This window comes from Roseburia hominis A2-183, assembly GCF_000225345.1.
Classification (GTDB): domain Bacteria; phylum Bacillota; class Clostridia; order Lachnospirales; family Lachnospiraceae; genus Roseburia; species Roseburia hominis.
On the sequence record NC_015977.1, the window covers coordinates 918,357 to 1,033,699 of the forward strand.

The following is a 115,343-nucleotide window of genomic DNA, read 5'->3' on the forward strand; positions in this document are numbered from 1 at the left end:
AGCGCCATGTTTTCTGCGATTCATGAGGGCGGACATGCGATTTTTGAACAGAATGTCAACCCGGAATACGACAATACGGTGGCGGGCAGCTGCTGCTATATGGGGGTGCATGAGAGCCAGTCGCGCTTTTATGAGAATATTCTCGGAAGAAATATCAATTTCTGGAAGCCGATCTATGAAAAACTGGGAGAATTGCTTCCACAGTTTAAGAATGTGACACTCGAAGCGTTTGAGCGTGAAATCAACCGCGTGGAGAACAGTATGGTGCGCACCGAGGCGGATGAGGTAACGTATTGCTTCCATATTATATTGCGTTATGAGATGGAAAAAGCGATTTTCTACGATCATGTGCCGGTGGAAAAACTTCCGGAGCTCTGGAATCAGAAAATGCAGGAATACTTGCATATCACTCCGGAAAATGACGCCGAAGGCATCTTGCAGGATGTACATTGGTCGGACGGCTCGTTTGGGTATTTTCCGTCCTATCTGCTGGGCAGCATCTATGACGGCATGTACCTCGAGAAGATGGAGGAGGAACTCGGCTCCGTGGATGAGATCCTGGCAGACGGCAGAATCGGTGAGATCACAAAATGGCTCAATGAGAAGATTCACTGGTATGGAAGCACGCGGACACCGAAAGAGGTAATTGCGGCAGTGTGCGGGAAAGAAGTGTCCGCGCAGCCGCTCGTGCGCTACATGAAGAAAAAATACACGAGACTGTATGGACTTTCCGAGGAAGCCTAGACAAAAGAGAGAGAACGGGAGATGATGTCATGAAACGTGGAATCATATTTGACATGGACGGAACCCTGTGGGATTCCGCAGAGAATGTGGCGAAGTCCTGGAATGTGGCAATCCGGCAGTACGGGGTCAGGGAGAAAGAACTGACAACGCAGGACATTCAGGGGGTAATGGGAAAAACGATGGACGTAATCGCCGATATCCTCTTTGCGGAATTCCCCGAAGAAAAACGGAGACTGCTCCTAAAGGAATGCTGTCAGGTGGAAAATGATTATCTGCGGGAGCATGGGGGCATACTCTACGATCAGGTGCCGCAGACGCTCGCGGCGTTGAAGCGGGACGGCTATCATCTTTCGATTGTCAGCAACTGCCAGAAGGGGTATATCGAGGCATTCCTTGACCACTACGATTTGTGGGAACTGGTGGAGGACATAGAGTGTTATGGCAATAATCTGCGGCAGAAGGGAGAAAATATCCGGCTGGTCGTAGAGCGGAACCGGCTGGATGAGGCGGTCTATGTCGGAGACATTCAAGGAGATTATGATGCGAGCCGGGCGGCAGGAGTCGGGTTTATCCACGCCGCATATGGATTCGGAGAGATTGCGGAGCCGGTCCCGGAACTGAAAACCTTTGCAGACCTAAAAACCTTTGATATTTCATCGGCGAGCAAAACGCAGAGCGCTTGGACCATGTGAGCCGGCAGCACCGGGCAGCCAGAGAACAGAGCGCCGGAACCATGTGAGCCGGCAGCCGCATGCAGGAGAGAGAAAGCATGACAAAGTTTGAAGAATTACTACAGCAGATCAACAGACAGCATGTCTATATACAGACCCATAATTTCCCGGATCCGGATGCGATTGCAAGTGCATATGGTCTGAAGCGGCTGCTTGCAACCAGGGGTATCGAGGCGAGCATCTGCTATAAGGGCAAGATCGACCGGTACGGTACCGGCCGTCTGTGTGAGATTCTTGACATTGAACTGTTGAATGTGGAGGATCTGACCGAAGTGCTGACGGATGAGGACGAAGTGATACTGGTGGATTCCCAGAAGGGCAATTCCAACATCATCAATATTACGGGAGATGAGATCATCTGCATCGACCATCATCCTTACAATGATAAGTGTCAGTACCGGTTTCAGGACATCCGCCCCGAGGTCGGGGCGTGCGCAACGATGATCGCGCAGTATTTTATGGAAAATGACATTGCGATGGATAAAAAGATCGCAACAGCACTGACATACGGCATCCGCATTGACACGCACAATCTTTCACGCGGCGTGTCAAAGCTCGATATCGAGATGCTCTATCGGATGTACGATGACTGTGATTATGAGGAGATCCACACACTGGAGAACAGCAACCTGTGTTTTGAGGATCTGGTGGCGTATTCCAAGGCGATTTCCAGCATTGAGGTGTACGATAATATCAGCTTTGCCGATACGGGGGAGGACTGCCCGGAGGCATTGATCGCGAGTGTCTCTGACTTTATGCTGGCGCTGGTGGAGGTTTCTTTTTCCGTGGTGTACTCAAGGAGAGGGGATGGCATCAAACTGTCCGTCCGGAGTGAAAAATCTTCTCTCGACGCCGGCAAGATCACGGCGGAGGCGCTGCAGGGGATCGGAAACGGCGGCGGGCATGCTGCGATGGCAGGTGGCTTTGTACCGTTTACCGGTTCGGACGGTAAGGCGGTCATTTTGATCGACCAGATCAAGGAGCGTTTTTTTTCGACGATTGCAAAGCGGAGATAGCACAGACGCAGAGTCTGCAGAGCCGGAGGGCAGCAATTGGAGCAGAGCCGGAAGAACGCAAGTGAAGCAGAGCCGGAAGAACGCAAGTGAAGCAGAAGCGGAAGACCGCAAGTGGAGCAGAACCGGAGGGCAGGGAAACGGCATTTCAGACCTTGACAATGCGGGCTTGCAAGGCTTATACTTACACATAGTTGACAAAGGCAGTGACGAAGACAGTAAGCTGTGGATGAAAGGCAAAGCGAGCCGGGGCGGTGAGAGCCGGTGCGAGTAAGCCGCAGACGAAGATCCCTTCCAAGCCGCAGCCCGAAATGCAGCCGCAGATGTGGCACAGCAGAGCCTGTGTCAGACAGGAAGGCAGCACGGTAGGCGCTGACGCTTTTCCTGCGTTAAAGGGAACGGGTATTCGGATTTTCTCCACTGGAGATTTTTCAGGCAGCAGGAAGACATTCCAGGATTTCTGCGCTGGGAGAAGTCTGTGTACAATGTAATTAGGTGGTATAACGATAAAGGCTCTCGTCCTATTTACAGGACGGGAGCCTTAAATGTTTTATTTTGGAGGAAAAAATGTATAACAAAGTAGACACGAACCTGAATTTTGTGGACAGAGAAAAGCAGGTAAGAGAGTTCTGGAAAGACAATGACATCTTCAAGAAAAGTATGGAGCAGCGCAAGCAGGGCGAGACTTACACGTTCTATGACGGACCGCCGACGGCCAACGGCAAGCCGCATATCGGTCATGTGGAGACGCGTACGATCAAGGATATGATCCCGAGATTTCAGGCGATGAAGGGAAAATATGTGCCGCGTAAAGCCGGTTGGGATACGCACGGACTGCCGGTAGAGCTTGGTGTGGAGAAGATGCTCGGCTTAAACGGCAAGGAACAGATTGAGGAGTACGGAATCGAGCCGTTCATCAAAAAATGTAAGGAATCCGTGTGGGAGTACAAGGGCATGTGGGAGGATTTCTCCGACATCGTCGGTTTCTGGGCGGATATGGAGAACCCATATATTACCTATGACAACAATTTCATCGAGTCCGAGTGGTGGGCGTTAAAGCAGATCTGGGACAAGAAGCTTCTGTACAAGGGCTTTAAGATTGTTCCGTACTGCCCGCGCTGTGGAACTCCGCTTTCCTCACAGGAGGTGGCGCAGGGATATAAGACGGTCAAGGAGCGTTCCGCTGTGGTTCGTTTCAAGGTTGTTGGAGAGGATGCCTACTTCCTCGCATGGACCACGACGCCGTGGACACTTCCGTCAAACGTGGCACTCTGCGTGAACCCGGAGGATACCTACTGCAAGGTAAAGGCAGCCGACGGTTATACCTATTATATGGCGGAGGCACTGCTCGATAAAGTGCTCGGACGGCTTGGAACACCAGCCGAAAAGGGCAAGGACGGCGAGCCGGATACGCCGGAGGTAAAGGCTTACGAGGTGCTTGAGACCTATAAGGGAAGCGAGCTTGAGCGCAAGGAGTATGAGCCGCTGTACGCCTGCGCAAAAGAAGTGGCGGACAGACAGCACAAGAAGGGATTTTTCGTGACCTGCGACACCTACGTTACGATGTCAGACGGTACCGGAATCGTTCACATCGCTCCTGCATTTGGTGAGGACGATGCGAATGTCGGCAGAAAATATGACCTGCCGTTCGTGCAGTTTGTAGACGGAAAGGGTGAACTGACCAAGGAGACGCCGTATGCCGGCATTTTCGTGAAAAAAGCAGACCCGGAGGTGTTGAAGGATCTGGAGGCACAGGGCAAGCTTTTCGACGCGCCGAAGTTCGAGCATGAGTATCCGCACTGCTGGAGATGCGATACCCCGCTCATCTACTATGCGAGAGAGTCCTGGTTCATCAAGATGACCGCTGTGAAGGACGATATGATCCGCAACAACAATACGGTCAACTGGATTCCGGAATCCATCGGAAAAGGACGTTTCGGCGACTGGCTTGAGAATATTCAGGACTGGGGTATTTCCCGTAACCGTTACTGGGGAACTCCGTTAAATATCTGGGAGTGCGAGGGCTGCGGACATCAGGAGTCCATCGGCAGCCGCGCGGAGCTTGCAGAGAAAAGCGGCGATCCGAAGGCTGCGGAGGTCGAACTTCACCGTCCGTATATCGATGAAGTGACCTTTACCTGCCCGGACTGCGGCAAGACCATGAAGCGTGTGCCGGAAGTTATCGACTGCTGGTTTGATTCCGGTGCGATGCCGTTTGCACAGCATCACTATCCGTTCGAGAATCAGGATCTGTTTGCGCAGCAGTTCCCTGCCAAATTCATTTCCGAGGGTGTGGATCAGACCCGTGGATGGTTCTATTCCCTGATGGCGGAGAGTACACTGTTATTTAACAAGGCTCCGTTTGAGAATGTTATCGTCATGGGACATGTGCAGGACGAGAACGGACAGAAGATGAGCAAATCCAAAGGAAATGCGGTAGACCCGTTTGAGGCGCTCTCTGCCTACGGTGCAGACGCGATCCGCTGGTATTTCTACACGAGCAGTGCGCCGTGGATTCCGAAGCGGTTTAACGGCAAACTCGTGCAGGAGGGACAGCGCAAGTTCATGGGTACGCTCTGGAATACCTACGCGTTTTTCGTGCTGTATGCGAACATTGACAATTTTGATGCATCAAAATATGTGCTTGCCTATGAGAAGCTTTCCGTGATGGACAAATGGCTGCTCTCCAAGCTGAATACGGTGATTAAGGAAGTGGATAACAACCTTTCCAATTACCGCATTCCGGAGGCTGCAAGAGCGCTGGATGATTTCGTCGATGACATGAGCAACTGGTACGTCAGAAGAAGCCGTGAGCGTTTCTGGGCAAAGGGCATGGAGCAGGATAAGATCAACGCGTACATGACACTCTACACAGCGCTTGTGACGATCTGCAAGTGTGCGGCGCCGATGATTCCGTTTATGACAGAGGATATCTATCAGAATCTGGTGCGCTCCGTGGATCAGACGGCTCCGGAGAGCATTCATCTGTGCGATTTTCCGGTGGCAAACGAGGTGTACATCGATGCAGAGCTTGAGAAAAATATGGATGAGGTCTTAAAGATCGTTGTCATGGGCCGTGCATGCCGTAATTCCGCGAACATCAAGAACCGTCAGCCGATCGGAAACATGTTCGTAAAAGCTCCGTCTGCACTGCCGGAGTTCTTCGTGGAGATCATCGAGGATGAGCTGAATGTGAAAAAAGTGACATTTACAGACGACGTGAGCGCTTACACAAGCTACACGTTCAAGCCGCAGCTGCGCACCGTCGGACCGAAGTACGGCAAGTTCTTAGGACAGATCCAGAAAGCACTCGCAGCGCTTGACGGCAATGCGGCGATGGCAGAATTAAAGGCAAACGGCGTGCTTGCACTTCCGTCCGTTGACGAGTCTGTCAAGCTGGCAGAGGAGGATCTCCTGATCACCATAACGCAGATGGAAGGTTATGTGACCGAGGGAGATAACACCGTGACAGTGGTGCTCGATACGAACCTGACACCGGAACTTATCGAGGAGGGCTTTGTGCGTGAGATCATCAGCAAGATCCAGACCATGCGTAAGGAAGCCGGATTCGAGGTGATGGATCAGATCACGATCTATCACAAGTCAGATGAAAAAGTATCTGGTATTTTTGAGCAGTATGGTGATACAATTAAATCGGACGTTCTCGGCGTGAATGTCGTGGCGGATACAGCCGGAGCATTTGCGGATGAGCCGGAAGTTTACAGCAAGGAATGGAATATTAACGGCGAACATGTTCTTCTGGGAGTGAAAAAAGGAGGAAACTAGATGAAATCAGGTGTTTTTGACAAGAAAGCCTTTATTCAGAGTGTGCGCGATAATCTGAAGAATTTATACCGCAAGACATTGGAGGAGGCGGATCAGCAGGAAATTTTCCAGGCGGTCTCCTTCGCGGTCAAGGATGTCATCAATGACAGATGGCTTGCAACACAGCAGGTATTTGACAAGGAAGATCCAAAGATCGTGTACTACATGTCGATGGAATTTCTGATGGGACGCGCGCTCGGCAATAATCTGATCAATCTGAAGGAATATAAAGAAGTAAGGGAAGCGCTGGATGAGATCGGCCTGAATCTCGATGTGATCGAAGATCAGGAGCCGGATCCGGCACTCGGCAACGGTGGTCTGGGAAGACTGGCTGCCTGCTTTATGGATTCCCTCTCCACACTCGGATACGCAGCTTACGGCTGCGGGATCCGTTATCGCTACGGTATGTTCAAGCAGAAGATTCAGGACGGCTTTCAGGTCGAAGTGCCTGATAACTGGCTGAAAAATGGTTATCCGTTTGAACTGCACAGACCGGAGTACACTTACGAGATCAAGTTTGGCGGACATGTACGCACGGAGAGCAGGGAGGATGGAAGCCTGCGTTTTGTGCAGGAGGATTATCAGTCGGTGCTGGCGATCCCGTATGACATGCCGGTGGTCGGATACGGCAACAACGTGGTCAATACGTTAATGATCTGGGATGCGGCGGCAAAGGATTATTTTGAGCTGGATTCATTTGATAAGGGAGATTATCAGAAGGCGGTCGAGCAGCAGAATCTTGCAAGAAATCTGGTGGAAGTGCTTTACCCGAACGACAATCATGTTGCGGGCAAGGAGCTCCGCTTAAAGCAGCAGTATTTCTTCGTATCTGCGAGTGTACAGCGCGCGCTGGCGCGTTACAAGAAGAATCATGATGACATCCGCAGACTGCCGGAGAAGGTGACGTTCCAGTTGAACGACACACACCCGACGGTGACGGTGGCAGAGCTGATGCGTATTCTTGTGGATGAGGAAGGTCTCGGCTGGGACGAGGCGTGGGAGATTACCACGAAGACCTGTGCCTACACCAACCATACGATCATGGCGGAAGCACTGGAAAAATGGCCGATTGAGATTTTTCAGCGGCTGCTTCCGAGAATCTACCAGATCGTGGATGAGATCAACCGCCGTTTTGTACTGCAGATCCAGGAACGCTACCCGGGGGATGACGGCAAGGTTGCCCGCATGGCAATCCTTTACGACGGTCAGGTGAAGATGGCGCATCTCGCCATTGTAGCCGGTTATTCCGTCAACGGTGTGGCAAGACTGCACACGGAGATCTTAAAGAACGAGCAGCTTCATGATTTTTATGAGATGTTCCCGGAGAAGTTCAACAACAAGACCAACGGCATCACGCAGAGACGTTTCCTGATGCACGGCAATCCGCTGCTTGCCGACTGGGTGACAAAGCATATCGGTGACGGCTGGATCACAGAGCTGATGCAGCTTGCACGTCTGGTTCCGTATGCATCGGACGCAAAAGCCCAGAAGGAGTTCATGGAGATCAAGCGCAGGAACAAAGTGCGCCTGGCAGAGTATATCAAGGAGCATAACGGCATCGAAGTCGATCCGGATTCCATTTTCGATGTGCAGGTAAAGCGTCTGCATGAGTATAAGAGACAGTTCTTGAATATTCTGCATGTGATGTACCTGTACAATGAGTTAAAGGCAAATCCGCAGATGGATTTCTACCCGAGAACCTTTATTTTCGGCGCGAAAGCGGCGGCAGGATATCGGAACGCCAAGCTTACGATCAAGCTCATCAACAGTGTGGCGGACGTCATCAACAACGATGCGGACATTAAAGGAAAGATCAAGGTCGTATTCATCGAGGATTACCGCGTGTCCAATGCGGAGTGGATCTTCGCAGCGGCGGATGTCAGCGAGCAGATTTCGACTGCCAGCAAGGAGGCATCCGGTACCGGCAATATGAAGTTCATGTTAAACGGTGCGCTGACACTCGGTACCATGGACGGCGCGAACGTGGAGATGGCAGAGGAAGTCGGAATGGAGAATATTTTCATTTTCGGCATGAGCTCCGAGGAAGTCATTGCGCATGAGCGCAACCGCGATTATGATCCGATGCAGATCTACAACAGCGACGAGGGTATCCGCAAGGTGGTAAATCAGCTTGTGGACGGCACATTTTCGCCGAACGATCCGGGGTTGTTCCGTGATCTCTACAATTCACTGCTCAACACGCAGTGCACGCAGTATGCAGACACGTATTTTATCCTCAAGGATTTCCGTTCCTATGTGGATGCGCAGAAGCGGATTGTGGAGTACTATCAGGATAAGCAGGCATGGGCGAAGAGCGCTATTTTAAATACGGCCCACGCAGGCAAATTCTCTTCCGACCGCACAATTCAGGAGTATGTGGATGAGATCTGGCATCTGGATCACATCACCGTGCCGGATGCACTGGTTGCGAAAATGTGAAGAGACACCGCACCGGAAATGCTCCGGAGGCGGATGAGGAACGTTCTCCTTCGACAGAAGAGAAAAAGATCGTGATTCCGGAAAAGAGCCGGCTCTGATGAAAGGAGCCGGCGGCGGAACCATAGAGAAGATTCAGAATAAAAACGGCGGCAGTCCGGCGGAGAGTATCCGCGGGACTGCCGCCATCATTTTTTTATCTGCCGCGCAAAGTGTGCGGCAGGCGCACGCTTCATTCCTTCGCAGGAAAATGATACTTAGCGGTTCATCTCAGGCTGGAATCCGGAAGTATCCTTGTGCTGTGCGATGATGCCGTCGATCTCCTCGAGATCGGTAAAGACCATATCGCCGATGACGCTGTGCTTGATGGCTGCCATGGCGTTGCCGTACTCCAACATTTTCTGACAGTCGTGATGTCTCAGGTAACCGTAGAGAGCGCCGGAGACGTAGGCGTCACCGCTTCCGATCCGGTCGACCACATCGATGCTGTTGTAAGGAGATTCACTGTAGTAGCGGTCTTCCTTCGCAGAGTAGATGATGGAGGTAAAGTCGTGCTTCTTCGGAGTGATGACAGTGCGCTCAGTCGAGGCAACCACGGAGATCGGATATTCTTCACAGAAGGACTTCTGGATCTCCTCAATCGTGCCGGTCTTGCCGAAGGTCAGCCGGGCAGTGTCGGCGGAGCAGAAAAAGATGTCGACATACGGAAGGATGGATTCGATGCATTTTCTTGCCTCCTCGCCGCTCCAGAGGTTTGCGCGGTAGTTGACATCGAAGGAGATCAGGGTGCCGTTCTCCTTGAACTTGCGGATACATTCGATCGCGAACTTCTGTGCGTTGCCGCCGAGTCCTAAAGTGATACCGCTGGTGTGGAACAGCCTGGTATTGTAGAACATGGTAGCCGGAACGTCCTTGATGTCAATATTGTTGATGGATGAATGTTTTCTGTCATAGACCACACGCGGCTTTCTCGGGTAGGAGCCGTACTCATAGTAGTAGATGCCGACGCGGCTGTCGTCCGAGTGATCCTCGATCAGATAATTCTCGCTGACGCGGGAAGCGTTGAGCTGGTTCTTGATGAAAGCGGCCAGCAGGTTGTTCGGAATCTTTGAAATGATTGCTGTCTTAAGGCCGAGCTGTCCGATCTCGGAAGCAATGTTGAGCTCGGCACCGCCGAGGTGCTTCATCAGCGTGTCGCCCTGTGCAAGACGTCCGTTGATCGGCGTGGAAAGCCGGAGTAAAATCTCCCCCAAAGTGATGACATCGTATTTACGGTCCATAAATAATCTCCTCCTGATGATGTAAGAATAAATAAGAAAGTAAAAATTCCGACACGTCACGGCATCTCAAAAAGAATGCTTTATGAGAAAATGCAGCACACTGTGTCTATGGATACGATATGTATGTTCCACATTGCGAAACATAGTTCTGTAATGTGAACCAATCTGTTTTTATTATATATCATCCTGCTAAAATAGAAAAGTGAAAATCGGAAATAATTTGGAATTTTTTTGGACTTAAATAAAAACATATTTGACATTCTGGTATTAGATGTTATAATTTTATTATAGAAAATGAAACACGGTTTCACATGGTGAAACATACATTTAGGAGGATTCAATAATGGCAAAGAAAGTCGTTACATTTGGTGAGATTATGCTTCGTCTTGCACCGGAAGGATACTATCGTTTTGTACAGGCTGGTACCTACGGCGCTACTTACGGCGGCGGTGAGGCAAACGTTGCAGTATCTCTTGCAAACTACGGAATGGATGCAAGCTTTGTTACAAAGCTTCCGGCTCATGAGATCGGACAGGCTGGTGTGAATGCATTAAGACAGTACGGTGTAGACACTTCCGATATCGTTCGCGGCGGTGACCGTGTAGGTATCTACTTCCTTGAGAAGGGTGCAAGCCAGAGACCGTCCAAGGTTATTTATGACCGCGCAGGTTCTTCCATTGCAACAGCAACGACTGCTGATTTTGACTGGGATAAGATTTTTGACGGTGCTGACTGGTTCCACTTCACAGGAATCACTCCTGCACTTGGTGACAACGTTGCAGCAATCTGCTTAGAGGCATGCAAGGCTGCAAAGGCTAAGGGCATTACTGTAAGCTGCGACTTAAACTACCGCAACAAGCTGTGGTCCAAGGAGAAAGCCGGACAGGTGATGGGCGAGCTTTGCAAGTATGTAGACGTATGTATCTCCAACGAGGAAGATGCAAACGACGTATTCGGCATCAAGTCTGAGGGTACAGAGGTTACCGCAGGCGAACTGAACAAGGAAGGCTACAAAGAGGTTGCACAGAAGTTAACAGACCGTTTTGGATTCAAGAAGGTTGCAATCACATTAAGAACTTCCATCTCCGCAAACGATAACCGTTGGGCAGCAATGCTTTACGAGGATGGTCAGAGCTACTTCTCCAAGGAGTACTTAATGCACATCGTTGACCGTGTCGGCGGCGGCGATTCCTTCGGCGGCGGACTGATCTACGCTTGCTTAAACGACTACGATCCGCAGTCTACGATCGAGTTTGCAGTAGCAGCAAGCTGCTTAAAGCATTCTGTTGAGGGTGACTTCAACATGGTAAGCGTTGACGAGGTCAAGAAACTGGCTGGCGGCGATGCTTCCGGACGTGTACAGAGATAATAGCGTAAGCTGTCATTTCAAATAATTTAAGTTAATTCCTTTCCCTAATTTAATATACCAAGAGGCTGTGGTTTCCCTGCCACAGTCTGCAGCACAGTGAATTTTTACCCATTTGAGCTGTGCAGAAGAGAGCGCCCCGCATTGCGGGGCGCTTTTTGACTTTATGGGATTAGGGTGCCGAAAGTACAGTTTAATATTTGAGGTTGTTTGTACCTTGAAAATTTAACACGAATTTGTGAAAGATATAATTTTTGAGCCTATAATTTATTGATATTTTGAAACTGTGGTTCATTGATTTTATGCTGTTTTCTTATTTGAAGCATACGAATCTAAGCTATTGGTATAATCTAATATCTTTCCTATTCACATGATACCTTTGGCGGAGAAGAGATGAAATTGCCTCAATTCTATTTCTAAATTATGAGTATTCAGAGAATTCTTCTGTTTGCATGTATGTAATTGCTTTGTACAACCAACGGATTTCCAAAATACTTCCTTTCGCACCCATGTTTTTAGAAAAATACGTTCTTCAGGTACACAATTGTTCTTACATTTGATGAGATATTTACCAGCATCTATAAAAACAAAATCCGCATATATTTCATCTGGTTTGCGTCCTGTGAAATTGGTTGTAACAGGCTTTAGATTATGTCCTGATGCTAAACGTGAGTTTTGTTCTTCGTTGTATGTTCCATACTTAAATTCATTTTCTGCATAAACCTCAAAGGTTTCCGCGACGTTTATCTCTGAGTTTTACTCCAGATAATCGTTCAGACAGGTGACGAACAGTGCATCCCCAAACAATTAGCAAAGCCGCCCGATTCCCGGACGGCAAATTGGCATAGGATGCATTTTATACTCCCCAAAGCAGTATGCCGAGTGCGGCAGAAAAGAGTATCATTATAATCGACGACGGTGCAGTTTTTTTGATTCTTTTATATCCGAAATGTGTCAGCCACAGAATGGCAAAGACCAAAATGGATTTAGGATCCGGAGCAAGCGCCGAATAAATATCCGTAAAACCAAGCAATGTTGATATGGCCATACCGATTGCCGTAGCGAGAATCATTGCGATAACGCAGGGGCGGACGCCGGAGAGAAAAGCGTTGACACCGGCATATTTCATCAGGTTTTTGAGTACCGCCGCAATTAAAAGTATAATAATGAAAGACGGAAGAACAACGCCGAGCGTAGCAAGAAACGAGCCGAGAATGCCACCTTGCGTGGAACCTATAAATGTCGCCATATTAACGGCAAGCGGACCGGGCGTCGATTCCGAAACGGCAATGAAATTTAAGAATTCGCTTTCCGTTAGCCAGCCGTTTGAAATGACTGTTTCTCTTACAAGGGAAACCATTCCGTATCCGCCGCCGAAGGAAAGGGCACCGATCATTAAAAAATTCAGGAATAATTTCAGGTAGATCATTGTTAATTGCCGTTTCCTTTCCGCAGTTTTTTCAGGAAGAAAATCGCAAGTCCTGCTGTACCGCAAATCAGAATATAGTAAACGGAAGAAAAAGAAACGGCGAAAACAGTGCACGCCAGCATTGCAGCAATGACCGACAGCAAAATGACCGTGTTGAAGGCATTTCTTTCAATGGTTTTCAGCATTTTCAGCCCGGCAGAGGAAATCAGATAGATCACACATACCTGTATTCCGCGGAAAGCACGGGAAACCCATGTAAGGCTTAAGAATTGATCAAAAAACAGTGAGATGCAAAAAATTACGGTAAACGAAGGAATACAAACCGCCACGGTAGCCGCCGCAGCACCGAACAAGCCTGCAATTTTGTAGCCGATATATGTGGCGCTGTTGATTGCAACCGGTCCGGGTGTAGACTCGGCAATGGCTACCATATTCAGAAAGTCGTCCTTTTTGATCCACTTCTTGCGTTCTACAAATTCGTTTTCAAGCAACGCAATCATAGCATATCCGCCGCCGAAGGTAAAAGCGCCGATTTTAAGAAAGGTAAAAAATAAAGTCCATTCTTTTCTCATTGCCGCATCGCCTTTCTTTTACAGATAATAAAAATTGTAACGATACCGAAAATAATCAGGTAGCCGGACAGCACCTGTGATATTAACGGTGAGTGAAGCGCCCAAAAGGGGAAATCCGTTTTTCTTTACGGTAAATCAATGCAACTACGACACCGCCAAGTACTTCGCCGTAAATGGCAAGGCCGCCTGGATTGACTACTAAAACAGAAAGCAGGTCGTTTTTGTTATTATCCCATTCGAAAATCAAACGGTATATTGCCACAGCAAAACCAAGCACCATACCGTAGGTGATGATGATTCCGTACCAAGCGGATATTGCGCTCTTGAATTCCGAAAGGATTTTCTATTGCATATCGGTTCAATTTCTTGTTTTCTCGCTTTTCTCAGTCTACCCGCAGCATCCGATAACCAACGCCGATATGCGTCTGAATGTATTGCGGACTGTCCTTTTGCAGCTCCAGTTTTTTACGCAGTGTCGCCATAAACACCCGCAGCGAGGCAATATCGTTTTCCCAGCTGCTGCCCCAGATCTGCTGTGTGATATAGGTGTGCGTCAGAACCTTTCCGACATTATGGGAGAGCAGACATAAAAGCTTGTATTCAATCGGGGTAAGATGCAATTCTTCCCCTTTTAAGTAAGCGCAACCAGCGGCATAATCAATTTTAAGCTCGCCGTTTTCAAAAATTGGGGTGTCGGCATCGCCACTTGCTTGCAGGAGCAACAGCCTTCTTTGTGTGACACGAAGCCGTGCCAAAAGCTCTTCTACGGAAAATGGCTTTGTCAAATAGTCATCCGCCCCGGCGTCAAGTGCCATAATTTTATCACGATCCTCGCTACGCGCACTGATCACAATAATGGGCATATTCGACCATGAGCGGATGCTTTCGATCACCTGTGTGCCGTCAATATCCGGTAGACCCAGATCCAGCAGAACGATATCAGGGTTATGGGAGGTCGCCTCCATAATCGCACCATGTCCGTTCTCCGCAGTCAGATAACGGTAATCGTGCGACTTTAATGTTGTTACGATCAGATTGCGGACTGGGCGGTCGTCTTCCACAACAAGTATAAGCGGTTTATTCATTCAGAGTCACCTCGCTAAGCGGTAAAGTAAAGGTAAATACACAGCCGCACGGCACATTATCCCTAAGCGTCAGCGTTCCGCCGTGCAGTTCTACGATCGATTTGCATAAGGTAAGACCGATCCCAAAGCTTCTGCGGCTGTCGGCAACTGTACTTTTTCCAGTGTAAAACATTTCAAAAATATGCGATTTCATATCGTCGGGGATTCCGCTACCGTTATCTGCAACACGGATCACGGCGTATTTTCCTTGCTTTTCTGCACTTACGCAGATCTCCGAGCCTTGTTCGGTATATTTCAAAGCGTTGTCGATAAGATTGACGATGACCTGTACGATAAGCTGTGCGTCCATGCGTGCAAGAATCAAATCGTCACACTTCACCGTTACCGTGTGCCCGACAGACTTCTGCTTCAAATGTGAAACGGCTTCACTGATCACTTCGTCTACAAGCTGGTTGGTAAGCTCCAGCTTCAGGCGTCCGTCATTCAGCCGTGTAACATACAACAGATTTTCCACTACGTCAATCAGCCACTCGGAATCGTCATATATATCTTTATATATCTGTTGCTTTGTCGTTTCGTCCAAGCAGTTTCCGTTATGCAAAAGTGTGTCCGCATTGCCTGAAATCGAGCAAAGAGGCGTGCGTAGATCATGTGAGATCGACCTCAAAAGGTCGGCGCGCAGCTGCTCGCTTTTTGCAAGATCTGCTGCCCGTTCTTTTTCAGCAGCGTTGTGTGTATTATCCATTGCCAGAGCACATTCGTTCACAACTGACAGCACGATGCTGTTTTCGAATGAATCGGGCTTTTCAGGTCTCATCGGTATTCCGATCACTCCATAGACTCTGCTCCCTGCACGGATCGCAAGATAAAGACATTCGGATTTTCCGAACTGTGCTGTTGTTGCTCCTGTACGGCGACCGTTTTGAAATGCCCATTCTGCGGCTTTCTGTTCTGCAGCGTTCAGCAGATTTTCAGAGTATGTGTACTTTTTTTCGGCGAAAAGCCGTCCGGTCGACATTCCATTTTCACTTTTTGTATAAGCAACAATACTGCGGTCAAGCAGCCGGGAGAGCTGCATACAGGTCACACTTAAGATATCATCGTTGCTTTTCGCTTTTTGCAGCAGACGGTCGGTGTCGAACAGCACCTGCGTGCGGAACGCAGAACGAGCTGAAAGTCTCGCATGATCCTTAAGCTTCGAGGCAAGCGTGCCGGTGAGAACGGAAGCTACCAGCATGACGGCAAAGGTAACGGGATAGCCTACAGCATAGGTTTTGAATGATAGCTGTGGTTCGGTAAGGAAAAATCCGAACAATACAACACTTAAAAGCGAGCCTGCCATACTGCAAAGATATCCTTTGGTCAAAACGGAGACCATCAGTACGCCGAGAATGTAGACCGTAACGATATTTGTGTCGGGGAAATCGAGATGATCGAACAAAAAACCGATCGCCGTGCATACGGCAAGTGACAGAACGGTCACGCCAATATCCCGCAACGAAGGTGTTTCTGCACCGAAAAGCAAACGGCGCCGGTGCGGTCTTACATAGTTCAGTGCGTCTGGAATGATATGAATATCCACATTGGGAGCGACCGAAATCAGTTTTTCAGTTAGGGTGGGTTTTCCAAACAGTCCTCTGCGGCGGGCGCTGCTTTGTCCGATCACGATTTTGGTCACATCTGAAAGCCGGACATATTCCGAAATCTGTAGCGGCACATCCTCGCCGTGCGTCATAATGATCTCAGCGCCAAGCCCTTGCGCAAGCTGAATGTTTTGTTCAAGCCGCAGCCGATTTTTTTCGCTTTCAACCGAATCGGTTTGCACATAGATGGCGGTAAATTTTGCATGAAGAACCTTAGCCATCTTTGCGGCGGTATGTATGATCCGTGCATTGGACGGTGAAGAGGAAAGGCAGACAAGGATATGCTCGTCCGCACCGTTTTTTGGCTGTTCGGTTTGTATTTGCATCGGTTTCACCGCCTTTTTGGTTTCATTATACAACAAAATCGTGAAATCTTCTACCGTAAACTAAAACGCATCCTCTTTTCCGTCAGAAAGGATAATATCGACTTTTCCGTGTGTTTCCCGAAAATGGCGGATCTCGCTTAATATCTCACTGTCGGACAGTCCTTGCGGCAGCAAAATTTCGGAAAACTCACGGAATTTGTTCTCTTTTAACAGCGCCTTCCTGTTTTTCTCAAGAAATTGGTCCAGCCTGCTCATAAGATAAAAGCCGAAAGCAAATACGCCAAGCAAGCTGATAATCAGCAATAGTTCAGCCAATGCCGTTCACCTCTATTAAATGCGAAAACACTTTTGCAGCTCTTTATAAGCACCGAGAACCAAAAGTGTGATCTTGTCTGTAAGAACAGTTTCCGGCGAGACTGCCATATTGATTTTTCTGTTCTCCTTAGTCGCCATAATATTGATGCTGTATTTCCTGCGGATGTCGAGCTCTCCGACGGTTTTGCCGATCCATTCCTCTGGTACCTCTACTTCAAAAATGGCATGAGAATCATCAACCTCGATGTAATCCCGAATGTGGTCGGCGGTATACCGAATAGAAGCCCATTTTGCCACCTGTTTTTCCGGGTAAACGACCTCGTCCGCTCCGTTGCGCAGAAGGAATTTTGCCTGTACATCACGCTCGGCGCGGGACACAACTAATTTTGCACCGAGTTCTTTCAGCAAAGAAGTAGTTTCAAGTGAGTTTTGAAAATTACCTCCGATGGTGACGATACATACATCAAAGTTGCCGATACCGAGCGACTTTAAAAACTCCGTATTTGTGCTGTCGCCGATCTGTGCATTGGTGACGATCGGCAGGATTTCATTTATTCTTTCTTCGTTGCTGTCTACTGCCATCACCTCATGCCCGAGTTTGTTCAGTTGTAAAGCAATATGCTTACCGAATCTGCCGAGACCTATCAACAATATGTTTTTCATAACAGTAACTCCTTTATCCGACTGTGATCTTTTCGAGCGGCAGTTTTGCACCGCTCTGATTTTTATTAGAGATCGCCGCATAGATCAGGGTAAGTCCACCGACTCTTCCCAGATACATTAAGACGATCAAAATAAACTGAGAAAAAACACTGAGCTGCGGCGTTACGCCGAGCGTAAGGCCGACCGTTCCGACGGCGGATGCCGTTTCGTAAAGGCAGGCGCTAAGCGGCATGCCTTCTGCCGTGCTGATAATAATGCCGCCGATAAAAAATAACAGGAAATATATTACGGCGATGGTTGAGGCGCTTTTTACCGCCGAGCATTCAAGCCGTCTGCCATAGACTTCAGTATCGTTTTTTTTACGGCAGACGGAAAATGCGTTCAAGATCAGAACGGCAAGCGTAGTCGTTTTTATACCGCCGGCGGTGGAACCGGGTGAGCCGCCGACAAGCATCAGCAGGATCATAATTGCTTTGGAAGATTCAGTCATGGCGGTAAGGTCGGCGGTGTTGAATCCGGCGGTTCTCGGTGTGACAGACTGAAAAAGCGAGGCAAGGATCTTCTCACCGGGCGGCAGTCCTGTGAAATCGAAGAGGAAAAAAAATATTGCGGGGACGATAATAAGAATCACCGATGTTACTAATATTACCTTGCTTTGCATACGGTATTTTTTGAAATGCCACCTGTTTGTACAGATATCATCCCAAGTCAAAAAGCCAATGCCGCCCACGATGATTAAAATCATAATTACAATGTTTATTGTCGGCTCTCCGACGTATCCCGTAAGAGATGGATATTTGTTTTCGGTGGTGCCGAGTATGTCGAATCCTGCATTGCAAAAAGCGGAGACCGAATGAAACGCCGCCATCCAAATTCCTTTGAAACCGTGATCTCTGCAAAATACCGGTAGCATGGCAACCATTCCGATAAGTTCGATCAGAAAAGTCCCACGTACAATAAAGCGAGTCAGGCGAACGATGCCGCCGACTTTTGGGGCTGAAATGGCATCCTGCATGGTGCTGCGTTGCATCAGCGATATTTTTCTGCCGGAAAGCATGGCAAATGTTGCAGCAACCGTCACAACGCCAAGTCCGCCTATCTGAATAAGCAGCAAAATCACCGCCTGCCCGAAAGCGGACCAATAGCTGCCTGTATCCTGCACAACAAGCCCCGTAACGCAAACAGCGGAGGTTGAAGTGAACAGTGCCTCATGAAATGGTGTAACAGATCCGGTGTTTGATGAAAATGGTAGCATCAAGATAAGTGCTCCAAGTACAATGACTCCGGCAAAACCCAGAGCGATCAGCTTAAAGGATGACAGCCGTTTTTTTCTATGTATAATTTCAAGCATATATACTTCTCCTTTTTCTGCTTGTTTACAAAGAGTATAACGTGAAATACAAAAAAAAGGTGTAATGATCTGGTTTGCTGTATTAAGATCGTATAAAGATGCTCATGCTAAAAAAATAGTGCAACGTATATTAAACGGCACAGACAAAGACAAATTGCTTGAAACTGTTGTGCATCTCGAAACAGAACAACAAAAGGCTCTGTTCGAACAATTTGAAAAAGCGGATGCAGAGATTTTGGACAGACGTGAACAACACACCGCCTCCTACTCGATTGGGAGAATTCATCCCTGTCACACAAAAATACGTTGTGAAGATGCGTGACCGCGCAAATTGGAAGCATGCCGCATGACCGCGCCCGGCGCAAAAATTCTGTGACAGGAGTCTTTTTTACTTCCTATTTTGGCAAATATGTACAATCATACGCCGCCTGTTTTCTGGCAATAGTTACGAAAATTGGAAAAAAGCGGAAAATATTGATTAAATCGGGATTTTTCGTGTTAAAATAGAAATGGATGCTTTAAAACTGTGATGAAAGGAGAATCGGGGAAGATGTTTGAGATCGGTGAGTATATTGTGTATGGAGTGAAGGGTGTATGCCGGATTGAGGATATTACCCACATTGACATTTCCGGGGCGGATAAAGACCGTTTGTATTATGTTCTTGCCCCGGTTGGCGATGGCAGTGGAAGGATCTATGCACCGACGGACAATCAGAAGATTACGATGCGCAAAGTGATTTCCAGGGAGGAAGCGGATCAGCTGATTGAGGATATGCCTAAGATCGAGCAGCTCTGGGTGCCGGATGACAGGCAGAGAGAGGCGAGATACAAGGAGGCAATGAACACCTGCGATTACCGTGCGTGGGTCAGCATTGTAAAGACACTATACATCAGAAAACAGGAGCGCACGGCACAGGGAAAGAAGATCACGGCGCTGGACGAGCGCTACATGCGGACAGCGGAGAATGAACTGTACAGTGAACTCTCGCTCACACTCGGCATACCGAAGGATGAGATGGAGCAGTATATCAGAGAGCGGCTGACGCAATAAACGCTGTGCCTGCGTCTGAAACAGGATTGTTATGAAAAACCCGTCATGAAATGAGAAAGGAAATCATTTCATGACGGGTTTTATGCAAAATAGGATACGGTGGCATGAATGCCGTCACTGCTGGCTTCTGCCGGTATGGAACATATTCCATGCGTCATCGATTGCATCGATCCGTATTATACGGTGGTATTGACACCGTTGACAGCGGCGTGCTCATCTTCGTCCATCGGAATGACCAGACATTTCTGCCCGTCGATGACCTGGGAGTGAATCTGTCCGACTTTTTCCGGCTTGACGCGCAGGATGACATCGTAGGTCTTGACGGCAGGGACATCTTCGCCATCGGCATCTCCCTCCGAGACCGGAACGGAGCGCGTCTCCTCGAGCTGTTGCTTTAAGTTTTCCACCTGCTTTACCAGCTCCAGCTTTTCTTTGCGCTTTCCGTTGGCTTCCACAAGCTTCGGATCAACTAACTGTCCGGCTTCCGGAAGTTCCTCGCCAAATACATTTTCATAGGTGTTCTCAATGACGGCTGCCTGTTCCTCGGTGACACCGCTTTCTGCAAGGACATCTGCAATGGCGGATCTGGTGACGATGACCGGTTCCGGTTCCACCGTCTCGTCCTCCGTGACCGGAATCATATTGTTCAGATTTTCCTGGATATCCCCGAAGACAGCGTCGCTCTCTTCCTCATCCTCACCGATGACTTCTTTGACGATGCTCTGGAATGTCAGCTTTTTCTCGGTGGCGGTCAGCTTGGTGCCACAGCCGAGACCGGATTCCATGAATTCCGCGTGCGGTGTCTTGGTATCCCTGGTGTAGAACATCACGGAGTGAATATCGCTGCTGCGGTCGGTAAATGCCGGAAAAACGAAACCGGTGTCCGGAACGCCGACCACCCAGTCGCGGATGCGCGGCCCGATGCGGTTCTCGTCCTCGCGGTAGCCAAGTCCCGGCTTGGTCAGGGTAACCGGACAGATGGCGCACAGCAGATACTCGTAGACTTCCTCGGACTCGTCCAGCTTATTGTTGTCGGAGGTCTTCGTCATCACATCATAGGCATCATGGAACACCAGAATCAGATAATTCCCGACATAACTGTAATTCTCAATGACAAGATCATAGAAGGTGTCCATGAGGTCATCGTTTTTTAATGCGCTCTCGCGCAGACCCATCAAAAACTGCTGTCTTCCGCCCGGTGCTTCCTCGGCAGTCGGAAATTCCAGTTCCAGAATGTTGTTGTCGATCGTGCCGGACATAACCTTTTTGGCAATTTCCAGGTATTTATAGAATTCCTCATCCTCCAGATTTAAGAAGGTCTCCCCGAAGGTTGTGACCTTGTTGCGGTCTGCGTCGACGTAGCAGCCGCAGAGTCTGGTGAAGGTGCAGGCATCTTTTTTAAAACGTCTTTTTAACTCCAAGATATCTTTTTTATTCATATATCATCATCCTATGCCTTTCGTAAATCGTGCACAAGATATTATAGCGAAAAAATGGGTGGTGTGCAAGAAGAATGGAATGTGGACACGGGAGAAATGGAATGTGGACACGGGAGAATGGAAAGGTACTTGCCGGTGCAGAAAAGTACAGGTATAATGGATAGAAGTGGCGCACAGCGCTTTTTAATAAGAAAATGACTGTATGCAGGAAGTGGGCGGCAGGCAGCGACAGAGGGTGGATTGATGGCAAAATTATATTATTACTATGGTGCAATGGGAAGTTCTAAGACGGCAAATGCGCTGATGACGCATTTTAACTATGAGGAAGTGGGACAGAAAGCGCTGTTATGTAAACCGGCGATCGATGCCAGAGATGGCGAGCGGACGGTATATTCAAGGATCGGGCTTCAACATGACTGCATTCTGTTAGAAGAACTGCAGCAGATGAAGGAGGAGGAGATTCGCGGATATGACTGCATCATTGTAGACGAGGTGCAGTTTGCCACGCCGCAGCAGGTGGATTTTCTGTCTGATATTGTGGATTTTATGGATGTGCCGGTGGTCTGTTATGGACTGCGCGCAGATTTCCGTAACCTGCTGTTCCCTGGGAGTGAGCGTCTGATTGCGATTGCGGATGTGATCCAGGAGTTAAAGACGGTGTGCTGGTGCGGCAGAAAAGCTACCTGTAATACGAGATACAACGAGCATGGTATTGTGCGCTCTGGCCCGCAGGTCATGTTAGGAGCAAACGACAGCTATGTGGCGCTCTGCAGAAGACATTTTAAGCTGGGAATGTTAGGACCCGATGCCGAAGCAAAAGAACAGTGTGCGGAGTAGAACCGTTTCTGTTTGGAAAGCGGGCAGGTTTACGCGGCAGGGAATGGAAAGGAATACGATATGTTAGAAACGGAACGGCTGCTATTGAGAAAGTGGACAGAGGAAGACGCGGACAGTTTATTTGAATATGCAAAAGACCCGGAGGTTGGTCCGATTGCAGGATGGCCGCCGCACCGGTCAAGAGAGGAAAGCCTGGATGTGATCCGGAATGTACTAAACGGCAGAGAGTGCTATGCGATCTGCGAAAAGGGAAATCCAAAAGCAATCGGTGCGATTGAACTGATATTAAACAGACATAACGATACGGAAAATCATGACGAGGAATGTGAGCTGGGGTACTGGCTTGGAAAACCTTTCTGGGGAAGAGGCTATATGCCGGAGGCAGCAAGAGAAATGATCCGTCATGGATTTGAAGATCTCGGCATGAATACCATATGGTGCGGATATTTTGAGGGCAATCAGAAGTCAAAAAGAGTGCAGGAGAAGATTGGCTTTGTATATCATCACACACGGGAAAAGGTATCCGTGCCGTTAATGAAGGAAGCGCGTACCGAACATCGAAATATAATGACGAAAGAGCGCTGGATGGCGGAGAGAGAAAAGAATTGTGGAAAAGTATGAACGAGATATTGGTAAAGCAGCTGGCGATTGATTTCTGTACAGAGGAAGGAGCAGTTACCAGCAGGGAAAATATCTTCACGGTGTATACCCCGCTGCAGGGACGCAGGATTTTTGAAGAAGGGGAATGTTTTCTGAAGATTGCCTGCATCAATGGCAAGATTCTTGCATCCGGTAAGAAGGATATTATTGCATGGGTGAGGGAAACATTTAAAGACAGAAGCGGCGCCTGGTTCATGGACGTGGAAGCTTTACATGAGCTGGAAGCAGGTTTAAAAATGTTCCACTGCCAGATTGCACAGGCTCATCCATTTTATATTGCGACCGAAATGTCCGAGGTAGACACGAAAGATTATGAGATCCGAATCTTTGAGGGAGAAGAACTGGAGCCATTCAGAGGAGATGAACGCTTTGGAGAAGCATTTCTCTTTCATGAGCTGCCCAAGGATGAAATTGGGGTAGGAGCTTACAGAGATGGCGTCCTTCTTGGCATGGCGGGCGCTACAAGCGACAGCGACAGCATGTGGCAGATTGGAATTAATGTGATGCCGGAGGCAGAAGGACTTGGAATAGGTTCCATGCTTGTTGCGGTCCTGAAAAACGAGATCTTAAAGCGCGGGAAACTTCCGTTTTATGGCACCTCAATGTCACATATAGCATCGCAGAGAGTAGCACTTGGGGCGGGATTTGTGCCGATGTGGGCGGAACTGTATTGTAAGTCCTGCAAGTAAAGGAGAAGGACTCGGTATGGAAAAATGACATCCATCGGAAGCCGAATGTCATTCAAGAAAGTTCGGAAAATAAGACATATAGTGTTGAAAATATTGGTATAAAATACGGAGCAGAATGGGAATAAACGCTTGTATTTTCACATACTATATGTTAGGACACCAATAGAAATTTGAGGGGTATGTAAGCCCATATTAGTGTGTGAATATATGTAACATAAGCTGCCTGTGTGGCAGCCGCTGATATGGCAGTGCCCATTTTTTATAGGTAAAAATAGACATCAATCTACTTTGACAGGTAGAATTTGATGTCTTTTTTGATTTAACTTTTAACGAAATATCATTATGCCATTAGACAAGGGCAAATAGATTTATCTGTTCTGCGCGGACCGGAGCGGAGCGAAGAAGTCAGCGTCCGGTGGACGCTGTTAGGCAACGACCGGAGTAGAACGGAGAAGCAAGACGTCCAGTGGACGTCTGTTCTGCGCGGACCGGAGCGGAGCGAAGAAGTCAGCGTCCGGTGGACGCTGTTAGGCAACGACCGGACCGGAGCGAAGAAACTCGAATGTTCGAGTCCGGCAGGACTCGATTTAACAAAAAAGGACATCCATCGGATGCCCTTTTTATTAAAAGAGAGCGCGAGACGGGACTCGAACCCGCGGCCCCGACCTTGGCAAGGTCGTGCTCCACCAACTGAGCCACTCGCGCATAGGTTGTTGTGTCGGTTATGTCTGCCAGACACATTTGATATCATACAACATGAGTTACAATTTGTCAACACTAAATTTGAAATATTTATGCAGATTTTTAGGCGACATACAATAAAAAAGTTGACACCAAATGCGATACCACATAAAATAAAATCAAGAGATATAAAGAATGTCAAAGTGGGATAAACTGATAACACATATATGCAATTTATCGAAAGACCTCCGGTTTGAAGAGTTGCGGAATATTGGAAAGCTACGGATATGAGATGAATGCACCGAGAAGCGGAAGCAGTCATTATACGTTCAGAAAACAGGGCTGTATGCCAGTTACAATACCGAAGCATGAACCAATCAAGAAAGTTTATGTGGAAATGGTGCGGCAGATTGTAGAAAGCGAGGCGAAGAATGATGAAGACGCTGAATGATTACATGGCAATGTCTTATCGTATGGAAATTGTAGAAGATAAAGATGAAGGTGGATTTGTGGTTTCTTATCCGGATTTGCCTGGCTGCATTACCTGTGGTGAAACTGTAGAAAGTGCGGTGGCGAATGCACTGGATGCGAAAAAGGCGTGGCTTGAAGCTGCATTGGAAGATGGCGTGGAGATTCATGAACCAGACAGTCTGGAAGATTATTCCGGTCAGTTTAAGCTGAGAATTCCTCGGAGCCTGCACAGATCACTGGCAGAACATTCGCAAAGAGAAGGAATTAGCATGAACCAGTATTGTGTATATCTTCTTTCCAGAAATGATGCAGTCTTTTCAAAATAACGATTGTGAAACACTTATGCTATGCTTGCTTTGAAGTGGCAACAAATTGGCAACAGAAAATCAGCGGGCCAAAATAATATATGTAACAGAATGGCAGAAAAAACGAAACAAATATGTTTGAATCCATCTTTGGATTTGCCGATACAAAATCCTCATTTGCAGATTGGCTCAATAATCAGAATGTTCGTAACCAATTAAAACTTGATATAAAAATCTGCTTGGTGAAGAATGGTTATCCACCACAGTATAGTCCGGAAGTATTCAACAAAGTTATGGAACAGGTGGAGAATTTTGAGGAGTATTCCGTAACAGAAGATGAAGAAAATGAAGTAGATAATTCTGTAAAGATTTATCAATATGAGCCAGAGTATAAGGTGATGAAGGTGGCAGAAGATTCGATACATTATGGTGATTCAAAAAATAATCAGTAGGGAGGTGCTGAAGATGAAGTACATTTTTTTCTATGATGAAACAGAACATAGTAGAAAGATTAATTATGAAACTGTTACCGCGAATAATTACTATGATAATTTCATAACAGGAATTGTAGGGTGGAAAGCAGAAGATGATAAATGTATTTCTGACAGATACCTTGCTTTTGAATCGAAGTATGATTATAGAAAAAAAGACGGAGAATTAAAGAGTCAGACTATGAAAGCAAAAGATTTTAGGCTTGGGTTTGCTTCTCTTAATAATCGTACGATTGAGTTATATGAAGACCTTGTATCACTATTTGACGAGAAAATAATTATTTATTTCTCTGTGTTTAGCAAAATAGAGTATGTTATTAGCCAGCTGTTTGTAAATTATCATAATTCTATGTTTGTTGATGTTGATTACATGAAATACTCAATAATTAAGGCTATCAATGTATATCGACCACAAAATGTGATAGAAGCAATTTATAAAGAGCCACAAATATTTGTTAAAGAACTACGGTCTTTTTTAGAAGATAGGATTATTAAAAATCAAGCGAATACTGCTTTGAAAGAGCATGAGAATCAAGCATTTCAGGAAATACTTTTACTGCTTGAGGACACAGAGGTACCCGAAACATTAGATTGGTCCTATTTTGCACCTTTTGATGGATTTAAGAAATTGTTGACAGAGATGAATGTTAATGAATATCAGTTGATGATTGACCGAGAAGGAAAAGAATCGCATACATTGAATTCTGCAAAGAATGTAGGACTTAAAAATGTCATCGAAGAAGATTCTAAGGATTATGTTGGAATCAGAATGGCTGATATTCTTGCTGGATTGATATCTCGATTGATGCAATCATTGAAGATATCGTTAACTGGAGATTATAAAGATGGGAAAATGAAGAAGACACTTTTAGATTCGGGCTGGTTTGCATTGAATCAAAGACAGCTTGATTTGTATAAAAAATTATATAGGGTAATTTGTGAGAATAATGACTATTGGTACAAATCTTTTTCTGGAATTTATTCGGATGATTTGGTGGCTTTTGTAGCACTTCTTCAATTTATGAATCATTTTTCAGATGCAGATGAGATTCGTAATAGTAAGATAGAAATGCAACCAGAATATTATAATGCTTTTGTCTGCGAGAGCTTGAACGAACGTTATAAAATAATGAGGAACAAATTACCGATTGATCCTATAGTAGAAAATGGAAAAGATTATTTTTATAATCAAAGAGGCGCAAAGGTTTATAAGGATATTAACAAGCAACCTATGTTGCCATTACATAGTGGACAGAATGAGTTTTATGTTCTTTCAGTTGGATTTTCACAGAATAGGACCCCATTAGTAACAATCTCTGAAAATGATAAGCCGATATGTTATAGATTGCCGAATGAGTACAGTGATTGGACTATGACTGTTGCTGGGTTTTCCAGTATGGGTGAAAGATTATTTTCATCAAAAGTGTTATTTTCATTAATTGGTGGAAGGTATTTGGTTGATATTTTATAGATTTTAGGCATTTTAGAAATTTAAATATATAGTTTTGAAAAGTAGGTGAATGAATGGAAAAGATTTTTTCGTATAATGTAGATATAGACAAAACAGCATATATGAATTGGAGAACCAGACAGCATCAACCCATTCATGATATGATGATTATTGCTGATGGATACATGAAGGCAGCGATAATGCTTGCACAAGATTGTTTGCAGGATAATGGAGATAAAAAGGCGGATATTGTAGTTTTCCCAATGCTGTTTTCGGCAAACCATGCAATAGAGTTGTATCTAAAATCTATAAACTGGTCTTTGGATATGTTGCTGAACATGAAAGAGTCATTTTGTGGAGGTCACGATATCAGGCAAATATGGAACACAGTAAAGAAACGTATGATAGGTTTTGAAACCGATAAAGAACAACGAAAACAATTTAAGGAAATGACAAAAGAACTGAACGACTATATTTTAGAATTATATGACAAAATAGATAAAGATCATAATGCTAATGCAAAGATGAAAAATATGGATTTTTCACGGTATCCGTTTAATGCCGATGACGAATATCATTTTTATATCGAAAATTATGGAAATGAAGTTGTTGATTTAGAGATGTTTGTGGAGATATTCAAAAAGATAGGTGATAACTTAAATTGTATTGCTGGATATTATGAAGAAATGGCAACATTTGTTCCTGATTATGATAGAGAGAAGGAGTGACACCGAATGATATATATATATACAGAAAAAAAAGATTCCAACGACTGGATACTTCAAAACGATTTGTATTTCAATTTGAATACAAGTAATGAAGAAATGTCCCAATATGAAATAAATCTCATTCAGAAAGTAGATGAGGCAAAGCTGACACCAGACAAGCACATTGAAACAAAATATGGTTTAGGTACAATCCGTAATTTGTCATCTGGCTGCAAGACATTACTTAATATCGTAAAGCATCCTGATAAGGTAGTAAATGTAGAAGAATGTGGTCCGAATGTACTTAGAATCATTTTTTCTATGGATAATATAAAAATTTACATGTCCAGACCAACGCTTTTTGATATCCCGGATGATGTGCAAATCAGATTCAATGATTCTGATATAGTGACCGGAGGGAGAGGTTATAATGCCTGGTGGAGTAAGGAGTATGAAAGGAGAGAAGCAGATGATTTATAAGAATATTACATTTAAAGCAGATCCATTTTCATACGATTTAGAATTTGATGACAGGATTACTCTTGTTGGTGGAGATAGTGGTACTGGAAAAACAGTGCTTTATGAAATGTTAGAAGATCTACGATTAACTAATGAATACAAAGCTATAAAGTTGTTTAACTACAAATCAGATAATTTCTCAGAATCGATTGAACAGTGCAGAGATAGTTTTATTGTAGTCGATAATGCAGATAATTTGATTAATGATGAGATCAGACGTTTTATTAATTTTGAGCCGTCGAATCAATATATGCTTTTCCTACGAAATTGTGATGGCCTCAATGTTTCAGATAAGAGTTTTAAGGTGCTGAAGTTTGGCAATAATAGGATAACACTGGAAGAGGAGTTGTGATATGAAATATTTATGGACAGAAGACACTGGTGCTGGACTCCACTTCTGGAAGTTAGTCAATCAGCTTTTCTTTGATGATGCACTTGTGGTCGAAAGTAAAGAAAGCAATCAGGGCTTATTGGATGCATTGGCAGAGATAGACATTAAAGAGGACGATAAGTATTATATTGCGTTTGATTGTGTGGTTGATAATCAGGATATTCGTAATAAGTATCGTATGTTGAAATCAATAGAAGATAAGGCAGAAGGGAAGATTATCATTCTGGATATGATTTGTTTTGAATACCTGATTCTTGCTTTTGATAAGCTGGTGGCATGGACAGGTACCGGAAAGACAGATAAAATCAAAATTCGTGAAGAGGTTTTATCAGCAATTGAGAATCATAGAATCAACTTGTCAAAGATTGATGATGAGAAGACATTACAGTACTTGGCAGGTTTTAAGAGATACTCTACAGAGCGTGTGATGAAATCATTGGTGGGTGAATTTACACAAAACGAGAAGTGGTCTGTTAAGGGGCAGCTTATGGGTGAATGCTGGTATAAGGATTGTTGTGTATCTGAACATACGGATAGTCTTAGGTGTGGAAAGCCTGAGATTGATGATGGTAGTGAGAAGATGAGGATGTTGATAAAGTCGGAGGAAGTACAAAGAGTGATTGGAGAAGGCATTATTTAAAAATATATCTACTTAACAATTGATAGCTGTATTGTGAAAAGGAAGTGAAGATTTGAAGATTACGCATGTAAAAGTATGCAATTATAGGAATTTAAGGAATATAGACATAGGCTTAGCAGAAACAGTTGCAATTATAGGAGAAAACAATAGTGGTAAGAGTAATTTCTTAAAAGCAATTACGCTTCCTTTTTTAACCGATGATAATATACATATCAGTAAGAAATTATCATGGTCTGATATAAATAATGAAACTAAAAAGTGTTATTACAATAAAATTATTGAAAACCAGAATAAAATTAAGAATGACGAGATTACTATTGAGCAATTTGTAGAATTATTGCCAATAGTAAGTGTTGAAGTTAATATTCAGGCAAGTGGTGCGGAGGAGTATTATGTCAAGGATTTGTCATATGAAATTAGAGATGGGAAAATTCAATATGGTATAAAATATGAGTTTGCACCTAAGAGTTGTGAAGATATATTCAGAATGGTAAAGGAAATTGTATCTGAGAATGAAATCAATGATGCGAATTTGAATGAGGTTAAAATGAATCTCTTACCAGTAGAATATTATAATTACTCAGTAAAGGTTTCTGATGGCAGTAATATATCATATGACACATTAAAGCAGTTCAAATATGAGGCTCTTGAGGCAGAAAGAGACGATTTTTCAAGAACTAAAAATCAATTAGGTTCAAAATTTTTGGTTGATTTATTGAAAGATGGACTTTCAGATCAGGATAAATTAAAAATAGAAAAAGAATATAGCCATTTCTTTGAGTCTTTAAAAAAAATTAGTGATATCAATGACATAATAAACTGGCAAGATACATCGGAGCTAAAAGAGGCAAAGAAGTTTTTTTCACATATTAATATTCTTCCTAATATGCCACCAATGCAATCTATTTTAAACAGTGTAAGATTAGGGTATTCAGAAGAAGAACTGTCAATGCAAGGGTTGGGACATCGTAACTTAGTATTGTTGTTTGTTCTGATTAATTCGTTGATTGGTAAAAATTCGGATACTGCTCTGAATGTTTTGACGATTGAAGAACCAGAAGCTCATTTATGCATTAACAATACTAGATTGATGGTCAGTTTTCTAAAAGCATTTACAGATAAGAATAAAACTGTTCAGTTATTCTACTCCACGCATAGTACTGAATTTATTAATAAAATGAATTTGAAAAATGTGGTGGTTTTACATAAGGGAAAAGCATTTTCGTTTGTTGACGAATTAGAAGATGAAGATATAGCATATTTAGCAAAGAATCCTAATTTGGATCTTTTTAAGCTTTTTTTCTCTAAGAAATGTGTTTTGTTTGAGGGAATATCAGAAGAATTACTAATTCGCTCTTATATTGACTCGCAAGTATCTTTGAGTGAGATTGAATTGCTATCATTCCATAAGGGATTTGAGAAAATAATGAATATTTGGAAAAAAATCAATGAAGGTTCAGGTAACAAATTGGGCATTATACGAGATTATGATGACCAACTTGATGCAAAGAAACGACATGATAAGTATAATGATGATAAAGAAATATGTGTTAGGACAACAGAGTATTATACCTTAGAACCGGAAATTGTAAATACTGGTGACAACTTTAATATTTTGAAGGAAAAATATGGAGAAGTTTTCGGTTGGAGTAATATGACAGCTGAGCAGCTTACAGAAGCATGGAAAAATGCAAAAGCATCAGATATGTTTACTATTTGTAAGGATTTAGCTAGTGGTGGATTAGAAGGATTTCAAATGCCCAAACATATTCAAGATGTATTAGATTTTCTTTCTCAAGAGCAGGAAGAGGTGTTATAAAGTGGAAATAAATATAGCGGGGGCCGGAGCAGGAAAGACTACAAAGATGTCAGATAAAATAATACTTCTTCGTAATCAAATAGATGAGAATAAGAAAATATTTTGCGTTGCGTTTACTAATAGTGCCGTAGATTGCATTCGTAGAAAATTATGTGAACATTATGTACAAATCCCGGAAAATATAATAGTGAGTACGATTCATTCATTTCTGTATAGAGAAATAATAAAACCGTATTATCATTTACTTTATGGAAAGAAATATGAAAAAATTTCTATTTCGGATTTACCCCAAGATGCAAAGTATAAAAATGCAAAGATTAAAAGACTTGATGAGTTGAATGTACTTCACCAAACAGTAATTCCTGAACATGCTAAATGGGTGTTATGTAAAAAATCAAAGGACACAAAAAGTATAAAGAATGGCAGAGTAATCATTAAAAATGCAATTGCAAAATATTGCGGCGCAATCTGTATAGATGAAGTACAGGATATAGATAAGCATATGCAAGAAATTATAGAAGAATTAAGTAGAATGGGAATCCCCATGTTGCTGATGGGAGATCCAAAACAGGATTTAAAAGGTTTTAAATGCTTAAGGAATCTTATGTCTATATACAAGCAAAATGTTAGATATATATCGGAATGCCATAGATGTCCGCAATTACATTTAGAACTGTCAAATCGTTTAGTAGATGAAAATGAAAAACAGAAATCTGAAAAAGATTCCGGACAATTGTCAATATATTATGAAAGTGAAATTGATTGTCGCACGTTAATTGAAAGTCAAAAATATGATTTGATGTATATATCCCAGAAGCAAGGGGTATATGAAACGCATGACTACAAGAAAAATAATATGAGAGAGAATTTAGCGGAAGAGCTTGAACCATTGTTGTCTGAGAATCATCCAACCAAAGATACTCTGACAGTAAAAAAAGTAGCGTATTATTATGCTGGGAAGATGATTGAAAAGTACAGGAATACGGGAAAGAAAAAAGATGCAATGGCATTACTGAGCAAGTGTGAAAAAATAGATTCAAGAAGATATGGCATTATCATAAATATTTTTGAAGACGAAAGCCCAATAAAACAGGAAGATAAGATTTTTGTAAAATCAATAGACTACATAAAGGGAATGGAGGGTGAGAAGTGTTTGTTTATTCTTACTAACGATTTGGCGGCATATTTATTTGACGATAATACCGAGATGAATAAGACCAAGAATAAGCTTTATGTAGCACTTACTCGTTCGCTAAATGAATTGTCGATGTACATATTAAAAGAAGTTGAGAATAAATACACAAAGAAGAGAATACAGGATTTTTTTGAAGGATACCTTTGAATGTGAAGGAGAGAAGGTATTATAAGTAATTTAGGTGGATAGGGAATAGCTTTGATGGTAAAGATTTCATTTGGATTGGTAAATGAGCGGTGCGAATTAACAAATGCAGGGGCATTACTTGCGGATGAAAGTCCGATTCGTTGTTCAAGATTATTTTGTACAAGGTGGAATGGATTAAATAAAAGTGGTGGCGCAGTTGATGCGTTAGATGATGTGGAGTATTCAGGTAGTGTTATTTCACTGATTGAAAATGGAGAGGCATTCATCAAGCGTAATTGTAAAATGAAGTGGCGTAAGATTGCAAATTCAAGAGAAGAAATGCCGGAGTATGTAGAGCGAAGTTATCACGAAGCACTTGTTAATGCTTTGGCTCACCGTGACTATCTGGTGAATGGAAGTGAAGTGCATATTGACATATATGATGACAGAATGGAAATTTATTCCCCGGGAGGAATGCCGGATGGTTCCATGATTCAAGACAGAGATCCATTTACAGTAGCTTCTACCAGAAGAAATCCGGTTCTTGCCGATGTATTCAACCGGCTTGGATATATGGAGCGTAAAGGTAGTGGATTTGGAAAGATTATCAGTGGATATGAATTTCAAATTAATTATAATGAGAGTAAAAGACCATCATTCCGCTCAGACAGATATGAGTTTACTGTAGTGATGCCGAATCTGAACTATGATGTCCCTCAAAATTTTGAAGGAAATGAGACAATGTCTGAATCAATGTCCGAATCAATGTCCGAATTGGAAAGGACAAGAATGCAGATAATTTTGCACTATCTCGATACAAATAAAGAAATAAATAGCTCTATTGCAGCAAAATTATTGAAAGCGGAAATAAAGACGGCAAGTCGACTGTTATCGAAGGCAGCAAAATTGGATATTCTTAAAAGTTACGGAAAAACAAAGAATAAAGTATATTTTAGAGAATAATGCAAATGGATGCTAAAAATGTTCCTCGGGCTAGGGAACAAATTAAAAAAGAACATGAAATAAGGATAAAAGATGAAAGTAAAATTAGAAGACATAATCGAGGCAATGGAATTTGCCGGTATGGAAACAGAATATTATTATGATACCCAAAACGAAAAAGTTCTGATGTTGTTTGATGGAATGGTGGATGGTGAGGACAATCCGGAACTTTTTGAAGATATCAAAGAGGGATTTGTTGAGGATTATATACCGTTACCGGGACAATACGATATCAACGAGTATCGAATAATGGAAGAGTTTATATACGAGCTTCCGGAGGGAAAGAATCAGAATGTATTGGCAGGGGCAATCCAAGGAAGAGGCGCTTTTAGAAGATTTAAGGATAAATTGTATGACTTGAATCTGGAGAAACAGTGGTACCAATATCGTGATGAAGCTTATGAAAAAATAGCAAGGCAATGGTGTGAAAGACATAAGATTGATCTTGTTGAATAAAAGAAAGAGGTAAATTGTGAGTGATTTCGAAAAAAACAGAGTATTGGCATTATATAAGATTCTGACAGCATATACAGACGAACAACATCAGATTTCTATGCAAGATATTCTGGTTCACATGGATGCAGAAGGTTATTACTGTAGTGAAGACAGTATTCTGCGATATATAAAACAATTAAGAAATGAATTAGGGGTAGATGTAATTTCCGGTCGTGGAAGGAATGCTCGTTATTTCATTGGAAACAGACTTTTGGAAAAGGAAGAGATGAAACTTATTATTGATTCCGTTAATGCGTCTAATTTCATTGAGAAAAGTATTGCCACCAAAATGATTGATAAATTGAAATCTACTATGAGTCTGTATGATGCGGAAGAACTGGATAGAAGCGTGTTAGGGATTAATATTGCAAAAGCAGAGAATAAGAAAATTCTCTATAATGTAAATTTGATTCAGGAAGCTCTATCTAAGGGGGTTCAGATAAGTTTTGATTATATGGTGTGGGATAGAAATAAGAAGTTGGTAAAAAAGTCGGATAGACGATATAACATGAACCCCTGGGCTTTAATATGGGCAAATGATAGGTATTATTTGTATGGATATGATGTAAAAGAAAAAGATGGTGTATTAAGTGAAAGAAATTATAGAGTGGATAAACTTGATAATATCAAGTTGTCCGATATACCAAGAGCTGGTAAAAGCCAGTTCCGTATTTTTAATGCTAATACATATGTTTCAAGACGGATGGGTATGTTTTCAGGAAAAGAACAGGTAATAACTGTGAGAATTCCGGATACGTTAGTTGGTCCTTTTATAGATCAATTTGGTAAGAGGATTACAATTTCGGAATACACAGAGGGTATGTTGTTAGTTACTTTTAATGCAGTTGCGTCTGTTATCTTGCTTGGATGGTTATTAGGATTACAATATGTAGAGGTATTAGAACCACAGAGTGTTAGGAATGCTATGACTGATTTGATAAAACAAAATATGGAAATATATTCTAAAAAGAATTGACGCAAATATGCGGCAATTCTTTTTCCGTTCTATGATAAAATTATATATAATTTTACTGTTACCAATCATGCAAGAAATAAGCAACCACAAGGAGGTTTGGTGTTGAAAGATTACTTATTAGATGTTATGCAACAACATGAACATGGTTTGTATATGTGCGAATTACCAACGGGCAATGGAAAAACTTATGATTCGGCACGGGCAATGAAAGAATATGCGGATTCAATTGGTGATGATACCAAAATCATTTACCTGACAACTTTAAATAAGAATTTACCAGAAGATGCATTGAGGGCGGCATATGGGAGTGAGGAGCTTTATAAGCGTAATATATTGAGATTACGCTCTAATTTTGATGAGGTTGTAGAAAAAATTCTTGAGATTGAAGTGCCGGAGGAAATGAAAACGGATGCGTATCTTAAATTATGCAAGGATGTTTCCCTTTATCGTAATGCTGTGGAAAAAAGATATGCCGATAAGGAATATATAAAAGAATTGGCTGACAGAATAACAGAAGGGGACAGGCAGCTTCGATATGAAATTACTAAACATTTAAAGAATAGATTTCAAACAAAGACACAGCGAAAAAATGCTATTAGAACTGATGCTAAATATAAATGGATTGGGCAATTATATCCTGCAGTATTTACAGACGATTACAAAATAATATTAATGAGTGTCAGTAAGTTTATGAAGAGAAATTCTATTCTTATTGATTCCAGTTATGAGTTTTTGAATTCGGATTTAATAGAAAACGCAGTAATTGTTATTGATGAATTTGATGCAACGAAGGATACTATACAAAGTGAGCTGATTGATAAGTCATTGGCAATGCAGGAAGACTATATACAGTTGTTTCGTCAGATATATCGTACTTTGAATCCAAACGATTTTTCTTCCAGTATGAGACAAGCTATGGATGAGGTTGAAAAATTAGGGAATAGAAATACATTTACAACACTAATGGATGAAGCAAGAGAAATTGCAGAGAATTATCATGTAAGGTTAAGTATAAAAACCAAAGAAGATTTAGTGGATCAGAGACAGATTTTCTTGTTTAATGATGGTTCATTCCATACGGTTTTAAAAGAAGGGGCACAGTATATCCGCTCATCCTTAAATAAAGAAGACAATCGTATTGATGTTTTCTTTGAGGGGAAAGATGATTTTTTCAAGAACAGAAACAAAGAGAAGGATATTGTGTTATATAGTTTATTGCGTGAGATTAATGTATTTCTTTTGCATTTTAGGTTATTTTCTATAGAATGGGCAAGAAATTACATGGAAATTATAAATAGCTCCAGAAGCGGTATCATGGATGCGATGAATTTGGAGAATGCTATTAGTACAATCCTAAAAAGATTAGAATTAACTAATAAGCAAAGAGATTTGTTGATGGGTGAAACTTGCCAAATGATTAGAAATAATCGTGAACTGATATTGGAGGATAGAAGCTTCTATCAAGTTGGCATGGAGTATTATGAATTTGAGGATAATGATTCTCATCATGACAATACAAATCTTAAATTTGTTAAGGTATATGATACTCCTGAAAAAATCATGTTATACCTTGCAGGAAAAGCAACTGTGTTTGGGATATCGGCAACTGCTGAAGTTGATACAGTTGTTGGAAATTATGATTTGAGATATTTGAAGGAGCGGTTAAAAGACAGGTTTCATAAGACGCCGGGTTATTTAAAGGACAAAACAAGAACTGCATTAGAAAAAAGATGGAGCGCTTATGCAGATGGCGAGATAAATGTACATGGGGAAGTAATCAGCAGTAATATACAAGGATTCAATGCAGAAGATTATTGCAAAACATTTATGGATGCAGAATTTGCACGTTATGCTTCAAACATTATCACCAATATAACAGATAACGAATATCAGATAATAAGATACTGCAATGTACTTCAATCAATGTGTATTTTTAATAGGAATGAAGATATTCAATCAATGTTGTACTTGGGAATGGCATTGCCGAAAAAGAACAATCCCGGCATGGATGAAGGCGTTCTGCAGCAGTTGTTTGAATACTCTCAGATGGAGACACAGCAGAGTAATAGTAGTGTTTGTTTCTTGAAAAGCGACAATTTTGAACAAGATAAGGAAGAATTGCAGCAGCGATTGTCATGTGGAGAAAAGATATTTGTTATGTCATCTTATCAGACTATAGGTGCTGGACAGAATTTACAATATAAGATTCTGAAAGGTAAAAAAGTTGTTCAACTGGGAGAGTTTACCGAAGGTGACAAGAGATTCTTATATAAGGATTTCGATGCATTGTATCTGGGAAATATAACTAATATGACAGTAAATACATATCAGGATGAGACAATAACATCTCATGATTTGTTGCAGATGTTGTTTCAAATTGAGGAATTATACGAGAACGGTGAAATGAATTATTCTGAAAAGGACCAAATGTTAAAGCTTGCGTTTCGTTCTTATACAGGAAGTGACCAATTCACTTTAAACAAGTTGTATAAGTTAAAGAGTGTAGTTGTGCAAGCTAGCCGAATGGTTTTACAAGCAGTTGGGCGTATGTGTAGAACATTTGTAAAGAGTCCTAATATATACTTGTTTGTTGAGTCGGAACTGTTAGAGAAATTGTATGTTGGTGAAATAAATAAACGTATATTATCACCTGAAATGAAAGCAATTGTATCTATGCGAGAGACAATTGGAAAGGATTATCTTCCGGACGAAAACCTTATGCTTAATAAGGCGGAAAAGATATCCTCGGTTGGTCTTTGGACGATTCGAAGAATGTTGGCAAAGGATTGGACTATTGAAAGTATGCAGTTGTGGGAACAGTTAAGGTCGTTGGTATTACAGTATCCGACGGCAAGTACATATGACTGGCAGAATAATGAATATCTTCAAAAACTTTATATTACAAGTGGAGAAAAGCGGAACCAGTATATTTACTCACAGTATTCAGATTTCAATGATGTTACTATAGATTTTGGAAACGACAAGGTGGCATTTAAAAACAGTAAAAGAGCTAAAATAAAGGGGAATTCTGATGAAGTTGCTATTTATGAAATGAGTGAAAAGGAATCCGGTTTGCAGGCGATACTTAGATATCCCGGAATGAAAGCTCATTTTGAAGAAATGGGATATGCATTGAAATTTGAAATGAATGAATATCTTCTTAGTCCAGTGTTGTTTCATAATATTTATAAAGGTGCATTGGGCGAAGTGGCTGGTAAGTTTATATTGAAAAGAGAATTGGGAATTGAATTATCACCAATAACAGTGCCGGAATATTTTGAATTCTTCGATTATAAGCTATCTGATGATGTGTATGTTGATTTTAAGAATTGGAAGTTTACATATGTGCAGGATAGAGACGAAATCAGAAAAGATATATTGAGAAAGTTGGAGGCTATAGGGGCTAAACGGGTTTATATCATAAATGTTGTATCAGATAAAAATTACAAGCCGAGTGCCATAGTGGATCAGTGCTTGGTGGAGATTCCGATGCTTATAAGAGAAGATGGTACAGTTTGTTATGAAAATTTACATATGATTTGTAAGGAGGATTTCGAAAATGTTAACTAACAGAATTAATGTTACCTACAATATAGAAAATATTGATGCTGACTTTGATATTTTTAGGGTCGAGAAGTCTAATAAGGATTATTACAAATACAATATCTTAGATTCGGCAGTATATGAATTTAAGGCGGCAGCAGTTCAGTGGACCTTTGGCGCAACTGCATTGGTGCTGTTCCGTAAGGGTGAGGTGACAGAAAAGCAATTTAAAGAAAGTATTATGAAAGAGTATGAGGATGTAAAAATCCAAAAGATTGATTTGTTTGATAGCGAGCAGTGCAATAAATGTTTTTATTTTGAAAACAGATTACTTGCACAACTCCTGATAAATTCAATGAGAACGCCTAAGCATGAGGCTTTTATGTATAATAATCTCACAGGTAAGCTTTTCTATCATGACCCATCATGGAGACATAAAGATAAATTAACAGGTAAGGTGAATTTTATCAGATTCTTGGAGATTGTTATTGATCCAGGGATGTATCTCAATTTGGAACATAAAACTTTCAAGAGATATGATCGAGAAAGTAACGGATTGTATGTAATAGATTCAAAGACTGGTGAGTTTAGAAAAAAATTAAAGACAGATACCAATGTCATTACATACAAGGAAGGTTCCTTGCCGCATAATCACTTTAGAGTAGATAATTTTGATATATCTGATATTGCACATTTTAGGAAAAGTAAGATGGGCGTAATGGAGCAGTTTTTAAGAGATGTGAATGATAATCTTTCTAAATATATGTCCATAGACATTGTGGAGAGGGAAGATGCACAAGAATTTGATATCTCCAATTTGGAAAAGAGGGGAATATCAGAGTTTGAATATGGTGAAATGTTACAGAAAAAGGGTGTTGTAATTGTAGATGAAAATAACTCTGAAGTATCAAAGGATATTGTAGCAAAGCTCCAAGAGGAGTTGGAGAAGTATTATCATGTAAAGGCAGCGGTAGGAAATCTTTCGGAAGAAGCATATAATATCAGAATCATTCATGATGGTGAATATTATGCTGAAAATGAGATGCATGATCTACACAGTGATAACTTAAAAGGATATATTGTACAGCATATAACAGAAGAGGCCGAGCATTTTACAAATACAAAGGGAAGTTCTCCAGATATAAAGAAGATTGTTCAGGAACTTATAATAAAAGGTGATGTAAGAGAACGCATGATTTCAATTTTTGATTGGGAAAGACTTGATTCTGGAAAAGATTGGACCTTTGTTCTTAGAAAGAAGATAAAAACAAAATACGGTGAAAATGCAGCGCATATAAATCATGTTAATAAAAAGGCACTCAATTATTTCCAATATTATCGTTTGGAAATTGATTGCAATGGTGAAATGAAATTTGATACATTTTGTGATAGTAATCAAGATGAAGCAGAAGAGTGGAACAAGATTTGTTATGCATATGATTTTGTAGAAGACAAACATCGTGGTGCACAGAATCCGGTAGAAGGATTAATGTATTCGGATATTGATAATATTCATGCCATATTGTTAACACGCGAAAAGACATTGCCTAATATATCAGCATTAATGAATACACTTATGGAAACGGATGCAAAAGAAAGAGTTTCAAAAGAATTATTATTGGAAGCAATAGATGATTTTGAAAAAGATAATATTGATTCAAGGGAATGCATTTCTGAATGGAAAAGTAAGGTGGCTGCAGAAACAGAAATGATTACCAAGAAAGCAATGAAAAAGATTTTAAATATGCGCACAGGGATTGCATCAAAATTCAATAGGTTTTTACATGAAAAGTATGGAGTCTGGATTGATGGCGAGCTGAGAAAAGGGGAATTTGAAGCGACTTACCAAATTGGAAATCTCTTAAACATCAAGTACGAATACAATGAGAAAGACTACTTAGATGGACGTACATTTGTATATTATGTGGGGGCTAAGAGTAAGAGATTAGCATATCCAAATGCTTGTTGTATGCGTAAGGTGATTTCTTTGGGAGAAGAACTTGAATATGAGGAGGCTCTTCCGTTGATGGCAGTAGAATTTGTGCGTAATAGTCAATATACGGTTCTTCCATTTCCGTTTAAGTATTTGAGAGAATATATTGAACAGTGCTAATTTTAAAGAATCTGTTGCATTTCATCCTAATCCAAACTATAATAATCTCGTGGCAACAGATTGGCAACGTCCATTCAGTAGGTCAAAATAAATAGTGTAATTGATATAGAAATATGCCCCATATCCAACTAAGACTTAACTATAATAAGTTAAGTATAACCTGGGGCATAATGAGTTTGAATAAGAGAAAAATTTTTTGACCAATGGTTAATTAACCAGAAATTGCCAAGGCTTTCAATAGCAGAGCGCCGACCGAAGCGTAGCGAAGAAGCCAGCGTCCGGTGGACGCTGTTAGGCAACGACCGGAGCGGAGCGTAGACCTCGAACGACCTGGTCCGGCAGGACTCGATTTAACAAAAAAGGACATCCATCGGATGTCCTTTTTGTTAAAAGAGAGCGCGAGACGGGACTCGAACCCGCGGCCCCGACCTTGGCAAGGTCGTGCTCCACCAACTGAGCCACTCGCGCATAAGTTGTTGTGCCGGTTATGTCTGCCGGACACATTTGATATCATACAGCGTGAATGAAAATTTGTCAACGCCTTTTTTTATATTTTTTGAAAAACTTGAACAATTTGTGATTTTAAAGCGTTTTTGAGAGTAAAGCAGTCATGGGAAAGAGTACACCACATATAATGTAATAATCAGTATGCGGAGGCTTAAGATGAGTGCAAAGACAAAGATCGTGGTTCTTCATATGAAAGAACTGATTTATACACTGATTTTCGCAGGACTTGGAATTCTGCTGATTTTTTTACTGCTGTTCATGTTCCTGCCCGGAAAAGAGGACGGAGAGTCGGTAGAGACAATGAGGTATGTGGCGGGAGTGTACACGTCATCGATCCAGTTTGGAGAGCATGCGGTGGATATGCAGGTGATTGTGGATGAAAACCGGATTCAGTCCGTCTCCATGGTCAATCTTGATGAGACGGTGGAGACAATGTATCCGCTGATGGAGCCGGCATTGGAAAACATTGCGGATCAGGTGGTGGAAAAACAGACCACGGAAGGAATTACATACAATGCGGATTACCAGTATACATCAGTGGTATTGTTGAACGCGATTGAGAATGCACTGGCGAAGGCGGAACTCTCCGGCGCAGAGACGGGAGAGTAGAAGAGCGTACATAGAAAAATTGCAGGATGGCAGAAAAATACCCGGGTGCGGAAAAGTCGCCCCGGGTTCTTTTGCGTTATTCTTCTGTGCTTAAGGAATTCATGTAATCGGTGATGGCATCGACATTGGCGTAAATGGTCTCAACCGGCTTCTTGCTCTCATAGATGCGGTAACCGGACACACCAGCCCAGCCTGCGAGCGCGATGACAACCAGCCAGCCGCAGACAACAGCGAGCAGATGCAGGCGCTTCTCCTTTGCCATAGTCTTCTTGCGGTTCTTTTTCTCTTCTTTATAGCGGTCTACTTTAGCCTGACTCATAATCTGTCTCCTTTATGTGTTCAATCTTTATTCTCTGCAAAATAAAGTAAAATTCCAAGAAATAATATAACCCATTTGCGGGAAAAATGCAACAGAAATGCACCTTGTCATTTCACGGAAAATTGAGTACAATTAAGAATTAGCAGAATAGAATGGAAGAAAAACGGGAGGAACGGAATGAGTCTCGCAGATAAGATTTTTGTGGATATGTGTAAGGATATACTGGAAAACGGAACCAGCACGGAGGGGGAAAAAGTAAGACCACATTGGGAGGATGGGACGAGCGCCTATACGATCAAGAAATTCGGTGTGGTGAACCGCTATGATCTCTCAAAAGAGTTCCCTGCGATCACGCTCCGCAAGACGGCGATCAGGACCTGCACGGAGGAGATGCTCTGGATCTGGCAGCGCAAGTCCAATAACATTCATGACTTAAACAGCACGGTCTGGGATGAGTGGGCGGACGCGGACGGCTCCATCGGAAAAGCATACGGTTACCAGCTCGGCGTGAAGCACCAGTACAAGGAAGGCATGATGGATCAGGTTGACCGCGTGATCTACGATCTGAAGAATAATCCGTTCAGCCGGCGCATCATGACAAACATCTATGTACATGCGGATCTGCATGAGATGAATCTATATCCGTGCGCATACAGTATGACGTTCAATGTGACGCATCAGCCGGGAGATGAGAAGCTGACACTCAACGCGATCCTAAACCAGCGCTCGCAGGATGTGCTTGCCGCCAACAACTGGAACGTCTGCCAGTATGCGGTGCTGATGCATATGCTGGCGCAGGTATGCGATATGAAGGTCGGGGAACTGGTACATGTCATCGCGGATGCGCATATTTATGACCGGCATGTGCCGATTATCAGGGAACTGATCAAGAGAGAGCAGCATCCGGCACCGAAGTTTACCCTCAATCCGGATGTCAAAGATTTTTACCAGTTCACGACAAAGGATATCACGATCGAGGATTACGTGACGGGATCGCAGATCAAAAATATCCCGATCGCGGTGTAAGCACGAATAGAAAGGCGTAAAAAATGAATTTAATAGCAGCAGTGGATCAAAATTGGGCAATCGGCAATAAAAATGAGTTACTGGTGAGAATTCCGGCGGATCAGAAGTTTTTCCGTGAGACGACGACCGGCAAGGTGGTGGTCATGGGAAGAAAAACGCTGGAGAGTTTTCCGAACGGGCTTCCGCTTAAGAACCGCACCAATATCGTGCTGACACACGATCATACCTATAAGGTTCCGGGTGCGGTTGTCGTTCATGACATGGATGAGCTTCATGAAGAATTAAAAAAATATGACAGTGAGGATATCTATGTGATCGGCGGAGAGACGATCTACAGACAGCTTCTGGATGAGTGCGATGTGGCGCACATCACGAAAATTGACTATGCGTACGATGCAGATGCGTATTTCCCGAATCTGGATGAGAGACCGGAGTGGAAGATCACGGCGGATAGCGAGGAGCAGACGTACTTTGATCTGGAGTATTATTTTTACCGGTACGAGAGGGTAAAATAGGCGGGATGGCGTAGAGATGGAGAATTTTATTTACAGTGTGGATGCAACATTTCCGATCTTTTTAGTCATGGTGATCGGTTATATCCTAAAACAGATCGGGATGCTAAACGACAATTTTGTCACGGTGGCAAACCGGTTCAACTTTAAGGTGACACTGCCGTTTATGCTGTTCCGCGATATTTCCGGCGTAGATATCCGGGCGGTCTTTGACATCCGGTATGTGCTGTTCTGCGCGCTCGTGAGCACGGCGTGCTTCTGGATCATCTGGGGTGGTGTGAAGCTGTTTTTGAAGGATCAGAGCATGCGGGGAGCTTTTGTGCAGGCATCATTCCGCAGCAGTGCGGCGGTGATGGGACTGGCATTCATCCAGAACATGTACGGAAGCTCGGCGATGGGACCGCTCATGATCGTGAGTGCAGTGCCGCTCTACAATATTTTTTCCGTGATTGTGCTGACGTTTGAAGGGGCACATTCCGGGGATGTGGATCCGAAGCAGAAGATTAAGGATGCCTGTATCAACATCGCAAAGAATCCGATCATTCTGGGAATCTTGACCGGACTTATCGTGGGACTTCTTGGCATCGATTTTCCGGTGATAGTGAATAAGACGGTGAACAGCGTGGCACAGATGGCAACGCCTCTGGCACTCATCACGATCGGAGCAGGATTTGAGGGAAGAAAAGCACTGGCGAAGATCCGCCCGACGATTGCAGCATCCATGATCAAGCTGGTCATCCAGCCGCTCATTTTTCTGCCGGTTGCTGCGTGGATGGGATTTCACGGGGAGCAGATGATCGCAATTCTGATTATGCTGGCATCTCCGACAACGCCGAGCTGCTATATCATGGCGAAGAACATGGACAATGACGGTGTACTCACCGCGAGCGTGATCGTGATGACAACGCTTCTGGCAGCGTTTACCCTGACCGGATGGATCTTTATTTTGAAGACAGTAGGATTGATAGGGTAAAGGTTCTTGATGTATTTTAATATTCTTGATTTATCTTTGGATAGGATTGCATTTGTGAAAAAGATGGGCTATAGTTTTTTACAATAATCCTTTCTGCAGGAAACGGACGGCAGAGAGAAGGTAAGGAGGACGGCATGGATATTACAGGCAGAAAGTTATTTGTGAAAGCTTTGCAGGAAGAAGGCGTTACCACCCTGTTCGGTTATCCGGGCGGAACGGTGACGGATCTTTTTGATGAACTATATAAGCAGGATGGTATCGAAGTCGTCTTACCCAGACATGAGCAGGGGCTGATCCATGAGGCGGAAGGATATGCCCGGTCGACGGGAAAAGTGGGAGTGTGTCTGGTCACGAGTGGACCGGGAGCCACCAATATCATGACGGGGCTTGCAGACGCGCACTATGACAGCATCCCCCTGGTCTGTTTTACCGGACAGGTGCCGTTATCCCTCATTGGAAACGATGCGTTTCAGGAGGTAGATATTGTGGGCATGACGCGGAGCATCACCAAGTACGGCGTGACGGTGCGGAAAAGAGAGGATCTGGGGCGCATCATCAAGATGGCGTTCTACATTGCCTCCACGGGGAAGCCCGGACCGGTGCTCATCGATATCCCGAAGGACATCCAGACGGCGCCAGGACCTGCAGAGTATCCTTCCAGTGTGCAGATTCGCGGTTACAAACCGAATGAGAGCGTGCATGTGGGACAGCTGAAAAAAGCTTATAAGCTGCTGCGCGGGGCGAAGAAGCCGCTTATACTGGCGGGCGGAGGCATTAACATTGCACATGCCAACGACAAGCTGCTTCAGTTTGCGGAAAAAATGCAGATTCCGGTTGTGACGACGATCATGGGAAAAGGAGCAATCCCGACCGGGCATCCGCTCTATGTGGGGAACAGCGGTATGCACGGAAAATATGCCGCAAATATGGCAGTCAGCAAATGTGACGTGCTGTTTTCCATCGGTACCAGATTCAACGACCGCATCACCGGCGATTTAAACGAGTTTGCGCCGAAGGCGAAGATCGTACATATCGACGTGGATACGGCGGCGATCTCCCGAAACGTGGTCGTGGATGTTCCGATTGTTTCCGATGCCAATCTGGCGTTAGAGAAGCTGCTCGAGTGGGCGGAGTCCAAAGACACCGCAGCATGGCAGGCGCAGATTGCCGGGTGGGATGAGAAAAATCCGCTTGAGATGCGCAGGGATCACGGCATGACACCGCAGATGATTTTTGAGCATGTGAACCGGACGTTCGGAGAGGCGGTCTATGTGACGGATGTGGGACAGCATCAGATGTGGGCAACACAGTATCTGGAACTGGATTCCTGGCATCAGCTGATTACCTCGGGAGGACTTGGCACGATGGGATTCGGGCTTCCGGCGGCAATCGGTGCAAAGATCGGCAATCCGGACAAGGAAGTGGTCTGCTTTTCCGGGGACGGCGGTCTGCAGATGAACATTCAGGAGATGGCGACGGCGGTCGTGCAGGAGGCGCCGGTCATCATCTGCGTGTTTAACAATTATTATCTGGGAATGGTACGGCAGATGCAGCAGTTATTCTACGGCAAGCGCTACGAGGCAACCTGTCTGCGCAGAAGAAAGGGATGCCCGGCGAACTGCAAGGGACCGAACGCATCCTGCCCGCCGTACACGCCGGATTTTATCGCACTTGCAAAAAGCTACGGGGCACACGGAATCCGTGTGGAGCGCGAGGAGGATATCCAGGCGGCGTTAGATGAGGCGCGCACATATAAAGAGGCGCCGACCATCATCGAATTTATGATCGCCACCGATGAGATCGTGCTTCCGATGGTGAAGAGCGGGAATCCGATGAGTGAAATGATCTTGAAATAGGAATGGAGACTTACTATGAAGAATCGCTGGATTGCATTATATGTGGAAAATCAGGTCGGTGTTCTGGCTAAGGTGTCCGGTCTGTTTTCCGGCAAATCGTATAACTTACAGAGTCTGACCGTCGGCACGACGGAGGACGAGACCGTTTCCCGCATGACGATCTGCGTGACGAGTGACGACATTACCTTTGAGCAGATCAAAAAGCAGCTAAACCGTATGGTAGAGGTCATCAAGGTCATTGATCTCACCGATGTGCCGATCCATATGAAAGAGATTCTGTTTGCGAAGGTATTAGACATCAATGCGGCGGAAAAGCTTGAGGTGTTCCAGATAGCGCAGGTGTTCCATGTGGAGGTATCGGACGTCGGGAACGACAGCGTGCTGCTGGAATGTAAGCTGACAGAGCGGCGCAACAACGAACTGATTGCCCTGCTCCGCTCAAAATTCAAGAGAATCGAAGTGGTAAGAGGCGGTGCTGTGGCGATTGAGTCGATCAGTACCTCCTGCCGCTAGCATCAGAGGGGAATTGTTGCAATCAGCACAGAGTGTCCTTTGAGTGATAGGTAATATATAAAAAGATTACATCTTTCAATTTCAGATGGAATGCATATGAAAATTCTGTTCAAAAATGCGGCATTTCTAACCAGCCGGATATTTGCATCCGCGATGATCCGTGTCTTTCCAAGTTTGGAACAATCCACGGGTCATGTCCGCACTCCGAAGACAATTTGTAGGACTTTTGTGCCGCCCTTACCTGTACTCCCGCAATAAGACATAACCGCGCGAAGCCGATGTTTGAATTGCCATCTGCCTTGTTTTTAATAGCAGATGGCAACGAGTTTCGGTTCGCGCGGTTTTATATTGTCTATGAGGGAGTACAGTTAGGGCGGCTAAAAAGTCCGCCCATTGTCTTTGGCGTGTCGGACATGTTCCCGTTGGATTGTCCAAACGTGGAAGAGACACGGAATCCGATGCAAATATCCGTCAGGAAGAAATGCTCTCATTTTTTCACAAAGAATCTTCCATATGCATTTCCATCTGAAATCTGTAAGATGTACTTCTCCAACTATTACCTGTCGCTCAAAGGACACTCAGAGCTGATTGCAAAAGATCCGTTCTGTGTTGGCGCAGGATTTAGACGCGCTTTTTCAGGATGGCAATAAATTTTTCAAAATGCATCGGCGTTCCCTGGATCTCCTGCACCTTCAGACGGTTCGCTTCGGAGAATCCGACTAAAATATTGTGGTTCGCCTCGGCGAGGTAATCTATGATACCGTCGATGTCCGACTTGATGTTCTTCGGGCACTGGATGTAGAGATGCCGGTTCGCACTGATATGCAGCGTGTAGGAGATGCTGAAGTGGTACCAGAAAAACTTGTGGAGCGTCGAGTATTTGTAGATCCAGATGATCTCATCGATCGGTACAATGGCATTGCCGTACACCGAGGTCTCGATGAAGAAATGTTCTGTGATAAACATATCCTCCGTTGCAAGCTGCGGCAGCGTCGCAAGTTCATCCTCTGCCTGCTCCAAAAGCTTTTTCGGATTGCCGAACAGCGCGAGATCCTGGCACGCGGGCGAGAGAATTGGAAAGCAGATGTAGAGGATGAAAAATACAATGCAGATCAGGGCATAGCTGCCGGTCGCAAAAAATACGACGTAGAGCAGCGTGTTTCCGAGCAGATTGTAATCAGGCTCACTCAGTACATACTGGGAGACTTTGTTGTGAATGCCGTTTTCGGTCCAGTTCAGATCCGAAGCGAGATGATTTAACAGCTCATCAAAATTCTCGGAACCGTGAAGAATCTTGGCACGGACGGACACCTGCGGAATCTCCGGAAGTCCCTGTTCACTGGTATTCGGGGAGAGCAGCACGATGATGCACTCGTCATTCCGCATCGTGTAATAGTAGTAACCGCTGATGTGCCCTAGAAAGGACTGGGTGTAACCGGTGAACTTCAGATCGGATAAGGTGGCGGATATGTATTCTTCATGCCGTCTGTAGGTGCTCTCGAGGGTATCCGGGGCATCGAGCGTGTCCGGAAAAAGCGGCGCTGACAGCGAGAGAACGAACCACAGTACCAGAAGAAAAATCAGATACAGGATCGGTGTCAGCAGTCTGCGCTTGTAGAATGCCTTTATATTTTTGGTAATATAGTGTTCAAACTGATCGGGCATAGGTGTAAGATCCTTTGCTGTATTTTGCTGTGTTTCCAGAAACATCGGAAAAAACAGCATTTTATGGAATAAGTATACGGTTTACCGGAAAAATAATCAAGAAGATTTGTGCGGGGGAATCTGTCGGCAAACCTTGATTTCACATTGGAAACTTGGTAGTATTACATAGAAATGTTCCGCATGCTGGCGGAAGAGAAAGTGAGAACGATATGGGTGCATACGAGAGCTTTGCGAGAGTGTATGATCTGTTTATGGATAATGTTCCCTATGAGGAATGGGGTTCCTATCTTATGGGGCTGCTCCGGGAATACGGCATCTGCAGCGGAACGGTTGCGGAACTGGGTTGCGGCACCGGAAAAATGACCAGGCTGCTGGCGGCGGCAGGGTACGATATGATCGGCGTGGACAATTCCGAGGAGATGCTTGAGATCGCACGCGAGGCAGAGTATGAGGCGGATGCGTGGAGTGCGGCAGAAGCATGGGACGAAGCTGACGAAACCGATGAGCCGGAAGAATATGCAGAACTGGGCGAGCCGGATGAACCGGACGAGCTGCCCAATGGGGGAATTCTCTATCTGCTCGAGGATATGCGTGAACTGGAACTGTACGGAAGCGTGTGCGCGGTGGTGTCGGTCTGCGATTCCATGAATTATATTTTGGAGGAAGCGGATCTGCGCGAGGTGTTTTCGCGTGTGCACGAGTATCTGGAGGAGGATGGCATCTTTATTTTTGACCTGAATACGGTATACAAGTACCGGGATCTTCTGGGAGAGACGACGATTGCGGAAAACCGCGAGGAGGGCAGCTTCATCTGGGAGAATTATTTCGATGAGGAGAGTGCCGTAAATGAATACGATCTGACGCTTTATATCCGCGAGGACGGTGCAACCTACCGCCGGTTTGAGGAAGTGCATTATCAGCGGGCCTATGATTTAAAGACGATTGACAGACTGCTTGCGGATGCGGGAATGGAATTGCTGGCAGCCTACGACGCGTTCACAAAGGAGCCGGTCAAGGAGGATTCGGAGCGGATCTATGTGGTGGCGCGCCCACGCAGGTAGAAGGCTTTGAGAAGATGCAGGAACAACGAATCCGAACTGAGTACAAAAAGATACAGTATATGAAAACGGAGCAGAAAGAAAAGATACCGTGCATGAAAACGGAGCAGGAAAAGAAGATGTAGCAAATCTGAAATACAGCAACAATAGAAAAGGAGAACAAAATGAGTCAGGATAGAGATTATATTGTAAGAGCTACCGCAGCGGAGGGAAGTATCCGCGCATTTGCGATCACATCACGCCATCTGGTGGAGGAGGCGAGAGTGGATCATGACACCAGCCCGGTGATTACGGCAGCGCTCGGCAGACTTCTCTCCGGTGCGGCGATGATGGGAACGATGATGAAGGGGGAGAAGGATCTTCTGACGATACAGATCCAGTGCGGCGGCCCGGCGAAGGGCTTTACGGTGACCGCGGATGCAAACGGACATGTCAAGGGATTCCCGAATGTTCCGGATGTGGAACTGCCGTTAAATGCACAGGGAAAGCTGGACGTCGGCGGTGCGCTGGGGCTTGGCGTGATGAGCGTCATCAAGGACATGGGATTAAAGGAGCCGTACGTGGGACAGATCGCGCTGCAGACCGGTGAGATTGCGGAGGATCTGACGTACTATTTTGCCACCTCCGAGCAGGTGCCGTCCGCGGTAGGACTCGGTGTTCTCGTGAATCCGGACCGGTCGGTCAGACAGGCGGGAGGATTTATCATCCAGCTGATGCCGTTTACACCGGACGACGTGGTGGATCGTCTCGAGAAGAAGATCACGGAGATTGCCTCCGTCACGGAGATGCTGGAAGATGGGAAGACACCGGAGGAGATCTTGGAGCTGATTCTCGGCGAGTTCGGGCTTGAGATCAACGATACGGTGGATGCCGCATTCCAGTGCGACTGCTCCAAGGAGCGCGTCTCCCGTGCGATTGCGACACTGAGCAGAAAGGATCTGGACGACATCGTAAGCGACGGAGAGTCGATTGAGGTAAAATGCCAGTTCTGTAACAAAGCGTACCATTTTGACATCGACGAGTTAAAGGAAATGAGAAAATGAGAGATGGATTTGTAAAAGTTGCCGCCGTCACACCGAAGATCCGTGTGGCGGACACAAAATACAACGCCGGCGTGATCGTGGAAGGAATCCGGGAAGCGGCGGCGGCAGGCGCGAAGGTGATCGTGCTGCCGGAGCTTGTCATCACGGGATATACCTGCAGTGATCTGTTTTTGCAGGAATATCTTTTAGAGCAGGCGAAGCGGGCGCTCGGAACGATCGCGGAGGAGACAGCAGAGGTGGACGCCATCCTTTTTGTCGGTCTACCGCTTGCGTACAACGGAAAACTTTATAATGTGGCAGCGGTGCTCTGCCGCGGGGAAGTGCTCGGGTTTGTGCCCAAAACCTATCTTCCGAACTACAATGAATTTTACGAGGCAAGACATTTTGCCAGAGGAATGGCAGATCCGGTCGAGGTCGATTTCGAGGGAGAGTGCGTGCCGATGGGGACGAGGCTTTTATTTGTGTGTACGTCTCTGCCGGAATTAAAGATCGGCGCGGAGCTCTGCGAGGATTTGTGGACGCCGGAGCCGCCGAGTATCCGTCATGCCAGAAATGGTGCGACGCTGCTTGTGAATCTGTCTGCATCAGATGAGACCACCGGAAAGGACATCTACCGGCGGGAGCTGGTAAACGGACAGTCGGCGAGACTTCTGTGCGGCTATATCTATGCGAGTGCGGGAGACGGGGAGTCCACGCAGGACGTCGTCTACTCCGGACACAATGTGATTGCCGAGAACGGTCATATTCTAAAGGAATCGGAGCGGTTCGGAAGCGGTGTGATCTGCACGGAGATCGATGTCAAGCGGATCGAGGCGGAGCGCCGCCGGATGACGACGTTTGAGATGGCGGATGACAGCTATGTGGAGGTGCGTTTTTCTCTTGAAACGGAGGAGACGGCTCTGACCCGCTTCATCGACCCGATGCCGTTTGTGCCGGGAAACGAGGCGGACCGTATCAGACGCTGTGATGAGATCCTTGCCATTCAGGCAGCGGGATTAAAAAAGCGTCTGGAGCATACGCACTGTAAGACGGCGGTTGTGGGCATTTCGGGCGGTCTGGATTCCACACTGGCGCTGCTTGTCACCGTGCGCGCGTTCGATCTGCTCGGCATGCCGCACGACCGGATCAAGGCAGTCACGATGCCGGGCTTCGGGACGACGGACCGGACCTATGACAACGCGGTGTCCCTGATCCGGTGCCTCGGCGCGGACTTTACGGAAGTCGACATCAAGGAAGCGGTGAATGTGCATTTCCGTGATATCGGGCAGGATCCGGCCGTTCATGATGTGACCTATGAGAACGGCCAGGCAAGAGAGCGGACGCAGATTCTGATGGACATTGCCAACAAAGAGGGCGGCATGGTCATCGGAACCGGCGATCTCTCGGAGCTTGCACTCGGCTGGGCGACATATAACGGCGACCATATGTCCATGTATGCGGTCAATGCCTCCGTTCCGAAGACGCTGGTGCGCCACCTGGTGCGCTACTACGCGGATACCTGCGGGGATGAGAAGCTTGGCGCGGTATTGACGGATGTGCTGGACACGCCGGTATCTCCGGAGCTTCTGCCGCCGGAGGACGGAAAGATCTCGCAGAAGACGGAAGATCTTGTGGGACCGTACGAGCTTCATGATTTTTACCTGTACCACATGCTGCGTCTTGGATTTGCACCGAAAAAGGTGTACCGTCTCGCAAAAGTGGCGTTTGACGGCGTCTACGACGATGAGACGATCTTAAAATGGCTGAAAACCTTTTACCGGCGCTTTTTTGCACAGCAATTCAAGCGTTCCTGTCTGCCGGACGGACCGAAAGTCGGTAGTGTGGCGGTCTCTCCGCGCGGGGATCTGCGGATGCCGTCGGACGCGTGCGCGGCTGTCTGGCTGCAGCAGTTGGAGGAGATCGGATGATCATGCAGTATCGCAAGGATAAAAACGGAAATGAGATTTCGGTGCTCGGCTACGGGTGTATGCGTTTTACCAAGGAGGGCGGGCATGCCGATATCGATAAGGCGGAAAAGGAGGTCATGGCGGCGATAGATGCCGGTGTGAACTATCTCGATACCGCATATGTCTATGCCGGAAATGAGGCGGCGGTCGGGGAGATCCTCGCGCGCAATCATTGCAGGGAACGCATCTACCTGGCAACCAAGCTGCCGCACTACCTGATCAAGTCGGTGGAGGGCGCCCAGAAGATGTTCGAGGAGGAGCTGCGCCGCTTACAGACAGATTATATTGATTACTATCTGATGCATATGCTGACGGATCTTCCCACCTGGGAAAAGTTAAAAAAGCTTGGCATGGAGGACTGGATCCGGGAGAAAAAGGCGTCCGGAGAGATCCGCAACATCGGATTTTCCTATCACGGCAGATCGGATATGTTCATGCAGCTGATCGACGCCTATGACTGGGATTTCTGCCAGATCCAGTATAATTATATGGACGAACATTCGCAGGCGGGCGTGGAGGGGCTGCGCTACGCGCACGCGAGGGGGATTCCAGTGATTATTATGGAGCCGCTGCGCGGCGGCAGGCTGGTCAATCTGCTGCCGGAGTCGGCGAAGGAGCTGTTCGCACAGGATGAGGAGCACCGCACCCCGGCAGAATTGGCACTCAAGTGGCTGTACGACCAGCCGGAGGTGACCTGCGTGCTTTCCGGCATGAATTCCATGGAGATGGTCGAACAGAATGTGCGCACAGCTTCGGAATACGGCGTCGGGTGCATGACGGAGTCAGATCGCGCGCTGGTGGAAGCGGTGCGGCAGGAGATCACAAAGCACGTCAAGGTGGGATGCACCGGCTGCGGTTACTGTATGCCGTGCCCACGCGGGGTGGATATCCCCGGGACATTCCGCTGCTACAATGCGATGTACTCCGAAGGAAAAAAGTCCGGCCGCAGGGATTACCTGCAGTGTACGGCATTCCGCAAGAATCCGGCGAGCGCCTCGCAGTGTGTGGGCTGCGGCAAATGCGAGCAGCACTGTCCGCAGCATATTGAGATCCGCAGGGAGTTAAAAGCGGCGGCGGGAGAACTCGAGACGGTGAAGTACAAGTTCATGAAGACGGCAATCGGCGTGCTGAAGCTCTGGTAGAAACACATGGCAGGAATAAATTCTATCTGGTAAATCGGAAAAGTGTGTGTTATACTACAGTGCAGATACAAATGAGAGGAGGACTTTGTTATGAAAATGAAGTTTGGTATTAAGGAAGTTGTTGCAACCGGTATTGGAACAGCGTTGTTCGTTGCGCTGACAGAGGTACAGATCCCTCTGGGAATTATCCCGAACACCGCCTTACAGCCGAGAGCGGCATTGCTCGCATTCCTTGCAGCCGTATTCGGTCCGGTAGTCGGCGGTATTGTCGGTCTTCTGGGACATGCAATCGGTGATGCGCTGTTTTATGGAAGCGTATGGTGGAGCTGGGTATTTCCGGACGCGGTATTCGGCATTCTGGTCGGACTTTTCGCTGCAAAATATGCGATCAAGGACGGCGGATTCGAGAGGAAACAGATCGTGCTGTTCAACGTTGTGCAGGTTGTTGCCAACCTCGCTGCATGGGTGATCGTTGCGCCGGTACTTGACATTGTGATCTACGCAGAGCCTGCCAACAAGGTATTTGCACAGGGTGCATGGGCATGCCTTGGAAACGTGATTATTATTGGTATTCTTGGTACTTTGATCGCAGCAGGATACTCCAAGATCGGAGCAAAATCGTCCAGTCTCTCCAAGGAGGACTAGGCGGATTCCGGCAGCAGAAAGACAGAAGCAGACAGAGTGCGCGGAGACGGGGTGCAAAATGTGACCGGTTCCGCGCACTTTTTCTTCCATTTGGAATTATTATCAAGTATAATAGTCGGGAAGTACCACAAGAGAGGAAGACGAGGATTTCGGAATGGAACCGATCATAGAATTTCAGAATTTTTCTTTTAAATATCGTTCCCAGAAGGAACCGACGCTAAAGGACATCAATCTCGCAATTTATCCGGGGGAGAAGGTACTGATCGTCGGACCGTCCGGTTCCGGAAAGTCGACATTAGCGCACTGCATCAACGGGCTTGTGCCGTTTTCCTATGCCGGAGACATCACGGGGACTTACCGCATTAAGGGCGAGGATCCCGCAAAGCTTGGTATTTTTGGACTGTCGAAGTCTGTGGGTACGGTTTTGCAGGACACGGACGGTCAGTTCATCGGGCTTACGGTGGCGGAGGATATCGCATTTGCGCTGGAGAATGACAGAGTGGAATATCACGAGATGCGCGGGCGCGTGGACAAAGCGGCGGACGCTGTGGATGTAAAAGACCTGCTCGATCATGCACCAGGAGCATTGTCTGGTGGACAGAAGCAGCGCGTATCCATGGCGGGCGTGCTGGTCTGTGATGTGGATATCCTGTTGTTTGACGAGCCGCTTGCCAATCTGGACCCGGCGACGGGAAAGCGCACGATCGCTTTGATCGATGAGCTGCAGAAGGCAAAAGGGGCAACGATCCTGATTATTGAGCATCGTCTGGAAGATGCACTGTACCGGGATGTGGACCGCATCATCGTCGTCGGTGAGGGAAAGATCGTGGCGGATACGACGCCGGATGAACTTCTGGCAGCCAATGTACTGGCGGAGGAGGGAATCCGCGAGCCACTCTACATCACGGCGCTTAAGCATGCGGGATGCGAGATCCGTCCCGAGACGCATCCGGCGCATGTGGAGACGATGGAATTGTCCGGTTATAAGGAGGCGCTGTGCCGCTGGAACGAGAAGGTTGCACTGCCGGAGAAAAAACCGGGGGATGACGTCATCCTCTCGGTGGAGAATCTTGCTTTTTCCTATGACGGAAGAACGCCGATTCTAACCGACATCCATATGCAGGTACAAAAGGGCGAGATGCTGGCGATTGTTGGCAAGAACGGTGCCGGAAAGTCGACGCTCTCGAATCTCATCTGCGGCTTTTTAAAGCCCGGTCAGGGGCGGATTCTGTTTGGCGGCGAGGACATTGCAGACTGGTCGATCAAGGAGCGCGGCGAGAAGATCGGACTTGTCATGCAGAATCCGAATCAGATGATCAGCAAACCGATGATCTATGATGAGGTGGCGCTGGGACTTGCGGTGCGCGGCGTGCCCGAGGAGGAGATTAAGGAGCGGGTCTATGCAACCTTAAAGATCTGCGGCCTCTACCAGTTCCGCAACTGGCCGGTCTCCGCGTTAAGCTTCGGTCAGAAGAAGCGCGTGACGATCGCTTCGATCCTCGTGCTGCATCCGCAGGTGCTGATTTTGGACGAGCCGACGGCGGGACAGGACTACAGACATTATACGGAGATCATGGAGTTTTTAAAGAAGCTGAATGAGGAGTACGGCATTACGATCATCATGATCACACATGACATGCATCTCATGTTAGAGTATACGAACCGCGCGGTCGTGATTGCTGACGGCAGGCTTCTGGCAGATACCGCTCCGGCGGCGGTACTCACGGATGATGCGGTGGCGGATCGTGCCTATTTGAAGAAAACATCTCTCTACGATCTGGCGGTGCGCTGCGGCATTGCAGAGCCGACACAGTTCGTGGAGCGCTTTATCGGCTACGAGCGGCAGATGAGAGCGGCAGAAAGAGAGGAGGAAGCATAATGTCGCGCGTATTATCATATGAAGAAAAAGACACATGGATTCACCGTCTGAGCGGGGTGACAAAGCTTTTGTTTTTCCTCCTGTGGTCGATCACCAGCATGATCTCCTACGATACGCGGGTGCTCTTGGTCATGCTTGTGTGCAGCCTGATTATTTTTGCCATGTCGAAGACGAAGTGGAAGCAGGTCGGTACGGTATTCAAGTTCATCATGTTTTTTCTGGTGATCAATCTCATCGCCATTTTCTTCTTTTCTCCGGGACAGGGGACGAAGATTTACGGAACGGAGACGCCGATAGTGCATCTGTTTGGACATTACACGTTGACAAAAGAGCAGCTGTTTTATGAGTTCAACGTGATGGTAAAATACCTGACGGTCATTCCAGCGGTGTTCATGTTTATCGTGGCAACGAATCCGAGCGAACTGGCCGCTTCTTTAAACCGTGTTGGTGTCAGCTACAAGATCGGTTACTCCGTGGCGATTGCGCTCCGGTATATTCCGGATGTGCAGGATGATTTTGCAAAAATCAAGCACGCCCAGGAGGCGAGGGGAATTGAGATGTCTGGCAAGGCGAAGCTCGGCGACCGCATCAAGAACGTGGCGGCGATCATTTTCCCGCTGGTATTCTCCAGCATGGACCGCATCGACGTGGTCAGCAATGCGATGGAGCTCCGTGGGTTCGGAAAGCACAAGAAGCGCACCTGGTATATGGGAAAGCCGCTGGCGGCGGCAGACTATGCGGTGCTGATTGTGACGGCGGCATTTTCCGCGGTGGCACTGATGATTACCTTCAGCAACGGAAGCCGTTTTTACAATCCGTTTGTGTAATTAAAATGGAAGAAAGCGGGTTTAGAATACGATGGAACAAATGGAAGCATTAAAACAGTCGATCCGGGAAAAAGGGAAGATGGTTGTTGCATTTTCCGGCGGTGTGGATTCGACATTCTTATTAAAAGTGGCACATGACGTGCTGGGAGATGGGGCGGTCGCAGTGACGGCTCGCTCCTGTTCCTTTCCGGAGAGAGAATTAAGAGAGGCAAAAGCATTCTGTGAGAAGGAGCACATAAAACATATCGTGGTGGAGTCGGAGGAATTGCAGATTGAGGGATTTTCCCATAATCCGACCAACCGCTGCTACCTCTGCAAGAAGGAGCTTTTCACAAAGATCTGGGATATTGCAAAGGAGTACGACATCCCCTACGTGGCGGAGGCGTCCAATCTGGACGACAACGGCGATTACCGCCCGGGACTGATGGCGGTTGCCGAGCTTTCCGTGCTTAGTCCGCTGCGCGAGGCGGGGATGAACAAGAGCATGATCCGCGAACTCTCCCACGGGCTGGGGCTTCCGACATGGAATAAGCAGTCGTTTGCATGTCTTTCTTCCCGCTTTGTCTACGGGGAGGAGATCACCGAGGAGCGCCTTGGCATGGTGGACCGCGCGGAGCAGCTTCTGCTGGATGCCGGATTTCATCAGGTGCGCGTGCGGATTCACGAGAGCGGAACGAACACGATTGCCCGTATCGAGATCGGCACGGAGGATTTTGCAAAAATGTTTGCAGACGATTTTTACCAGAAGGTCAATGCGGCATGCAAGGAGATCGGTTTTACCTATGTGACACTCGATCTCGGCGGATACCGGATGGGAAGCATGAACGACGGCATCCGGAAAGCATAATATTAAAACTGCATAGAATATAGAAATAGAGTAACAGAACAAAACAGAAGGATTCTCTGACACAGAATGATTCTGTTTCTTTTTTAGAACAAAAAGAAATTATTTAATTTCCTACTTGACATATATATAAAGTAGGAGTATATTTCTTATATCATATAAAACAGCTAGGAATAATAAGAAATAAGATAGGATGTGAAAATGTGAACTGGGAAGTCATCTCGCAATACCTGCCGCTGTATCAGAAAGCCATGTGGCTGACACTCCGGATCGGCTGGATGGGAATTGCATTTTCAATCATCATTGGTCTTATATGTGCGCTGATTGTACATTATAAGATACCGGTGGCGAGACAGATTGTAAAAATATATATCGAATTGTTCCGCAACACACCGCTTCTGGTGCAGCTCTTTTTTATCTATTTCGGACTGCCGAAGGTGGGACTTTCCATCTCCGCGGATGTCTGCGGCGTGGCGGGTCTGGCACTCTTAGGAGGCAGCTATATGGCGGAGGCGTTCCGCAGCGGACTCGAGGCGATCGAGCCGATCCAGATGGAGAGCGCGTTAAGCCTTGGCATGACGAAGAAGCAGGCAGTGGTCTATGTCATTCTGCCGCAGGCGGTATCCATCAGCGTACCGGCATTTGTGGCGAATGTGATCTTCCTGTTAAAAGAGACGAGTGTGTTTTCAGCAATCAGCCTGATGGATCTGATGTTTACAGCCAAAGACCTGATCGGACTTTACTATAAGACAGCGGAGTGCCTGTTCTTACTGGTGGTATTTTATCTGATTATTTTACTTCCGGTATCCATCCTTGGAACATTGTTAGAGAGGAGGCTGCGCTATGCCGGATTTGGGAATTAGCGTCCTGTTTAAGGGCAAGAACATGATAAGGCTTCTGGGCGGTCTGTGGGTGGCGCTTAAGATCAGCCTGATCGCCGTGGTCATCAGTATTCCGCTCGGCATTCTGCTCGGCATCGTCATGACATGGAAGAATCCGGTGACAAAAGCAGTGACAAGAGTGTATCTGGAGATTGTCCGCATCATGCCGCAGATGGTACTGCTGTTTCTCGTGTTTTTCGGAACGACGCGGATGTTTGGCTGGAATTTATCGGCGGAGTTTGCATCGGTAATCGTATTTACATTCTGGGGAACCGCAGAGATGGGAGATCTGGTGCGCGGCGCGTTAATCAGTATCCCGAAGCACCAGTATGAGAGTGGTGCAGCGCTTGGAATGACGAGAAGTCAGATTTATTTTTACATTATTATCCCGCAGACCCTGCGGCGTCTGATCCCGCTGTCGATCAACCTGGTCACCCGTATGATTAAGACGACAAGCCTTGTGATGATGATCGGTGTGGTGGAGGTGTTAAAGGTGACACAGCAGATCATCGAGGCAAACCGTATGGCATCGCCGAATGCGGCGTTCGGACTGTACGGAACCGTGTTTGTACTGTATTTCCTGGCATGCTGGCCGATCAGTATGCTGGCGGGACATCTGGAAAAGAAATGGAGTAACTGATATGAAGGCAGAAGCAGAAGAATTGTTAAAAATTGAACATATCAAAAAATCCTACGAGGGAAACAAGATCTTAAAGGATCTAAGCCTGACCATCCACAAAGGAGAGGTTGTGGTTATCATCGGACCATCCGGATGCGGTAAGAGCACACTGCTTCGATGTATCAACGCCTTAGAGCCGATTCAGGAGGGAAGCATTACGCTTCGAGGCGAGACCATCGACGGAAAGGCGAAGAATATCGCCGGGATCCGTCAGAAGGTCGGGATGGTATTTCAGAGCTACGAGCTTTTTCCACACAAGACGATCCTGGAAAATGTGATCCTGGCACCGCTTAAGGTGCAGAAGAGAACAAAAGAGGACGCCGTTTCCGAGGCAAAACAGCTTCTGGAAAAAGTAGGGCTTCTCGACAAGTGTGACAGTTTTCCGAGACAGCTTTCCGGCGGTCAGAAGCAGCGTGTTGCGATCGTGCGTGCACTGATGATGCACCCCGAGATTATGCTGTTCGATGAGGTGACCGCAGCGCTTGATCCGGAGATGGTGCGCGAGGTACTGGATACGATGTTAGAGCTTGCTAAGGCAGGAAGCACTATGGTGATCGTCACACACGAGATGTCCTTTGCAAGGGCGGTTGCAGACCGTGTGGTCTTTATTGACCAGGGAGAGATTGTGGAAGAAGGAAAGCCGGATGAATTTTTTACCCATCCGACGACAGAGCGTGCGAAAAAGTTTCTGCACACATTTGAATTTGAGGCAGTCCGCGACTAGAGAGCGGCACAAAAGGTTGATTCTGAAGCTTCGATGGAAGTTTGGAATAGAAAGAGAGGACAATATTATGAAAAAAGAAAGATTAACGAAGAGACTGGCACTGTTTACAGCACTGACATTAACTGGAGCAATGCTGGCAGGCTGTGGCAATACAGATGCAGCGGAGAGCAGCAGTGATGCGCAGACAGGAGTTACCGCAGATACACAGGCATCCGCAGGCGATGCATCCGCAGATGTGGTATACCGCACCTTAGACGAGATCAAGGAGAGCGGCACAATCAACATCGGTGTATTTTCCGACAAGAATCCATTTGGCTATGTGGATGAGAACGGAGAGTATCAGGGATATGATGTCTACTTTGCAAACCGTCTGGCAGAGGATCTCGGCGTGGATGTGAACTTCGTTTCCACCGAGGCTGCAAGCCGTATTGAGTATTTACAGACCGGAAAAGTCGATGTCATTCTGGCTAACTTTACCGTGACACCGGAGCGCGCGGAGGAAGTTGATTTTGCACTCCCGTACATGAACGTATCCCTCGGTGTGATTTCTCCGGATTCTGCAGTGGTTGAGAGTCTGGATGATCTGACAGCGGATGATCCGGTGATCGTGATTTCCGGTACAACAGCAGAGACCTACCTGACCGAGAACTATCCGGATCTGACCTTACAGAAATATGATTCCTATGCGGCAGCAAAGACAGCGCTTGAGAACGGAAGCGGTGTTGCATGGGCAAATGACAACACAGAGGTCATTGCATTTGCACTCCAGAACCCGGGCTATACCGTAGGTATACCGGAGCTTGGAAGCACAGATACAATTGCGCCGGCAGTCAGCAAGGGCAACACGACCGTATTAGACTGGATCAATGAGGAGATCAAGGCACTCGGCGAGGAGAATTTTTTCCACGCAGATTACGAGGCAACACTGGCTGACACTTACGGCAGTGACTACGAGGATACGCTTGTGGTAGAGGGCGGCGAGACAAAGTAAGAACTGACCATGTAACGGAAGGTTCAAAGCACAGGGAACTGTATGAATCGTACAATGCACTGTTTGCGGAACACTGGAAGGAGCAGGCAGGGCAGGATGTGACGGTGATCCAGTCGCACGGAGGTTCCGGCAAGCAGGCACTTGAGGTGGCAAACGGCCTGGAGGCGGATGTGGTGACGCTGGCACTGGAGGGGGATGTGCAGGTGGTTGCGGATGCGGGAATGATTGAGGATGGTTTTGAGGATGAATTTGATCAGGAAAGTTCCCCGTACACATCGACGATTGTTTTTCTGGTGCGCAAGGACAATCCGAAGAACATTGCGGACTGGGATGATCTGCTCCGGGAGGACGTGGGCGTCATCACCCCGAACCCGAAGACGTCCGGCGGAGCGCGCTGGAATTATCTGGCGGCATGGTACTATTTTGAAAGTCAGGGACAGAGCGGGGAAGAGATCACAGAGAATATGAAGACACTCTATCACAATGTGCTGGTGCTGGATTCGGGTGCGCGCGGTGCGACGACCACGTTTGCGGAGAACTTCTACCGCCCGTCGGATCCGGATGTTTTTTCCGATTATATCAGTACATCGGGGGAGCGCGTCATCACGGAACTGCCGGCAGACGGAAAATGGATCGTGGATGACATTGCACTCACGGATATTGCGCACTTTGGTGGATGGAGTGAGGCGTCGGCGAAGCATTTCGCGGACGGCGGAGTGTTTGAAGCAATTCATGAACAGTGATTAGGAAATTTACAGGGAACGCCCGGCAGAGCAATCTGCCGGGCGTTAAATTTTTGCGCTGGATTCCCGGATGATAAGTTCTGTATCCAGAATCAGAGATTTGGGAAACATATCAGGATGGTTGATGGAATCAAGAAGAAGTTCGCATGCCGAATAGCCCAGCTGAAAACTCGGCTGGTTTACAGTGGTAATCGTCGGACAGGTCATGATGGAGATGTCCAGGTTATCAAATCCGACGACAATAATATCCTCCGGAATACGAAGATCAAAGCGTTTAGCGGCACGAATGACAGCGGCGGCAAAAACGTCTGAGATAACGAAAAAAGCATTTGGACGAATTTCATTATTCAACAGACGGCAGACTGCGGAGTATGCCATCTGGTAATTTACTTCAGGCAGGCTGACAATCCAGTCCGGACGAACGGAAATATCTTTTTTGCGGAGCGTATCAAGAAAACCTTCCTGACGCTTCACAGCATATTTAAAGGACATGGGACCGTTTATCATTGCGATTTTATTACAATTACAGGAAACAATATATTCTGCAGCGCTTGTTGCGGCACTATAGTCGTCTATGCTGACATAAGGGTAATCCGCGTGCTCGTTATATTCGCTGCATTGAACTAACGGTACGACAGAGTGGATCATATCCAGCTGTTCCTTGGAGACATGATTCAATAAAATGACTCCGGCGGCATGTACCTGTTTTAACAGATTGATAAAAGAGTAAATAGAACTCCGGTCAAGCGGGGAGTCGTTGATCAGCAGACGATAACCGTGTGCCTTGGCGGATACAAGGGCGCCGTCGATGACTTTCAGGTAGAAAACGTTATCGAGTTCCGGAACATTCAAAATAATAAGAGGCTGTTCGGTAGCCGCAGCTATAGTACCCTTTTCGAGAAGACATCCCAGTGCGGACATGGCATTTTCGACTTGCTGGATGGTTTCGGATTTTACAAGTTCTCTATGACGCAACACTCGGGAAACAGTGGCAGGGGAGACCCCTGCTTTTTTTGCGATGTCTGCGACCGTAATTTTATCTTTTTTCATATCTCTGTGAGCCTCCTGTGTATCAATATAATAATGATACACCAGTTTTGTTTATTTTGTAAATATAAAATGAAACAAAATGTGAAAAGTTTTCAGCTATATAAGAAATACTTTGGCGATTATTGACAAAATAAACGAAAATAAAGAAACAAAGCGCTGAAAATGCTTGAAATGACGATAGAATGATTGAATTGCTGAAAAAAATATGTTACTTTTGTTTCAAGAGAATGAAAGAATGAAAGAAAATATGAAAGGAGATAACATGAAGGTTGGAATAATCGGGTGTGGAAAAATTGCACAGGTTAGACATATTCCGGAATACCTGGAAAATCCGGATGTAGAAATTGTTGGATATTATGACTGGAATGCTGACCGGGCAGCAGAACTGGCAGCGCAATTTGGCGGCAAGGCATATAGCACGGAGGATGAACTTCTGGCAGACAAGGAGATGGATGCTGTCAGTGTCTGTGTGGCAAATAACGCACATGCAAAAGTTACGATCAAGGCGTTGAATGCTGGAAAGCATGTCCTTTGTGAGAAACCGATGGCAGTAACGCTGGAGGAATGCATGGACATGGTAAAAGCTGCGGATGAAAACGGGAAATATCTGATGATAGGGCAGAACCAGAGATTTGCAAAAGCACATGTAAAGGCGAAAGAGTTAATCTCTGAGGGAGTAATCGGAGACGTAATTACTTTTAAGACGACATTCGGACATGGCGGTCCGGAGACATGGGGAATTGACGGTGCGAAGAACACATGGTTTTTTGACAAATCGCGTTCCGTTATGGGAGCAATGGCAGACCTTGGGGTTCATAAGACGGATCTGATACAGTTTCTGCTTGATTCGAGAGTCATTGAAACAACAGCGCATATAACAACGCTTGACAAGAAGGACGCGCAGGGAAATCTGATCGGTGTGGATGACAATGCAATCTGCATCTATAAGATGGAGAACGGAGTGGTTGGAACCATGACGGCAAGCTGGACTTATTACGGGGAAGAGGATAATTCAACAATTCTTTACGGAACAGAAGGAATTATGAAAATATATGATGATCCGGTTTACTCTATTAAAGTCATCACACGCGGCGGTGAGAAAATTCTATACGACATAGACAAAATTCAAACCAACGATAATCAGACGAAGTCCGGAATCATTGATTCTTTTGTGGAAGCAGTGGTAAATAATCATGAACCTGAAGTGAGCGGAAGGGATGTGCTGAATGCAATGAAAGCAATATTCGCAAGCCTGGAATCTGCAAAAGAGAAAAAAACAATCATGATTCAATAGGAGGATACACGGATGAAACTTGGATTTGTAAGTTCGATACTGGATGGATGGTCTTTTGAAGAAATGATCGATACGGCTGCGGCACAGGGATTTGAATGTGTCGAGATCGCATGCTGGCCTAGTGCAGGGAAGACAGAGAGAAGGTATGCGGGGGTGTGCCATATTGATACAGAGACGCTTGATGATCAGAAGGCGGAGTACATCTTAAACTACTGTAAAGAGCGAAAAATAGAGATATCTTCTCTTGCTTTTTATCCGAACACGATGGATCCGGACGAACAAAAACGCGAAGAGAATATTCGACATCTGAAGAGCGTGATCGATGCCAGCGCGAAGCTGAACGTCAATATGGTTACGACTTTTATCGGGCGGGATCAGACAAAAAGCGTGGAAGAGAATTTAAAGCTGGTAGAGAAAATCTGGCCGCCTATTCTGGAGTATGCGAAAGAACGAAAGGTGAAGATCGCCATTGAAAACTGTCCGATGCTCTTTGGCGAGGACCAGTGGCCTGGGGGACAGAATCTTATGACATCACCGGAGAACTGGGATAAGATTTTTGAGATCCTTGACAGCGAATATCTGGGAATCAATTTTGACCCGTCGCATTTTGTATGGCAGATGATGGACTACATCCATCCCATCTATGAATATAAGGATAAGATTTTTCATGTACATTTTAAGGATATAAAGTTATATCCGGAGAAACTGGCAAAGGTAGGGGTTATGGCTTATCCACTGAAGTTTATGTCGCCTAAGCTCCCAGGATTGGGGGATGTAAATTGGGGAAAGTTTGTGAGTGCGCTTACGGACATTGGCTATGACGGATACGTATGTATTGAGGTAGAAGACAAAGCGTTTGAGAGCTCCAGAGAAGAGATTTTAAAGAGTCTTTTAAAATCAAAAGAGTATATCAGACAGTTTCCAATGTAATTGGACGGTAAGTACCGTTTCAATAAATAAAAGAAAGAAGGAAAAAACTATGAGAAAGAGAATTTTGGCATTGGCAATGACAACAGCAATGGTATTGGGAGGAACAGCATGCGGAGGATCAGATGCTGCGACGGAAAGCGCGTCGACATCACAGGCAGCTACAGAAAAACAGAACACCGGAGAAAGCGAAAACGGGGATAGCACGCATATCTATGTTTTGACAGCACCGGAGGACCATGGCTGGACAGGTTCTGTTGCAACATTTGCAAAGGAGAAAATCGAGGAAGTAAATGCAGCAGGAACATACACAAGCGAGCTGATTACTTCAGCGGATGCTTCAGAGCAGATTAGAAATATTGAGGATATCCTCTCAAAAGGTGAGAAAAATATCGCGATTGTTATTCAGCCAATTGATGACACAGTGCAGTCGGCGATCCAGCAGATCGTGGATGCAGAAATACCATATGTAGCATTTGACCGGATCATTGATGGTGTTGCATCGAGCGCTGTATCGAATGTAAAAGGCGACAATGAAGGAATCGGTGTCGCCGCGGCAGCATATTTCGTATCCTGCGGAATGCAGCCGGGGGATGAGGTATATGTATATGAGGGCGATACCTCTTCGGTAACAACACTCCGTGACCAGGGATTTAAAGAATATCTGCTTGGAAATGCAGAGTTCGAGGACGCTACGATTGAGGATTCCTTAAAGTGGACAGAAGAGCAGGTGGAAAGTGCAATCACATATTCAGGAGCAATGAACTGGAGCAGATCAGATACCAAGACCGCATTTGAGTCATTGATGAGTGATGCTGGAAACGCTGATACAAAGTGGTTCTATGCGGAAGATGATGAGCTTGCAATGGGTATTATCGAGGCGCTCAACGGCGGTGGAATCGATGAGACAACCAAAGAGGCATTTCTTGCAAATCAGCCGGTAATCAGTGGTTGTGGCGGACTGGATGAATTTTACGGAATGCTTCGCGGCGAAAATTATACAGAACTTACAGCCCAGTTTGGAGGTCTGGTATCTGTTACATATAGTCCGTCGATGATTCAGACAGCAATTCAGGATATGGTAGATTATCTTGATGGAAAAACGGTACCGCAGGATCATGTGATTGAATGTGAAAATGTGACATCTGAGAATGTGACAGAGTACGAAGGATTCTAATTTGGTAAACCAATGCATGTTGTCTGCCCGATATGGTGGACAACATGCATGATAAAAGATGATCATTTCGGTAGAATGGAGTTATTTATGAGTTTATTAGAGATGAACGGAATATGCAAATCCTTTAATGGCATACAGGTGCTGAAAGAAGTTTCTCTGCGGGTGGAAGCGGGAGAGGTTCATGCACTTTTGGGAGAGAATGGAGCTGGAAAATCTACGCTTATGAATATTCTCACAGGTGTACATGACAAAGACGCCGGAACAGTTGTGTTTGACGGAAAAGAAATGAAAAATATATCCGTAAAATCTTCGGAAAACGCAGGGATTGCGTTTGTACATCAGGAGTTGAACCTGTTTAATGATTTAAAGGTTTATGAAAATATTTTTCTTTGCAGAGAATATACCAATAAATTCGGGAAAGTCGATACAAAGAGAATGATAAAAGAGTCGAGGGAACTTTTCGAGGAACTGGGTGTGGAAATTGATCCGGAAATAGAGGTGTCCGGGCTTACGACAAGCCAGAAGCAGCTTCTGGAGATATCGAAGGCATTGTTTTTTAAGGCAAAGTTGCTGATTCTTGATGAGCCGACGACAGCTTTGAACAACAGTGAGATCGAACATCTTTTCCATATTATAGAGCGACTGAAGGAAAGCGGGACAGCGTTTATCTTTATATCTCATAAAATGCCGGAAATTTTCAGAATTTCAGACAGCTATACGATTTTCCGTAACGGGGAATTTATTGATTCCGGAAAAATCAGCGAGGCGGATACAGATACCATCATACAGAAGATGGTGGGAGAAAATTATTCTTCCGGCGAGATTTATGAACCGAGACAAAAAGGCGAAGCTGTTTTAAAACTTGAGAATCTGAGCGGAGAAGGATTTTGTGACGTCAGTTTTGAAGTTAAAAAGGGAGAGATTATCGGGCTGACGGGACTGCAGGGAGCGGGCAGCAGTGAACTTCTTCAGTGCATGTTCGGTGCAACACCTGCATATGGCGGAAATATGTATGTAAATGGAAATTGTGTGCCTCATCATTCGATTCAGGCGGCAATGAAGAACAAGGTTGCAATGCTTCCGGCAAACAGGAAAGAAAATTCGGTTGTTCCTGATATGTCGATTTTGGAGAATATGTACCTGGCGGAACATGTTCTTTCCAAAAAGAAACCTTGTATTTCTAAAAAACAGGAAGAGAAAAAATATCAGAATTTTAAAGATATATTAAATATAAAAGCAGCCGATAGTGCGGATTTTATTACGTCGCTAAGCGGTGGCAACCAGCAGAAGGTATTTCTGGCAAGATGGCTTGACACAGATGCGGATATCCTGCTTCTGGATAATCCTACACAGGGAATTGACATCGGAGCAAAAGCGGAAATCTACCGGTTGATTCTGAAGCTTGCTTCCGAAGGAAAAACCATACTGCTTAACACACTTGAGATACCGGAAATAAAAAAAGTTGCAGACCGCTGTATCGTATTTTATAACGGGAAAATTGCAGGAAGTCTTGCGCATAGCCAGATAGATGAAACAACAGTGATGAGTTATGCAACAAATGCTGTACAGTTAGAGGAGGTTTTATAATGAAGGAGAAATCAAAACGAACGAAATTCCTGAGTGAATACAGCTACATTGCTGTTTATGTTATCATTTTAATCGTATATGTGATTACCAATCACGGTTTGACGATGAGTGGATTTATGAATATATTCCGGCATTCTGCAGTCATTGGAATCATTGGATTCGGCATGGGACTGATCTGTTTGACCGGAGATATCGACCTTTCTGTAGGTTCCATGCTTGCGCTTGTAAGCGGTTTTTCGGTAGTGATATTTAACATGACAGATAACATCCTATTGACGTTCCTTTTTGCGGTAGGGTTTGGCGCAGTGTGCGGTCTGATCAACGGTATGCTGGTCGGATATGGAAAAATTCCGGCATTTATTGCAACACTTGCGACAATGCTTATTTACCGCTCATTTGCACAGTATTATTGCCAGCATATCGATAAGAACCTTATCGGCGGCGGAAGTTCTGTTTACCGCATGGCGAATGCGAATACGCTGTATCAGGCAATGTATAATATGGGAAACGGAAAAGTGCTTACGGTTCCAATCGTGGGAATCCTCCTCATTGCAGTGACAATTATTTTTGTGTATCTGACAACGGAAACAAAATACGGAAAACAGATCTATGCGGTTGGAAGCAATGCGAAGGCAGCGCGCATGACAGGAATTGACGTTGATAAGGTAAAGGTTTCTGTTTTTGTAATTGCAGGAGCGCTTGTCGGACTGGCATCGTTTGTATGGATTGCGATGAATGCGTCGGCAGACCCGGCAACAACCGGAAGCAGCTATGAGATGTATGCGATTGCGGCAGTGGTTCTCGGCGGAATCAGCATGTCAGGCGGCAGAGGAAAAATGCTTGGTATTCTCTTTGGTGCGATGTCCTACACAGTCATTGATAAAATTATAGTGGCGTTAAAGATGGATTCTCTCATCAATGACGCAATCAAAGGCATTATCCTTATTGTGGTAATTATGATTCAGATTGTAAGTCCGAGAATTAAGGAAAAAATTCAGAAAAGATAAAAAGGGCTTCCAGAAGGATGGAAGTTTTTCAAAAGCAGACATGGTGTTCCGATAAGCAATCGGTATCATGTCTGTTTTTGCGTGTATATACAATATAAAATATAAAATTACTATTTGGTTGTAAGATCGGAAAAAGTGCGTGGGATTGCCAAATACGAATTGTGAAACGGAAAGTTCTGTGGCAAAATGATTTTGTGATATTATATGATGCAGGCGATTTCCACAAATATGATGGACTGACAGGTCTGTTTGTGAAATTAGTGAATGCGGATAACGAATTATTAAAGGATGCCTACATGAAAAAATGGTATCGATTATCTGTGGGAGGGCGGTGAAAAATTCATCGGTCTTGAGAAAAATAATAAAGATCGAAGCGCTGTTTTCGGATTTTAAGAAGGATGGATACAGCATCCGGCAGACATTGACATTTTAGAAGAGAGACGGGAAAAAGGAGGCAATCATGTTTCAACCAATCAGAAGAAAGACAAAAGAAATCAGCACAGAGGCGGCAAAATATTATCCGGATGAGGCGATGATCGAGGAGGAGATGGAGCGCGTGGGAAAAGCGGTGAGCGTATACGAGATTACGATCGAGCATCTCAGCGGAAAGGAAATACAGGAGAGATAACACGGATGCACGACGCACGGCGTCTGCGGAATGGAGGAAGCATGGATCAGTGGATGGAGCTTGCGATGCGCGTGCAGAGCATTGCGCAGGCGGGACTTACCTACGGTGGAACCGAATATGACAAGGAGCGCTACGAGGAGCTGCGGAACATAGCGGCAGAGATGCTGTGTGTGGGGACGGAAGTGCCGGTGGATACGGTAAAACGGTTTTTCTGCAATGAAACAGGATACCAGACGCCCAAGATTGACACCCGGGCGGCTGTCTTTGTCGATGGAAAAATACTGATGGTGCATGAAAAAAACGGGACATGGTCGCTGCCGGGCGGCTGGTGCGACGTGGATCAGTCGGTGGCGTCCAACACGGTAAAAGAGACCCATGAGGAAGCAGGTCTTCTCGTGAAGCCGGAGAAAGTGATCGCGGTTCACGACTGGAGAAAGCATAACCGCTACAATCTGCCCTACGGCGTGATAAAAATATTTGTGCAGTGCAGCGTCACCGGCGGAAGCTTCCAGGAAAACATTGAGACGACGGAGACCGCGTATTTTGCAAAGGACGCCCTTCCGTCTCCGCTTGCGGAAGAAAAAGTGACGGCGGAACAGATCGGGATGTGCTTTGCGGCATATGAGAGCAGCGGCTGGAAGACCGTGCTGGATTAGTCACATTGAAATACAGCTGGAATTGTTGCAATAAGTACAGACCTCATTTGGGTAATAAGTAATATTATCAGAAGACCAGAGAACAAAAAAGTTCCAGAATAAACAGACGGCGGCAAATTCTTTGAAGCAAAATTCACCGCCGCATGGTTATCTGGAACTTTTAAGTATCTATTTCTGATAATATTACTTATTCACCCAAACAAGATCTATGCTTATCGCGGCAATTCCTCTGTATCATATGTCACTTTACCACTTTATTACTAAAAATTACAAAAACATACTTTACAGTGTGGATAAGTAGGAGTAAAGTATATTTCATATAAAATAGATAGGAAAAGTAAGAAAATAGGAGGAGTGTCGCATGAGAGGGAAAAAACAGAAAACAGAACGTGTGATTCCGGGAGTCGGACTGTCCTTTGGAATCACCATAACGATGCTGGGACTGATTGTCGTGATTCCGCTCTGTTCACTGATTATCTTCTCGGCGCAGATGTCTTTTCCTGAGTTTGTGGCGACGATCACGAACCGGCGTGTGGTATCCAGCTATCTGGTTAGTTTTTAGACCGCATTTTTCGCGGCGCTGGTGGACGCCGTCATGGGCGTGATTTTGGCCTGGGAGCTGGTGCGGTACGAATTTTCGGGGAAGCGGATCATGAACGGAATCATAGAACTTCCGTTTGCGCTTCCGACCGCGGTGGCGGGCATTGCGCTGACGCATCTGACAACAACCAACGGATTGGTGGGCGCCTTTTTTTACAATAAGTTTGGAATTGAGATCGCCTACACAAAACTGGGAATTACTGTGGCGCTGATTTTCATCGGGATTCCGTTTGTGGTGCGGTCGGTACAGCCGGTGCTTGAGAAGATCGATCTCCAGTATGAGGAGGCGGCACACATGCTCGGAGCCAATACGAGACAGACCGTGTTCCGGGTGATTTTACCCGAGATTGCCCCGGTGCTTCTGGCGGGATTTACGATGTCCTTTGCGAGAGGGCTCGGCGAATACGGAAGCGTGGTGTTCATTGCGGGCAACACGCCGTATGAGACGGAGATCGCGCCGTTAATGATTATGTCGAAGCTGCAGGAATTTGATTACGCGGGGGCAACGTCCATCGCACTGGTGATGCTGTTTACTGCATTTGTGATTCTGTTTTTCAACGCAGCCATCCAGAGCCGCGTAGCGAAAATCACAAGCGGAATCGCATAGCACGCGAAGAGGTAGTTCACAAATGATGAGGGCGTGACGCAGCGAGCGATCCGCCACATCAAGAAACGGATGCCGGAGCTTCTCGTGATCGCGGATGTGTGTCTGTGCGAGTACACGTCCCACGGACACTGTGGCCTTGTGTGTGAGGGTGAGATTTTAAATGATGAGACACTGCCGCTTTTGGCAAAAATGTCGGTAAGTCTCGTAAAGGCAGGCGCGGACGTGATTGCTCCATCCGATATGATGGACGGAAGAGTGGCGGCGATCCGTGAGGCTCTGGATGAGAACGACTGCAAAAATACCATGCTGATGGCGTACAGCGCAAAGTTTGCATCCGGTTTTTACGGACCGTTCCGCGAGGCGGCACATTCCGTGCCGAGCTTTGGCGACCGCAGAACTTACCAGATGGATCCGGCAAACCGCAGGGAAGCCATCCGGGAATGTCTGTCCGATATTGAGGAGGGCGCAGACATCATTATGGTAAAGCCTGCGCTTGCGTATCTGGATGTCGTAAGAGAGGTCATGGACCGTACGGATTACCCGCTGGCGGCGTACAATGTGAGCGGGGAGTATGCGATGGTAAAGGCGGCAGCGGCAAACGGCTGGATTGATGAGCGGCGGATCGTGATGGAGATCATGACCGGCATCAAACGCGCGGGTGCGAAAATCATCATCACCTATCACGCGCTGGATGTGGCAAAGTGGCTGGACGAGGAGAGAAAGTAGTGGAAGAGAATGGCAGCAGTGCCGGAAATGAGGAGAAATATGCAGTATACAGAATCAGAACGATTATTTGAGGCATCAAAAAAATGTATTCCGGGCGGCGTCAACAGTCCGGTGCGCGCCTATCAGGCGGTTCACCGGACGCCGGTCTTTGTGGAGCGGGCGAGCGGTTCCCACATCTATGATGTGGACGGCAACGCGTATATTGACTATGTGTGTTCTTGGGGACCGTGCATTCTGGGACATGCCTATCTGCGCGTAATAAAAGCCGTGCAGGCGGCGTGCGAGAACGGGCTGACATACGGGGCGCCGACAGGAAAGGAACTAAAGCTTGCAGAGCTGATCCGTTCCTGTATCCCGTCGATGGAAGTGTCCAGACTGGTAAGTTCCGGAACGGAGGCGACGATGAGCGCCATCCGTGTGGCGAGAGGATTTACGGGACGGGATAAGGTCGTGAAGTTCAGAGGATGCTATCACGGACATTCGGACGGACTTCTGGTAAAAGCCGGATCGGGAGCGCTCACACAGTCTGTACCGGACAGCAAGGGCGTGCCGGCGGATTATACGAAAAATACGCTGGTGGCGGAGTACAACCAGCCGGATTCGGTGCAGAAGCTCTTTGAGACGCAGGGAAAAGAGATCGCTGCGATCATCGTGGAGCCGGTGGCTGCCAATATGGGAGTCGTTTTGCCGGAGCCGGGATTTCTGGAATTTCTGCGAAAAATCACAGAAGATTACGGGGCACTGCTGATTTTTGATGAGGTAATCACCGGTTTTCGTCTTGGAATCGGCGGGGCGCAGGGATATTTTCATGTGACGCCGGATCTGACGACGCTCGGCAAGATCATCGGCGGCGGGATGCCGGTCGGCGCATACGGCGGCAGAAAAGAGATCATGGATATGGTTGCGCCGGTCGGACCGGTATACCAGGCGGGAACGCTTTCCGGCAACCCGATCGCAACGACGGCAGGCATAGAGACGCTTACCATCTTAAAAGAGACGCCGGAAATCTACACACAGATCGAAGCAAGTGCGAGGACGCTTGCGGAGGGCATGCGAGGACATTTTGGCGAAAGCGTCTGCGTGAATCAGATCGGATCGCTGATGAGCATTTTCTTTACTGCCCAGAAAGTAAAGGATTATGAGACTGCAACGTCCTCCGATATTTCCAGATATGCGGATTACTTTAATTATATGCTGGATCATCAGATATATCTGGCACCGTCGCAGTTCGAGGCAATGTTTGTCTCTGCGGCACATACGGCGGAGGATATCGCACAGACCTGTGAAGTCCTACGGGGATACGGAAGGTAATTTAAGGAATCGTATGCGGTGAAGAGAAAACTGGATTTTTTCGGAGAAACTGCAGGAAAGATGCATAAAGAGAGGATGTTACACCGTCGGGGCGGCTGTGCAACGTCCTCTTTTTGTATATAATGAAGTACAATATCTCCCGCAGGTATTTTGCAGTTGACAAATAAAAAAAATGATACTAGTATAAATCATATCATATGGGTATGATATGAAATAAAAAAGGAAATGGTACGAGAATATGGAAAAGAAACTTATTTACATGGATAACGCAGCTACCACACCGGTCAAACCGGAAGTGCTTGATGCAATGCTTCCGTACTTTACAGAGAAGTTCGGTAATCCATCCAGCATATACAGCATTTCTTCTGAGAATAAGAAAGCAATCACGGATGCCAGAGAGGTCATTGCGAAGACCATCAACACCACGCCGGAGAATATCTATTTTACCGCAGGTGGTTCCGAGTCTGACAACTGGGCATTAAAGGCAACGGCAGATGCCTATGCGTCCAAAGGAAAGCACATCATCACGACGAAGATCGAGCATCATGCGATTCTTCACACCTGTGAGTATCTGGAGACGAAAGGCTTCGAGATCACTTACCTGGATGTGGATGAGAACGGTCTGGTAAAGCTGGACGAGCTTACCGCAGCCATCCGTCCGGACACCATCTTAATCTCCGTGATGTTCGCGAACAACGAGATCGGAACCATCGAGCCGATTGCTGAGATCGGTAAGATCGCACATGAGCATGGCGTACTGTTCCACACAGATGCAGTACAGGCATACACACAGGTGCCGATCGATGTCGAGGCAATGAATATCGATATGATGAGCACCAGCGGTCACAAGATCAACGGACCGAAGGGAATCGGTTTCTTATATATCAGAAAAGGTGTGAAGATCAAATCCTTTATCCACGGCGGAGCACAGGAGCGCCACAGAAGAGCAGGTACCGAGAACGTAACCGGTATCATCGGTCTTGCAAAGGCAGCAGAGATCGCTACGGCCAACATGAAGGAGCGCACTGCGGAGGAGATCAAAGTCAGAGATCATTTGATCGAGCGCATCGAGAAGGAGATTCCGTATGCAAAGTTAAACGGAGACCGTGTGAAGCGTCTGCCGAACAACGTGAACTTCAGCTTCCAGTTCGTAGAGGGAGAGTCCATGCTGATTCTTCTGGATTCCAAGGGAATCTGCGCATCAAGCGGTTCTGCATGTACATCCGGTTCCCTGGATCCGTCCCATGTACTTCTGGCAATCGGACTGCCGCATGAGATTGCACACGGTTCTCTGCGTCTGACCATCAGCGACCAGATCACGATGGAGGATGCGGACTACGTCGTTGACAACTTAAAAGAGATTGTGAACCACTTAAGAGAGATGTCTCCGCTGTACGAGGATTTCATCAAGAAAAACAAATAATATAAAAAAGAAAGCAGGTATATGTTATGTATAGTGAAAAGGTTATGGATCATTTTCAGCACCCGAGAAATGTAGGAGAGATTGAGGACGCAAGCGGTGTCGGCACCGTCGGAAATGCAAAGTGCGGCGATATCATGCGTATGTATCTCGATATTGATGAGAACCAGGTTATCCGTGACTGCAAGTTCAAGACATTCGGCTGCGGCGCTGCTGTGGCAACCAGCAGTATGGCAACGGAGCTTGTAAAGGGCAAGACCATTTACGAGGCGCTGCAGATCACGAACAAGGCAGTTATGGAGGCGCTTGACGGACTTCCTCCTGTAAAGGTACACTGTTCTCTTCTCGCAGAGGAGGCAATTCATGCGGCACTCTGGGATTACGCAGAGAAGCATAACATCAAGATCGAAGGTCTTGAGAAGCCGAAGAACGATATCAGCGAAGGTCTGGAAGAGGAAGATTACTAAGAATGAATCGGCAGGATGAAGCGGACTATACGGCATTAAAAGAATATTTATGCGACATGATCTTAGAGGAACAGCTAAAGCTCGGCTATGAGCGTGAGACGATCCGGTTTTATTCACCATCGTCGTCAATCGGACATGTGTTAAAGCTGTCTGACCGCTCCAAGCCGGCGGTTCTTGCGGCGCTGGAGGGATTTGGCGCATATGCGGCGGATACCCTCGGTGAAGTGGCAGTATCTGGGGCGAGCGGCGGGAGAATCTGTTTTCTCATTCCTGCAGCGGGTGCGGAGTATGTGCATGCGCACGGCGTGGCGCATCCGTTCTTAAAGGATCTGATTGACTGCTTCGGCAGACATGATGTGACGAGAGAGCAGGTGTGGGAGCTGTTCCGGCACTATTCTAAGAGTGCTCGTATCATTGAGATCAAAAGCGATGAATTTGATGACGTGTGCTACTTTGAGGATGGCAATCCGGATTCTTATCTGTACTGCGTCAAGTTCGACGAGGGACATGCGTTTTATCACCGCTTCTTAAAAGAGGATTTTGAAGAGCTGTTCGGTGAAGCCAGCAGGATGAAAGGGGCCCGATAGCATGAAAATTACGACAAAGGGACGCTATGCGATCCACATACTGTACGATCTGGCGGTCAACGGCACGGAGCATCCGGTGTCGGTCAAGGAGATGGCAACGAGACAGGAGATTTCCGTCAAATATACAGAGCAGATCATTTCCATTCTGAACAAGGCGGGCTATGTTTCCAGCAGCCGGGGATTTCAGGGCGGCTACCGTCTGACGAAGCCGTTGGACGAATATGTGATCGGTGATATTCTGCGTCTGACGGAGGGATCGCTCGCGCCGGTCGAGTGTCTTGCGAACGCCGAGAATCCCTGCCCCAAACAGCAGAAATGCGCGACGATCATGCTCTGGGAAAAAGTCGATAAGGCGATCCGGGACGTGGTCGATCATGTGACATTGCAGGATCTTCTGGACTGGCAGAAGCAGGAAAGGTGTTAGTGTGAACGAATATGAAAATTTCTACAAAAGGCAGATATGCGCTGCGCCTGATGCTGGATCTGGCGATGAACGGTGAGAACAACGTTGTGCGCATTAAAGATATTGCGGAAAGACAGCAGATCTCAGACAAATATCTTGAGCAGATCATATCCGTATTGAACAAGGCAGGTTATGTGCGGAGCACCAGAGGACCGCAGGGCGGTTATTCGCTGCGGAAAGCACCGGAGGAATACACGGTTGGCGATATTTTGCGTCTGACGGAGGGATCGCTCGCGCCGGTTGCCTGCGTGGAGGAGGAAGGAAGTTGCGAACGCGAAGTGGATTGCGTTACCGTGGAGGTGTGGAAGCGGCTGAACCAGGCGATCAGCGATGTCGTGGATCATATCACACTGGCGGATCTGGTTGCACTGCAGGAAGAGAAGCGCGAGAAGAGCGGTCTTGACTTTGGAAAAGATATCTGAGTTATCATATGATACATAAAATAAGAAGAACCCCTGTTATGGTGTTTGCAGCCACCGTAGCAGGGGGTCTTCGCTTAAGAAGGGGGTTTTCTCGGTTTATTCACCAAAACCCATGCCGATAAATATCGACGTTGATATCATATCATATTCTGGGGAAAAATCCAGTGTAAAATTGTGAAATTTTGCTCATATATGCGCGGTTTGCAAATAAATTGCGTGGTTTTTGCGAACCGCGATTCCCTTGACGTTTTCCGGTTTTATCCCTTATAATATTGCAGATAAGTGATGCGTGTGGCTGCCGGAGGGCAGAAGTGATGCGCACCGGGCAGGAGGAAATGAATGTCGATTGACCAGAGTAAAATCAGAAATTTTTGTATCATAGCACATATCGATCACGGTAAATCTACACTTGCCGATCGTATTATAGAAAAAACAGGAACCTTGACCAGCAGGGAAATGCAGGCGCAGGTGTTAGATAACATGGATCTGGAGAGAGAGCGCGGAATTACGATCAAGTCGCAGGCGGTTCGCATTATCTACAAGGCGAACGACGGCGAGGAATATATTTTTAATCTGATCGATACCCCGGGACATGTCGATTTTAACTACGAGGTATCGAGAAGCCTTGCGGCATGCGACGGTGCGATTCTGGTCGTGGATGCGGCGCAGGGCGTGGAGGCACAGACCCTTGCGAATGTGTATCTTGCGTTAGACCATGATCTGGATGTAATGCCGGTCATCAACAAGGTCGACCTGCCGAGCGCGCAGCCGGACGAGGTCGTAAAGGAGATCGAGGACGTCATCGGAATCGAGGCGGAGGATGCGCCGCGCATTTCCGCAAAGACAGGACTCAATGTCGATCAGGTGTTAGAGCAGATCGTACAGAAGATTCCGGCGCCGGCCGGCGATCCAAAAGCGCCGCTTCAGGCGCTGATCTTTGACGCACTCTATGATTCCTACAAGGGTGTCATCGTGTTCTGCCGGATCAAGGAGGGCACGGTGCGGGTCGGCGATCCGATCCTTATGATGGCGACCGGGGCGCAGTCCGAAGTTACCGAGGTCGGTTACTTTGGAGCAGGGCAGTTCATTCCGTGTGACGAACTGTCTGCCGGCATGGTCGGCTACATCTGTGCGAGCATCAAAAATGTGCGGGATACCCGCGTGGGTGATACGGTGACGAACGCCGCACATCCGTGTGAGGAGCCGCTTCCGGGTTATAAAAAAGTCAATCCGATGGTATACTGCGGCATGTATCCGGCGGACAGTGCCAAATATCCGGATCTGCGCGATGCGTTGGAGAAGCTTCAGATCAACGATGCGTCGCTGCAGTATGAACCGGAGACGTCGCTGGCGCTGGGCTTCGGATTCCGCTGCGGTTTCTTAGGACTGCTTCATCTGGAGATCGTGCAGGAGCGTCTGGAGAGAGAGTTTCATCTGGATCTCGTGACGACGGCACCGGGCGTTATCTATAAGGTGCACAAGACGAACGGAGAGGTGATCGATCTGACGAACCCGTCTAATCTGCCGGATCCGTCCGAGATCGAGTATATGGAGGAACCGGTCGTTTCGGCGGAGATCATGGTGACGAGCGAGTATGTCGGCGCGATTATGACGCTTTGCCAGGAACGGCGCGGTGTATACAACGGTATGGAGTATCTGGAGGAGACCCGTGCGCTCATCAAGTACGATCTGCCGCTCAATGAGATCATCTACGATTTCTTTGACGCCTTAAAGTCCCGCTCGAGAGGATACGCTTCGTTCGACTATGAGCTGAAGGGCTATGAGCGTTCCGAGCTTGTGAAGCTGGATATTCTGATTAACAAGGAGCAGGTGGACGCGCTCTCGTTCATCGTCTTTAAGGACAGTGCTTACGACAGGGGCAGAAAGATGTGCGAGAAGTTAAAGGAAGAGATTCCGAGACATCTGTTTGAGATTCCGATCCAGGCGGCAGTCGGCGGCAAGGTGATTGCCCGTGAGACAGTCAAGGCGCTGCGCAAGGATGTGCTTGCAAAGTGCTACGGCGGCGATATTTCGCGTAAGAAAAAGCTTTTAGAGAAGCAGAAGGAAGGCAAGAAGCGCATGCGTCAGGTCGGAAATGTAGAGATTCCGCAGGAGGCATTCATGAGCGTCTTGAAGCTGGATGAAGATTAAAGGAACAGATCGGAAAATGCAGCGTCAGTGATGGCAGTGTCAGGAATATTTTTGGGAAAGGAGCGGCGTGTGGAGTGAGTCAGAAAACAATGGAATTGTACATTCATATTCCGTTTTGCGTCAAAAAATGCCAGTATTGTGATTTCCTTTCCTTTGCGGCGGACGAGGCAACGCAGGCAGCCTACGTGGAGGCGCTGCTCCGGGAGATTGCGTATTACGGACCGCATTGCAGCGACTACCTGGTATCGACGGTATATATCGGCGGCGGCACGCCATCGTGGCTCACAGAGGAGTGGATGGCACAGATTATGTCGGCGGTTCGCCGGTCGTTTCGTCTGGCGTCGGATGCGGAAATATCCATTGAGTGCAATCCGGGAACCGTCACCGATCACAAGTTTGCCGGCTACCGGAATGCGGGAATCAACCGGATCAGCATCGGCCTGCAGTCGGCTGTGGATGAGGAATTAAAGATTCTCGGGCGGATTCACACGTTTGACCAGTTCCTGAAGACTTACGAGCTGGCGCGCAAAAACGGATTCGACAATGTCAATGTGGATATTATGAGTTCTCTTCCGGGACAGACGGCAGAGAGTTTTGCCCGCACCCTGCAGCAGCTTCTGTGGCTGAAACCGGAGCATATTTCCGCCTATTCCCTGATCATTGAGAAGGGGACGCCATTTTACGATCTGTATAAGTTTGACGCGGTCAAGCAGCAGGCGGGAATGCAGACGGTGGCGCTGCCGACGGAGGATGAAGTGTACCGGATGACCAAGCTGACCGAGCAGGTGCTTGCGGAAGCGGGATATGTGCACTATGAGGTTTCTAATTTTGCAAAACCGGGTTATGCGTGCCGGCACAATATCGGCTACTGGGAGCGGGAGAATTATCTGGGACTGGGGCTTGGCGCGTCGTCTCTGATGGAGAATATCCGCTACAGCAACACGCGGGAATTGTATGTGTATCTGGAAGAAACCAGACATATTCGTGAGGGTATCTGGGAGAATGAGATAACGGATAGCCAGGGGAGCGGCGCATCCGGCAGGGTGGAACAGCTTCCGGCCACGAATCTGCATGCTTCGGCAGAGCGCATTACACGAAAAGGGCAGATGGAAGAGTTTATGTTTTTAGGACTCCGCATGATGGAGGGAATTTCCAGGGAACGTTTTGCACAGACGTTTGGAACACAGATTGAGGCAGTGTATCAGGAGGTGCTGCTGCATCTTACGGAGGAAGGACTGCTCGAAAAACGCGCGGGGAGGATTTATTTGACGGAACGCGGGCAGGATGTGAGCAATTACGCTCTGGCACAGTTTTTACTTTAGAACGATGAATCCGGACGGATTCATATTAAGAAATTCTTCATAAAGATTCATTCGCGTTTTCACGGAAAGAGGACTAAAATAGAATCGTAGGAATCCAAGGAGTGAAGTGATGTGAATGTAACAAAGAGACAGAAAAGACGAATTCGGAATCTGGTATGTATACAGTACAGTATTGTGAAAATGCTGCTCGTGATCGCAGGGTTTGAACTGTTGGGACGGGGGCTGTCCCTGATGCAGGGAACGCAGTCTGCAACGCAGGAGATTGAGGGAGAGGTAATCTGGTCGGAGGAGACGAAAACAGAGGAGAATCCCCTGATCGTGTGCGTGGATGCCGGACATGGCGGAAAAGACAACGGCTCCGATTATAAGGGGCGTTATGAGAAGGATGATAATTTAAAGCTGGCACAGGCTGTGTCAGCTTATTTGGCTGATAAAAATGTAAAAGTGGTTATGACGAGGTCGGATGACACGTTTTTGCGCCTGTCAGAGCGGTGCGGGATTGCCAATCAGAGCGGTGCGGATTATATGCTGTCGCTGCACCGCAATGACGGCGAGGGTAACGGCGTAGAGACCTGGATCTCGGCGAGTGGTTCGGAGGAGACGGATGCCCTCGCAAACCACATTATGGAAGTGCTGGATACGGCGGGAATCCAGAGAAACCGCGGCGTGAAAAAGGGAACCCAGACTGGAGAATCCTCCAATTATTATATCAATGTACATTCGGACATGCCGTCCTGCATCGTCGAGATGGGATTTATCAACGATGCATCCGATAACCAGCTTTTCGATGAAAAGCTGGATGCGTACGCTGCCGCCATCGGTGACGCAGTGCTTGCAACGGCGGAGACATACCGTGCCAACAAGGTTACGGATGGAAACGGTCAGGGCGCAGGCGAAGCGGGAAGCGGCACCGGAGACGGTCAAGGTACGGATGGAACGGGAGACGGCGCCGGAGACGATCAGGGCACGGATGGAACGGGAAATGACACCGGAGACGGACAGAGGGCGGACCAAACAGGAAGCAGCACCGGAGACGGTCAGAGTGCTGCAGGTGGAAATGCGGCGGTGCAGACGATTGCGCTTGACGGGCTGGATACCACCGTGCAGAGCTGGGGGCTGGGAAGCCACACCGATGCGGACAACCGCCCGAACGATGCAGTCAGTGCGCAGCAGAAGTATGGGGATTACCATGCGCTTTTCATTGGAGAGAATACAAAGACCCTCTATCTGACTTTTGATGAGGGATATGAATACGGGTACACGGAATCCATTCTGGATACGCTTAAGGAAAAGGGCGTGCATGCCGTCTTTTTTGTCACGGAGCCTTATGCAAAGGCGGAACCGGCACTGGTGCAGCGCATGATTGACGAGGGGCATGTAGTCGGCAATCACAGTGTGACGCACCCGTCGGCGGGAATCCCTTCGCTGACAGTGGAACAGCAGCAGGAAGAGGTCATGGGAAACCACCAGTATATCAAAGATACCTTTGGATATGAGATGAATCTGTTCCGCTATCCTGCGGGAAAGTTCAGTGAGCAGTCGCTCGCCGTTGTAAATAACTGCGGATACGAGAGCGTGTTCTGGAGTTTTGCCTACCTGGATTACGATGTGGACAACCAGCCGGATCAGGCGGAAAGCCTGCAGAAGATGAAAAATAAGATGCACCCGGGAGCCATCTATCTGCTGCATGCGGAGTCGGCAACAAATGCGGCGGTGCTGGGAGATCTGATCGATGCGGCGCAGACGCAGGGGTATTCGTTTGGAACGTTGTAATGCGTGGCGCGTGAAAAAAGGTTTACATAATGACGAAAAACGAGCTTTGGACGGGCTGTGTGACTGATTTTCGTGCGCTGGATGCGGGGAGGAAGAAAAGTTGGGGCTGGGAGCCTGATTTTCGTGCGCTGGACTTGGGAAGGAAGAAAAGCCGGGTCTGGGAGCCCATTTTTCGTGCGCTAGACACTTGCGGGAGGAAAAGAAGTTTACATAACGCCAAAAACAAGTCATGGTCGGGTCTGGGAGAAAGAAAATGCCGCGCCAGACCCGGGAAGAAAGACAAGCCGGGTCCGAGAGACTGATTTTCACGCGCTAGACCCTTGCGGGAGAGAAAGAAGTTTACATAACGCCGAAAAATAAGTCGTAGCCGGGTCTGGAAGAAGGAAAACGCCACGTTAGACCCGAAAAAGAAGAAAAGATCACGCCGCCTAGGGGTTGCAGAAACTGTTGTCCGTCCCAGAATTTACCGAAAACATCGTGTCAACCTCAGGATTTACCGAAAAAGCCTGAAGTTACCGAAAAAGCCTGAAGTTGCAATATTGTTCTTGATCTGATCTTGCGGTATAATGAACTCTGACGAGTTCATATTGTGCGCAGAAAGCAGCGCAAAAAGATGACATAATGAATCCTACCGGATTCATATTAGAAGTTCCGGTGGAACTTCGGATGTGCAGAAAGCAGCGCAAAAAGATGATATAATAGACGCGTACATGATGATAGGTTTTCTTTAGAAGGGAACATGATATGGAAAAATTGCACAGGCAGAATTTGGTTATTGTCTGGTGCTCGATTATTGCACTTAGCCTTGTTTCTTTGATGGGATACGGATTTACCGTGCTTGCAATCCGTGGAATTGCAATTCTGGTAGTTGCGGGAATTATTTCTACGATTGGATGTTACCTTCCGATTGACGATGCGAAAAAAGTGCTGATTCTTGTATTTCCGCCGGCGATCGGTACGCTGTTGTATTCGTGGGTATATGGTGGCAATTCGATTCCGTATCTGGCGAATTTTGTACTTTTAGCGATGACAACTTCCTATTTTATGGAGTCGGTTATCATCTATTTCGCAGTGCCGTTTGCCGTTATTTCGGTCGTATTCATGGCTTTCAGCCCCGAGACCATCGCGGGAATTGACTACACGATGGCCGGGGTCGTGACGCGTATATTTTTGTTTATCGTGACAGCGATCCTGCTTTATTTTGCGACGAAGCGCGGTGCGGGTGTTGTGAAGAAAACGGAAGAGACGCTTTCCATCGTTCAGAACAATGCGAAAGTCGCCAATACGATTTCAGCGAATCTGAACACCACGATCCACAAGAGTATGAGTTCAGTGCATGCGCTTGCGGACGGCAGCTCCAGCGTGAAATCGGCGGCATCGCAGATGGGGCAGGTGGTTGAGGATACTGCTAATGCAACTGTCAGCGTGATGGATAAAATTAATGCGGCAACAACAGAGATTAACCGGAACCATGAACTGGCAGTTTCTCTGGATCAGGGATTTCAGAAGGTGCAGAGTGCGGTAGAAAAAGGAAACGGAGCGATACAGACGGCAAAGAGTTCCATTCTTTCCATGGAGGAGACCGTCGATTCCGCGCGCCAATCGACCGATTCGCTGCTTACCGAGATGAACCGGATCACATCGATTCTCGGAGAGATCAATTCCATTGCATCCCAGACGAATCTGTTGTCGTTAAATGCATCTATTGAGGCGGCGCGTGCGGGAGAACACGGAAGAGGATTTGCGGTGGTTGCAGATGAGATCCGCGCGCTGTCAGAAGAGAGTGCCAAGGCGGCGAACAACATTCAGGAGATTTTGACCTGGCTGACGGATACGACCGGGCAGATCTCAAAAGAAATCACGGCGGGCACCGATGCTGCTTCCGCGAGTGTGGAGCTGGTCGGCGGATTGATGGATTATTTTAGTAACATCAATGATGCGACGGATGAGGCGAGCCAGATTGTCGATGAAGAATATAAGATCATTGAACATGTGAAGGAACACTTTGGAAATATCCAGCAGGAGATCGAGACGCTGGTGGCAACCTCAGAGGAAAATTCTGCAACCATCCAGAATATCACGGACACAATCACGTCGCAGAATGATTCCATCCGCAGCATTTCGGCTGAAATCGATGAGATTTCATCATTATCGGCAGATCTGGAACAGCATTTTTGGGAAGATAACTAAGAAAAGGTCAAGGGAGACATGCAGGGGCGCAGTCTCCCTTTTTTACACCACGGAGAATAAGGATGAAATTGAGATTTCAAAAAGACGGTACTTTTAAAATCATGCAGATTACAGATATGCAGGAAATTCCCGCAATATCGAAAGACACGATCGCGCTGATGGAGCGGGCGGTTCTGGAGGAGCAGCCGGATCTTGTCGTCTACACTGGTGATCAGATCAAGGGCTATGGTGTGACTTACAAGGGAAAAGGAGAGGAGCTGGAGCGGGAGGTAGCACAGACGATTGGAAAATTATTAGAGCCGGTGACAAAGCGTGGCATTCCGTTTGCAGTGACATTTGGTAATCATGACTGCCAGGTCGGGATTTCCAATCAGGATCAGTTCTATCATATTTACAAAAGGCTTCCGAATTGCATCGGGGAGCAGGCAGAAGGGATTGACGGGGGAGGAACCTGTGCCATTCCCATCGAGGCATCCGACGGAAGCGGGCGGGATGTGTTTGAACTATATCTGTTTGACAGCGGAACGGATGCCAGGGAGGGCGGCTATGAGGCATTCGATCCGAAGATCATTGCGTGGTACCGCAAACAGCGGGAAGACCTTCGGGAGAAAAATGGAATGTATGTGCCGTCCATCGTATTTCAGCATATCCCGATGCGCGAATATTATGAGGTGTTAAAGCTTGTTGACCGTGGGGAAAAAGGTGCGGTGCGCGCTTATCGGACACATAAGAACGAATATTATAAGCTGGGAGAAACCTGCGGCGCCGGGGATATTTTTCTGGAACCGCCGTCGGTACCGGACGTCAATACCGGGGAATTTGAGGCGCTTTCGGAGTGCGGGGAAGTGCTTGCGGCATTTGTCGGACACGATCATAAAAACAACTTCGTGGGGCGTTACCGGAACATTGTGCTTGGATTTACACCGTCCGCGGGATTTAATGTCTACGGCAACCGTACGAAGCGCGGCGTGCGCTGTATTGTATTGAGCGAAAAAAAGCCGTGTGAATACCATACTTATACCAGAACGTATGAGGAACTGGTGGGGAAAAAAGTGTCACGCCCGGTATTTGACTATCTGACCAGCAAAGCACCTGCCACGTTTGAGGCGGCGATTCCGATGATTTTAAAAGCGGTGCTGTTTCTGGCACTTGTGATTGTGCTGGCAGTCTTGTTGTTGTAGAGGGATGGGGAAAGCACCCGGCAGAACAAGGGCAGCCCGGTAAGAAAAATACCGTGCAGAAAAGGAGAAAACAATGGGTGAGATACGACAGGAGAAAAGCGGATTTACGGCGTGGACCGACAGACATGCGGAACTGTGGAAGTTTATGAAGTTCCTGCTTGCGGGAGGCGGTTCCAACATGGTTGAGCTGGCGGTGCATATGCTGCTTTTAAACACAGTATTTGCTGCGCTTACGGTGGAACCGGTAACCGCGCATTTTCTCAACCTGATCGGCATTACGTCAAAGGGATATCTGTATACCTATATGATTTCAACGACCGTGGGTTATACGATTGCGTTTATATTGAACCGCAAGATTACTTTTAATGCGGACGCCAATCCGGCAGTCAGCATGATGCTCTATGCGGTCATGGTACTGTTCACAATCTTTGCAAATGGCTGGATTGGATCGGCGATGACGACCTGGGCGAGGGAAAACGATCTGACGGGGAATCTGTGCGACATGGCAATCAAGGTGATCGGAATGCTGATCCCGATGCTCTGGACGTATCCGTGTAACCGATTTTTGATCCACCGGAAAAAGAAAAGATTGTGAATTGTTTCACAAAAAATACAACGAAAGATCTTGAAAGGGAACAGACTTCATGATACGCTGAAACAGCATTGCAGTGAGATACGTTCTTGCTGTCTTGCCTTAACAAAAGTCTCTGACGCCAAAAGCAGTGCCTGCGGCGGAAGATATGGCGGTCATGAAAGAGTCTGCATCTGGTCTGTGTGTGCGGAGCAGATGCTGTAGATAGGATACCGGCGGGATATTCCATGCCCTGTAGGGCAGGTTCTGCCGTGTATTTCCAGCGAGTGCCGTATCTGAGGGGAGATTTCAGATACGGTTTTTTTATGTAATAGGAAACTTCGTTCCTATTATATAAAAACTCTTCGGGGATCGCACTGCGGCGGAGACGAAAGATGTCGCAAGAGCGACCCGCCGCAGGCGGAGAATCCTGCAGGCAGGATTCTTTTTTATTAGGAGAAAATATGGAGACAAGAATTGCACTTATCGGTATCATTGTGGAAAGCACCGAGTCCGTGGAGCAGCTCAATCATCTGCTGCACGAATACGGGAGCCATATCATCGGCAGAATGGGAATCCCTTACCGGGAAAAAAATGTTCACATTATCAGCGTTGCCATCGATGCACCGCAGGATGTCATCAATGCACTGTCGGGAAAGATCGGACGGCTGGCGGGAATCACGGCAAAGACCGTCTATTCCAATGTATAAGCGTCTGCGGAATGGAGATTTATATGACACACGAGGAAAAAATCATAGAGCACCTGAAGACGGAGAAGATGCTGTCGGTGGGTGAACTGGACTGTCTACTTACAACAGAAGATACAGAGACAGTCGAGAAGCTTAAGGCTGAGGCGAGAATGGCGGCACAGTCGGTATACGGAAAACAGATCTATATCCGCGGGCTGATCGAGTTCACCAACTACTGTAAAAATGACTGCTATTACTGCGGCATCCGCAGGGGCAATGCATGTGCCGAGCGCTACCGCCTCACAGAGGAGCAGATCCTCACCTGCTGCGCGGCGGGGTATGAGCTTGGATTCCGCACCTTTGTCCTGCAGGGCGGAGAAGACCCCTATTTTACAGATGAGAAGATCTGCGGTCTGGTGTCTGCGATCAAGCGGGCATACCCGGACTGTGCAGTGACACTCTCGATCGGGGAAAAAGAAAGAGCGAGTTATCAGGCATATTTTGACGCGGGCGCAGACCGGTATCTGCTCAGGCATGAGACGGCGGATACGGTGCACTACGGAAAGCTGCACCCGGAGGAAATGTCCCTTAAAAACCGGATGCGCTGTCTGCGGGATCTAAAGGAGATCGGATATCAGACCGGCTGCGGCTTTATGGTGGGCTCACCGTATCAGACCACGGAGACGCTGTATGAAGATCTGATGTTTATTAAGGAGCTCGGACCCGCCATGGTGGGAATCGGGCCGTTCATCCCGCAGAAGGACACGCCGTTTGGCGGGGAGACTGCGGGGACGTTGGAGATGACCCTGCGGCTGCTTTCCATCCTGCGGCTGATGAATCCGCATGTGCTGCTTCCGGCGACGACGGCGCTCGGCACGATCCACCCGCAGGGAAGGGAAATGGGAATTCTGTCCGGCGCCAATGTGGTGATGCCGAATCTCTCGCCGGTTTCCGTGCGGGAAAAATATAAGCTTTACGACAATAAGATCTGCACGGGGGATGAGGCGGCAGAATGTCGTTTCTGCATGCAGAGGCGGATGGAGAGCATCGGCTATGAAGTGGTTACCGACCGCGGGGATTACCGTCCTGCGGTTTACAATAAAAATAAAAACACTGACCGGGAAGCATGAACTGACCGGAAAGAAAGGAAAAATTATGTACAAGTATGACGCAAAATCATTAAAAGCAGAGGAATTTATCAACGATGAGGAGATCCGGGAGACGCTTGCCTACGCGGATGCGAACAAGGACAATGTGGAGCTGATCGACGCGATCATCGCAAAAGCGGGAGAGCGCAAGGGCTTAAATCACAGAGAGGCATCGGTGCTGCTCGCCTGTCAGATTCCGGAAAAAATCGAGGAAGTCTATGCGCTGGCGCAGCAGATCAAGAAAGACTTTTACGGCAACCGTATTGTGCTGTTTGCACCGCTGTATCTTTCCAACTACTGTGTGAACGGCTGTGTATACTGCCCGTATCACCTGAAAAACAAGCACATAGCCAGAAAGAAGCTGACACAGGAGGAGATCGTGAAGGAAGTCACGGCACTTCAGGACATGGGGCACAAGCGTCTGGCAATCGAGGCCGGCGAAGATCCGGTGAACAATCCGATCGAATATATTCTGGAGTGTATTCAGACGATCTACAGTATCAAGCACAAAAACGGAGCCATCCGCCGTGTCAACGTCAATATTGCGGCGACGACGGTCGAGAACTACCGCAAGTTAAAAGAAGCCGGAATCGGAACCTACATCCTGTTTCAGGAGACCTACCACAAGGAGAGTTATGAGAACCTGCATCCGACCGGACCGAAGCATGATTACGCGTACCACACGGAGGCAATGGACCGTGCGATGGAGGGCGGCATCGATGATGTCGGACTGGGCGTGTTGTTCGGACTGGAGATGTACCGCTATGAATTTGCCGGACTTCTGATGCATGCGGAGCATCTGGAAGCCGTGCACGGCGTCGGACCGCACACGATCAGCGTGCCGCGTGTCAAACATGCCGATGACATTGATCCGACTGCTTTTGACAACGGTATCAGCGATGATATTTTTGCAAAGATCTGTGCGCTCATCCGCATCTCGGTGCCGTATACGGGAATGATCATCTCCACACGCGAGAGTCAGGCAGTGCGTGAGAAAGTGCTCCCGCTCGGCGTATCGCAGATCAGCGGTGCATCGAGAACGAGTGTCGGCGGTTATGCCGAGCCGGAGCCGGAGGAGGAGAATTCCGAGCAGTTTGACGTCAGCGATCAGCGTACCTTAGATGAGGTCGTGAACTGGCTGATGAAAATGGGCTATATTCCGAGCTTCTGCACCGCATGTTACCGCGAGGGTAGAACCGGTGACCGTTTTATGGCGCTCTGCAAAAATATGCAGATCTTAAACTGCTGTCATCCGAACGCGCTCATGACCTTAAAAGAATACCTCGAGGATTATGCGGGCGAGGAGACGAAAAAGATCGGTATGGAACTGATTGACCGTGAGCTTGAGAAGATTCCGAATCCGAAGGTAAAGCAGACCGCCTACGAGCACATTCATGATATTGCAGAGGGAAAGAGAGACTTCCGCTTCTGATAGCCGGAAGCGATGCTGGGATCGGGCAGCCGCTGGAAGCCGGATATGGATGTAATACGGACAAGGGGAAATTCGTATGCAGGAAGGAAAAAGAAAGTTATGGCAGTGACATTGAATGAGACGCCGGGCAGCAGCCGTCTGCACATAGGAATATTTGGAAAAACAAACAGCGGGAAATCCGCACTCATCAACGCTTTTACCGGACAGGAGGTATCCATTGTCGCCAATGTGGCGGGAACGACGACCGACCCGGTCTACAAGGCGATGGAGGTACATCCGCTCGGCCCGTGCATTATCATAGATACGGCAGGATTTGGCGACGAGAGCGAACTGGGCAAAAGCCGCATGGAAAAGACACGTCTCGCAGCGGAAAAGACGGATATTGCGCTGCTCCTTGTGGCGGGGAATGGTGACGCGGCGCTTGATGAGGAAGAAATGCACTGGTACCGCTTTTTGAAAGAGCACGGGACGCCGGTACTTTTCGTCGTGGGGAAAACGGACATCCGGTCGGACGCACAGGTGGATAAACTGGCAGCCGCCATCCGGGGGAAGACCGGTGAGGAGGCATATCCGGTCAGCGCCAAGACGGGAGAGGGCATGGAGGCATTAAAAGAAGCATTGATCCGCAAACTGCCGGAGAATTACGGCAGCCGCCTCATCACCGGGACACTGGTCGGCCGGGAGGATCTGGTGCTTCTCGTGATGCCGCAGGATATCCAGGCACCCAGGGGAAGGCTGATTCTGCCGCAGGTACAGACCCTGCGCGAACTTCTCGATAAGAAATGCCTGGTCATGAGTGTGACGACCGACCAGCTGATCCCGGCGCTTGCGGTATTAAAAAAAGCACCGAAGCTTATCATTACCGACTCCCAGGTATTTGGCTATGTCTACGAAAACAAACCGGCGGAGAGCATGCTTACGTCCTTTTCCGTGCTGTTTGCAGCGTATAAGGGAGATCTGCCGTACTATGTGGAGGGTGCGAGGCATATCGACGCGCTGAACGCCCATTCCAGGGTATTGATCGCGGAGTGCTGTACCCATGCACCGCTGAAGGAGGATATCGGAAGAGAAAAGATTCCGCGGATGTTGAGAAAACGCTTCGGTGAGTCGGTTGCTGTGGATATTGTGAGCGGGACGGACTTCCCAAAAGATCTCTCCGGCTACGATCTCATCATCCAGTGCGGTGCGTGCATGTTTAACCGCAAATATGTGATGTCGCGGATTGAGCGCGCCAGAGAGCAGGGCGTTCCGATGACGAACTACGGCGTGACGATCGCGCATCTGACGGGGATTCTCGATAAGATTTCCATGCCGGAGACATAGACAATGTTACTCTTTTTGGTGGAAAAAACGGGGACGGCTCTGTATAATAGGGGAGGAGAAATAACAGGGAAGAGATACGGAGGAACACTATGAAATATACGACAACGGATGAACTGGAACATTTTTCTTTCACGGAGGCTTACATTGCCGACGTGCAGGTGACGGGCGGATTTTTCCATATGACACTATCAAACGTGACGATACTGCCGGAGAATTCCTGCAACAGGGATATCCGCGAGATGCGCGCGAACGATCTGGTGTTAAAGATCGAGGAGCCGGTGATCCGGTCCCTGGTGCGGGAGGGATACAAGGTCTACGATGCCAACGGCATACTGATGCGAACCTGCGAGGATGAGATGGTCAATGAGGCGGCGTGGAACGAGACGATCCGCTCCTTTGCGGACGGCACACTCTATGCGTTAAAGCGGGACGGGGAGAACTATATATTTGAGATCGATGCGCCCGATGAGGAGGAGTATGTGCTTGCGGTGTCCGGCACACACAATACGGCATCCTGGGACCGTTTCTTGAATAAGTAAGTGCCGGGAAGAAAAGGCGTCAGGGAGGCAAACAGACGCAGATGATGCGGCAGGGATCGGCTATTATCTGCGGCGGCAGCTTTTGCAGTTGCGAACCGCAGGAAGAAATGCTATAGTTTTAGATAGAAAAACAAACCCCACACAGGGGAAAGGAGATACCAATGTCTAGGATTATAACGATTGGACGAGAATTTGGCAGCGGCGGACGTGAGATCGGAAAGAGATTGTCCGATGAGCTGGGAATTGCTTATTACGATAATGAGATCATCAGTCAGATTGCAGACCGTACGAAGCTGGCGGAGGGCTATGTGCAGCATGTGATGGAGAACGGTCCGTCGACGTTGTATCCGATTACGATCGGGAGAAGCTTTTACATGGGAGTTGATCCAATCATGGAGCAGAATAATGCGATCTACCGTGAGCAGAGCCGCCTGATTCAGGAATTTGCGGAGAAGTCCGATTGTGTCATCGTCGGAAGAAGCGCCGATTATATTTTGCGCGAGAAGCATCCGTTCCGCCTGTTTGTCTATGCGGAGATGGAGCACAAGATGGAACGCTGCAAGAAGCGCGCGCCGGAGAGCGAGCACTTTACGGACAAGGAATTAAAGCGCCATATTTTAGACGTGGATAAGCGCAGGGCGCGTTACTATCAGTTCTTTACCGGACAGACCTGGGGAGACCGTCTCAACTATGATCTGTGTATCAATACTTCCAACTATGACATCAAGGAGCTGGTACATGCAATCGCACATCTGGTAGAAGCATAGAACAATCGAATGCATGGGAAAAACAGATTCCCCATATACTTTACAGATATTTGTGATGCAGGGTATATGGGGAATTTTTATGGCATTATTGCAGCATGCGGTGGCGGTGGCGCGGGAATATCTGTGGGGATTTCCCATGCTTGCGCTCTTATTCGGAACACATCTATATTTCACATTTCACCTGGGCTTCATCCAGAAAAAAATCCCGTTGGGAATCCGGTTGTCACTGACCGGAACGAAGAATCAGGAAAAGGATCAGGTAACACCGTATTCGGCGCTGGCGACGGCACTTGCAGCGACGATCGGTACGGGTAACATTGTGGGAATTTCCACAGCCATTGCCATCGGCGGACCGGGAGCGGTATTCTGGTGCTGGCTGACCGGGGTATTTGGGATTGCGACCTGCTATGCGGAATGTTATCTCTCTATAAGATACCGGGTGCGCAGGACAGACAGTACGTTTGCCGGCGGACCGATGTATATTTTGGATCGGCGTCTGAAAAAAAGAAAACTGGCAGCGGCGTTTGCTGTATGTACGCTGCTGGCATCGTTTGGTATCGGAAGCAGCGTACAGTCATACTCCATACGCACGGCGCTCCAGCATCAGATTACCGTGTCGCCGCATCTGGTCGGAATGGCGGTCGGGGGGCTTGCAGGGATTATTATCATCGGGGGAAACAGCCAGATTGCAAAGGTGTGTATGTGGCTCGTCCCGCTGATGAGCGCTTTTTATGTGGGCGGCTGTCTCTATATTATAGGAAGAAACAGGGCGGTGCTGCCGGAGACGTTAGCGCTGATTCTCTCATCCGCCGTCTGCCCGAAGGCGGTGGCGGGCGGCTGCACCGGCGGAGCGCTGCTTCTTGGCATCCAGACAGGAGTCTCCCGGGGATTGTTTACCAATGAAGCAGGGCTTGGCTCGATTCCGATGGTCGCGGCGACGGCAGCATCCTCCTCTGACAGCCCGAAGGAGGCGGCTGTGCGGCAGGCGTTAATCTCCATGACAGGACCGTTCTGGGACACGGTGGTATTATGTGCGATCACGGGAATTGCGGCGGTCGGCAGCATGGTAAGCCATCCGCAGGAATACCGGGGAGTGGCACCGGAAAATATGTGTTTTGTGGCATTCCGGGAATTGCCCGTCGGCGGTGAGTGGATGCTCTCGATCTCTCTGACGCTGTTCGCGTTTGCCACGATCATCGGCTGGAACGTGTACGGAACCTGCGCGGTGCGCTACCTGTGGGGCGAGGCGGGGGTGCGTGTCTACCAGGTGGCGTACATGTTTTTCGCTTATCTGGGAGCGGTGCTTTCCATGGAGCTTGTGTGGGGGATATCGGATCTGCTGAATTCCCTGATGGCTCTGCCGAATCTGCTCTGTCTGTGGATGCTGCGAGGCGAAATTGCCACAGACTGTGGAAAAGGGACAGATAAAACATCAAAAAAGAAATAAAAATTGAAAAAATATTATTCATGCCGGATAAAGTATGATATATTGAAATGGTATATGGAGTTATCGAAAGAAGAAAGGTGAAAGTTATGGAGAAAAAGGAACAGAAGCATTTGTATGCAGATACTGTGGAACAGAATAAACGTGCCAATCATTTCCTGGCTATCGGATATATCGTGTTTTATCTCTGTGTGCTTTGTGTGGTAGGAATTGCCTGCCTCAGAGGAATCCGCACAGTTGGATATACCGTTATGATCGCGGTATTGATTATTCTGGCAACAGCGGGAACACTCGTGTTGTACCAGCGGAGAAAAGATGATCCGAAGATCCGCTATATTGCGACGGTCGGGCTGCTTGTCATTACGTTTGTGATGGGATGGGCGTTTGACAATTATTATGTGCGTTTTATGGCTGCAATTCCGTTGGTTGCATGTATTCTGTTTTACGATAAAAAGTTTGCCGCCTTTTCCGGGATTGCTGTATCGGCGGTGAATCTTCTTGTGACGGCGTCAAAGACGCTGGCGCTTCACACATACCAGGGCGAGAATGCACTGGATCAGTGGTGTGCGACGCTGGCAATTATACTTATGATGGTAGTGGTTTATCTGACAGTATCCGTGGCGTACCAGTTCAACCGCGATACGATTGGCAGCCTGACAGAAAAGGAAGCAGCACAGCGCCAGATGGTGGACGATATCATTGCGGTTGCAGATCAGGTGCGCAAGGGAACAGAGAATGCGATGAATATTGTCAATGAACTGAATAGTTCCACCGAGGTAGTCAACGGTGCCATGAAGGATATTTCGGACAGTACACAGAGTACCGCCGAGAATATCCAGACGCAGACCGAGATGACGCAGAATATTCAGGACTCCATCGGAACGACGTTAGAGCGTTCGGAGAAGATGGTACAGGTGGCGAAGCAGTCCGGAGAGCTGAATGAGAAGAGTTCCAGAATCATGGATGATCTGAAGAAGCAGTCCGCAGTTATTGCACAGACAAACTCCGAGGTGGCTTCCTCTATGAGAGAACTCCAGGATCGTACAAGCGCTGTCAAAAGTATTGCAGATACCATTTTTTCTATTTCCAGTCAGACCAACCTTCTGGCGCTCAACGCATCGATCGAGAGTGCGAGAGCAGGCGAGGCGGGACGAGGTTTTGCGGTGGTTGCAGACGAGATCCGTCAGCTGGCGGAGAAGACCAGGCAGGAGACGGAGAATATTGCCAACATTTTAGAGCAGCTGTCTGAAAATGCCCAGACGGCGGCGGATGCGGTGGAGCGTTCTGTGACGGCGGCGGGTGCGCAGGATGAGATGATTGCGCAGGCATCCGAGAGCTTTGGCGCCATGAACCAGAATGTCAATGAGCTTGTGACGGACATCGGTGAGATCGACACTATGTTAAACAACCTCTCCAAGGCGAACAATCAGATCGTGGAGAACATCATGCAGCTCTCCGCAACGACGGAGGAAGTTACAGCTTCTTCTGTGCAGGCGGCGGATCTCAGTGTTAAGAATCTCGGCAATGCGGAAAATACCAAGGATCTGCTTCACAGTGTGTTAGACGAGTCGCACAAGCTGGAGCAGTATATCCACTAATTGGACAGATTTTGACCTGTAGTGAATAAAATAGAAAAATAACAGAAAAATGAGGTATAAAGGATGTATTTAGTGCAGTTTATCAGAGGATTTTGCATGGCACTGGCAGACAGTGTACCTGGCGTATCCGGCGGAACCGTCGCTTTCCTGTTGGGTTTTTATGACCAGTTTATTGATTCTATCGACGATCTGATAACCGGAAGCAGGGAGAAAAAGAAAGCAGCTCTGTTCTTCCTGATTAAGCTTGGAACCGGCTGGGTCTGTGGAATGATTCTCGCCATCCTGATTCTTGCGAGCGTGTTTGACGCTCATATCTATGCAATCAGTTCCCTGTTTATCGGATTTATTATTTTTGCCATTCCGATTATCTTTAGGGAAGAAAAGAACTGCCTTGCGGCAAAAAAATCTGCCATTCCGTTTGTGCTGATTGGCGTTGCAATCGTGACCGCGATTACTTACTTTAATCCGAGCAGCGGCGGAGAGGGTGTCAGCCTGGAGCATCTGACGCCGGGGCTTGCCCTGTTTGTATTCCTTGCCGGAATGATTGCCATCTGTGCGATGGTGCTGCCGGGAATTTCGGGCTCGACGCTTCTTTTAATCATGGGACTGTATCTGCCGGTGGTGACTGCCATCAAAGATATTCTTCATCTGAATTTTGCTGCATTTCCGACGGTGTTTATTTTCGGATGCGGCGTTCTCGTCGGTATTTTTGGTGTGGTAAAGCTGATCCGCAAGGCGTTAGATCATTTCCGGGCACAGACGATCTATCTGATCATCGGTCTGATGTTAGGATCAATCTACGCGGTTGTCATGGGACCGACCACGTTGGAGGTACCGCAGCCGGCAATGACGCTTCATGATTTTAACATCCTGTTTTTCGTGATCGGCGGTGCGCTGATTATCGGACTTCAGAAAATGAAAGATTTAAAAGCATAGGACACGAAGGAGTATCATGAAAAAGTTATTGCAGTATTTGGGAAACTATAAAAAAGAAAGTATTTTAGGACCGCTTTTTAAGCTCCTGGAAGCTTCATTTGAATTGATTGTCCCGCTTGTCATGGCGGCAATCATCGATACCGGGGTGGCAAATGCCGATCGTCCATATATTATGAAGATGAGTCTGGTACTGTTTCTCCTGGCGCTGATCGGATTGACCTGTGCCATCACGGCGCAGTATTTTGCGGCGAAAGCGGCGGTTGGCTGTGCGACAGGATTAAGACATGCTCTGTTTGAACATATTGAGACGCTGTCATTTACCGAGATGGATACCGTCGGAACGTCGACGTTAATTACAAGAATGACAAGTGATGTTAATCAGGTGCAGAACGGGGTGAACCTCGTTCTGCGCCTGTTCTTGCGTTCGCCGTTTATCGTGTTTGGAGCGATGGTCATGGCATTCACGATTGATGTGAAAGCGGCGCTCGTGTTCGTTGTGACCATTCCGCTGCTGTCGGTGGTTGTGTTTGGCATCATGCTGGTCAGTATTCCGCTGTACAAAAAAGTACAGGCGGCACTCGATAAAGTGCTGGGCATCACAAGAGAGAACCTGACCGGAAGCAGAGTCATCCGTGCATTCAACAAGGAGCAGGATGAGATTGCACAGTTCCACGAAGACAATGAGGCGCTGACAAAGATCCAGCTCTATGTCGGCAAGATCTCGGCGCTCATGAATCCGCTTACCTATATTATCATCAACGGAGCGATCGTCGTTCTGGTATGGGTAGGAGCGATCCGCGTGGACAATGGCAACATTACGCAGGGACAGGTTGTGGCGCTGGTGAGCTACATGTCCCAGATCTTAGTGGAGTTAATCAAGCTGGCCAACCTGATTATCAACATCAACAAATCCATTGCCTGCATGAACCGTATCGAGACTGTGCTTGACATGGAATCGTCGATCACGGAGCATCCAGTAGCGGAGACGGGAAGTCTCACTTCGGATGGAGCAGGCAGGGAAGGAAAAGAGACAATCCCGGCGGAGAATGCCGTCGTATTTTCCAAGGTTGGTCTTACTTATGCGGGCGCATCGGAAGAAGCGCTCTCCGACATTGATTTTACGGTCAGACGCGGAGAGACCATCGGTATTATCGGAGGAACCGGTTCTGGAAAATCTTCGGTCGTGAATCTGATTCCGCGGTTTTACGATGCGACCAGAGGAGAGGTTCTCGTCGACGGGAAGAATGTGCGGGATTATACATTGGAGGAACTCAGGGCGAAGGTCGGTGTTGTTCTGCAGAAGGCGGTTCTCTTTAAGGGAACCATCCGTGAGAACTTAAGCTGGGGCAATTCGGACGCCACGGACGAGGAGATGTATGAGGCGCTTGAGACTGCACAGGCAAGGGAGTTTGTGGATGCCAAGGAAGGCGGACTTTCCTATGAGATCGAGCAGGGCGGCAGAAACCTTTCTGGCGGACAGAGACAGCGCCTTACGATTGCGCGTGCGCTCGTGAAGAAGCCGCAGATTCTCATTATGGACGACAGCGCATCCGCGCTTGATTTCGCGACGGACGCGGCGCTTCGGAAAGCCATCGCACATATGGACGGGCAGATGACGGTATTTATCGTATCGCAGCGTGCGGCGTCCATCATGCAGGCGGACAAGATCGTAGTGCTGGACGATGGAGAGATTGTAGGACTTGGAACACACGAGGATCTGCTTAAGGACTGCGAGGTATACCGCGAGATTTACGAGTCGCAGTTTAAGCGGACAGAAGAACAGCAGGCGGGAGAGGCGAAAAGATGAAAAAAGTGGTAAATGAAAATCAAAAATCAACGCTGCGCAAGGTTCTGCGATACATCAGACGATACTGGGGATACCTGGGAGCATCGATCATTCTCGCGGCGGTGACGGTGGCGCTTACCCTGTATCTTCCGATTCTGATCGGTCAGGCGGTCGACCGGATCGTGGGAAAGGGAGCCGTTGACTTTGCCGGGATCTTTGTGATTCTCAGAAAGATGGCGGTCATCATCGGACTGACGGCAGTGGCACAGTGGGTGATGAATGCCTGCAACAATAAAATTACCTACAATGTGATCCGGGATATCCGGACAGAGGCGTTCGAGAAGATTGAAAAGCTTCCTCTGAAATATCTGGACGCTCATTCATACGGAGAGATCGTAAGCCGTGTGATCGCGGATGTTGATCAGTTCGCAGACGGACTTCTGATGGGATTTACCCAGTTCTTTACCGGTATTGTGACCATCTTCGGAACGTTGATTTTCATGCTGACGATCAGCGTGCGGATCACGGTGGCAGTCGTGGTAATCACGCCGGTTTCACTCTTTGTGGCAAGCTTCATTGCGAAAAAGACATTTTCCATGTTCAAGCTGCAGTCAGAGACGAGGGGAGAACAGACGGCGTTTATTGAGGAGATGGTCGGCAACCAGAAAGTGGTGCAGGCATTTTCACATGAAGATGAGGCGCTTGAGAAGTTTGATGAGATCAATGAAAGACTGCAGAAGTATTCTCTGCGGGCGATTTTCTTTTCGAGTATTACCAACCCGTCGACGCGTTTTGTCAACAGCCTTGTCTATGCAACGGTAGGAGTTGTCGGAGCTTTTTCGGCGATTGCCGGAGGGATCAGTGTCGGACAGCTGTCGAGTCTTTTGTCCTACGCGAACCAGTATACGAAGCCGTTCAACGAGATTTCGGGCGTCATCACGGAGCTTCAGAATGCGCTTGCGTGTGCGGGCAGAGTGATAGAGCTGATTGAGGAGGATGCCGAGGTGCCGGATGCCGAGGACGCGGTAGATTTAGAGCATGCAAACGGTAAGGTCGAGCTTTCACATGTCTATTTTTCCTATGTGCCGGAGCAGAAGCTGATTGAGGACTTTAATCTGTCGGTGAAGCCGGGACAGCGAGTGGCGATCGTGGGACCGACCGGATGCGGCAAGACAACGTTGATCAATCTGCTGATGCGCTTCTATGATATGAACAGTGGCACAATCAAAGTCAGCGATATTCCGCTGCAGCAGCTGACACGCAAGAGTCTCCGGGACAACTACGGTATGGTGCTGCAGGAGACCTGGCTTCGGAGCGGAAGCATCCGGGACAACATTGCGATGGGAAAACCGGACGCCACGGACGAGGAGATCATTGCGGCCGCAAAGGCATCCCATGCACACGGCTTTATCAAGCGTCTGCCGGAGGGATATGACACCGTGATCGCAGAGGATGGCGGCAACCTGTCACAGGGACAGAAGCAGCTGTTATGCATTGCAAGAGTCATGCTGTGCCTGCCTCCGATGCTGATTCTTGATGAGGCGACATCCTCGATTGATACGCGTACTGAGATCAAGATTCAGAATGCGTTTGCAAAGATGATGCAGGGACGCACCAGTTTTATCGTGGCACACCGTCTCTCGACGATCCGCGAGGCGGACATCATTCTGGTCATGAAGGATGGAAGCATCATTGAGCAGGGAAATCACGAGGAACTTCTGGAAAAGAACGGATTCTATGCGAAGCTGTATAACAGCCAGTTTGCAAAGACGTCATAGATTAGTGTGACGTGCTAAGTAATAGGATAAGAGGCATATCCAACCGATTTCAGGCGGAAATGCAGATGGAACATTCGTTGAAAAAAATGCGTGCATTTCTTCCGACCGGATTTTTGCATCGGATTCCGTGTCTCTTCTACGTTTTGACAATCCACGGAATGTGTCCGACAAACCGCAGACAATGAGCGGACTTTCTGGTGTCCCTAAGGGCACCTCTTCACAGACAATATAAAACCGCGCGAACCGAACTCGCCGGCATCTGCTATTGAAAACAGGGCAGATGCCGGCTCAGACAGCGGCTTCGCGCGGTTATGTTATGTTTAGAGGTGCCCATAAGGGACACACAAAAAAGTCCTAAAATTGTCTGCGGATTGCGGACACATTCTGTGGAGTGCTCAAAACTTGGAAAAACACGGATCATCGCAGATGCAAAAACCGGTTGTTTAGAAATGCCACATTTTTTGATCCGAATTTCCAGATGCATTCCGCCTGAAATGGAAAGGAATGATTCTCCCTTCAATTACTTAGCACGTCAAAAATTTATTCTGACCGGAAGCGGTGCCTACATATAGATCTGGCGGCAGCCGTCAATACTTTCGTTGGTGGAGTCCGTGATATAGCGGATGGCGGCGTCTTTGTCGCGGTCCCGCACGTGAATGAAAATCTGCTCCGCGCTCTCAGCGAGCGCCGCTGCGCCGTACTTGCTGGCGAAGCGCACCCACAGGTTTGTCACCAGATCCTTGAAGGAGGCGAAAAACAGCGGGAGCAGCGAATTGCCGCCGATGAAGGAAAGCTCGTGGCTGAAGTCAAAGATCAGCGATGCAGCCTCCTCAGGATCTTCGCATGCCTTTAAGGCGGTCACATACTGCTCGAGCCCGGCGATGGACGCGTCATCCGCATTGTCGATGGCGAGCGTGGCGGCAAGATTCATGAACATGATGCGGACTTCCAGAATGGAGCGCACTTCCTTGTCGCGGAGCATACCGCCGTTGTACTGCATGATGGAGACTAGGGTGTCTGCGGTACCGTATTTGCGGTAGTCGGCAACGAAGGTGCCGATTCGTGGTTTGACCACAAGAAATCCCTTTTTCTCCATCTCGTCCAGACCGGAATTGACGACGGCGCGCGATACCTGCATGGACTCGGCAAGCTCGCGCTCAGGCGGAAGTTTTGCGCCTATCTCAAGCTTTCCGGATAATATCATTCCCTCTAATTCTGCAACAAAAAGCTCCTTTAAAGAAGGAGCACTTAATTTCTTAAACAACATAATGTGAGCCTCTCTTTTCTGGTATATCCAAATACCACACAGATATTTTAGAAAAAAAACGAATAAAATGCAAGAGATAAAGTCTGAAATTTTTAGAAAGAATGGCGGGCGTGGGTGTCATGGACAAACAATAGGAAGTATGATAAGATTGGAACTACGGGTAAGACAGAATTGCAACAGAATCTATACAGGAAAAGAGCATTTAATATATGAAGAAAAAGGATCAGGTAACAGCGGCCGAAGAGCAGAAGGAAGCTGTCCAGGTAAAAGGGAAAAAACGCCGTGCAAGAGAGGCACAGAGGGAGATCCGCTGGGACCGTCTGGACAATACGGCGCATTTGTTTCCGGTGATAGCCGGGGAGAGCATGAGCAATGTATACCGCATCAGCGTGACGCTCACGGAGCTGGTGGACCGTGAATTGCTGCAGCAGGCACTGGATATGGTGCTGCCGAAGTTTGATGGGTTTAATCTGCGGCTGCGCCAGGGCGTGTTCTGGTATTATTTTGAGGAAAACGGCAAGCCGGCACCGCGTGTGCGGGAGGAAAGTGCGTTTCCGTGCCGCTATATCCGGCAGAATAAGAACCACAGTTATATGTTCCGCGTAACCTATTATAAATACCGCATCAATCTCGAAGTATTTCATGTGCTCACCGACGGTATGGGTGGCATCAATTTTCTCAAGGAGCTGACCTATCAGTATCTGCGGCTGGCACATCCGAAGCTGCGCGAAAAGGTGGGAGATTCCTTGAGCAGTGATACCTCGTTGAACCGTGAGGACAGCTTCCTCAAGAATTACAAGCACAGCTCCCAGAAGGGGTATCAGACGAAGCGGGCATATCTTTTAAAGGGAGAAAAGCTGCCGCCGGGAGAGTTCGGCGTCATGCACGGCTACATGAAGATCCCGGAGTTGAAGAAAGTCTGCCATGCGTACGGAGTCAGCATCAATGAGTATCTGGTGGCGGTATATGTCTGGAGCGTCTACACGGAGTGCATGCACGGGATGCCTTCCGAACGTCCGGTTCGTGTTGCGGTGCCGGTCAATCTGCGCCCTTATTTTAATTCGATCACGACGAAGAATTTCTTTGTGATGGTGTCGGCAGAATTTCATCCGACAAAGGAGATCTATACATTTGAGGAAGTGCTAAAAAGTGTCAGTGAGAGCCTGCGCAGCCAGATCAGCCGGGAGAATCTGGAGAAGCTTTTTTCCTACAATGTCTCCAATGAGAAGCTTCTTGCAGCGCGTATCGTACCGCTGTTTTTGAAAAATCTGGCGATGCGCTATGTATACACAACCTCTGCGCTTGCAAACACAGCGACGGTGACCAATATCGGGAATATCTCCGTAAGCGAGGAGTATCGTCCTTATGTGGAGATGTTCCATGCGTTTCTTGCCATGTCCAAAGGGCAGCACTTAAAGGGAACGATCTGTTCCTACGGGGATACGCTGGTATTCAGTTTCAGTTATGATCTGACCGACACGTCGGTGCAGAGAGGTTTTTTCAGAAAAATCGCGGCAGACGGGATTGCGGTTGAGATAGAGACGAATGGAGTAAATTATGAGTAGATGCAAGCAATGTAATGTGGAAATATTAGACGAGACGGAGCGCTGTCCGCTTTGCCATTCGGTGCTGGAGAAGACGGTTGAGGTGGAAAACATGTATCCGAATGTGCGGACGATGACGAGGCGTCTGGCGTTGCTTAGCCGCATCTATCTGTTCGTGGCGATTCTTGTGGAGGCGCTTTTGATCTATCTGAATGTACTCAGCGACTCGGAGATGTTCTGGAGTGCGATTCCGGGGCTGGCGATGTTGTACGGCTATCTGGTGCTGCGCTATGCCATATTGGGAAAATCCGGCTACAAGGGCAAGATCATCGTGTTGACGCTGATCGCCATCCTGATGGTTGTGGCGATTGACTTCGTGGTGGGGTACCGCGGCTGGTCTGTCAACTATGCGCTTCCATCCGCCATTCTTTTAGTGGATGCGGGAATTCTCATTCTGATGTGCATCAACCGGCGCAACTGGCAGAGCTACATGATGTGGCAGATTTTTATGATTCTCTGCAGCGTTGTCCCGCTGGTCTTGTATGCGGTGGGGATCGTGACGGCGCCGCTTCTTGCCTTGCTGGCGTTTGCATTTTCTACGGCACTGTTTTTGGGTACGCTGATCATAGGAGACCGGAGGGCAAGGACGGAACTGCGGCGAAGATTTCATGTCCGCTGACGCGGCTGTTTTGCTGTCCGGCGGCGCAGCTGTTTTCTGACAGCGGAAAATAGAACAGAGGTACAGTGAATGAGAGAAAATGAGGCGAGTATCCGCGGCAGAGTCGTGAGGGATCTGATCGCGCATACGACGAATGATTTGCTGATTGGGAAAAAGATAAAAAATGGGGAACTCCGCAAACAGATCGGAACGGCGGAACCTCCGTGGAAGTGTCCGGAATGCTTTACCATGCAGACGATCGAGATGGAACATTTTACCATGGAGCTTTTAGAGTCGAAGGAGAATGCGAACCGCGACAAAATCATTTTGCAGCTGCACGGCGGCGGATATGTCGGGGCGATGCGCAATGCATACCGCATGTTTGCCGGATTGTACAATGAGGTCAGCCACGGCATGAGCGTGCTCACGCCGGATTACCGCGTGGCACCGGAGCATCCGTATCCGGCGGCGCTCGAGGATGCCGTGTGCGCGTATGAATGGCTACTTGCGCAGGGATGGTTTTCGGAGCAGATCATTGTGGCGGGAGATTCGGCGGGCGGCGGACTTGCGATGGCACTCTGCCACTATCTGATCAATCACGGCAGACAGCTTCCGTGCGGAATCATTGCCATGTCGCCGTGGACGGATCTGACGGCAAGCGGGGAGTCTTACGATACCAACTACGAGAGGGATCCCCTGTTTGGAAAGACCAGGGACAGCCTGATCTACAATCGGGATTATGTGGGAGACCACGACCCGATGGATGAATATATATCACCGATGTTTGGCGATTTCAGAGGATTTCCGCCGATGCTGATACAGGTGGGATCGTATGAGATGCTGTTGTCGGATTCTGTGGATGTCGCCGCGAAGGCGAGAGGACAGGGCGTAAAAGTGCGCTTAAGTATCTATGACGGGATGTTCCACATTTTCCAGATGGCAGCAAAGATGCTGCCGGAATCCAGAAAAGCGTGGGTCGAGATCGGTAAATTTATCGAGATTCTGCTCCGGGAATAGGGAGCACCTGTCTAGTGCTTAGACAGGTGGCTCACATCCATGTATACAGGCAGACCGTTGTGATAGGAGACCTGCGATTCGCCAAGAATCAGCGGAGCAAGATAGTCGAGCAGAGGCTGTTCGATGTCGTTGCCGGCACTGTTGATCCACTCTCTCGGAACGCTCTTTGCCTCGTTGGCGATCTGGCGGATTTCCGCATAGGAGTAATCCACGGTATACGGTGCGTTTGAAGTGCGCTCGATGGTGACCATGGAAGCTGTCACACCCTCCTCGGAGAGTGCGACGGCTTTTTTGCCGAGTGCGAAAGATTCGTCTAAGTCTGTCTGGGAAGCCAGATGTGCGGCACAGCGCTGCAGGACATTGATTTCCACGGAACGCACCTTGACACCAAGCTTTTCCTTGACAAGGAACTCAAGTGTCTTGCCGGCGCCGCTTAACTGACTGTGACCGAACGTGTCGATGGACTGCTCGGACGCGCTGATGTAATTGCCGGAGGCGTCGCGGATGCCCTCGGACACTGCGACGATGACATTGTTGCGCTCGAAAAGGAGACGCTTGACGTCTAAAAGGAAATCCTCCGGGTCGAAAGCGACTTCCGGCAGATAGATTAAGTGCGGGGCGGTGTTGTATCCGTTGCGCGCGAGTGCCGCGGCAGCGGTCAGCCATCCTGCGTCGCGTCCCATGATCTCAACGATGGTCACGCTTTTGACCGCGTAGATAAAGGTGTCGTGCGCGATCTCTAAGAGCGAGGAGGCAATGTATTTTGCGGCAGAGCCAAAGCCCGGGGTGTGATCGGTCTCGCAGAGATCATTGTCGATGGTCTTCGGGATGCCGATAATGCGGACGGAACTGCCGATGCGTTTTCCGTACTCGGACAGCTTTAACACGGTGTCCATGGAATCATTGCCGCCGATATAGAAAAACGCTTCAATGTGGTAAGTTTCAAACTGCTTAAATATGAAGACATAGGGTGAATCATCATCCAGATAATGGGGAAGTTTGTAGCGGCAGGAGCCTAAGTACATCGCAGGTGTCTGCGCAAGGCGGGAAAGATATTCCGGATGACCGTCCATAAGCTCCGTGAGGTTGAGAAGGTCATCGTTTAAAATACCGGTGATTCCGTTGAGCGAGCCGTAAACGGTGTCGTACATGGAAGAGGCGGACACGCCGTCAATGACACCGGCAAGACTTGCGTTGATCGCAACGGTAGGACCGCCGGACTGGGCTACCATACAATTTTTCTGATTCATAACGAACTCCTTATGTGTAAATATATCAATGTCAGATTGTTCCGAAAATGGTCATTTCGGAAATCAAACATTATCATACCCAAAATACGCGGGATTATCAAGATTGAATTTAGATAGAAAGAGACGGACGGAAAGATGAAAATGTGTACATTGTGTCCTAGAAACTGCGCAGTGGACCGTGCGGGCGGAGAGCGCGGCATCTGCGGACAGACCGAACAGCTGAAGGTTGCGCGTGCGGCGCTTCATTACTGGGAGGAACCCTGCATCTCCGGGAAAAGCGGCTCCGGCGCGGTATTTTTCTCCGGCTGTGCCCTGCATTGTGTGTTCTGCCAGAACCGTAGCATCGCAAACGGGACGGCAGGAAAGGAGATTACCAAGGAGCGTCTGGCAGAAATATTCCTGGAACTGCAGGAAAAAGGGGCGAATAATATCAATCTGGTGACGCCGGGACATTTTGCACCGCAGATTACGGAGGCATTGCGCCGTGCAAAAAAGGAAGGACTGCGGCTTCCCGTCGTTTACAATACGAGCAGTTATGAGAGTGCGGATACGATCAAAAGTCTGGAAGGACTTGTGGATATCTACCTGCCGGACTTTAAATATATAAGTCCGGCGCTCAGTGCAAAATATTCACACGCTCCGGATTATGCCGACGTGGCCAAAGCGGCGGTTGCGGAGATGGTGCGCCAGTGCCCGAGACCCGTGTTTGACGGAGACGAAGCAGAAGACCCGATCGAGGAGGGACTTCTGATGAGACAGGGCGTTATCGTGCGTCACCTGCTGCTGCCGGGCTGTACCAGGGACTCTAAGGCGGTGATAAAATACCTGTATGAAACCTACGGCAATCAGATATATCTGAGCATCATGAACCAGTATACGCCGTTGGAAAATGTCAGCGCCTACCCGGAGCTGAACCGGAAAGTCACGGACGAGGAATATGAGGAGGTCGTCGATTATGCGATCGGACTGGGGGTAGAGCAGGGATTTATTCAGGAGGGGGAGACGGCAGAAGAGAGCTTCATCCCGGCGTTTGACGGCGAAGGCGTATAACGCATAGCAGAAAAACATCGTATAGAGATAAAGATAAAGGGGGGTGTCGCACGAAGCATACCGTGCTTTGGTTTGATAAGTAATATTACAGGAAACACACTTGGGGATTTCATGTGGAAATGCAGATGGAAATTCGTTGGAGAAAAATGTGAGCATTTCTTCCGGCTGAATGTTTGCATCGGATTCCGTGTCTCTTCCACGTTTGGACAATCCGACGGGTGCATGTCCGGCACACCGGAGACAATGGGCGGACTTTCTGGTGTCCCTAATGGCACCTCTTCACAGACAATATAAAACCGCGCGAACCGAAACTCGCCGGCATCTGCTATTGAAAATAAGGCAGATGCCGACTCAGACATCGGCTTCGCGCGGTTATGTTTTGTTCAGAGGTGCCAATAAGGGACACACACGAAAGTCCTACAAATTGTCTCCGGGATGCGGACATGACCCGCGGAGTGCTCCAAACTTGGAAAGACACGGATCATCGCAGATGCAAACATCCGGCTGGTTAGAAATGCCACATTTTTTGAACCGAATTTCCACCTGCATTTCCATCTGAAATCCCACGGTGCGGTCTTCTCATAATATTACTTATCACCCCAAAGAGGTCTATGCTTCGTGCGACAATTTTTGTCCTGTAAATATGGGTTTACATAACAAGTGTCCAAAGAATTGGACACATCATGTGCGATACTGACACCATCAAAGCGGATGGGGAGGGAAGAACATGGAGAAAAAGATCGAGATCATTGCCGTCGATTTTGACGGGACATTGTGCAGTGAATGTTATCCTGCCATCGGGATGCCGAATCTGCCGCTCTTTGCATTGCTCAAGGGTGCGAGAAGGCAGGGCAAAAAAGTAATTTTGTGGACATGCCGCTGCGGGGATCTGCTGGAGGAGGCGGTGGCCTGGTGCAGAATGTTCGGACTGGAATTTGATGCGGTAAATGAAAATGTGGCGCAGACGTTGGAACAGTATGGAACGGAATCCAGAAAAATCTCCGCGGACGTCTATATCGATGACAAGGCGTGCTGGCCGTGGATGACGAAGCAGGAGTGGGAACGGTATCTGGCAGGTTAGAAAAGGAGGATAAGAAGATGAAAACAGTGGATATGGAATTGATACTTTTGTGTGCGCTTATAGCGGCGATTGGAGCGTTCGGACTGGTGACGGGTGTGGTTCTGCTGTTCGGAATCCAGTTTCAGGAGTGCAATGCTGTACTGCTCACCGGAATTGTGTGCGGGCTCTGGGGCATATTATGGGGAAGCCTGCTGATACAGAACCGGAACCTGATGTCGAAAAACGTCTAAATATAGTACAGCGTGCAGGAAAATGGCTATATTTAGGTTGACGCGTGTGATAGAATCTCCTATAATGAGACTGAATTATTGGGCGCATGATTTTATGGACTTGTGCGGTACTCAGGGAGGAATTCGATGAATCACTTTATATATAGAAAGAAGAGAAAGATATTGCTGGCGGCAATCAGCATGGGAGTGCTTGCTGCCAGCATATCTGCTTTTCACGGCCCCGAAGCCGTATATGCGTACACGGCGACGGCGGGAACGATCAATGACGGACCGGTGAAGGTGCGCAACGCACCGGTGACCGGGGATAAGCTGACACTGCTCTATCCGGGAAATGCGGTGACAGTAACTGATGAGACGGCAGGATCAGACGGGTATACATGGTACCAGATCCAGATGTCGGATGGTGTAACCGGTTATATACGCTCGGATTTTGTGACGCTTCAGGGCACGGATTCTTCTGCGGGACAGACGAATGCGGACAGCAGTGCAGGTGGGACAAACGGGGTGGTGCAGAACACGGAAAAAGGTGTTTATGTGCGCTCGGGAGCGGGAACGTCCTACTCTGTGGTGACAAAGGTATACAAAGGACAGGCTGTGAATGTGGGCGAGCTGGTCTCGGCGGGCGGAATGAACTGGTACAGTGTGACGCTCGTGGTCGGAGGCGCCTCCTATTCCGGGTGGATTTGTGCGGACTATGTAGCCGTGAACGGTCAGACGTCAGACGACCAGTCGCAGGGAGAGACGACCGGTGTCACGGACAGCGAGTATGAGGCGGCGCTTGCGGCAGCGGGTTTTCCGGCAAGCTATTGCAGCGCACTGGCATCCCTGCATCAGAAGTATCCGAACTGGCAGTTTGTGCCGGTGCAGACGGGACTTGACTGGAATACGGTGGTATCGAATGAGAGTCTGGTCGGAAGAAACCTGATCCAGAATTCCGTGAATGACGCAAGAAAATCGACGGACAGTCAGGCGTATAACTGGGAGACCAACAAGTGGTACGGGTTTGACGGGGCAAGCTGGGTGTCGGCGTCTCCGGAATATATCGCATACTGCATCGATCCCAGAAATTTTCTTAACGAGAATCAGATCTTTCAGTTTGAAACGTTGGAATATGCAGGCTATCAGAACGCAGCGGGTGTGCAGAGCGTTCTTTCCAATACATTTATGGCAGGCAATTATACCGATACGGACGGAGCGGTTCGCAGCTATGCGGATACGTTTGTGGAGATCGGCTCCAATGTGGGCGTGAGCCCTTACCACCTGGCATCCCGCTGTAAGCAGGAGCAGGGCGTGCGGGGGACGAGCGATCTGATTTCGGGACGATATTCCAACTATGCAGGCTATTATAACTACTTTAACGTCCGTGCGTTTACGACGGGCAGCGCGTCGGCGATTGTGAACGGACTGGAATATGCGAAGTTGCAGGGATGGAACTCCATCTACAAGTCGATTGCGGGTGGATCATCGGTTGTGGCTGATAATTATGTGAAAAAAGGGCAGAATACCATTTACTTTGAAAAATTTAACGTTGTCTATACCAATAGTCTTTACGCACATCAGTACATGACCAATGTGCAGGCGGCGATGAGTGAGGGCACCAATATGGGAAAAGCCTACACGGACAAGAACCAGGCGTTTGTTTTCCGCATTCCGGTCTATCAGAACATGCCGGAGAGCGCAGTGACGTTTGCGGACAAGGGGAATCCGAACAACTGGCTTTCCTCGATCACGGTGGACGGATATGCGCTGACACCGGCATTTTCCGGTGCGAATACCTCCTATTCCCTGGTCGTTCCGGACAGCGCGGCTTCGATCAATGTGGGAGCGACGGCGGTGGCGGGAACGTCAACCGTTTCCGGTACTGGAAATTATTCGCTGAATTATGGAGATAATACGATTCAGATTACCTGCATCTCGCAGAGCGGAGATTCGCGCACTTACACGCTGATCGTGGCAAGAGCGGGGGGCAGTGCCGGCGGAACCATTCAGGTGGCGGATGACGCGGCGATTACGCCATCCTATCCGATCGGAACCTATGTGACGGGAATTGAGCCTGGAACAAGCGCATCCACAGTCGCATCGGGAATCGGAACCCAGAACTGTACCGTAAAGATTCTGAATGCAGACGGCAGTGAGAATACACAGACGGTGGGAACGGGCAACAAGCTGGCAGTGTATGTCGGCGACACGCTCGTGCAGCAGTATGAGATTGTGGTATATGGAGATATCAACGGTGACGGAAAGGTTTCCAATCTGGATCTGGTATTGATGCAGAAACAGATCCTTGGAATTGAAAGTCAGTCCGGCAGTCGTCTGGAAGCGGCAAACGTCAGCAAGGACGGCGGTATTTCCAATAAGGATCTGGTTATTTTACAAAAACACATACTGGGAATCTCACAGATTGATCAGTGAGAGGAAGAATTGGGAGAGCAGAAATGAAGAAAAAAATAGCAATGATGATGATGGCGCTTAGCCTGACATTCGGGGTTGTCGGAGTGCCGCAGACGGTATTCGCGGCGAGCGGATCAACATCTGTCTCGGTGTCGTCAGGAAGTGTCAATATCGGTGATACGGTTACAGTTACAGTAAAAGCGAGCGGTCCATCCGGCGAAAAGGCGAATGCGACCATGACGCTGTCTTATGATTCGAGTGTGCTGCAGTTTGTGAGTTGCAATACCACATACGGCGGAGGCGGCGGAAGCGTGATGGCGACGGGAGAAAGCTACACGGTGACATTAAAAGCTGTGAGTGCGGGAAATTCCTCCCTCTCTGTCTCTGCCAACGACGGAGTGATCTTTGACTCCAATGAGGAGATGGATTCCATGTCGGGCAGCAGTGCATCGGTCACAGTAAAGAATGCAGCAAGTACAAATACAGATTCAGGCAATAATAGTAGCAGTAACAGTGGAACCTCCAACGGAAACGGAACATCAGCGGGTGGAAACGGGGATTCTGCGGCGAATACTGGAGAGACAACAGGAAAACAGTCTGCGGATAATTCTCTGAAAGAGTTGACCATTTCAACGGGAACGCTCTCGCCGGCATTTAACGGGAAAACGCTGACTTATAGTGCTACAGTGGGAAGCGATGTAACCAATATCGCCGTATCTGCCACACCGGTCAATGAAAAAGCGGTCGTGGAGTCGGTTACGGGAAATACCAATCTGAAAAGTGGAGATAACACCATTAAGATTGTAGTCAAGGCGGAAAATGGCGTGACCGCAACCTATACCGTGAATGTGACAAAGCAGGGAACCTCGTCCGGAGAGACAACGGCATCCGATGAGGGGGAAGTGGAGACAACAGAGGAGACGGACAGCAGTGAAAACACGGTTACGGCAAATGGCATTTCCTATGTAATTGCAGAAAATTTTGCAACAGAGAATGTTCCTGCAGATTTTTCGGAGACAACCGTCAATTATCAGGGGGCGGATTATCGGGGCGTGAGTTATGACAAGGGATCTGTGGTCATGCTTTATCTGGTGCAGGACGGAGCGGAAGAGAGCACAGGAAGCTTCTTTGTATATGACAGCACAAGAGATACCCTGTATCCGTTTGTAAAAATGGTCAATGGGGAACACTATGTGATAGCGCTTCTGCCACCGGTGGATTATACGATGCCGGATACGATGCAGCAGACACAGCTTACGCTGGCGGACGGAAGTCTTGTGACGGCATATCAGGAGACCCAGGAGGAAGGGTCTGAGGTGGAATCGGAGTTCTATACCTTTTACGGAGTGAATTCTGACGGAACGGAAGGCTGGTACCAGTACGACTCCATAGAGGAGACCTATCAGCGCGTAAATACAGGGACAACTGTATCTTCCGACGGACTGCAGGACGAGGATGCGGCCTATCTGCAGGAGGAATATCTGGCGCTGTCCGAGAAATATAAAAAAGAAAAAGCGTTTTCCAGAACCGCGATTGGCATATTGATATTTCTGCTGGCGGTAATGGCAGTGGTACTTGTTAACCTGTTACTGCACAGGAGGGAAGCGGATAGAGATGACCTGGATGAGGATGACATTATGGATGACGGTGTCTCAGAGCATGATGATACAGAAGAACTGCTGGATGAAAACCAGGATGATGTGATCGAGGAACCGGAAAAGGATTCCCGGAAAAAGTGGCACTGGAAGAAGCGCTCTGCTGCAGATGCCGGGGATGCAGATGAATTCGACGAACAGGAAGAGAGAGAAGAGAAAACGAAAACGCAGGAATCTGACGATGACGCGTTCGATGATGCATTCGATGAGGATGACATCGAGGAGGAAGAGCCGCCGAAGAAGAGATTCGGTTTCTGGAAGCGGAAGTCTGACGATCTGGATGACGATCTGTTTGATGATGACGACGCGTACGAGGATGATGACGCGTACGGGGATGACGATGACACGTATGGGGATGATGACGCGTACGGGGATGACGATGACACGTACGGGGACAGCGATGCGCCGGACGATGAAAAAGAAAAAGTTTCAGGCGGCAAAGACCAGAAAAACAAGCAAGACGATGAGCTGGATATCATAGATTTTAATGATCTGTAAAGACGAATGTGATATCGGACTGGAAATAGGAGGTAGCGATGCAGACAGCATATACAGCAAAGGCAAAAAAGGCGATTGATATTGCAACGCGGATATCAAAGTCATTGCATCACAGTTATATCGGCACGGAGCACATACTGCTTGGCCTGTTGAAAGAGGGAACTGGTGTGGCAAGCCAGGTACTTGCCGACAATGGTGTAGAGTATGATAAGGTGCTGGAACTGATCGAGGAGCTGATTGCACCGGGGAATGCGGTTGCGGTTCTGGAGGACGGATTGTCCCCGAGAGCGGCGCATGTGCTTGAGGTATCCAAAGCGGAGGCGGCGCGTTTCCACTCGGAGAAGATTGGAACAGAACACCTTTTAATTGCGATGATCAAGGAGACGGAATGTGTGGCGTCCAGACTGTTGAATACATTGTCTGTCAATGTGCAGAAAATGTATGTGGACACCCTGATCGCGATGGGCGAGGATGTAAGCCAGTATAAGGATGAATTCCAGAACGGAAAACCCGGAAAGCGGAGAAATGCGGAGGGAACGCCGGCGCTGGATCAGTTTTCCAGAGATCTGACAGAACTTGCGCGCGCCGGAAAGCTCGATCCGGTGGTCGGCAGAGAGACGGAGATCGACCGCGTCATCCAGATTTTAAGCCGGAGAAGCAAGAACAATCCGTGCCTGATCGGAGAACCCGGCGTAGGAAAAACGGCGATTGTAGAGGGAATCGCAGAGCGCATTGCGGGCGGAATGGTTCCAGATACGGTGCTTGGAAAAAGAGTGGTTTCCCTGGATCTTTCCGGGATTGTGGCAGGCTCAAAGTACAGAGGTGAATTTGAGGAGCGCATCAAGAAGGTGCTGGCAGAGGTGGCGAAAGCTGGAAACGTCCTGCTGTTCATTGATGAGATTCATACCATCATCGGGGCGGGCGGAGCGGAAGGCGCGATTGATGCATCCAACATTTTAAAACCTGCACTTGCGAGAGGCGAGGTGCAGGTGATCGGCGCGACGACCATCGAAGAGTACCGCAAATATATCGAAAAAGATGCAGCTTTGGAGCGGCGTTTCCAGCCAGTCGTTGTGGAGGAGCCGACGGAGGAAGAAGCCATTTCCATATTAAAGGGACTGCGTGGGCAGTATGAGAGCCACCACCATGTGACGATTACGGATGAGGCCGTGGAGGCGGCAGTGCGTCTTTCCGCGCGTTACATCAACGATCGATTCCTCCCGGACAAGGCGATTGACCTGATGGATGAGGCTGCGGCAAAAGTGCGCCTTCATGTGGGCGGAGACCCCAAGGAGGCTGCAGAACTCCGGCGGGAGATTGCGGAGTTGCAGGAGACATTGGAGGAAGCACTTTCCGGCGGAGACCTGGAAACGGCGAGGGAGTCGCAGGCAAAACGCCAGGAACTGGAAGAAAAGTTGGAAAAACTGAATACAAAGGCAAAACAGGGCGGCAGACGGCATCACCAGACCGTCGGAGAGGACGAGATTGCCGATGTGGTGTCGGGATGGACGAAAATCCCGGTGAAGAAGCTTACAGAGGGGGAGGCTGCCAGACTCAAAAAACTGGAGGCAACCCTTCACAAGCGCGTGATCGGACAGGAGGAAGCGGTATCAGCTGTGGCGAAAGCCGTGCGGAGAGGACGCGTCGGATTAAAAGATCCCAAGCGTCCGATCGGCTCGTTCCTTTTTCTGGGACCGACCGGCGTCGGCAAGACCGAGATATCCAAGGCACTGGCGGAAGCTGTCTTTGGACAGGAGCAGGCAATGATCCGCATCGATATGTCTGAGTACATGGAGAAACACAGCGTGTCGAAAATGATCGGTTCGCCGCCTGGATATGTCGGACATGAGGACGGCGGACAGCTGAGTGAGAAAGTGCGGAGAAATCCATACGCCGTGATTCTGTTTGACGAGATAGAGAAGGCACATCCGGATGTGTTTAATATTCTGCTGCAGGTGCTTGACGACGGACATATCACAGATTCCCAGGGAAGAAAAGTGGACTTTAAGAATACCATCATCATTATGACCTCCAACGCGGGAGCGCAGGCGATTGTGGAGCCGAAGAAGCTTGGCTTTGCTTCCGGCAATGACGAGAAGCAGAACTATGAGCGGATGAAGGGCAGCGTGATGGAGGAGGTCCGCAGAATTTTCAAACCGGAATTCCTAAACCGTATTGACGAGACCATTGTATTCAGGGCGCTGAATAAGGACGACATGAAACAGATCGTAGGTCTGATGACAAAAGAACTGGCGAAGCGCTGTGAAACACAACTTGGCATTACACTTGTCGTGCGCGATGCCGCAAAGCAGTACATTGTGGATAAGGCGTATGACCCGAAGTATGGAGCCAGACCGCTGCGGCGCAAGATTCAGGATGAGATTGAGGATCCGCTTGCGGAAAAACTTCTCGACGGAAGCATCCGGCGGGGTGACGAAGTGATCGTCACGACGAAGAAAAATGCAATTTTTCTGGAGTCCAAGAAAAAGTAAAAAATTACTTAAATGTCAGTGAAATCACTGGAAATCAAAGAACAGATATTATATAATATTTTTACAAATTTACGATAAAGCAGACCGGATGAAGGAGCTGCAATATCACAGGAGGATAAGATGGCCGTTATTAGTGAATTACTCCGTTCAGAGGAGGATGGAACGATCAGCTTTGGGGATTACACATTGAGCACCAAGGCAAAGCTTGACAATTTTGAACACCAGGGAGATCTTTACAAAGTAAAGACCTGTCAGGAGATTACCAAGCTGGAGCGCAATGGCATGTTTGTATACGAGTCTGTTCCGGGGACTGCAGTGGAGCATTTAAAAGCGACAGACACAGGAATGGAGTTTAGCGTAGAGGGCGCAGAGGACGCACAGGTTACCGTAGAGCTTGAGGATGAGGCGGAGTATGACATCGTGATCGACGGTGCAGATGCCGGCAGGATGAAGACGAATCTCGGAGGAAAGTTAAGCCTGAGCGTAGAGCTCGGCGATGCTCCGGTAAAGGTAAGCGTCCAGAAGTGCTAGAGCAGCCGCTTTCGCATATGACAGTTACAAGATCAGTGAGACCTGTCCGTATGGACAGGTCTTTGTTACTCTAATAGGAAATGACGTGTTAGGTTAAAGGGCGAAAGCCGCGCTTTCTATGGAGAAAAAGCCCTGTCCGGGCAGCAGACGTGTCTGCGGGAAAGGAAGATAAGAACATGGCAAAAGGAAAAACAACAGTATACTTCTGTCAGGAATGTGGATACGAGTCGGCAAAATGGATGGGACAGTGTCCCGCATGCCATGAGTGGAATACGTTTGTGGAGGAGACGGTTGAGAAAAAGACCGCGCGTGGGAACCGCAGCACGGATGGCAGCCGTGAGGCAAAGGCAGTTCCCCTGTC

Annotated in this window: 102 protein-coding genes, 2 tRNA genes and 3 pseudogenes (2 of these 107 cut by a window edge); 90 read left to right on the forward strand and 17 right to left on the reverse strand. The window is 47.6% G+C overall.

The genetic code is table 11. The annotated features are described in order from the left end of the window. The 6 genes from RHOM_RS04165 to RHOM_RS04195 form a co-directional block, all read left to right on the forward strand. Nucleotides 1–744, forward strand: the end of a protein-coding gene (locus RHOM_RS04165; RefSeq protein WP_014079015.1) for a gluzincin family metallopeptidase. It extends 768 nt beyond the left edge of the window; 744 of the gene's 1,512 nt are visible here — the last part of the coding sequence; its start codon lies off the left edge, out of view; its stop codon occupies nucleotides 742–744. Between the two features lie 29 nt (nucleotides 745–773). After that, nucleotides 774–1,436 carry an HAD family hydrolase gene (locus tag RHOM_RS04170; protein WP_014079016.1) on the forward strand — a complete coding sequence of 221 codons (663 nt, stop codon included), beginning with the start codon at nucleotides 774–776 and terminating at the stop codon, nucleotides 1,434–1,436. A 77-nt stretch (nucleotides 1,437–1,513) separates the two neighbouring features. Continuing rightward, nucleotides 1,514–2,491 (forward strand): DHH family phosphoesterase, encoded by a 978-nt coding sequence (locus tag RHOM_RS04175; RefSeq protein ID WP_014079017.1) that lies wholly within the window; start codon nucleotides 1,514–1,516, stop codon nucleotides 2,489–2,491. A 61-nt stretch (nucleotides 2,492–2,552) separates the two neighbouring features. Continuing rightward, on the forward strand, nucleotides 2,553–2,762 hold the full coding sequence (locus RHOM_RS04180; protein WP_143761674.1) for a hypothetical protein: 210 nt from the start codon (nucleotides 2,553–2,555) through the stop codon (nucleotides 2,760–2,762). 293 nt (nucleotides 2,763–3,055) lie between these two features. Continuing rightward, nucleotides 3,056–6,274, forward strand: coding sequence for an isoleucine--tRNA ligase (ileS, locus tag RHOM_RS04190; protein ID WP_014079020.1), 3,219 nt, complete (start codon nucleotides 3,056–3,058; stop codon nucleotides 6,272–6,274). Next, entirely contained in the window at nucleotides 6,275–8,752 is a 2,478-nt protein-coding gene (locus tag RHOM_RS04195) for a glycogen/starch/alpha-glucan phosphorylase (protein WP_014079021.1), read from the forward strand. It begins immediately after the preceding gene. Between the two features lie 254 nt (nucleotides 8,753–9,006). On the opposite strand, the gene RHOM_RS04200 is transcribed toward RHOM_RS04195, so the two are convergent. Continuing rightward, nucleotides 9,007–10,029 (reverse strand): sugar kinase, encoded by a 1,023-nt coding sequence (locus RHOM_RS04200; protein WP_014079023.1) that lies wholly within the window; start codon nucleotides 10,027–10,029, stop codon nucleotides 9,007–9,009. 343 nt (nucleotides 10,030–10,372) lie between these two features. Here RHOM_RS04200 and RHOM_RS04205 point away from each other — a divergent pair, with 343 nt between their 5' ends. Next, a complete protein-coding gene (locus RHOM_RS04205; protein WP_014079024.1) occupies nucleotides 10,373–11,398 on the forward strand; it encodes a sugar kinase in 1,026 nt (341 codons plus the stop codon). Between the two features lie 853 nt (nucleotides 11,399–12,251). Here the strand turns inward: RHOM_RS04205 and RHOM_RS04210 are convergent. The 8 genes from RHOM_RS04210 to RHOM_RS04240 all read right to left on the reverse strand — a co-directional run bounded on the left by RHOM_RS04210 (nucleotide 12,252) and on the right by RHOM_RS04240 (nucleotide 18,779). Further along, nucleotides 12,252–12,824, reverse strand: a complete 573-nt coding sequence (locus tag RHOM_RS04210) for a chromate transporter (protein WP_014079025.1) — start codon at nucleotides 12,822–12,824, stop codon at nucleotides 12,252–12,254. Nucleotides 12,825–12,826: 2 nt separating this feature from the next. Then, nucleotides 12,827–13,396: a chromate transporter gene (locus RHOM_RS04215; protein ID WP_014079026.1), complete on the reverse strand. Its 570-nt coding sequence runs from the start codon at nucleotides 13,394–13,396 to the stop codon at nucleotides 12,827–12,829. A gap of 82 nt (nucleotides 13,397–13,478) precedes the next feature. Further along, the gene (locus tag RHOM_RS17565) at nucleotides 13,479–13,658 is read right to left on the reverse strand and encodes a hypothetical protein (protein ID WP_158307317.1); all 180 of its coding nucleotides are present in this window, start codon (nucleotides 13,656–13,658) and stop codon (nucleotides 13,479–13,481) included. Between the two features lie 121 nt (nucleotides 13,659–13,779). Continuing rightward, a complete protein-coding gene (locus tag RHOM_RS04220; RefSeq protein ID WP_014079028.1) occupies nucleotides 13,780–14,481 on the reverse strand; it encodes a response regulator in 702 nt (233 codons plus the stop codon). After that, the gene (locus tag RHOM_RS04225) at nucleotides 14,474–16,450 is read right to left on the reverse strand and encodes an ATP-binding protein (protein ID WP_044024609.1); all 1,977 of its coding nucleotides are present in this window, start codon (nucleotides 16,448–16,450) and stop codon (nucleotides 14,474–14,476) included. The genes RHOM_RS04220 and RHOM_RS04225 overlap by 8 nt, the downstream gene beginning before the upstream one ends. 60 nt (nucleotides 16,451–16,510) lie before the next feature. After that, a complete protein-coding gene (locus RHOM_RS04230) occupies nucleotides 16,511–16,765 on the reverse strand; it encodes a hypothetical protein (RefSeq protein WP_044024610.1) in 255 nt (84 codons plus the stop codon). A gap of 15 nt (nucleotides 16,766–16,780) precedes the next feature. Then, a complete protein-coding gene (locus tag RHOM_RS04235; protein ID WP_014079031.1) occupies nucleotides 16,781–17,428 on the reverse strand; it encodes a potassium channel family protein in 648 nt (215 codons plus the stop codon). A 13-nt stretch (nucleotides 17,429–17,441) separates the two neighbouring features. After that, nucleotides 17,442–18,779: a TrkH family potassium uptake protein gene (locus RHOM_RS04240; protein WP_014079032.1), complete on the reverse strand. Its 1,338-nt coding sequence runs from the start codon at nucleotides 18,777–18,779 to the stop codon at nucleotides 17,442–17,444. A gap of 64 nt (nucleotides 18,780–18,843) precedes the next feature. Between RHOM_RS04240 and RHOM_RS04245 the strand changes: the two genes are divergently transcribed. Next, entirely contained in the window at nucleotides 18,844–19,101 is a 258-nt protein-coding gene (locus tag RHOM_RS04245) for a hypothetical protein (RefSeq protein ID WP_014079033.1), read from the forward strand. Between the two features lie 228 nt (nucleotides 19,102–19,329). Further along, nucleotides 19,330–19,830 carry a CarD family transcriptional regulator gene (locus RHOM_RS04250; RefSeq protein WP_014079034.1) on the forward strand — a complete coding sequence of 167 codons (501 nt, stop codon included), beginning with the start codon at nucleotides 19,330–19,332 and terminating at the stop codon, nucleotides 19,828–19,830. Nucleotides 19,831–20,006: 176 nt separating this feature from the next. On the opposite strand, the gene RHOM_RS04255 is transcribed toward RHOM_RS04250, so the two are convergent. After that, the gene (locus RHOM_RS04255; RefSeq protein WP_014079035.1) at nucleotides 20,007–21,269 is read right to left on the reverse strand and encodes a DUF4317 domain-containing protein; all 1,263 of its coding nucleotides are present in this window, start codon (nucleotides 21,267–21,269) and stop codon (nucleotides 20,007–20,009) included. Between the two features lie 243 nt (nucleotides 21,270–21,512). Here RHOM_RS04255 and RHOM_RS04260 point away from each other — a divergent pair, with 243 nt between their 5' ends. From RHOM_RS04260 to RHOM_RS04270, 3 genes are read left to right on the forward strand one after another with little or no spacing between them, the layout of a single operon-like run. After that, nucleotides 21,513–22,106, forward strand: coding sequence for a thymidine kinase (locus tag RHOM_RS04260; RefSeq protein ID WP_014079036.1), 594 nt, complete (start codon nucleotides 21,513–21,515; stop codon nucleotides 22,104–22,106). Nucleotides 22,107–22,166: 60 nt separating this feature from the next. After that, nucleotides 22,167–22,727 carry a GNAT family N-acetyltransferase gene (locus tag RHOM_RS04265; protein ID WP_044024839.1) on the forward strand — a complete coding sequence of 187 codons (561 nt, stop codon included), beginning with the start codon at nucleotides 22,167–22,169 and terminating at the stop codon, nucleotides 22,725–22,727. Then, a complete protein-coding gene (locus RHOM_RS04270; protein WP_014079038.1) occupies nucleotides 22,724–23,455 on the forward strand; it encodes a GNAT family N-acetyltransferase in 732 nt (243 codons plus the stop codon). The genes RHOM_RS04265 and RHOM_RS04270 overlap by 4 nt, the downstream gene beginning before the upstream one ends. A 632-nt stretch (nucleotides 23,456–24,087) precedes the next feature. On the opposite strand, the gene RHOM_RS04275 is transcribed toward RHOM_RS04270, so the two are convergent. Further along, nucleotides 24,088–24,160: transfer RNA gene (locus RHOM_RS04275), tRNA-Gly, on the reverse strand. Between the two features lie 171 nt (nucleotides 24,161–24,331). Between RHOM_RS04275 and RHOM_RS04280 the strand changes: the two are divergent. From RHOM_RS04280 to RHOM_RS04345, 15 genes and pseudogenes are all read left to right on the forward strand, one after another. After that, nucleotides 24,332–24,587: pseudogene (locus tag RHOM_RS04280) on the forward strand (type II toxin-antitoxin system HicA family toxin). Continuing rightward, nucleotides 24,571–24,933, forward strand: a complete 363-nt coding sequence (locus tag RHOM_RS04285; protein WP_014079040.1) for a type II toxin-antitoxin system HicB family antitoxin — start codon at nucleotides 24,571–24,573, stop codon at nucleotides 24,931–24,933. Before RHOM_RS04280 ends, RHOM_RS04285 begins: the two are co-directional and overlap by 17 nt. A 113-nt stretch (nucleotides 24,934–25,046) precedes the next feature. Beyond that, complete coding sequence (locus RHOM_RS04290; protein WP_014079041.1) at nucleotides 25,047–25,364, forward strand: type I restriction enzyme endonuclease domain-containing protein; 318 nt, start codon at nucleotides 25,047–25,049, stop codon at nucleotides 25,362–25,364. 13 nt (nucleotides 25,365–25,377) lie between these two features. Then, on the forward strand, nucleotides 25,378–26,874 hold the full coding sequence (locus RHOM_RS04295) for a DUF3800 domain-containing protein (RefSeq protein ID WP_014079042.1): 1,497 nt from the start codon (nucleotides 25,378–25,380) through the stop codon (nucleotides 26,872–26,874). A 53-nt stretch (nucleotides 26,875–26,927) separates the two neighbouring features. Continuing rightward, nucleotides 26,928–27,581 carry a hypothetical protein gene (locus tag RHOM_RS04300; RefSeq protein WP_014079043.1) on the forward strand — a complete coding sequence of 218 codons (654 nt, stop codon included), beginning with the start codon at nucleotides 26,928–26,930 and terminating at the stop codon, nucleotides 27,579–27,581. Between the two features lie 6 nt (nucleotides 27,582–27,587). Further along, entirely contained in the window at nucleotides 27,588–28,040 is a 453-nt protein-coding gene (locus RHOM_RS04305) for a DUF4869 domain-containing protein (protein ID WP_014079044.1), read from the forward strand. Next, the gene (locus RHOM_RS04310; RefSeq protein ID WP_014079045.1) at nucleotides 28,030–28,431 is read left to right on the forward strand and encodes an ATPase; all 402 of its coding nucleotides are present in this window, start codon (nucleotides 28,030–28,032) and stop codon (nucleotides 28,429–28,431) included. Before RHOM_RS04305 ends, RHOM_RS04310 begins: the two co-directional genes overlap by 11 nt. A gap of 1 nt (nucleotide 28,432) precedes the next feature. After that, entirely contained in the window at nucleotides 28,433–29,110 is a 678-nt protein-coding gene (locus RHOM_RS04315) for a hypothetical protein (protein WP_014079046.1), read from the forward strand. A 52-nt stretch (nucleotides 29,111–29,162) separates the two neighbouring features. Continuing rightward, nucleotides 29,163–30,929 carry an ATP-dependent nuclease gene (locus RHOM_RS04320; RefSeq protein WP_014079047.1) on the forward strand — a complete coding sequence of 589 codons (1,767 nt, stop codon included), beginning with the start codon at nucleotides 29,163–29,165 and terminating at the stop codon, nucleotides 30,927–30,929. A 1-nt stretch (nucleotide 30,930) separates the two neighbouring features. Beyond that, complete coding sequence (locus RHOM_RS16470) at nucleotides 30,931–32,271, forward strand: UvrD-helicase domain-containing protein (protein WP_014079048.1); 1,341 nt, start codon at nucleotides 30,931–30,933, stop codon at nucleotides 32,269–32,271. Between the two features lie 54 nt (nucleotides 32,272–32,325). Further along, nucleotides 32,326–33,213, forward strand: a complete 888-nt coding sequence (locus tag RHOM_RS04325; protein WP_014079049.1) for an ATP-binding protein — start codon at nucleotides 32,326–32,328, stop codon at nucleotides 33,211–33,213. A gap of 72 nt (nucleotides 33,214–33,285) precedes the next feature. Continuing rightward, nucleotides 33,286–33,708, forward strand: coding sequence for a UPF0158 family protein (locus tag RHOM_RS04330; protein ID WP_014079050.1), 423 nt, complete (start codon nucleotides 33,286–33,288; stop codon nucleotides 33,706–33,708). A gap of 16 nt (nucleotides 33,709–33,724) precedes the next feature. Beyond that, a complete protein-coding gene (locus tag RHOM_RS04335; protein WP_014079051.1) occupies nucleotides 33,725–34,723 on the forward strand; it encodes a helix-turn-helix transcriptional regulator in 999 nt (332 codons plus the stop codon). Nucleotides 34,724–34,825: 102 nt separating this feature from the next. Beyond that, nucleotides 34,826–38,293 (forward strand): hypothetical protein, encoded by a 3,468-nt coding sequence (locus tag RHOM_RS04340; protein WP_014079052.1) that lies wholly within the window; start codon nucleotides 34,826–34,828, stop codon nucleotides 38,291–38,293. Next, complete coding sequence (locus RHOM_RS04345; protein ID WP_014079053.1) at nucleotides 38,283–40,379, forward strand: hypothetical protein; 2,097 nt, start codon at nucleotides 38,283–38,285, stop codon at nucleotides 40,377–40,379. The genes RHOM_RS04340 and RHOM_RS04345 overlap by 11 nt, the downstream gene beginning before the upstream one ends. A gap of 395 nt (nucleotides 40,380–40,774) precedes the next feature. Here RHOM_RS04345 and RHOM_RS04350 read toward each other — a convergent pair. Continuing rightward, nucleotides 40,775–40,847, reverse strand: a tRNA-Gly gene (locus RHOM_RS04350). Nucleotides 40,848–41,042: 195 nt separating this feature from the next. On the opposite strand from RHOM_RS04350, the gene RHOM_RS04355 reads away from it, so the two are divergent. After that, the gene (locus RHOM_RS04355; protein WP_014079054.1) at nucleotides 41,043–41,495 is read left to right on the forward strand and encodes an FMN-binding protein; all 453 of its coding nucleotides are present in this window, start codon (nucleotides 41,043–41,045) and stop codon (nucleotides 41,493–41,495) included. Between the two features lie 76 nt (nucleotides 41,496–41,571). On the opposite strand, the gene RHOM_RS04360 is transcribed toward RHOM_RS04355, so the two are convergent. Beyond that, the gene (locus RHOM_RS04360) at nucleotides 41,572–41,814 is read right to left on the reverse strand and encodes a hypothetical protein (RefSeq protein ID WP_014079055.1); all 243 of its coding nucleotides are present in this window, start codon (nucleotides 41,812–41,814) and stop codon (nucleotides 41,572–41,574) included. A 177-nt stretch (nucleotides 41,815–41,991) separates the two neighbouring features. Between RHOM_RS04360 and thyA the strand changes: the two genes are divergently transcribed. The 5 genes from thyA (at nucleotide 41,992) to ilvN (ending at nucleotide 46,694) form a co-directional block, all read left to right on the forward strand. Next, entirely contained in the window at nucleotides 41,992–42,840 is an 849-nt protein-coding gene (gene thyA / locus RHOM_RS04365) for a thymidylate synthase (RefSeq protein ID WP_014079056.1), read from the forward strand. A 23-nt stretch (nucleotides 42,841–42,863) separates the two neighbouring features. Continuing rightward, complete coding sequence (locus RHOM_RS04370; protein WP_014079057.1) at nucleotides 42,864–43,355, forward strand: dihydrofolate reductase; 492 nt, start codon at nucleotides 42,864–42,866, stop codon at nucleotides 43,353–43,355. A 16-nt stretch (nucleotides 43,356–43,371) separates the two neighbouring features. Next, nucleotides 43,372–44,325, forward strand: a complete 954-nt coding sequence (locus RHOM_RS04375; RefSeq protein ID WP_014079058.1) for an AEC family transporter — start codon at nucleotides 43,372–43,374, stop codon at nucleotides 44,323–44,325. Nucleotides 44,326–44,459: 134 nt separating this feature from the next. Continuing rightward, nucleotides 44,460–46,181, forward strand: coding sequence for a biosynthetic-type acetolactate synthase large subunit (gene ilvB, locus RHOM_RS04380; protein ID WP_014079059.1), 1,722 nt, complete (start codon nucleotides 44,460–44,462; stop codon nucleotides 46,179–46,181). Between the two features lie 15 nt (nucleotides 46,182–46,196). After that, the gene (gene ilvN / locus RHOM_RS04385; protein WP_014079060.1) at nucleotides 46,197–46,694 is read left to right on the forward strand and encodes an acetolactate synthase small subunit; all 498 of its coding nucleotides are present in this window, start codon (nucleotides 46,197–46,199) and stop codon (nucleotides 46,692–46,694) included. 621 nt (nucleotides 46,695–47,315) lie between these two features. Here the strand turns inward: ilvN and RHOM_RS04390 are convergent. Further along, the gene (locus tag RHOM_RS04390; RefSeq protein WP_044024841.1) at nucleotides 47,316–48,359 is read right to left on the reverse strand and encodes a DUF6709 family protein; all 1,044 of its coding nucleotides are present in this window, start codon (nucleotides 48,357–48,359) and stop codon (nucleotides 47,316–47,318) included. 209 nt (nucleotides 48,360–48,568) lie between these two features. Here RHOM_RS04390 and RHOM_RS04395 point away from each other — a divergent pair, with 209 nt between their 5' ends. The 13 genes from RHOM_RS04395 to RHOM_RS04455 all read left to right on the forward strand — a co-directional run bounded on the left by RHOM_RS04395 (nucleotide 48,569) and on the right by RHOM_RS04455 (nucleotide 61,761). Then, complete coding sequence (locus RHOM_RS04395) at nucleotides 48,569–49,420, forward strand: class I SAM-dependent DNA methyltransferase (protein ID WP_014079062.1); 852 nt, start codon at nucleotides 48,569–48,571, stop codon at nucleotides 49,418–49,420. A gap of 161 nt (nucleotides 49,421–49,581) precedes the next feature. After that, nucleotides 49,582–50,460 carry an Hsp33 family molecular chaperone HslO gene (gene hslO / locus RHOM_RS04400; protein ID WP_014079064.1) on the forward strand — a complete coding sequence of 293 codons (879 nt, stop codon included), beginning with the start codon at nucleotides 49,582–49,584 and terminating at the stop codon, nucleotides 50,458–50,460. Beyond that, nucleotides 50,457–52,367 (forward strand): NAD(+) synthase, encoded by a 1,911-nt coding sequence (locus RHOM_RS04405; RefSeq protein WP_014079065.1) that lies wholly within the window; start codon nucleotides 50,457–50,459, stop codon nucleotides 52,365–52,367. Before hslO ends, RHOM_RS04405 begins: the two co-directional genes overlap by 4 nt. Nucleotides 52,368–52,369: 2 nt before the next feature. Further along, nucleotides 52,370–53,548, forward strand: coding sequence for an aldo/keto reductase (locus tag RHOM_RS04410; protein ID WP_044024842.1), 1,179 nt, complete (start codon nucleotides 52,370–52,372; stop codon nucleotides 53,546–53,548). 90 nt (nucleotides 53,549–53,638) lie between these two features. Next, nucleotides 53,639–54,193, forward strand: a complete 555-nt coding sequence (locus RHOM_RS04415) for an ECF-type riboflavin transporter substrate-binding protein (protein ID WP_014079067.1) — start codon at nucleotides 53,639–53,641, stop codon at nucleotides 54,191–54,193. 154 nt (nucleotides 54,194–54,347) lie between these two features. Further along, complete coding sequence (locus tag RHOM_RS04420) at nucleotides 54,348–56,072, forward strand: ABC transporter ATP-binding protein (RefSeq protein ID WP_014079068.1); 1,725 nt, start codon at nucleotides 54,348–54,350, stop codon at nucleotides 56,070–56,072. Beyond that, nucleotides 56,072–56,899 (forward strand): energy-coupling factor transporter transmembrane component T family protein, encoded by an 828-nt coding sequence (locus RHOM_RS04425; protein ID WP_014079069.1) that lies wholly within the window; start codon nucleotides 56,072–56,074, stop codon nucleotides 56,897–56,899. Before RHOM_RS04420 ends, RHOM_RS04425 begins: the two co-directional genes overlap by 1 nt. Before the next feature lie 31 nt (nucleotides 56,900–56,930). After that, nucleotides 56,931–57,746: an ATP-dependent sacrificial sulfur transferase LarE gene (larE, locus tag RHOM_RS04430; protein ID WP_014079070.1), complete on the forward strand. Its 816-nt coding sequence runs from the start codon at nucleotides 56,931–56,933 to the stop codon at nucleotides 57,744–57,746. 200 nt (nucleotides 57,747–57,946) lie between these two features. Continuing rightward, on the forward strand, nucleotides 57,947–58,606 hold the full coding sequence (locus RHOM_RS04435; RefSeq protein ID WP_014079071.1) for an amino acid ABC transporter permease: 660 nt from the start codon (nucleotides 57,947–57,949) through the stop codon (nucleotides 58,604–58,606). Next, nucleotides 58,587–59,264 carry an amino acid ABC transporter permease gene (locus RHOM_RS04440; protein ID WP_014079072.1) on the forward strand — a complete coding sequence of 226 codons (678 nt, stop codon included), beginning with the start codon at nucleotides 58,587–58,589 and terminating at the stop codon, nucleotides 59,262–59,264. Before RHOM_RS04435 ends, RHOM_RS04440 begins: the two co-directional genes overlap by 20 nt. 1 nt (nucleotide 59,265) lies before the next feature. Continuing rightward, nucleotides 59,266–60,027, forward strand: a complete 762-nt coding sequence (locus RHOM_RS04445; protein WP_014079073.1) for an amino acid ABC transporter ATP-binding protein — start codon at nucleotides 59,266–59,268, stop codon at nucleotides 60,025–60,027. 67 nt (nucleotides 60,028–60,094) lie between these two features. Beyond that, complete coding sequence (locus tag RHOM_RS04450) at nucleotides 60,095–61,018, forward strand: transporter substrate-binding domain-containing protein (RefSeq protein ID WP_014079074.1); 924 nt, start codon at nucleotides 60,095–60,097, stop codon at nucleotides 61,016–61,018. 38 nt (nucleotides 61,019–61,056) lie between these two features. Next, nucleotides 61,057–61,761 carry a sulfate ABC transporter substrate-binding protein gene (locus tag RHOM_RS04455; RefSeq protein WP_081467953.1) on the forward strand — a complete coding sequence of 235 codons (705 nt, stop codon included), beginning with the start codon at nucleotides 61,057–61,059 and terminating at the stop codon, nucleotides 61,759–61,761. 45 nt (nucleotides 61,762–61,806) lie between these two features. On the opposite strand, the gene RHOM_RS04460 is transcribed toward RHOM_RS04455, so the two are convergent. Next, nucleotides 61,807–62,811 carry a LacI family DNA-binding transcriptional regulator gene (locus RHOM_RS04460; protein WP_014079076.1) on the reverse strand — a complete coding sequence of 335 codons (1,005 nt, stop codon included), beginning with the start codon at nucleotides 62,809–62,811 and terminating at the stop codon, nucleotides 61,807–61,809. A gap of 262 nt (nucleotides 62,812–63,073) precedes the next feature. Here RHOM_RS04460 and RHOM_RS04465 point away from each other — a divergent pair, with 262 nt between their 5' ends. The 33 genes and pseudogenes from RHOM_RS04465 (at nucleotide 63,074) to RHOM_RS04620 (ending at nucleotide 99,318) form a co-directional block, all read left to right on the forward strand. Then, nucleotides 63,074–64,105, forward strand: a complete 1,032-nt coding sequence (locus RHOM_RS04465; protein WP_044024845.1) for a Gfo/Idh/MocA family protein — start codon at nucleotides 63,074–63,076, stop codon at nucleotides 64,103–64,105. A 12-nt stretch (nucleotides 64,106–64,117) separates the two neighbouring features. Further along, nucleotides 64,118–65,035, forward strand: a complete 918-nt coding sequence (locus RHOM_RS04470) for a sugar phosphate isomerase/epimerase family protein (RefSeq protein WP_014079078.1) — start codon at nucleotides 64,118–64,120, stop codon at nucleotides 65,033–65,035. Nucleotides 65,036–65,084: 49 nt separating this feature from the next. Beyond that, complete coding sequence (locus tag RHOM_RS04475; protein WP_014079079.1) at nucleotides 65,085–66,209, forward strand: substrate-binding domain-containing protein; 1,125 nt, start codon at nucleotides 65,085–65,087, stop codon at nucleotides 66,207–66,209. 87 nt (nucleotides 66,210–66,296) lie between these two features. Next, complete coding sequence (locus tag RHOM_RS04480) at nucleotides 66,297–67,796, forward strand: sugar ABC transporter ATP-binding protein (protein ID WP_044024846.1); 1,500 nt, start codon at nucleotides 66,297–66,299, stop codon at nucleotides 67,794–67,796. Next, nucleotides 67,796–68,803 carry an ABC transporter permease gene (locus RHOM_RS04485; protein ID WP_014079081.1) on the forward strand — a complete coding sequence of 336 codons (1,008 nt, stop codon included), beginning with the start codon at nucleotides 67,796–67,798 and terminating at the stop codon, nucleotides 68,801–68,803. The genes RHOM_RS04480 and RHOM_RS04485 overlap by 1 nt, the downstream gene beginning before the upstream one ends. Nucleotides 68,804–68,997: 194 nt before the next feature. Then, nucleotides 68,998–69,138 (forward strand): hypothetical protein, encoded by a 141-nt coding sequence (locus tag RHOM_RS17335; protein WP_197736944.1) that lies wholly within the window; start codon nucleotides 68,998–69,000, stop codon nucleotides 69,136–69,138. A gap of 125 nt (nucleotides 69,139–69,263) precedes the next feature. Beyond that, entirely contained in the window at nucleotides 69,264–69,431 is a 168-nt protein-coding gene (locus tag RHOM_RS17665) for a hypothetical protein (protein ID WP_014079083.1), read from the forward strand. A gap of 41 nt (nucleotides 69,432–69,472) precedes the next feature. Then, nucleotides 69,473–70,087 carry an NUDIX hydrolase N-terminal domain-containing protein gene (locus RHOM_RS04490; protein ID WP_044024847.1) on the forward strand — a complete coding sequence of 205 codons (615 nt, stop codon included), beginning with the start codon at nucleotides 69,473–69,475 and terminating at the stop codon, nucleotides 70,085–70,087. Between the two features lie 361 nt (nucleotides 70,088–70,448). Next, nucleotides 70,449–71,294, forward strand: a pseudogene (cysT, locus tag RHOM_RS04495) (sulfate ABC transporter permease subunit CysT). Nucleotides 71,295–71,315: 21 nt separating this feature from the next. Further along, nucleotides 71,316–72,020: pseudogene (gene hemB / locus RHOM_RS04500) on the forward strand (porphobilinogen synthase); the annotation flags it as partial. Between the two features lie 39 nt (nucleotides 72,021–72,059). After that, entirely contained in the window at nucleotides 72,060–73,331 is a 1,272-nt protein-coding gene (hemL, locus tag RHOM_RS04505; RefSeq protein WP_044024849.1) for a glutamate-1-semialdehyde 2,1-aminomutase, read from the forward strand. A 238-nt stretch (nucleotides 73,332–73,569) separates the two neighbouring features. Then, on the forward strand, nucleotides 73,570–74,754 hold the full coding sequence (nifS, locus tag RHOM_RS04510) for a cysteine desulfurase NifS (protein ID WP_014079087.1): 1,185 nt from the start codon (nucleotides 73,570–73,572) through the stop codon (nucleotides 74,752–74,754). A 26-nt stretch (nucleotides 74,755–74,780) separates the two neighbouring features. Beyond that, a complete protein-coding gene (nifU, locus tag RHOM_RS04515; protein ID WP_014079088.1) occupies nucleotides 74,781–75,218 on the forward strand; it encodes a Fe-S cluster assembly scaffold protein NifU in 438 nt (145 codons plus the stop codon). Between the two features lie 2 nt (nucleotides 75,219–75,220). After that, nucleotides 75,221–75,805, forward strand: a complete 585-nt coding sequence (locus RHOM_RS04520; protein WP_014079089.1) for a DUF3877 family protein — start codon at nucleotides 75,221–75,223, stop codon at nucleotides 75,803–75,805. A gap of 1 nt (nucleotide 75,806) precedes the next feature. Beyond that, nucleotides 75,807–76,229, forward strand: coding sequence for an RrF2 family transcriptional regulator (locus RHOM_RS04525; protein ID WP_014079090.1), 423 nt, complete (start codon nucleotides 75,807–75,809; stop codon nucleotides 76,227–76,229). Nucleotides 76,230–76,240: 11 nt separating this feature from the next. Next, entirely contained in the window at nucleotides 76,241–76,690 is a 450-nt protein-coding gene (locus RHOM_RS04530) for an RrF2 family transcriptional regulator (protein WP_014079091.1), read from the forward strand. Between the two features lie 339 nt (nucleotides 76,691–77,029). After that, entirely contained in the window at nucleotides 77,030–78,841 is a 1,812-nt protein-coding gene (lepA, locus tag RHOM_RS04535) for a translation elongation factor 4 (RefSeq protein ID WP_014079092.1), read from the forward strand. An 89-nt stretch (nucleotides 78,842–78,930) separates the two neighbouring features. Next, nucleotides 78,931–80,163, forward strand: a complete 1,233-nt coding sequence (gene hemW / locus RHOM_RS04540; RefSeq protein WP_014079093.1) for a radical SAM family heme chaperone HemW — start codon at nucleotides 78,931–78,933, stop codon at nucleotides 80,161–80,163. Nucleotides 80,164–80,274: 111 nt separating this feature from the next. Then, nucleotides 80,275–81,936: an N-acetylmuramoyl-L-alanine amidase gene (locus RHOM_RS04545; RefSeq protein WP_014079094.1), complete on the forward strand. Its 1,662-nt coding sequence runs from the start codon at nucleotides 80,275–80,277 to the stop codon at nucleotides 81,934–81,936. Nucleotides 81,937–82,680: 744 nt separating this feature from the next. Further along, a complete protein-coding gene (locus RHOM_RS04555; RefSeq protein WP_014079096.1) occupies nucleotides 82,681–84,126 on the forward strand; it encodes a methyl-accepting chemotaxis protein in 1,446 nt (481 codons plus the stop codon). A gap of 62 nt (nucleotides 84,127–84,188) precedes the next feature. Next, entirely contained in the window at nucleotides 84,189–85,307 is a 1,119-nt protein-coding gene (locus RHOM_RS04560; protein ID WP_014079097.1) for a metallophosphoesterase family protein, read from the forward strand. Nucleotides 85,308–85,380: 73 nt separating this feature from the next. Next, nucleotides 85,381–85,902 carry a GtrA family protein gene (locus RHOM_RS04565; RefSeq protein WP_014079098.1) on the forward strand — a complete coding sequence of 174 codons (522 nt, stop codon included), beginning with the start codon at nucleotides 85,381–85,383 and terminating at the stop codon, nucleotides 85,900–85,902. A gap of 440 nt (nucleotides 85,903–86,342) precedes the next feature. Further along, nucleotides 86,343–86,588: a TM1266 family iron-only hydrogenase system putative regulator gene (locus RHOM_RS04570; RefSeq protein ID WP_014079099.1), complete on the forward strand. Its 246-nt coding sequence runs from the start codon at nucleotides 86,343–86,345 to the stop codon at nucleotides 86,586–86,588. A gap of 23 nt (nucleotides 86,589–86,611) precedes the next feature. Beyond that, nucleotides 86,612–87,697: a [FeFe] hydrogenase H-cluster radical SAM maturase HydE gene (gene hydE / locus RHOM_RS04575; RefSeq protein ID WP_014079100.1), complete on the forward strand. Its 1,086-nt coding sequence runs from the start codon at nucleotides 86,612–86,614 to the stop codon at nucleotides 87,695–87,697. A 25-nt stretch (nucleotides 87,698–87,722) separates the two neighbouring features. Next, complete coding sequence (gene hydG / locus RHOM_RS04580) at nucleotides 87,723–89,147, forward strand: [FeFe] hydrogenase H-cluster radical SAM maturase HydG (protein ID WP_014079101.1); 1,425 nt, start codon at nucleotides 87,723–87,725, stop codon at nucleotides 89,145–89,147. Nucleotides 89,148–89,246: 99 nt separating this feature from the next. Further along, nucleotides 89,247–90,470 (forward strand): [FeFe] hydrogenase H-cluster maturation GTPase HydF, encoded by a 1,224-nt coding sequence (gene hydF / locus RHOM_RS04585; RefSeq protein ID WP_044024850.1) that lies wholly within the window; start codon nucleotides 89,247–89,249, stop codon nucleotides 90,468–90,470. Nucleotides 90,471–90,559: 89 nt separating this feature from the next. Beyond that, a complete protein-coding gene (locus RHOM_RS04590) occupies nucleotides 90,560–91,009 on the forward strand; it encodes a hypothetical protein (RefSeq protein WP_014079103.1) in 450 nt (149 codons plus the stop codon). 161 nt (nucleotides 91,010–91,170) lie between these two features. After that, nucleotides 91,171–91,776, forward strand: a complete 606-nt coding sequence (locus RHOM_RS04595) for a cytidylate kinase-like family protein (RefSeq protein WP_014079104.1) — start codon at nucleotides 91,171–91,173, stop codon at nucleotides 91,774–91,776. A 79-nt stretch (nucleotides 91,777–91,855) separates the two neighbouring features. Beyond that, nucleotides 91,856–93,223: an alanine/glycine:cation symporter family protein gene (locus tag RHOM_RS04600; RefSeq protein WP_044024851.1), complete on the forward strand. Its 1,368-nt coding sequence runs from the start codon at nucleotides 91,856–91,858 to the stop codon at nucleotides 93,221–93,223. 86 nt (nucleotides 93,224–93,309) lie between these two features. Then, nucleotides 93,310–94,818, forward strand: coding sequence for a methyl-accepting chemotaxis protein (locus RHOM_RS04605; protein ID WP_014079106.1), 1,509 nt, complete (start codon nucleotides 93,310–93,312; stop codon nucleotides 94,816–94,818). 63 nt (nucleotides 94,819–94,881) lie between these two features. After that, nucleotides 94,882–95,754 (forward strand): DUF368 domain-containing protein, encoded by an 873-nt coding sequence (locus RHOM_RS04610; RefSeq protein ID WP_014079107.1) that lies wholly within the window; start codon nucleotides 94,882–94,884, stop codon nucleotides 95,752–95,754. 16 nt (nucleotides 95,755–95,770) lie between these two features. Then, nucleotides 95,771–97,561 carry an ABC transporter ATP-binding protein gene (locus tag RHOM_RS04615; protein ID WP_014079108.1) on the forward strand — a complete coding sequence of 597 codons (1,791 nt, stop codon included), beginning with the start codon at nucleotides 95,771–95,773 and terminating at the stop codon, nucleotides 97,559–97,561. After that, a complete protein-coding gene (locus RHOM_RS04620; protein WP_014079109.1) occupies nucleotides 97,558–99,318 on the forward strand; it encodes an ABC transporter ATP-binding protein in 1,761 nt (586 codons plus the stop codon). Before RHOM_RS04615 ends, RHOM_RS04620 begins: the two co-directional genes overlap by 4 nt. A gap of 562 nt (nucleotides 99,319–99,880) precedes the next feature. Here RHOM_RS04620 and RHOM_RS04625 read toward each other — a convergent pair. After that, nucleotides 99,881–100,585, reverse strand: coding sequence for a FadR/GntR family transcriptional regulator (locus RHOM_RS04625; RefSeq protein ID WP_014079110.1), 705 nt, complete (start codon nucleotides 100,583–100,585; stop codon nucleotides 99,881–99,883). Nucleotides 100,586–100,794: 209 nt separating this feature from the next. Between RHOM_RS04625 and RHOM_RS04630 the strand changes: the two genes are divergently transcribed. The 3 genes from RHOM_RS04630 to RHOM_RS04640 all read left to right on the forward strand — a co-directional run bounded on the left by RHOM_RS04630 (nucleotide 100,795) and on the right by RHOM_RS04640 (nucleotide 103,804). Beyond that, complete coding sequence (locus tag RHOM_RS04630) at nucleotides 100,795–102,150, forward strand: hypothetical protein (RefSeq protein ID WP_014079111.1); 1,356 nt, start codon at nucleotides 100,795–100,797, stop codon at nucleotides 102,148–102,150. Further along, on the forward strand, nucleotides 102,143–102,808 hold the full coding sequence (locus RHOM_RS04635; RefSeq protein WP_014079112.1) for a DUF6320 domain-containing protein: 666 nt from the start codon (nucleotides 102,143–102,145) through the stop codon (nucleotides 102,806–102,808). Before RHOM_RS04630 ends, RHOM_RS04635 begins: the two co-directional genes overlap by 8 nt. A 69-nt stretch (nucleotides 102,809–102,877) precedes the next feature. After that, nucleotides 102,878–103,804 carry an alpha/beta hydrolase gene (locus tag RHOM_RS04640; RefSeq protein ID WP_014079113.1) on the forward strand — a complete coding sequence of 309 codons (927 nt, stop codon included), beginning with the start codon at nucleotides 102,878–102,880 and terminating at the stop codon, nucleotides 103,802–103,804. An 11-nt stretch (nucleotides 103,805–103,815) separates the two neighbouring features. Here the strand turns inward: RHOM_RS04640 and RHOM_RS04645 are convergent, their stop codons facing one another. Continuing rightward, nucleotides 103,816–105,054 (reverse strand): 6-phosphofructokinase, encoded by a 1,239-nt coding sequence (locus tag RHOM_RS04645; protein ID WP_014079114.1) that lies wholly within the window; start codon nucleotides 105,052–105,054, stop codon nucleotides 103,816–103,818. A gap of 135 nt (nucleotides 105,055–105,189) precedes the next feature. Here RHOM_RS04645 and RHOM_RS04650 point away from each other — a divergent pair, with 135 nt between their 5' ends. The 8 genes from RHOM_RS04650 to radA all read left to right on the forward strand — a co-directional run. Continuing rightward, nucleotides 105,190–106,104 (forward strand): radical SAM protein, encoded by a 915-nt coding sequence (locus RHOM_RS04650; RefSeq protein ID WP_014079115.1) that lies wholly within the window; start codon nucleotides 105,190–105,192, stop codon nucleotides 106,102–106,104. A 727-nt stretch (nucleotides 106,105–106,831) separates the two neighbouring features. Further along, nucleotides 106,832–107,185: a hypothetical protein gene (locus RHOM_RS04655; protein WP_014079117.1), complete on the forward strand. Its 354-nt coding sequence runs from the start codon at nucleotides 106,832–106,834 to the stop codon at nucleotides 107,183–107,185. Nucleotides 107,186–107,202: 17 nt separating this feature from the next. Beyond that, nucleotides 107,203–107,415: a hypothetical protein gene (locus RHOM_RS04660; protein ID WP_014079118.1), complete on the forward strand. Its 213-nt coding sequence runs from the start codon at nucleotides 107,203–107,205 to the stop codon at nucleotides 107,413–107,415. 126 nt (nucleotides 107,416–107,541) lie between these two features. Continuing rightward, nucleotides 107,542–109,827, forward strand: coding sequence for an SH3 domain-containing protein (locus RHOM_RS04665; protein WP_014079119.1), 2,286 nt, complete (start codon nucleotides 107,542–107,544; stop codon nucleotides 109,825–109,827). A 23-nt stretch (nucleotides 109,828–109,850) separates the two neighbouring features. Next, entirely contained in the window at nucleotides 109,851–111,959 is a 2,109-nt protein-coding gene (locus RHOM_RS04670) for a cadherin-like beta sandwich domain-containing protein (RefSeq protein WP_014079120.1), read from the forward strand. Nucleotides 111,960–111,997: 38 nt separating this feature from the next. Beyond that, nucleotides 111,998–114,451, forward strand: coding sequence for an ATP-dependent Clp protease ATP-binding subunit (locus tag RHOM_RS04675; RefSeq protein WP_014079121.1), 2,454 nt, complete (start codon nucleotides 111,998–112,000; stop codon nucleotides 114,449–114,451). A 120-nt stretch (nucleotides 114,452–114,571) separates the two neighbouring features. Continuing rightward, nucleotides 114,572–114,982, forward strand: a complete 411-nt coding sequence (locus tag RHOM_RS04680) for a hypothetical protein (RefSeq protein ID WP_014079122.1) — start codon at nucleotides 114,572–114,574, stop codon at nucleotides 114,980–114,982. Between the two features lie 176 nt (nucleotides 114,983–115,158). Then, on the forward strand, nucleotides 115,159–115,343 hold the 5' portion of the coding sequence (gene radA, locus RHOM_RS04685; RefSeq protein ID WP_014079123.1) for a DNA repair protein RadA. It continues 1,186 nt past the right edge of the window; 185 of the gene's 1,371 nt are visible here — the first part of the coding sequence; it begins with the start codon at nucleotides 115,159–115,161; the stop codon falls past the right edge of the window.

Excerpts from the sequence above, each read along its gene's own strand:
- RHOM_RS04195 (WP_014079021.1), top strand. The coding sequence starts at position 6,275 with ATGAAATCAGGTGTTTTTGACAAGAAAGCCTTTATTCAGAGTGTGCGC.
- RHOM_RS04570 (WP_014079099.1), top strand. The coding sequence starts at position 86,343 with ATGGAGACAAGAATTGCACTTATCGGTATCATTGTGGAAAGCACCGAG.
- RHOM_RS04290 (WP_014079041.1), top strand. The coding sequence starts at position 25,047 with ATGTTTGAATCCATCTTTGGATTTGCCGATACAAAATCCTCATTTGCA.
- RHOM_RS04355 (WP_014079054.1), top strand. The coding sequence starts at position 41,043 with ATGAGTGCAAAGACAAAGATCGTGGTTCTTCATATGAAAGAACTGATT.
- RHOM_RS04255 (WP_014079035.1), bottom strand. The coding sequence starts at position 21,269 with ATGAATAAAAAAGATATCTTGGAGTTAAAAAGACGTTTTAAAAAAGAT.
- RHOM_RS04360 (WP_014079055.1), bottom strand. The coding sequence starts at position 41,814 with ATGAGTCAGGCTAAAGTAGACCGCTATAAAGAAGAGAAAAAGAACCGC.
- RHOM_RS04405 (WP_014079065.1), top strand. The coding sequence starts at position 50,457 with ATGAGAGATGGATTTGTAAAAGTTGCCGCCGTCACACCGAAGATCCGT.
- RHOM_RS04530 (WP_014079091.1), top strand. The coding sequence starts at position 76,241 with ATGAAAATTTCTACAAAAGGCAGATATGCGCTGCGCCTGATGCTGGAT.
- RHOM_RS04170 (WP_014079016.1), top strand. The coding sequence starts at position 774 with ATGAAACGTGGAATCATATTTGACATGGACGGAACCCTGTGGGATTCC.
- hydF (WP_044024850.1), top strand. The coding sequence starts at position 89,247 with ATGGCAGTGACATTGAATGAGACGCCGGGCAGCAGCCGTCTGCACATA.
- RHOM_RS04225 (WP_044024609.1), bottom strand. The coding sequence starts at position 16,450 with ATGCAAATACAAACCGAACAGCCAAAAAACGGTGCGGACGAGCATATC.
- RHOM_RS04370 (WP_014079057.1), top strand. The coding sequence starts at position 42,864 with ATGAATTTAATAGCAGCAGTGGATCAAAATTGGGCAATCGGCAATAAA.
- RHOM_RS04470 (WP_014079078.1), top strand. The coding sequence starts at position 64,118 with ATGAAACTTGGATTTGTAAGTTCGATACTGGATGGATGGTCTTTTGAA.
- RHOM_RS04605 (WP_014079106.1), top strand. The coding sequence starts at position 93,310 with ATGGAGAAAAAGGAACAGAAGCATTTGTATGCAGATACTGTGGAACAG.
- RHOM_RS04645 (WP_014079114.1), bottom strand. The coding sequence starts at position 105,054 with ATGAATCAGAAAAATTGTATGGTAGCCCAGTCCGGCGGTCCTACCGTT.
- RHOM_RS04460 (WP_014079076.1), bottom strand. The coding sequence starts at position 62,811 with ATGAAAAAAGATAAAATTACGGTCGCAGACATCGCAAAAAAAGCAGGG.
- RHOM_RS04175 (WP_014079017.1), top strand. The coding sequence starts at position 1,514 with ATGACAAAGTTTGAAGAATTACTACAGCAGATCAACAGACAGCATGTC.
- RHOM_RS04425 (WP_014079069.1), top strand. The coding sequence starts at position 56,072 with ATGTCGCGCGTATTATCATATGAAGAAAAAGACACATGGATTCACCGT.
- RHOM_RS04240 (WP_014079032.1), bottom strand. The coding sequence starts at position 18,779 with ATGCTTGAAATTATACATAGAAAAAAACGGCTGTCATCCTTTAAGCTG.
- RHOM_RS04600 (WP_044024851.1), top strand. The coding sequence starts at position 91,856 with ATGGCATTATTGCAGCATGCGGTGGCGGTGGCGCGGGAATATCTGTGG.
- RHOM_RS04220 (WP_014079028.1), bottom strand. The coding sequence starts at position 14,481 with ATGAATAAACCGCTTATACTTGTTGTGGAAGACGACCGCCCAGTCCGC.
- RHOM_RS04680 (WP_014079122.1), top strand. The coding sequence starts at position 114,572 with ATGGCCGTTATTAGTGAATTACTCCGTTCAGAGGAGGATGGAACGATC.
- RHOM_RS04440 (WP_014079072.1), top strand. The coding sequence starts at position 58,587 with ATGCCGGATTTGGGAATTAGCGTCCTGTTTAAGGGCAAGAACATGATA.
- RHOM_RS04445 (WP_014079073.1), top strand. The coding sequence starts at position 59,266 with ATGAAGGCAGAAGCAGAAGAATTGTTAAAAATTGAACATATCAAAAAA.
- nifS (WP_014079087.1), top strand. The coding sequence starts at position 73,570 with ATGGAAAAGAAACTTATTTACATGGATAACGCAGCTACCACACCGGTC.
- RHOM_RS04610 (WP_014079107.1), top strand. The coding sequence starts at position 94,882 with ATGTATTTAGTGCAGTTTATCAGAGGATTTTGCATGGCACTGGCAGAC.
- nifU (WP_014079088.1), top strand. The coding sequence starts at position 74,781 with ATGTATAGTGAAAAGGTTATGGATCATTTTCAGCACCCGAGAAATGTA.
- RHOM_RS04590 (WP_014079103.1), top strand. The coding sequence starts at position 90,560 with ATGAAATATACGACAACGGATGAACTGGAACATTTTTCTTTCACGGAG.
- RHOM_RS04260 (WP_014079036.1), top strand. The coding sequence starts at position 21,513 with ATGGCAAAATTATATTATTACTATGGTGCAATGGGAAGTTCTAAGACG.
- RHOM_RS04660 (WP_014079118.1), top strand. The coding sequence starts at position 107,203 with ATGAAAACAGTGGATATGGAATTGATACTTTTGTGTGCGCTTATAGCG.
- RHOM_RS04310 (WP_014079045.1), top strand. The coding sequence starts at position 28,030 with ATGATTTATAAGAATATTACATTTAAAGCAGATCCATTTTCATACGAT.
- RHOM_RS04235 (WP_014079031.1), bottom strand. The coding sequence starts at position 17,428 with ATGAAAAACATATTGTTGATAGGTCTCGGCAGATTCGGTAAGCATATT.
- RHOM_RS04675 (WP_014079121.1), top strand. The coding sequence starts at position 111,998 with ATGCAGACAGCATATACAGCAAAGGCAAAAAAGGCGATTGATATTGCA.
- RHOM_RS04615 (WP_014079108.1), top strand. The coding sequence starts at position 95,771 with ATGAAAAAGTTATTGCAGTATTTGGGAAACTATAAAAAAGAAAGTATT.
- ileS (WP_014079020.1), top strand. The coding sequence starts at position 3,056 with ATGTATAACAAAGTAGACACGAACCTGAATTTTGTGGACAGAGAAAAG.
- RHOM_RS04635 (WP_014079112.1), top strand. The coding sequence starts at position 102,143 with ATGAGTAGATGCAAGCAATGTAATGTGGAAATATTAGACGAGACGGAG.
- RHOM_RS04295 (WP_014079042.1), top strand. The coding sequence starts at position 25,378 with ATGAAGTACATTTTTTTCTATGATGAAACAGAACATAGTAGAAAGATT.
- RHOM_RS04520 (WP_014079089.1), top strand. The coding sequence starts at position 75,221 with ATGAATCGGCAGGATGAAGCGGACTATACGGCATTAAAAGAATATTTA.
- RHOM_RS04555 (WP_014079096.1), top strand. The coding sequence starts at position 82,681 with ATGGAAAAATTGCACAGGCAGAATTTGGTTATTGTCTGGTGCTCGATT.
- hydG (WP_014079101.1), top strand. The coding sequence starts at position 87,723 with ATGTACAAGTATGACGCAAAATCATTAAAAGCAGAGGAATTTATCAAC.
- RHOM_RS04420 (WP_014079068.1), top strand. The coding sequence starts at position 54,348 with ATGGAACCGATCATAGAATTTCAGAATTTTTCTTTTAAATATCGTTCC.
- RHOM_RS04625 (WP_014079110.1), bottom strand. The coding sequence starts at position 100,585 with ATGTTGTTTAAGAAATTAAGTGCTCCTTCTTTAAAGGAGCTTTTTGTT.
- RHOM_RS04525 (WP_014079090.1), top strand. The coding sequence starts at position 75,807 with ATGAAAATTACGACAAAGGGACGCTATGCGATCCACATACTGTACGAT.
- larE (WP_014079070.1), top strand. The coding sequence starts at position 56,931 with ATGGAACAAATGGAAGCATTAAAACAGTCGATCCGGGAAAAAGGGAAG.
- lepA (WP_014079092.1), top strand. The coding sequence starts at position 77,030 with ATGTCGATTGACCAGAGTAAAATCAGAAATTTTTGTATCATAGCACAT.
- RHOM_RS04200 (WP_014079023.1), bottom strand. The coding sequence starts at position 10,029 with ATGGACCGTAAATACGATGTCATCACTTTGGGGGAGATTTTACTCCGG.
- RHOM_RS04595 (WP_014079104.1), top strand. The coding sequence starts at position 91,171 with ATGTCTAGGATTATAACGATTGGACGAGAATTTGGCAGCGGCGGACGT.
- hslO (WP_014079064.1), top strand. The coding sequence starts at position 49,582 with ATGAGTCAGGATAGAGATTATATTGTAAGAGCTACCGCAGCGGAGGGA.
- hemW (WP_014079093.1), top strand. The coding sequence starts at position 78,931 with ATGGAATTGTACATTCATATTCCGTTTTGCGTCAAAAAATGCCAGTAT.
- RHOM_RS04565 (WP_014079098.1), top strand. The coding sequence starts at position 85,381 with ATGGGTGAGATACGACAGGAGAAAAGCGGATTTACGGCGTGGACCGAC.
- RHOM_RS04415 (WP_014079067.1), top strand. The coding sequence starts at position 53,639 with ATGAAAATGAAGTTTGGTATTAAGGAAGTTGTTGCAACCGGTATTGGA.
- RHOM_RS04390 (WP_044024841.1), bottom strand. The coding sequence starts at position 48,359 with ATGCCCGATCAGTTTGAACACTATATTACCAAAAATATAAAGGCATTC.
- RHOM_RS04480 (WP_044024846.1), top strand. The coding sequence starts at position 66,297 with ATGAGTTTATTAGAGATGAACGGAATATGCAAATCCTTTAATGGCATA.
- RHOM_RS04330 (WP_014079050.1), top strand. The coding sequence starts at position 33,286 with ATGAAAGTAAAATTAGAAGACATAATCGAGGCAATGGAATTTGCCGGT.
- RHOM_RS04650 (WP_014079115.1), top strand. The coding sequence starts at position 105,190 with ATGAAAATGTGTACATTGTGTCCTAGAAACTGCGCAGTGGACCGTGCG.
- RHOM_RS04630 (WP_014079111.1), top strand. The coding sequence starts at position 100,795 with ATGAAGAAAAAGGATCAGGTAACAGCGGCCGAAGAGCAGAAGGAAGCT.
- RHOM_RS04475 (WP_014079079.1), top strand. The coding sequence starts at position 65,085 with ATGAGAAAGAGAATTTTGGCATTGGCAATGACAACAGCAATGGTATTG.
- RHOM_RS04560 (WP_014079097.1), top strand. The coding sequence starts at position 84,189 with ATGAAATTGAGATTTCAAAAAGACGGTACTTTTAAAATCATGCAGATT.
- RHOM_RS04465 (WP_044024845.1), top strand. The coding sequence starts at position 63,074 with ATGAAGGTTGGAATAATCGGGTGTGGAAAAATTGCACAGGTTAGACAT.
- RHOM_RS04345 (WP_014079053.1), top strand. The coding sequence starts at position 38,283 with ATGTTAACTAACAGAATTAATGTTACCTACAATATAGAAAATATTGAT.
- RHOM_RS04655 (WP_014079117.1), top strand. The coding sequence starts at position 106,832 with ATGGAGAAAAAGATCGAGATCATTGCCGTCGATTTTGACGGGACATTG.
- RHOM_RS04265 (WP_044024839.1), top strand. The coding sequence starts at position 22,167 with ATGTTAGAAACGGAACGGCTGCTATTGAGAAAGTGGACAGAGGAAGAC.
- RHOM_RS04300 (WP_014079043.1), top strand. The coding sequence starts at position 26,928 with ATGGAAAAGATTTTTTCGTATAATGTAGATATAGACAAAACAGCATAT.
- hemL (WP_044024849.1), top strand. The coding sequence starts at position 72,060 with ATGCAGTATACAGAATCAGAACGATTATTTGAGGCATCAAAAAAATGT.
- RHOM_RS04670 (WP_014079120.1), top strand. The coding sequence starts at position 109,851 with ATGAAGAAAAAAATAGCAATGATGATGATGGCGCTTAGCCTGACATTC.
- RHOM_RS04410 (WP_044024842.1), top strand. The coding sequence starts at position 52,370 with ATGCAGTATCGCAAGGATAAAAACGGAAATGAGATTTCGGTGCTCGGC.
- RHOM_RS04490 (WP_044024847.1), top strand. The coding sequence starts at position 69,473 with ATGGATCAGTGGATGGAGCTTGCGATGCGCGTGCAGAGCATTGCGCAG.
- RHOM_RS04375 (WP_014079058.1), top strand. The coding sequence starts at position 43,372 with ATGGAGAATTTTATTTACAGTGTGGATGCAACATTTCCGATCTTTTTA.
- ilvN (WP_014079060.1), top strand. The coding sequence starts at position 46,197 with ATGAAGAATCGCTGGATTGCATTATATGTGGAAAATCAGGTCGGTGTT.
- RHOM_RS04485 (WP_014079081.1), top strand. The coding sequence starts at position 67,796 with ATGAAGGAGAAATCAAAACGAACGAAATTCCTGAGTGAATACAGCTAC.
- RHOM_RS04325 (WP_014079049.1), top strand. The coding sequence starts at position 32,326 with ATGGTAAAGATTTCATTTGGATTGGTAAATGAGCGGTGCGAATTAACA.
- RHOM_RS04620 (WP_014079109.1), top strand. The coding sequence starts at position 97,558 with ATGAAAAAAGTGGTAAATGAAAATCAAAAATCAACGCTGCGCAAGGTT.
- RHOM_RS04395 (WP_014079062.1), top strand. The coding sequence starts at position 48,569 with ATGGGTGCATACGAGAGCTTTGCGAGAGTGTATGATCTGTTTATGGAT.
- RHOM_RS04640 (WP_014079113.1), top strand. The coding sequence starts at position 102,878 with ATGAGAGAAAATGAGGCGAGTATCCGCGGCAGAGTCGTGAGGGATCTG.
- RHOM_RS17665 (WP_014079083.1), top strand. The coding sequence starts at position 69,264 with ATGTTTCAACCAATCAGAAGAAAGACAAAAGAAATCAGCACAGAGGCG.
- RHOM_RS04245 (WP_014079033.1), top strand. The coding sequence starts at position 18,844 with ATGATCTGGTTTGCTGTATTAAGATCGTATAAAGATGCTCATGCTAAA.
- RHOM_RS04315 (WP_014079046.1), top strand. The coding sequence starts at position 28,433 with ATGAAATATTTATGGACAGAAGACACTGGTGCTGGACTCCACTTCTGG.
- ilvB (WP_014079059.1), top strand. The coding sequence starts at position 44,460 with ATGGATATTACAGGCAGAAAGTTATTTGTGAAAGCTTTGCAGGAAGAA.
- RHOM_RS04285 (WP_014079040.1), top strand. The coding sequence starts at position 24,571 with ATGAAGACGCTGAATGATTACATGGCAATGTCTTATCGTATGGAAATT.
- RHOM_RS04665 (WP_014079119.1), top strand. The coding sequence starts at position 107,542 with ATGAATCACTTTATATATAGAAAGAAGAGAAAGATATTGCTGGCGGCA.
- thyA (WP_014079056.1), top strand. The coding sequence starts at position 41,992 with ATGAGTCTCGCAGATAAGATTTTTGTGGATATGTGTAAGGATATACTG.
- RHOM_RS04215 (WP_014079026.1), bottom strand. The coding sequence starts at position 13,396 with ATGAGAAAAGAATGGACTTTATTTTTTACCTTTCTTAAAATCGGCGCT.
- RHOM_RS04270 (WP_014079038.1), top strand. The coding sequence starts at position 22,724 with ATGAACGAGATATTGGTAAAGCAGCTGGCGATTGATTTCTGTACAGAG.
- RHOM_RS04305 (WP_014079044.1), top strand. The coding sequence starts at position 27,588 with ATGATATATATATATACAGAAAAAAAAGATTCCAACGACTGGATACTT.
- RHOM_RS04210 (WP_014079025.1), bottom strand. The coding sequence starts at position 12,824 with ATGATCTACCTGAAATTATTCCTGAATTTTTTAATGATCGGTGCCCTT.
- RHOM_RS04250 (WP_014079034.1), top strand. The coding sequence starts at position 19,330 with ATGTTTGAGATCGGTGAGTATATTGTGTATGGAGTGAAGGGTGTATGC.
- RHOM_RS04450 (WP_014079074.1), top strand. The coding sequence starts at position 60,095 with ATGAAAAAAGAAAGATTAACGAAGAGACTGGCACTGTTTACAGCACTG.
- hydE (WP_014079100.1), top strand. The coding sequence starts at position 86,612 with ATGACACACGAGGAAAAAATCATAGAGCACCTGAAGACGGAGAAGATG.
- RHOM_RS04205 (WP_014079024.1), top strand. The coding sequence starts at position 10,373 with ATGGCAAAGAAAGTCGTTACATTTGGTGAGATTATGCTTCGTCTTGCA.